At 44.1% G+C, this 96,568-nt stretch carries 90 protein-coding genes and 2 tRNA genes (1 of these 92 running past the window's edge); 51 read left to right on the top strand and 41 right to left on the bottom strand.

Annotation, left to right across the window (positions count from 1 at the left end):
• The coding region (locus AC6R05_RS02020; protein ID WP_500646422.1) for a GTP cyclohydrolase I at window positions 1–311 on the top strand (311 nt) is incomplete at its 5' end.
• A gap of 523 nt (window positions 312–834) precedes the next feature.
• Here AC6R05_RS02020 and AC6R05_RS02015 read toward each other — a convergent pair.
• The 4 genes from AC6R05_RS02015 to AC6R05_RS02000 form a co-directional block, all read right to left on the bottom strand.
• The gene (locus AC6R05_RS02015; protein WP_500646421.1) at window positions 835–1,380 is read right to left on the bottom strand and encodes a hypothetical protein; all 546 of its coding nucleotides are present in this window, start codon (window positions 1,378–1,380) and stop codon (window positions 835–837) included.
• A gap of 10 nt (window positions 1,381–1,390) precedes the next feature.
• Window positions 1,391–1,930 carry a YaeQ family protein gene (locus AC6R05_RS02010; protein WP_032552738.1) on the bottom strand — a complete coding sequence of 180 codons (540 nt, stop codon included), beginning with the start codon at window positions 1,928–1,930 and terminating at the stop codon, window positions 1,391–1,393.
• A gap of 112 nt (window positions 1,931–2,042) precedes the next feature.
• Complete coding sequence (locus AC6R05_RS02005) at window positions 2,043–2,252, bottom strand: cold-shock protein (RefSeq protein ID WP_032552737.1); 210 nt, start codon at window positions 2,250–2,252, stop codon at window positions 2,043–2,045.
• A 495-nt stretch (window positions 2,253–2,747) separates the two neighbouring features.
• Window positions 2,748–3,821, bottom strand: a complete 1,074-nt coding sequence (locus AC6R05_RS02000) for a PQQ-dependent sugar dehydrogenase (RefSeq protein ID WP_500646420.1) — start codon at window positions 3,819–3,821, stop codon at window positions 2,748–2,750.
• Between the two features lie 227 nt (window positions 3,822–4,048).
• Between AC6R05_RS02000 and AC6R05_RS01995 the strand changes: the two genes are divergently transcribed.
• The gene (locus AC6R05_RS01995; RefSeq protein WP_500646419.1) at window positions 4,049–5,239 is read left to right on the top strand and encodes a multidrug effflux MFS transporter; all 1,191 of its coding nucleotides are present in this window, start codon (window positions 4,049–4,051) and stop codon (window positions 5,237–5,239) included.
• Between the two features lie 26 nt (window positions 5,240–5,265).
• On the opposite strand, the gene AC6R05_RS01990 is transcribed toward AC6R05_RS01995, so the two are convergent.
• Window positions 5,266–6,051 (bottom strand): ABC transporter ATP-binding protein, encoded by a 786-nt coding sequence (locus AC6R05_RS01990; RefSeq protein WP_500646418.1) that lies wholly within the window; start codon window positions 6,049–6,051, stop codon window positions 5,266–5,268.
• A gap of 44 nt (window positions 6,052–6,095) precedes the next feature.
• Window positions 6,096–6,869 carry a siderophore ferric iron reductase gene (locus tag AC6R05_RS01985; protein WP_500646426.1) on the bottom strand — a complete coding sequence of 258 codons (774 nt, stop codon included), beginning with the start codon at window positions 6,867–6,869 and terminating at the stop codon, window positions 6,096–6,098.
• 212 nt (window positions 6,870–7,081) lie between these two features.
• Between AC6R05_RS01985 and AC6R05_RS01980 the strand changes: the two genes are divergently transcribed.
• The 11 genes from AC6R05_RS01980 (at window position 7,082) to AC6R05_RS01930 (ending at window position 19,763) form a co-directional block, all read left to right on the top strand.
• Window positions 7,082–7,999, top strand: a complete 918-nt coding sequence (locus AC6R05_RS01980; RefSeq protein WP_150896585.1) for an AraC family transcriptional regulator — start codon at window positions 7,082–7,084, stop codon at window positions 7,997–7,999.
• A gap of 191 nt (window positions 8,000–8,190) precedes the next feature.
• Entirely contained in the window at window positions 8,191–10,320 is a 2,130-nt protein-coding gene (locus AC6R05_RS01975; RefSeq protein ID WP_500646417.1) for a TonB-dependent siderophore receptor, read from the top strand.
• A 140-nt stretch (window positions 10,321–10,460) separates the two neighbouring features.
• Complete coding sequence (locus tag AC6R05_RS01970) at window positions 10,461–11,342, top strand: iron-siderophore ABC transporter substrate-binding protein (RefSeq protein ID WP_372066399.1); 882 nt, start codon at window positions 10,461–10,463, stop codon at window positions 11,340–11,342.
• Window positions 11,342–13,336 (top strand): Fe(3+)-hydroxamate ABC transporter permease FhuB, encoded by a 1,995-nt coding sequence (fhuB, locus tag AC6R05_RS01965; RefSeq protein WP_500646416.1) that lies wholly within the window; start codon window positions 11,342–11,344, stop codon window positions 13,334–13,336. Before AC6R05_RS01970 ends, fhuB begins: the two co-directional genes overlap by 1 nt.
• Window positions 13,337–13,507: 171 nt before the next feature.
• The gene (locus AC6R05_RS01960) at window positions 13,508–14,320 is read left to right on the top strand and encodes a crotonase/enoyl-CoA hydratase family protein (RefSeq protein WP_390521083.1); all 813 of its coding nucleotides are present in this window, start codon (window positions 13,508–13,510) and stop codon (window positions 14,318–14,320) included.
• A gap of 97 nt (window positions 14,321–14,417) precedes the next feature.
• Entirely contained in the window at window positions 14,418–15,587 is a 1,170-nt protein-coding gene (locus tag AC6R05_RS01955; RefSeq protein ID WP_500646415.1) for an OmpP1/FadL family transporter, read from the top strand.
• Window positions 15,587–16,279 carry a hypothetical protein gene (locus AC6R05_RS01950; RefSeq protein ID WP_500646414.1) on the top strand — a complete coding sequence of 231 codons (693 nt, stop codon included), beginning with the start codon at window positions 15,587–15,589 and terminating at the stop codon, window positions 16,277–16,279. The genes AC6R05_RS01955 and AC6R05_RS01950 overlap by 1 nt, the downstream gene beginning before the upstream one ends.
• Before the next feature lie 185 nt (window positions 16,280–16,464).
• Complete coding sequence (locus AC6R05_RS01945) at window positions 16,465–17,100, top strand: SDR family NAD(P)-dependent oxidoreductase (RefSeq protein WP_500646413.1); 636 nt, start codon at window positions 16,465–16,467, stop codon at window positions 17,098–17,100.
• A gap of 231 nt (window positions 17,101–17,331) precedes the next feature.
• Complete coding sequence (locus AC6R05_RS01940) at window positions 17,332–18,444, top strand: NADH:flavin oxidoreductase (RefSeq protein ID WP_500646412.1); 1,113 nt, start codon at window positions 17,332–17,334, stop codon at window positions 18,442–18,444.
• A 190-nt stretch (window positions 18,445–18,634) separates the two neighbouring features.
• Window positions 18,635–19,381, top strand: coding sequence for a helix-turn-helix domain-containing protein (locus tag AC6R05_RS01935; RefSeq protein WP_500646411.1), 747 nt, complete (start codon window positions 18,635–18,637; stop codon window positions 19,379–19,381).
• 154 nt (window positions 19,382–19,535) lie between these two features.
• Window positions 19,536–19,763: a hypothetical protein gene (locus AC6R05_RS01930; protein WP_500646410.1), complete on the top strand. Its 228-nt coding sequence runs from the start codon at window positions 19,536–19,538 to the stop codon at window positions 19,761–19,763.
• A 129-nt stretch (window positions 19,764–19,892) separates the two neighbouring features.
• On the opposite strand, the gene AC6R05_RS01925 is transcribed toward AC6R05_RS01930, so the two are convergent.
• Genes AC6R05_RS01925 through AC6R05_RS01905 form a run of 5 tightly spaced genes read right to left on the bottom strand, consistent with a single transcriptional unit; the run spans window position 19,893 to window position 23,605 of the window.
• Complete coding sequence (locus AC6R05_RS01925) at window positions 19,893–21,953, bottom strand: heavy metal translocating P-type ATPase (RefSeq protein WP_500646409.1); 2,061 nt, start codon at window positions 21,951–21,953, stop codon at window positions 19,893–19,895.
• Entirely contained in the window at window positions 21,950–22,252 is a 303-nt protein-coding gene (locus tag AC6R05_RS01920) for a YtxH domain-containing protein (RefSeq protein WP_150896572.1), read from the bottom strand. Before AC6R05_RS01920 ends, AC6R05_RS01925 begins: the two co-directional genes overlap by 4 nt.
• Window positions 22,242–22,547 carry a magnetosome protein MamC family protein gene (locus AC6R05_RS01915; RefSeq protein WP_500646408.1) on the bottom strand — a complete coding sequence of 102 codons (306 nt, stop codon included), beginning with the start codon at window positions 22,545–22,547 and terminating at the stop codon, window positions 22,242–22,244. The genes AC6R05_RS01920 and AC6R05_RS01915 overlap by 11 nt, the downstream gene beginning before the upstream one ends.
• A gap of 2 nt (window positions 22,548–22,549) precedes the next feature.
• Entirely contained in the window at window positions 22,550–23,275 is a 726-nt protein-coding gene (locus AC6R05_RS01910; protein WP_500646407.1) for a YtxH domain-containing protein, read from the bottom strand.
• Window positions 23,276–23,287: 12 nt separating this feature from the next.
• Complete coding sequence (locus AC6R05_RS01905; protein ID WP_150896570.1) at window positions 23,288–23,605, bottom strand: HMA2 domain-containing protein; 318 nt, start codon at window positions 23,603–23,605, stop codon at window positions 23,288–23,290.
• A 141-nt stretch (window positions 23,606–23,746) separates the two neighbouring features.
• Here AC6R05_RS01905 and AC6R05_RS01900 point away from each other — a divergent pair, with 141 nt between their 5' ends.
• Complete coding sequence (locus AC6R05_RS01900; protein WP_500646406.1) at window positions 23,747–24,109, top strand: HMA2 domain-containing protein; 363 nt, start codon at window positions 23,747–23,749, stop codon at window positions 24,107–24,109.
• 97 nt (window positions 24,110–24,206) lie between these two features.
• On the opposite strand, the gene AC6R05_RS01895 is transcribed toward AC6R05_RS01900, so the two are convergent.
• From AC6R05_RS01895 to AC6R05_RS01880, 4 genes are all read right to left on the bottom strand, one after another.
• Entirely contained in the window at window positions 24,207–24,653 is a 447-nt protein-coding gene (locus AC6R05_RS01895) for a hypothetical protein (RefSeq protein WP_500646405.1), read from the bottom strand.
• Window positions 24,654–24,746: 93 nt separating this feature from the next.
• Window positions 24,747–24,998 (bottom strand): hypothetical protein, encoded by a 252-nt coding sequence (locus tag AC6R05_RS01890; RefSeq protein WP_150896568.1) that lies wholly within the window; start codon window positions 24,996–24,998, stop codon window positions 24,747–24,749.
• A 200-nt stretch (window positions 24,999–25,198) separates the two neighbouring features.
• A tRNA-Gly gene (locus AC6R05_RS01885) sits at window positions 25,199–25,273 on the bottom strand.
• 39 nt (window positions 25,274–25,312) lie between these two features.
• Window positions 25,313–25,387 (bottom strand) — tRNA-Gly (locus tag AC6R05_RS01880).
• Window positions 25,388–25,746: 359 nt separating this feature from the next.
• Here AC6R05_RS01880 and AC6R05_RS01875 point away from each other — a divergent pair.
• The 3 genes from AC6R05_RS01875 to AC6R05_RS01865 all read left to right on the top strand — a co-directional run bounded on the left by AC6R05_RS01875 (window position 25,747) and on the right by AC6R05_RS01865 (window position 29,615).
• Entirely contained in the window at window positions 25,747–26,910 is a 1,164-nt protein-coding gene (locus tag AC6R05_RS01875) for a threonine/serine exporter family protein (RefSeq protein WP_032552720.1), read from the top strand.
• A gap of 189 nt (window positions 26,911–27,099) precedes the next feature.
• Window positions 27,100–28,461: a DUF1800 domain-containing protein gene (locus tag AC6R05_RS01870; RefSeq protein WP_500646404.1), complete on the top strand. Its 1,362-nt coding sequence runs from the start codon at window positions 27,100–27,102 to the stop codon at window positions 28,459–28,461.
• An 8-nt stretch (window positions 28,462–28,469) separates the two neighbouring features.
• Window positions 28,470–29,615, top strand: coding sequence for a DUF1501 domain-containing protein (locus AC6R05_RS01865; RefSeq protein ID WP_500646403.1), 1,146 nt, complete (start codon window positions 28,470–28,472; stop codon window positions 29,613–29,615).
• A 79-nt stretch (window positions 29,616–29,694) separates the two neighbouring features.
• On the opposite strand, the gene AC6R05_RS01860 is transcribed toward AC6R05_RS01865, so the two are convergent.
• Window positions 29,695–30,300: a LysE family translocator gene (locus AC6R05_RS01860; protein WP_500646402.1), complete on the bottom strand. Its 606-nt coding sequence runs from the start codon at window positions 30,298–30,300 to the stop codon at window positions 29,695–29,697.
• A gap of 99 nt (window positions 30,301–30,399) precedes the next feature.
• Here AC6R05_RS01860 and AC6R05_RS01855 point away from each other — a divergent pair, with 99 nt between their 5' ends.
• Window positions 30,400–31,320, top strand: a complete 921-nt coding sequence (locus AC6R05_RS01855; RefSeq protein WP_500646401.1) for a LysR family transcriptional regulator — start codon at window positions 30,400–30,402, stop codon at window positions 31,318–31,320.
• Between the two features lie 29 nt (window positions 31,321–31,349).
• Here AC6R05_RS01855 and AC6R05_RS01850 read toward each other — a convergent pair whose 3' ends face one another.
• A complete protein-coding gene (locus AC6R05_RS01850) occupies window positions 31,350–32,462 on the bottom strand; it encodes a helix-turn-helix domain-containing protein (RefSeq protein WP_500646400.1) in 1,113 nt (370 codons plus the stop codon).
• A gap of 21 nt (window positions 32,463–32,483) precedes the next feature.
• On the opposite strand from AC6R05_RS01850, the gene AC6R05_RS01845 reads away from it, so the two are divergent.
• The gene (locus tag AC6R05_RS01845) at window positions 32,484–34,490 is read left to right on the top strand and encodes a TonB-dependent siderophore receptor (protein ID WP_500646399.1); all 2,007 of its coding nucleotides are present in this window, start codon (window positions 32,484–32,486) and stop codon (window positions 34,488–34,490) included.
• Window positions 34,491–34,685: 195 nt separating this feature from the next.
• Here AC6R05_RS01845 and AC6R05_RS01840 read toward each other — a convergent pair whose 3' ends face one another.
• From AC6R05_RS01840 to AC6R05_RS01820, 5 genes are all read right to left on the bottom strand, one after another.
• A complete protein-coding gene (locus tag AC6R05_RS01840; protein ID WP_500646398.1) occupies window positions 34,686–35,609 on the bottom strand; it encodes an amino acid ABC transporter permease in 924 nt (307 codons plus the stop codon).
• A gap of 171 nt (window positions 35,610–35,780) precedes the next feature.
• A complete protein-coding gene (locus AC6R05_RS01835; protein WP_500646397.1) occupies window positions 35,781–36,590 on the bottom strand; it encodes a transporter substrate-binding domain-containing protein in 810 nt (269 codons plus the stop codon).
• A 12-nt stretch (window positions 36,591–36,602) separates the two neighbouring features.
• Entirely contained in the window at window positions 36,603–37,400 is a 798-nt protein-coding gene (locus tag AC6R05_RS01830; RefSeq protein WP_500646396.1) for an amino acid ABC transporter permease, read from the bottom strand.
• The gene (locus AC6R05_RS01825; RefSeq protein ID WP_500646395.1) at window positions 37,400–38,116 is read right to left on the bottom strand and encodes an amino acid ABC transporter ATP-binding protein; all 717 of its coding nucleotides are present in this window, start codon (window positions 38,114–38,116) and stop codon (window positions 37,400–37,402) included. The genes AC6R05_RS01830 and AC6R05_RS01825 overlap by 1 nt, the downstream gene beginning before the upstream one ends.
• Before the next feature lie 280 nt (window positions 38,117–38,396).
• Entirely contained in the window at window positions 38,397–39,545 is a 1,149-nt protein-coding gene (locus tag AC6R05_RS01820) for an iron-containing alcohol dehydrogenase (RefSeq protein WP_500646394.1), read from the bottom strand.
• 183 nt (window positions 39,546–39,728) lie between these two features.
• Between AC6R05_RS01820 and AC6R05_RS01815 the strand changes: the two genes are divergently transcribed.
• From AC6R05_RS01815 to AC6R05_RS01770, 10 genes are all read left to right on the top strand, one after another.
• Window positions 39,729–40,613, top strand: a complete 885-nt coding sequence (locus tag AC6R05_RS01815) for an AraC family transcriptional regulator (protein WP_500646393.1) — start codon at window positions 39,729–39,731, stop codon at window positions 40,611–40,613.
• Between the two features lie 564 nt (window positions 40,614–41,177).
• On the top strand, window positions 41,178–42,794 hold the full coding sequence (locus AC6R05_RS01810; RefSeq protein ID WP_500646392.1) for a polysaccharide lyase 6 family protein: 1,617 nt from the start codon (window positions 41,178–41,180) through the stop codon (window positions 42,792–42,794).
• Window positions 42,795–43,064: 270 nt separating this feature from the next.
• On the top strand, window positions 43,065–44,162 hold the full coding sequence (locus AC6R05_RS01805; RefSeq protein ID WP_500646391.1) for a YcjF family protein: 1,098 nt from the start codon (window positions 43,065–43,067) through the stop codon (window positions 44,160–44,162).
• Window positions 44,149–45,801, top strand: coding sequence for a GTPase family protein (locus AC6R05_RS01800; RefSeq protein ID WP_500646390.1), 1,653 nt, complete (start codon window positions 44,149–44,151; stop codon window positions 45,799–45,801). The genes AC6R05_RS01805 and AC6R05_RS01800 overlap by 14 nt, the downstream gene beginning before the upstream one ends.
• Window positions 45,802–46,512: 711 nt before the next feature.
• Window positions 46,513–47,985 carry a tryptophanase gene (gene tnaA, locus AC6R05_RS01795; protein ID WP_500646389.1) on the top strand — a complete coding sequence of 491 codons (1,473 nt, stop codon included), beginning with the start codon at window positions 46,513–46,515 and terminating at the stop codon, window positions 47,983–47,985.
• Between the two features lie 210 nt (window positions 47,986–48,195).
• The gene (locus AC6R05_RS01790; RefSeq protein WP_500646388.1) at window positions 48,196–48,699 is read left to right on the top strand and encodes a GNAT family N-acetyltransferase; all 504 of its coding nucleotides are present in this window, start codon (window positions 48,196–48,198) and stop codon (window positions 48,697–48,699) included.
• A 90-nt stretch (window positions 48,700–48,789) separates the two neighbouring features.
• Complete coding sequence (locus AC6R05_RS01785; protein ID WP_285406172.1) at window positions 48,790–49,683, top strand: transglutaminase domain-containing protein; 894 nt, start codon at window positions 48,790–48,792, stop codon at window positions 49,681–49,683.
• Between the two features lie 50 nt (window positions 49,684–49,733).
• Window positions 49,734–50,198: an acyltransferase gene (locus AC6R05_RS01780; protein WP_285406169.1), complete on the top strand. Its 465-nt coding sequence runs from the start codon at window positions 49,734–49,736 to the stop codon at window positions 50,196–50,198.
• 96 nt (window positions 50,199–50,294) lie between these two features.
• Window positions 50,295–50,759, top strand: a complete 465-nt coding sequence (locus tag AC6R05_RS01775; protein ID WP_261904220.1) for a GNAT family N-acetyltransferase — start codon at window positions 50,295–50,297, stop codon at window positions 50,757–50,759.
• An 18-nt stretch (window positions 50,760–50,777) separates the two neighbouring features.
• Window positions 50,778–51,479, top strand: a complete 702-nt coding sequence (locus tag AC6R05_RS01770; RefSeq protein WP_285406163.1) for a lipoate--protein ligase family protein — start codon at window positions 50,778–50,780, stop codon at window positions 51,477–51,479.
• A gap of 112 nt (window positions 51,480–51,591) precedes the next feature.
• Here AC6R05_RS01770 and AC6R05_RS01765 read toward each other — a convergent pair whose 3' ends face one another.
• The gene (locus tag AC6R05_RS01765) at window positions 51,592–53,178 is read right to left on the bottom strand and encodes a BCCT family transporter (protein WP_500646387.1); all 1,587 of its coding nucleotides are present in this window, start codon (window positions 53,176–53,178) and stop codon (window positions 51,592–51,594) included.
• 451 nt (window positions 53,179–53,629) lie between these two features.
• On the opposite strand from AC6R05_RS01765, the gene AC6R05_RS01760 reads away from it, so the two are divergent.
• Together AC6R05_RS01760 and AC6R05_RS01755 are read left to right on the top strand one after the other, a co-directional pair.
• Window positions 53,630–56,797: a chitinase C-terminal domain-containing protein gene (locus AC6R05_RS01760; protein ID WP_500646386.1), complete on the top strand. Its 3,168-nt coding sequence runs from the start codon at window positions 53,630–53,632 to the stop codon at window positions 56,795–56,797.
• 242 nt (window positions 56,798–57,039) lie between these two features.
• Window positions 57,040–58,515: a sensor domain-containing diguanylate cyclase gene (locus tag AC6R05_RS01755; protein ID WP_500646385.1), complete on the top strand. Its 1,476-nt coding sequence runs from the start codon at window positions 57,040–57,042 to the stop codon at window positions 58,513–58,515.
• Between the two features lie 50 nt (window positions 58,516–58,565).
• Here the strand turns inward: AC6R05_RS01755 and AC6R05_RS01750 are convergent, their stop codons facing one another.
• Window positions 58,566–58,820 (bottom strand): YgjV family protein, encoded by a 255-nt coding sequence (locus AC6R05_RS01750; RefSeq protein ID WP_032552699.1) that lies wholly within the window; start codon window positions 58,818–58,820, stop codon window positions 58,566–58,568.
• Window positions 58,821–59,089: 269 nt separating this feature from the next.
• Between AC6R05_RS01750 and AC6R05_RS01745 the strand changes: the two genes are divergently transcribed.
• Both AC6R05_RS01745 and AC6R05_RS01740 read left to right on the top strand, forming a co-directional pair.
• On the top strand, window positions 59,090–59,662 hold the full coding sequence (locus AC6R05_RS01745) for a DUF4136 domain-containing protein (protein WP_500646384.1): 573 nt from the start codon (window positions 59,090–59,092) through the stop codon (window positions 59,660–59,662).
• A 165-nt stretch (window positions 59,663–59,827) separates the two neighbouring features.
• Window positions 59,828–60,994 carry a D-alanyl-D-alanine carboxypeptidase family protein gene (locus tag AC6R05_RS01740; RefSeq protein ID WP_285464840.1) on the top strand — a complete coding sequence of 389 codons (1,167 nt, stop codon included), beginning with the start codon at window positions 59,828–59,830 and terminating at the stop codon, window positions 60,992–60,994.
• Between the two features lie 129 nt (window positions 60,995–61,123).
• Here the strand turns inward: AC6R05_RS01740 and AC6R05_RS01735 are convergent, their stop codons facing one another.
• Window positions 61,124–62,023, bottom strand: coding sequence for a LysR family transcriptional regulator (locus tag AC6R05_RS01735; RefSeq protein WP_500646383.1), 900 nt, complete (start codon window positions 62,021–62,023; stop codon window positions 61,124–61,126).
• Window positions 62,024–62,140: 117 nt separating this feature from the next.
• On the opposite strand from AC6R05_RS01735, the gene AC6R05_RS01730 reads away from it, so the two are divergent.
• Window positions 62,141–62,506: a DoxX family protein gene (locus AC6R05_RS01730; RefSeq protein ID WP_500646382.1), complete on the top strand. Its 366-nt coding sequence runs from the start codon at window positions 62,141–62,143 to the stop codon at window positions 62,504–62,506.
• Window positions 62,507–62,539: 33 nt separating this feature from the next.
• Here the strand turns inward: AC6R05_RS01730 and AC6R05_RS01725 are convergent, their stop codons facing one another.
• From AC6R05_RS01725 to AC6R05_RS01700, 6 genes are all read right to left on the bottom strand, one after another.
• A complete protein-coding gene (locus tag AC6R05_RS01725; protein ID WP_500646381.1) occupies window positions 62,540–64,228 on the bottom strand; it encodes an RluA family pseudouridine synthase in 1,689 nt (562 codons plus the stop codon).
• A gap of 109 nt (window positions 64,229–64,337) precedes the next feature.
• A complete protein-coding gene (locus AC6R05_RS01720; protein WP_500646380.1) occupies window positions 64,338–64,955 on the bottom strand; it encodes a glutathione S-transferase family protein in 618 nt (205 codons plus the stop codon).
• A 9-nt stretch (window positions 64,956–64,964) separates the two neighbouring features.
• Window positions 64,965–65,993, bottom strand: coding sequence for an NADPH-dependent curcumin/dihydrocurcumin reductase (gene curA, locus AC6R05_RS01715; RefSeq protein ID WP_500646379.1), 1,029 nt, complete (start codon window positions 65,991–65,993; stop codon window positions 64,965–64,967).
• Window positions 65,994–66,112: 119 nt separating this feature from the next.
• On the bottom strand, window positions 66,113–66,700 hold the full coding sequence (locus AC6R05_RS01710) for a TetR/AcrR family transcriptional regulator (RefSeq protein WP_500646378.1): 588 nt from the start codon (window positions 66,698–66,700) through the stop codon (window positions 66,113–66,115).
• A 168-nt stretch (window positions 66,701–66,868) separates the two neighbouring features.
• Window positions 66,869–67,342, bottom strand: a complete 474-nt coding sequence (gene bamJ, locus AC6R05_RS01705) for a BamJ family beta-barrel-assembly machinery protein (protein WP_032552689.1) — start codon at window positions 67,340–67,342, stop codon at window positions 66,869–66,871.
• Window positions 67,343–67,387: 45 nt separating this feature from the next.
• A complete protein-coding gene (locus tag AC6R05_RS01700; RefSeq protein ID WP_150869693.1) occupies window positions 67,388–68,014 on the bottom strand; it encodes a thiol:disulfide interchange protein DsbA/DsbL in 627 nt (208 codons plus the stop codon).
• Window positions 68,015–68,314: 300 nt separating this feature from the next.
• Here AC6R05_RS01700 and AC6R05_RS01695 point away from each other — a divergent pair, with 300 nt between their 5' ends.
• On the top strand, window positions 68,315–68,959 hold the full coding sequence (locus AC6R05_RS01695) for an OmpA family protein (RefSeq protein ID WP_150869692.1): 645 nt from the start codon (window positions 68,315–68,317) through the stop codon (window positions 68,957–68,959).
• A gap of 135 nt (window positions 68,960–69,094) precedes the next feature.
• On the opposite strand, the gene AC6R05_RS01690 is transcribed toward AC6R05_RS01695, so the two are convergent.
• Both AC6R05_RS01690 and norR read right to left on the bottom strand, forming a co-directional pair.
• The gene (locus tag AC6R05_RS01690) at window positions 69,095–69,454 is read right to left on the bottom strand and encodes a glutaredoxin family protein (RefSeq protein ID WP_032552686.1); all 360 of its coding nucleotides are present in this window, start codon (window positions 69,452–69,454) and stop codon (window positions 69,095–69,097) included.
• An 88-nt stretch (window positions 69,455–69,542) separates the two neighbouring features.
• Entirely contained in the window at window positions 69,543–71,144 is a 1,602-nt protein-coding gene (gene norR / locus AC6R05_RS01685) for a nitric oxide reductase transcriptional regulator NorR (RefSeq protein WP_032552685.1), read from the bottom strand.
• A gap of 353 nt (window positions 71,145–71,497) precedes the next feature.
• Here norR and hmpA point away from each other — a divergent pair, with 353 nt between their 5' ends.
• Both hmpA and AC6R05_RS01675 read left to right on the top strand, forming a co-directional pair.
• The gene (gene hmpA / locus AC6R05_RS01680) at window positions 71,498–72,694 is read left to right on the top strand and encodes an NO-inducible flavohemoprotein (protein ID WP_150896540.1); all 1,197 of its coding nucleotides are present in this window, start codon (window positions 71,498–71,500) and stop codon (window positions 72,692–72,694) included.
• A gap of 689 nt (window positions 72,695–73,383) precedes the next feature.
• On the top strand, window positions 73,384–74,217 hold the full coding sequence (locus tag AC6R05_RS01675; RefSeq protein WP_152469626.1) for an EAL domain-containing protein: 834 nt from the start codon (window positions 73,384–73,386) through the stop codon (window positions 74,215–74,217).
• A 165-nt stretch (window positions 74,218–74,382) separates the two neighbouring features.
• On the opposite strand, the gene AC6R05_RS01670 is transcribed toward AC6R05_RS01675, so the two are convergent.
• Together AC6R05_RS01670 and clcA are read right to left on the bottom strand one after the other, a co-directional pair.
• Window positions 74,383–75,357: a TDT family transporter gene (locus AC6R05_RS01670; protein ID WP_500646377.1), complete on the bottom strand. Its 975-nt coding sequence runs from the start codon at window positions 75,355–75,357 to the stop codon at window positions 74,383–74,385.
• 207 nt (window positions 75,358–75,564) lie between these two features.
• Window positions 75,565–76,971 carry a H(+)/Cl(-) exchange transporter ClcA gene (gene clcA / locus AC6R05_RS01665; protein ID WP_500646376.1) on the bottom strand — a complete coding sequence of 469 codons (1,407 nt, stop codon included), beginning with the start codon at window positions 76,969–76,971 and terminating at the stop codon, window positions 75,565–75,567.
• 570 nt (window positions 76,972–77,541) lie between these two features.
• On the opposite strand from clcA, the gene AC6R05_RS01660 reads away from it, so the two are divergent.
• From AC6R05_RS01660 to AC6R05_RS01650, 3 genes are all read left to right on the top strand, one after another.
• A complete protein-coding gene (locus AC6R05_RS01660) occupies window positions 77,542–78,525 on the top strand; it encodes a CobW family GTP-binding protein (protein ID WP_032552680.1) in 984 nt (327 codons plus the stop codon).
• A gap of 159 nt (window positions 78,526–78,684) precedes the next feature.
• Window positions 78,685–79,971, top strand: coding sequence for a DEAD/DEAH box helicase (locus tag AC6R05_RS01655; RefSeq protein WP_032552679.1), 1,287 nt, complete (start codon window positions 78,685–78,687; stop codon window positions 79,969–79,971).
• A 205-nt stretch (window positions 79,972–80,176) separates the two neighbouring features.
• Window positions 80,177–80,797: a LysE family translocator gene (locus AC6R05_RS01650; RefSeq protein ID WP_150869687.1), complete on the top strand. Its 621-nt coding sequence runs from the start codon at window positions 80,177–80,179 to the stop codon at window positions 80,795–80,797.
• Window positions 80,798–81,010: 213 nt separating this feature from the next.
• On the opposite strand, the gene AC6R05_RS01645 is transcribed toward AC6R05_RS01650, so the two are convergent.
• Window positions 81,011–83,035 (bottom strand): PhoX family protein, encoded by a 2,025-nt coding sequence (locus AC6R05_RS01645; RefSeq protein WP_500646375.1) that lies wholly within the window; start codon window positions 83,033–83,035, stop codon window positions 81,011–81,013.
• Window positions 83,036–83,272: 237 nt separating this feature from the next.
• Here AC6R05_RS01645 and AC6R05_RS01640 point away from each other — a divergent pair, with 237 nt between their 5' ends.
• From AC6R05_RS01640 to AC6R05_RS01620, 5 genes are all read left to right on the top strand, one after another.
• On the top strand, window positions 83,273–83,611 hold the full coding sequence (locus AC6R05_RS01640; RefSeq protein ID WP_032552676.1) for a YggL 50S ribosome-binding family protein: 339 nt from the start codon (window positions 83,273–83,275) through the stop codon (window positions 83,609–83,611).
• Between the two features lie 268 nt (window positions 83,612–83,879).
• Window positions 83,880–84,563, top strand: coding sequence for a spondin domain-containing protein (locus AC6R05_RS01635; RefSeq protein WP_500646374.1), 684 nt, complete (start codon window positions 83,880–83,882; stop codon window positions 84,561–84,563).
• Between the two features lie 9 nt (window positions 84,564–84,572).
• Window positions 84,573–85,256: a spondin domain-containing protein gene (locus AC6R05_RS01630; protein WP_150869683.1), complete on the top strand. Its 684-nt coding sequence runs from the start codon at window positions 84,573–84,575 to the stop codon at window positions 85,254–85,256.
• Between the two features lie 79 nt (window positions 85,257–85,335).
• A complete protein-coding gene (locus AC6R05_RS01625; protein WP_500646373.1) occupies window positions 85,336–86,067 on the top strand; it encodes a response regulator transcription factor in 732 nt (243 codons plus the stop codon).
• A 43-nt stretch (window positions 86,068–86,110) separates the two neighbouring features.
• A complete protein-coding gene (locus AC6R05_RS01620; RefSeq protein ID WP_500646372.1) occupies window positions 86,111–87,499 on the top strand; it encodes a sensor histidine kinase in 1,389 nt (462 codons plus the stop codon).
• Window positions 87,500–87,530: 31 nt separating this feature from the next.
• Here the strand turns inward: AC6R05_RS01620 and AC6R05_RS01615 are convergent, their stop codons facing one another.
• Window positions 87,531–87,986 (bottom strand): hypothetical protein, encoded by a 456-nt coding sequence (locus AC6R05_RS01615; protein ID WP_032552671.1) that lies wholly within the window; start codon window positions 87,984–87,986, stop codon window positions 87,531–87,533.
• 81 nt (window positions 87,987–88,067) lie between these two features.
• Window positions 88,068–89,018 carry a DMT family transporter gene (locus AC6R05_RS01610; protein WP_500646371.1) on the bottom strand — a complete coding sequence of 317 codons (951 nt, stop codon included), beginning with the start codon at window positions 89,016–89,018 and terminating at the stop codon, window positions 88,068–88,070.
• A gap of 152 nt (window positions 89,019–89,170) precedes the next feature.
• Between AC6R05_RS01610 and AC6R05_RS01605 the strand changes: the two genes are divergently transcribed.
• Window positions 89,171–89,629: an Lrp/AsnC family transcriptional regulator gene (locus tag AC6R05_RS01605; RefSeq protein ID WP_500646370.1), complete on the top strand. Its 459-nt coding sequence runs from the start codon at window positions 89,171–89,173 to the stop codon at window positions 89,627–89,629.
• Between the two features lie 107 nt (window positions 89,630–89,736).
• Here the strand turns inward: AC6R05_RS01605 and AC6R05_RS01600 are convergent, their stop codons facing one another.
• The gene (locus AC6R05_RS01600; RefSeq protein ID WP_084181908.1) at window positions 89,737–89,979 is read right to left on the bottom strand and encodes a hypothetical protein; all 243 of its coding nucleotides are present in this window, start codon (window positions 89,977–89,979) and stop codon (window positions 89,737–89,739) included.
• A 218-nt stretch (window positions 89,980–90,197) separates the two neighbouring features.
• Window positions 90,198–90,728: a hypothetical protein gene (locus tag AC6R05_RS01595; RefSeq protein WP_500646369.1), complete on the bottom strand. Its 531-nt coding sequence runs from the start codon at window positions 90,726–90,728 to the stop codon at window positions 90,198–90,200.
• A 128-nt stretch (window positions 90,729–90,856) separates the two neighbouring features.
• Here AC6R05_RS01595 and AC6R05_RS01590 point away from each other — a divergent pair, with 128 nt between their 5' ends.
• The 5 genes from AC6R05_RS01590 to phaC all read left to right on the top strand — a co-directional run bounded on the left by AC6R05_RS01590 (window position 90,857) and on the right by phaC (window position 96,371).
• Complete coding sequence (locus tag AC6R05_RS01590; RefSeq protein WP_500646368.1) at window positions 90,857–91,531, top strand: SH3 domain-containing protein; 675 nt, start codon at window positions 90,857–90,859, stop codon at window positions 91,529–91,531.
• A gap of 549 nt (window positions 91,532–92,080) precedes the next feature.
• On the top strand, window positions 92,081–92,821 hold the full coding sequence (locus AC6R05_RS01585; protein ID WP_032552666.1) for an SDR family oxidoreductase: 741 nt from the start codon (window positions 92,081–92,083) through the stop codon (window positions 92,819–92,821).
• Window positions 92,822–92,841: 20 nt separating this feature from the next.
• Window positions 92,842–94,053 (top strand): acetyl-CoA C-acetyltransferase, encoded by a 1,212-nt coding sequence (locus tag AC6R05_RS01580; RefSeq protein WP_500646367.1) that lies wholly within the window; start codon window positions 92,842–92,844, stop codon window positions 94,051–94,053.
• A 103-nt stretch (window positions 94,054–94,156) separates the two neighbouring features.
• A complete protein-coding gene (locus tag AC6R05_RS01575) occupies window positions 94,157–94,501 on the top strand; it encodes a phasin family protein (protein WP_032552664.1) in 345 nt (114 codons plus the stop codon).
• A gap of 88 nt (window positions 94,502–94,589) precedes the next feature.
• Window positions 94,590–96,371, top strand: a complete 1,782-nt coding sequence (gene phaC, locus AC6R05_RS01570; RefSeq protein ID WP_500646366.1) for a class I poly(R)-hydroxyalkanoic acid synthase — start codon at window positions 94,590–94,592, stop codon at window positions 96,369–96,371.
• Between the two features lie 104 nt (window positions 96,372–96,475).
• Here the strand turns inward: phaC and AC6R05_RS01565 are convergent, their stop codons facing one another.
• Window positions 96,476–96,568, bottom strand: the 3' portion of a protein-coding gene (locus tag AC6R05_RS01565) for a TIGR02808 family protein (protein ID WP_084181907.1). It continues 45 nt past the right edge of the window; only the last 93 of its 138 coding nucleotides appear in the window; its start codon lies off the right edge, out of view — the gene reads right to left on this strand; it ends in the stop codon at window positions 96,476–96,478.

Genomic DNA, 96,568 nt, shown 5'->3' with positions numbered 1-96,568 from the left:
CTATCGATGGCAAAACGGCGGTTGCTTATATTCCTCGTGGTAAAATCATTGGTCTTTCTAAGATCAACCGCATTGTTCGCTTCTTTGCTCAGCGCCCACAAGTTCAGGAGCGCATGACTCAGCAAATTCTTGTTGCACTTCAAACTCTGCTTGAGACGGATGATGTTGCGGTAACAATGGATGCAGTTCACTACTGCGTGAAGTCTCGTGGTGTTATGGATGCAACGAGTGAAACGACCACAACGGCACTGGGCGGTATTTTCAAGTCAAACCCAGCAACTCGTCATGAGTTCTTGCACGGTCTACGCTAATCTACGATTGATTAGATAGGTTCGATTTCACTATTTAAATCGACAAGAAATATTCGAAGCCTCGCACTCTGCGGGGCTTTTTTGTATCTGATTCGCACCATTGCCTAACGCGACAGCAAGCTTTCCGGGGAGTTTCTTTATACATATGTGGTTTTGTGCTGGCGATAGATCCCCGACTCAGTCGTCCCTCCTTCTCGGGGATGACGGATTAGAGCTCCCTGAGATTGATTGGCAAATGGTTACGTCTAAATAACTTTGGTCATTCTCTAGCGTGAAGAATTAGCGAGTAAAGAATCAGTACGGTTTCAGAATTAGTATGAGTTCCCCCAATTCAGTCGTTCCTCCTTCTCGAGGCTGATGGCTTTGAGTTTCAGAAGTTGATTGGGGAATTTTACGTCTAGATTATTTACGTCATTCCCTAAAGCGAGGGACGAGCGTCGTAGGGAATCTTTTACGAAGGCATGGTTTGAAATGAATGCGCTCAACAGGCAGTAAAGCGCATTTTCATTTGAGTTTGAAGCGGTTAAGACAGGTTAAACAAACGCTTGAGGTTATGAATTAAACCTGATGGCTTATTCTGATCTTGATAGATGCTCAAGCCATCGTAGAAGCTACCCATAAACGAGACACGAATCTCATCCTCTGTTTGTCTTACGATTCGACAAAGTAGGGCAGCTGTCGCGGCGGCGTGATCGTTCGCTAGGCTATAATCCATGCCCATGCGGCCTTGAACAAATAGCCATAGGTGAGTGATGAATTGCAGCTTCTTTGAACTTGAGTGGCTAAATTTCTGACTATGCTCTTGGCCAACGGTCTCTTCCAGCACTTGCTGCATCGCTTCGCTGGCATCTTTATTAGAACTAAATTCATAGCTCGCATCGATGTGCGTTTTTGTCAGCAAGCCAAGCAGAGTTTGAATACTGGAGTTGTCAGGTTTGTTTTCACATGCGTGCTTGAACAATGACTGATTACTCTGGATAAAGTCTTTCGATTCCTGCTCAAACCCAATTTTTAACGCTTGGATCTGTTCAAAACCTGCTTCTGATAAACAGTGTTCGAGTTTACTCATCGTGCTGGTGCTATTCGTTACTTTGTAATTCTTCCCAAGTCACTTCAGCTGACTTGGTATCACTGTTCACAAAGGCTGAATTGCCCGTTAACATCACTGACAGATCCATTGTACGTTCTGTCATTTCCGCCATTTGCTCGATGCCTTCATTGCTCAGACGAACAATTTGAGCGTCCAAGTAACCAAACTTACCGCGATTCTGTTCCCACCAAACATTTGATTTGGTGTTAAAGCTAAATACTTTGACTGACTTTGCTAAGCGAGTGGCTTTTTTAACGCGCTCTGGATCCGGTTCACCTACATCGATCCACTCTAAGATCTGATCATCAAGAGACTTTTGCCAAAGGTCTGGTTCTTCAATAGTCGACAAGCCTTTGGTGAATTGAAGCTCTGGTGATGCATTGATACAAAACGCCATGATACGCGCCATCATGCGTTGCTCTGTCTCAGAAGGGTGTTGTGCGATAGTGAGGTTGAACGAGTCGTAGTAGTCTCGATTCATGTCAGTGAGTGAGATACGAAATTTGTAGATTGTAGGTTTAAGAGCCATTAGCACAGTCTTGTATTATAAATTGACCTCTATCTTACCTTAACTGAATGAATTTTGGGTAAAAAAATAGCCAGCGTCGGCTGGCTATTTTAGGAATGCGTTAAGCGATCAATTAGATTACTTTGATGCTGTCTGCTTGAGGACCTTTTTGACCTTGAGATACTACGAACTCAACTTTTTGGCCTTCAGCAAGAGTTTTGAAGCCGTCACCAACGATTGCAGAGAAGTGTGCAAATACGTCTGGACCGTTCTCTTGTTGGATGAAGCCGAAACCTTTAGTTTCGTTGAACCATTTTACTGTACCAGTAACTGTGTTAGACATGATGATATCCTAAATTATTTTTTATTTGAGCCTATTGCGGCACCGATAGCGTGGAAAAGTTTATTGCTATTGCGTACAACACAACGGGGGGTTACTAGTAATCCGACGATATGTTTATATACAAAGAACTTTCTTTCTAGCCGAAATCGAGTCTAAATCAAACAGGGTAGGTGTCAATGGGATATTGTGCTAAAGGTTGCAGAACTTTGGGGACAGTCAAACTTTCCATCCCTTAGATATCATGTAGTTACAATGGTATGGTGTTTTGTTGTACTTTTTGTGACAGATAGGTGTGATTTTTGGCAAAAAACTGGAGTCAAAGCACTAATTCAACAATTATTAATATCAATAATGGATGTGAAATGTGAGGCGTAAAACAAATATAGAAACGAGACTCATTCGAACCATTGATTGATTACCGCCCCGTCTCTAAACGGGTTTTTAGGCAGGTATCGCACCCAAACGACTGCAATACCCAACCTTTGGAGCTGCTGCTTAATGGGTTATGCGATACAAGTTCCCATTGTCGGTACTGAAATAGATATCACCCTCTGGCGTGACTTCAATATCACGGACTCTCTCTCCCATATCTTCAAACAATCGCTCTTCAGCGATGGCATGGTTTTTCTTATTCAGAGTGACAACATTAATATGAGCGAGCTTCAACGCACCCGAAAGTAGCTTGCCATCAAGCTCAGGGAATTTCTCTCCTCGATAAAGTACTAAACTGCCCGGAGCGATAGAGGGAATATAAACCTTTACAGGTGACTCAATGCCTTTCTTCGTTTCTGCTTCGCCAACTTTAATTGGGCCCCAATACTCTTTGCCATGGGAAGTCACTGGCCAACCATAGTTTGCGCCTTTCTTAATCAGATTGATCTCGTCACCGCCACGCGGTCCATGCTCAATCGACCAAAGCTTCTTGGTTTTTTTATCATAAAAAAGACCTTGTGGATTTCGATGGCCGTAACTCCAAATCTCGTTAAGCACGTTTTTGTTTTTCACAAAAGGATTGTTTTTGGGCACCTGTCCGTCAGGCGTTAATCGTAAAATAGAACCTGCGTGGGTTTGCGTGTCTTGGCCGTTGTCTCGCTCACCGCGATCACCAATAGAGAAATAGAGACTGTTGCTATCGAAAGTAATGCGGCTGCCAAAGTGACGACCTGTATCTGTTAGGGATTGAGAGACGAAGACATCTTGCCAGTCGGTAATCTGCGTTCCGTTATATGTCGCACTTGCGAGAGCAGTAACGGCATCACCTTGTTGTTTTTTACTGTAGGTGACGTAAATTTTGTTTTGTTCAAATGGCGATAGGGCGATATCTAAGGCGCCACCTTGACCTTTGACCCAAACATCAGGCAGACGAAAAAGAGTCTCTTGTTCGCCAGTTTTGAGATTAACCTGTTTGATCACGCCTTCTCGTTCAGTCACTAACATTGTATTGTCATCAACGTACGCAAGCCCCCAAGGAATCAATAATCCATCGGTGATCTTCTCAACTTGAAGTGCTTGGCTCGGTAACGCAAAAGCTAGGCTTAAAGAAGCGGTAATACAATGACTTAATCTCATACAGTCTCTCCAAATAATCCCTTGTCTTTTAGTGTAGCGTTACTATCGCTCGTGAAAAGTGACTATTTCGAAAATAAATGTAAATAGTATTGTATGAATAAACCATGTGGCGTATGTTATCTCGTCTTTCCTCACGATGCTTAACAAGCATGCTGACACGGTGGCTTGTTATGCAAGCATTGTTTCTATCGCTCTAGTTACACTCATCAAAATTAGGTTGTGCAGCCATGAAGTCCAGTTTTGAATTTAAAACTATCTTGCTCGCTTGTCTGATCATCAGTGTTGGTCAACTTAGCATGGGCTTGGTGTTTCCATCATTACCTTGGATTGCCAAAGACTTTGATGTTTCACTAGAGCAGGCTCAGCTTTTGGTGAGTATTTATCTGCTTGGCTTTGGACCGTCGCAATTCTTATATGGTCCTATCTCCGATGCGTTAGGGCGCAAAAAAGTGTTATTGACCGGTCTTTTGATTGCCTTGATGGGACTACTAGTGATCATTTTCCTGAGTCACTCATTCTCGAATATGGTGCTGGGTCGCTTCCTACAAGGTCTGGGTACGGGTTGTTGTGCAGTATTAGCTAGAGCGACAACACGAGATAGATATTCGGGTTCAGAGCTACCCATCGCAATGTCTTATATTGCGATGGTGGCATCAATTACACCTCTAATTGCGCCAGTAATCGGCGGTTTTATTAACTTCCACTTTGGCTGGAGTATGGTGTTCATCTCGCTGCTTGGTTACGTGAGCTTGGTGTGGTTTGTGATTGCTTTTCGTTTCAAGGAGACGGTTAGCCAGTTCTCGAAGATTCCTTCACCAAAACGTATGGTCATTCAGTACAAGGAGTTACTGAGTTCGCGATATTTCATCAGTTTTGCCAGCATAGGTTGGCTTAACTTCAGTTTGATGATCACAACCGTTTCAGTGATGCCGTTTATCATGCAGAACCAAATTGGCATGACATCGGATCAATACGCAATGTGGGCGGTGATACCAGCATTGGGTATGTTAGGTGGTACCAGTCTGTGTAGTCGGATTCGACCTATCTTAGGCAGTAAGAAAACTCTGTTGATTACGCCTGTTCTTCATACCTGCGCGGCTGTCTGGCTGTTTGTGTGTCCGCTAGAGCCGTTGTACCTAATGCTCGGACAGTTATTGATGATCCTTGGGAATGGTATTGCATTGCCGTGTGCTCAAGCCCTAGTGATGCTTCCATACAAAAAGAATGCAGGTGCGGCTGCAGCTATGTCTGGAGGAGGGCAGATGGTGGTGTCGTCACTGGTGAGTATGGGATTGGTTAAACTGGGTTTAGGAGAAGCTTGGCATCTGTCGATTGTGATCGCTGTGTTTACGTTAATTACACTGTTTAATATCACTCGTGGTTTTAATAGCCCAGAAGCGCAGCAGGCAAATACTTAGCCTGCTACAAAGTTGGTCTCGTTCGATTATTCACACACAACGGCTACTTTTTGACTCGCCAATGTATCCGCTGGCACAGGATGATCGATCAGTTTGATTGGTGATTCATACAACTCTGAGAGGGTTTTCTCACTCAATAAGGTATCGGTGCCACCTTCAAAGGCAATTTCTCCCTGCTTTAGAGCGATAATGTGAGTTGCGTAACGCAGTGCCAAATTCAGATCATGAAGAATGACTATGATACCCACACCTTCATTTCGATTGAGCTCTGCAAGTAAACTCATTAATTGAAATTGATGATGAACGTCGAGTGCTGATGTCGGCTCATCGAGAATCAATAGTGGGGATTGTTGCGCAAGTAACATCGATACCCAAGCTCGCTGACGTTCACCACCAGATAGCTCATCGGCCAACGCACTTGAAAACTGATCTACGCCAGTGCGTTTCATCGCTTGTTCAATGATCGCGATATCTTCTTGATTCCATTGTCCAAAGGCACCACGCCAAGGGAATCGTCCTAGTCGAACTAATTCAGAAACTGTTAGGCCAGCTGAAGTAGGAAGCTTTTGTGGCAAATAAGCGATGCGTTTTGCGAGGTCTTTACTTTTGAGCGAGCTCAACGAGGTGTTGTCGAGCTTCACTTCTCCCTGTTCTGCTTGCATCTGACCGGACAATAAATTTACCAACGTTGATTTTCCCGAGCCATTATGACCGAGTACAACAGTGAGTTTATTGGTGGGGATCGTTAAGTTAGGCACTTTTAAAATGGTTCGATCATCACGAATCACTTTAATATTAGAGAGCTGGAACATAAATAACCTTTGTTAGGGTAGATACTCAACGTCAACGTCGTCTTTTATTTTGTAGGTTTAGCTGTTTGGCGTTTGTTGTCTGGGTGTCGGGGACAATCATCACACAGTTTACGAGAATCACATTTATAGACCAGACAACAGCTGGTTCTAACCAACTTTAACATGCCCGTTTCAGGATCCGTTTTGAGGCTGGTTAAGTGGCGGAGTGGGAGTTGACATGCTTCTAGCCATAGTTTCGCTTGCTCAAGAATATACTCATTACTGAATTCATTATGGTGACGTTGAACCTTGATGAGTGCCGCCAGAAGGTGGTCAGCTAACAAATGCTGAGTAAAGCCCGGGCGAATGCGTGTCCAAGTATTAATTTGCTCTCGATAGAACTCGGCTAAGGCCAGCAGTGCTTTTCCTGCTTCTGGAATTAACTCTTCCGGCGTTCCATGCTTGTGCGCATCAGTGCCGAAGCGGTAGCCAGTGATAAATCCTTTTAAACGCGACTGACCAATATTTTGAATATCAGGTAGTGAGTGCAACGCATAAATGGAAATAAAGCTGACGTATATCGGTTGCCAGCTGAGTAAATCCCAAGTGCGAGTTAACCAATATGGATTTCCTGCTTCCGGATGGTTTTTTGCCAAGCTATCATAAACACGTTTGATCTCGACATGGCTACCTGGATTGCTGATCACAATGCTTTTGCCGTAAATGGGCCCGAAGCTACCTTTTAAGAAAGGAGTAACTTCTTTTGAAAGCGAAAATACTTTTTGATGAAGAGGCGGGGCTTTTTTACGGGTGACAATGTCGTGAATCTGGGCCAGCATAAGATTGGTATAAATGATAATCAATTTCGTTATCATAACTAAATGATGCACACTTCACCATACAAATTGGTGCATTGACGTCGTTTGAAATGGATTTTTTAGGCTGAATAACAAACGATACGTGACCAGCATAGAGTTAAATGATACTAATATTTGTAAAGTGAATGTTATGTGTCGATCTATCACCCACTCAAGACGAAGAAGTATAAACGTTGAATAAGAATACCCCTGCATTTGAGCGAATTAGTAAGGTTCTAGGTTTTATTCACACTAACCTTAGTAGCCAGCTTTCTTTAGAAGAGATAGCGACCCAGAGCTGTTGGTCTCGTTGGCAGTTGCAGCGCGTTTTTCAGTCGGAGACGGGGATGACAGTGGCGAACTATGTTCGAGAGCTCAAATTAAGCAGAGCCGCTGAACTGCTGTTAGATGATGATCAAAGAGTGATTGATATTGCGATTGCTCTGGGATTCAACTCAGAAATTAGCTTTAGTCGGGCGTTTAAGCAAATGTTTGAGATTAGCCCTAGCCAATATCGAAAAAGTGGTAAAAGGGTTGGTTTGAAGAAACCTATCGAGGTCTCGGATTTCTCGACGGCTTTAGAAGAAGAGAGTGGTGCTCGTTTTGTTGAGGTAAAAATTGATGAGCGTGATGCCTTTTTGATTAAAGGCATGAGCACAGAAATCAGCGGCTTGTTTTCTCTTACGCAGGATTTTGCTCAAAAAGTTCCACAGCTGTGGGCACATCTCGAGCAAGAAGTGGTGTTACCAAAAGAGCAAGACCTGCGCTTTATTGGGGTTGTAGATATCACTCAAGCTAATTTTGACGGTACTAACCTTAAATATTGGGCAGGTGTCGTATTGGATGAACAAGTCTCTATGCCAACTCTTCCTAGCGTGGTTTCAGAAAAACTAGAGGTGCTTACTGTGCCGAAACAAACCTATGCAGTAGTCAAACATAAAGGGCCTATCCAAGGTTTACCTAAAACACTGTCATGGTTTGTTCTAAATTGGCTTCCAGCTTCAGGTTATCGAGGGATTGATGGTTACGAATTGGAAGTGTATCCAAAGGACTATCAATCACAGTCACAAGACGCTGAGATGGAGTATTGGGTTCCAATAGTAAGAGCATAAGCAACCTTAGCTTGTGTAGGGTAATTCATAATTTGACCGTATTTATAGAAGGGTCAATTGCTTTTTTCGTAAGCAATTGACCCTTTTTTATAGATATTTGCACCAAATTGTTAATTATCGCGCCGCTAGATACATACAATGCAAATGAGATTTATTATTATTTAACTTAAGCATTGGTATCTGAGGGACTCATGAACACCCACACTCATTTCAAGTATTCCGCAATAACTATCGCGCTCGTTAGTGCTTTATCTGCCCCTGCATTTGCAGAAGAGTCGAAAACAAACTCTGAGCAAGATGTAGAAACAGTAACGATCCTAGGTAAGGCGTATCGTAATACGGCGACTAAGACCGTGTTGGCTCCAGAAGAGACGCCGCAAACTTTAAATGTGATTGAAGGCGAGCAGTTAGAGCAGCGTGGTGTGAAGTCTGTAATGCAGGCACTGCGTTATGCACCAGGTGTTTCTACCGAAACGAAAGGTGGTGCGGTTGTTCTGACGGATTGGGTGAATATTCGTGGTTTTAGTTCTTCAGACAACTACTACGATGGCATGATGCTTCCAACTCTGCCAGGGTGGAATGTGAAGCCGCAGATCGATGCTATCGCAATGGAGCGTTTAGAGATCTTCAAAGGACCTACATCGGTTCTTTACGGCACAATGCCTCCAGGCGGTATGGTTAATATAATTGCCAAGTCACCTCAATTTGAAGAGTCGACAACCGTAGGTTTAGCGACAGGTTTGAACAACCTTGTTGAAGCATCAATTGATACAACTGGCGCATTGAGTGACAACGTGGCGTATCGTTTGGTTGCGCTTGGCCGCAAGCAAGATACGCAAGTCGATGGTGTGGAAGAAGAACGTTACTTGATAGCACCTTCTATTGACTGGTATCTATCTGATAAAACCTTTATTAACTTCAATCTTTATTATCAGAAAGATCCGGCACTTGGACAAAACGTAACGGTTCCTCTAGCTGCAATAAAGTCAGGCAAGATTTCACCTTCAACGTTCGCTGGTGATGTTAACTACAACACTATCGAAAGAGACTTTTTCATCGCAGGTTACAAGTTTAACCACGACTTCAACTCAAATTGGGCATTCTTGCAGAACTTCCGTTATATGCAGGCTGATTTTTATCAAGAAAGTACCAGTAGCGACGCATTTGATGCCACAACAGGTACGCTGAGCCGCTCTGCTTTCAGCACTGACGAAAGCTCAAAAGGTATTTCGGTTGATAACCAACTCTCTGGTTTGGTAACGACGGGTGCTTTAGACCATTACTTGCTGTTTGGTGTCGATTACCGAACTGTTGAAGGTGATGTCGCTTATGACTATTTCGTCGGCGTTGACAGCCTTAATCTCTACAACCCAAACAATGACAAGTTAAATCCGGGTGACTTCACTAAGGCATATTACGAAAACAGCGACATCGAGATGAGCCAACTTGGATTCTACTTCCAAGACCAAATGTTGGTTAACAACTGGGTATTTATCGCTGGTGGCCGTTTCGACAAAGTAGAGACGACGACTAAGAAATCTGTGATGGGAGGTGCTGCGACCAAAAGTGACACCGACGACACAAATTTCTCGTACAGATTGGGTGCGTTGTACCAGTTTGAAAATGGCCTCTCTCCATTTGCCAACTTTGGAACTAGCTTTGAGCCAAGCGTAAAATTGGACGCTGCGGGTAATAACTTAGAACCGGAAACAGGTGAACAAGTCGAGCTAGGGATCAAATACGATTCTTACGAGACTATGTTGTCGGGTTCTGCTTCTTTGTTCCAGATTAAGAAGAAAAATGTTGGTGTTCGTCCTGATGGAGCGTCTCCTTGGACCGCTGTAGGTGAAATTCGCTCACAAGGCTTGGAACTAGAAGGACGTGCTGAGGTTACCGACAACTTAGACGTTATTGCAAACTACACATACACCGATATGGAGATCACCGAAGACAAAGACACATCAAACATTGGTCAAACACCAGTATTTGTTCCAGACCACACGGCTAACTTGTGGGCGAACTATTTCTTCCGCCAAGGTGCAATGTCTGGCCTAAGAGTCGGTGGTGGTGTTCGTTATTTCGGTGAAACGGTGTTGAATGACACATCAGATAAGAACGCAGGTAAAGTGCCTTCGTACACATTAGTCGACCTGTCTTTGGGGTACGATCTTGGTGAAATGAATAGTTCATTGAAGAATGCAACGGCAAACATTATTGCTAACAACCTTTTCAATGAAGAGTACTACACCTGTTGGAACGAAAGTTACTGTTGGTACGGTCAAGAGCAAACCGTAGAGTTCAATGTTAAGTATGAGTTCTAACTAAACAAAAACAATTTTATGAGCAGCCCACTGTGGCTGCTTTTGTCGTTTAAAAGAAACAACTAAAACCGATAGGGAATAATATGGATCTATTAAATAAAGGCTTACGATTTTCCAAGGTAGGAATTGGTTTATCAATCATGGTTTGGATGTGGTCAGGCCAAGCATTGGCTGAGTTTAAAGTACAAGACAGCGAAGGTACAAAAACCTTACCTGCAGAGCCAGCGCGAATTGCTGCACTCAACTGGGATATTGCAGAACAGGTGATTGAGCTAGGAGTGACACCTATCGCGGTGCCTGATATCGCCGGATATAATGAATGGGTTGTTCAGCCTCCTATCCCAGAAGGGGCGCAAGATGTTGGGACACGTACAGAACCTAATTTCTCCGTTCTTAAGCAGCTAAAGCCAGATGTTATTTTGATCGCTTCACCGCAGAAAGATCTCGAATCCCGTTTGTCTGAAATCGCACCTGTTCTCTACTATCAGACATACAGTGAAACACATAATAACGCGCACGCTGCGATCGATAACTTCAAGAAAATCAGTCATGTCCTTGGTAAAGAAGAGGTGGCTGATCAAAAACTGCAAGCGATGAATGAAAGAATCGCTGAACTTAAAGGCCTGCTCGATAAAGCATATCCGGCAGACAAACCGAAAGTAACGTCGTTTCGTTTTGCAAGCACCAACTCGGTGTTCATTTACGGTGATAACTCGATTCCTCAATACGCGCTGGAACAGCTTGGCTTTGAAAATGCGATTCAATTGCCAGCCAGCCAATGGGGTATCACTCAGAAACGAATTACAGAGCTTAAGCACGTAAAAGATGGAATTGCACTGTACTTCGAACCTTTCCCTTACACGGCCAAACTCAATCGTTCACCAGTATGGAAGAGCATGCCGTTTGTGAAGAATAACCAAGTAGGGTCTGTTGCGCCGAGTTGGAGTTATGGCGGTGCGATGTCAATTCTTTACAACGCAGAAGCGATAGCTGAATCAATGCTGGAGCTCGCTGAGAAGTAATGAAATATAACGGGTTAATTGTTGTGGCTGTATTGTTGTTAGCAGCCACCATTCATTTGTGGCTAGGGCAGAGCGATTTTGGGCCCGTATCTTTATTAATGAATGAGGTAGCGGCAGCAGGAAGTTGGTCGGCTCTGCAAACCTTATACTCAGAATCGTTTGAGCTGATGGGGTTTATTGATGTCAATTTACCGCGTTTGGTGATGGCGATATTGGTGGGTGGGTCTCTGGGTACCATTGGTAGCCTTTTCCAGCAATTAACTCAAAACAGAATGATGTCACCATTGACGCTGGGTACATCAGCAGGTGCTTGGCTTGGACTTGTGCTGCTGAATGTCTTTGCGCCAATGCTAGTCGGTCAATTTTCGGTCTTTTTTGCTTTATTAGGTGCTTTGGCTGCGATGGGGCTGATTGTCGCGATTGTTGGTCTGAAAAACATGAGCGGCTTGCCGATAGTATTAGCCGGTATGGCCGTTAATTTGCTACTTGGCGCATTTGCGACGGCGATTATTCTGCTCAACGATCAATATGCACAGAATCTATTTATTTGGGGAGCGGGTGATCTCGGCCAGAATGGTTGGGAACAAGTTGAATGGCTGCTTCCTAAGCTTCTACCTATTATCGCTATATTCCTGTTTGCACCGCGAGTATTGACGTTGTTATCGATTGGAACCGAAGGTGCTGCAGCTCGTGGTTTAAACATTGGTACCACATTCTTTCTTTTGATGTTTATCGGTGTTTGGCTGGTTTCTGTGTCAATTACCACTGTCGGGGTGATCAGTTTTATCGGTTTGATTGCGCCCAACATTGCTCGCTACCTTGGTGCTATTAAGGCGAAACACGAGTTGTACGCGAGTGGGTTATTAGGCGCCTTACTTCTGTGCGCAACGGATAGTCTTGCTATCTTCATGGGGCAATGGTCATTAGATATCATCCCGACAGGTACAGCGACGGCAGTTATTGGTGCTCCCGCGCTGATTTTAATTGCAAGAAAACAGTTAACCGCACAAGACCAGATGTTCTTTTCGATGCCGAAAGGAGCAAAGCAAACTAGTGCTAAAGTCTATCTTGCGATAGGTACGGTAATGCTAATATTGCTTGGATTGAGTTCTTTTTCACATCCATTATCTAGCGAGCACTATTTTCAGATTCCTGATGCGTTTGAATGGTCGATTCGTTGGCCACGTATGTTAACGGCTATTTTTGCTGGTGGTGGCTTGGCGGTGGCTGGGGTGATCCTTCAACGATTAGTGTACAACCCGCTTGCGAGCCCAGATATTCTGGGGGTATCGTCGGGGGCGGTGTTAGCGTTGATTCTGAGCAGTTTATTGTTTGGTCATTCAATCCATACATTAAGCCCTTGGGTCGCGTTTTCGGGTAGTTTAGGCGCTCTTGCTCTTCTACTTTTTCTCGGAAAGAAACATCAATACGCGCCTTCGATCTTGATCTTAACTGGGATCTCGTTGACCGCTGTATTAGAAGCGCTAGTGCAGTTTTCATTAACACGAGTGGGTGAGGGTAAGTACACTCTCTTGGCGTGGCTCGCTGGTTCGACTTATCGTGTTAAGCCAGAATCTGCGTTAATTCTTGCTTTAATTATCTCACTGGTCGTTATCACCGTTTTGTCGCTGAGCCGTTGGGTCACCCTTATTGGTTCTGGGCGTCAATTCGCATCCGCTCGTGGCCTAAATATTTCAACTGCTTACTTAGTGTTACTGTGTTTGGTTGCGGTGTTGTGTGGTGTAGTAACGACAACGATGGGGCCAGTGGCATTCGTTGGCCTATTAGGTCCGCATATCGCCGCTATTGTTGGTGCTCGAACGGTCAAAGAGCAAGTCTTGCTCTCAATGTTAATTGGCGCAACGCTTATGTTGTTTGCCGACTGGCTAGGACAAATTGTGGTATTTCCTGCTCAACTGGCGGCAGGGACTCTGGTCTCGGTCATCGGTGGTAGTTACTTTATCTTCCTCTTGTTAAAAGCAAGGCGCGATTGATGAGCCACGTGGTTATGTTGACTTAATCCTAGGCAGTACTTCGGTACTGCTTTTTTATGTGAATCCACATGAATACCATCGACTACGTATCAAATTTACCGATAGATATTTGAGTATGTTAATAAAATGTTTACTCTAAAAGTAAGCCCATGACATCGGATGTCTTACATTATGCCTAATCAAGATCGTGTAACTTGCACTATAGATGACAACAATATCGCGACAGTAACCCTCAATCGACCAGATAAATTGAACGCCATTGACATGGACATGTTTATGGCAGTGAACCAGCTCACTCGAGAACTAAAGAAAAATAAAACCCTTCGAGCAGTGATTGTGACTGCCAACGGAAGTGACTTTTGCTCGGGCCTCGATGTTAAATCACTGCTCACCAGTAAAGTCGGTGCATTAAAGCTACTGTTCAAATGGTGGCCGACCCAAGCGAATGCAGCACAACGATTTTCAACCGGATGGCGAGAGATCCCATGCCCCGTCATTTTTGCTATTCACGGTAAGTGTTGGGGAGGTGGCTTGCAGTTAGCCTGTGGTGGGGACTTCCGTATTGCGAGCTATGATTCAAACTTTTCGATAATGGAAGGTAAGTGGGGTTTGATCCCAGATATGGGAGGCTCGCTTGCTTTTCGAGAAGTGATGCGCCAAGACCATACATTAGAAATGGCAATGACGGCGAAGGTGATCGATAGCCAGACAGCGAAAAGCTACGGTTTGGTTACTCACCTCTCTTCCGATCCTTACATGGAAGCATACAATTTGGCGCTTGAGTGCGTTAACCGAAGTCCAGATGCTATTGCTGCAAACAAAAAGTTGTACCAGAAAACGTGGTGGACGAGCCCCGGCAAAGCACTCATGTTAGAGACTTGGTATCAGATAAAAGTTGGTATGAGTAAGAACATGATTATTGCTGGTCAGCGAGAGAGAAACAGAGAAGAACCGAGAGCTTTTGAGGCAAGGCAGTTTAAGTAGGCCTTGGCTAGTAATACGCGTTATTCCATTTGTTTATAGAGGTTTGAGATACCCTAAAGCTAGTCAAATTATTCACTAGCTAGATGAGCCTCCTTTAATGAAAAACGGTTTAAAAATCTCAGTAGCTGCAGCCGCGATTATGGCAAGCCTTAACGTTTCTGCTAGCGGTATCTTTCTCCAAGAAGCAGTGATAGCAAATGCAGGTACCGCAGGTGCGGGTGATGGTGTCTACACTCGTTCTGCTGCTGCGATGTGGACTAACCCAGCCACTATGTCTTATATGGGCGAGAGTAAAACGACCATCAATACCATGGTGTTCGATCTGGAGATGGAATACACAGACAACAATAATCCTTCTGGTGATGGGCGCGGCCACTCAGTTTTACCTTCAGCTGGTGCGTTCCATGCCCACCAAATAACTGACAAACTTCATTTAGGTATTGCACTGGGCGCAGCCGGTGGATCTAGCCTAGATTACGGTAGCAACTGGGCGGGTTCAGCTTTGCTTGAAGACATCACGCTCACAGCGATGCAGATCAACCCTGCATTGAGTTATCAAGTGAATGACCAACTGGCTATCGGTGCTGGTGTTCAGCTGGGTTGGGCAGCTTTTCAGCAAACCACCTCAATGATGACTGCTAAGCAAGATACAGATTGGGCTTATGGTTATAACTTGGGTGTGATGTACACGCCAACCGAGCAACTTAAGCTCGGAATGAGCTATCGCTCTAAGTTAGAACATGAGTTTAACAATGATGTGAAGGGACTTGTAGGGGGCGATCGTTTTCTATCAACTGGTATCGCTCTACCAGAGATCGTTGATGTTAGTGCAAGCTATTCTGTGAGCGAACGTCTAGATCTGTTAACTAGCGTCCAGCTGCATCGTTGGAGTGCGTGGGATGAAACGGTATTGGATTTTGGTTCAGCAGCCTTACCAATCAAACGAGATTGGGACGATGTTTGGAAGTTAGCTGTTGGCGCTGATTATCAGCTGAACTCTGATTGGCGATTGAAGGCTGGTTTCTCTTACGAAAGTTCTCCGCAAGACGATCCTTCTATGCAGTGGGTCGATGTGCCTGTGGGCGAACAATATCGCTATTCAGTCGGGGCTTCTACCTACTGGGATGATATCCTAATTGATGTCTTCTACGAGTATGCAGATTTTGGTTCTGTTGAAATGGATCGCTCACTCGTTGGTCCGTTCGGTGGTGTAGATGGTACATTTGACGGCCGCATCCACTTTGTTGGGATTAGTGCGACGTTCTAATGAGATCCAAAAGCAGACTACTCGCAACGATTTTTGTACTCGTTGGCTCAGCAGGGTTGCATGCTGAGGAAAAGCATCATGAAGACCCGACGAAGATCGTCACCAAAGCAGGGCTGGCCTATAACGAAGAGCTGAAATTTTCGGGTTCGGTAGGGCTGGATGACGCTCGAATGATTAACGCTCGAATTAATGCCGATGGCGATGAGTGGCGTTTAGGTGGGTCGTGGTTGCTCCCTTTGGGAATCGTTAATTTCAACTTCAGTCGCTCTGAATACGATAACGATGCATACAAGAATAACTACAGTATCGGTACGTTTGTTCCACTGAGTTATTTTGGTTTTGAACCCTATGGTTGGCAACTCTTCCCTATGGCGGGATACAGTTACAATGATGGTGAAGTTGCGTACTTTGACGACTCTAGCGTTGATAACGACTATGTCTTGATGCCCACATCGACTCATGGTGGCTATCTGGGAGCATTTGGTTTAAAGCCAATTAATGCGCAATGGTCGCTGTTAGCTTTTGGTGGCGGCTCTATGGGTTCTGATGACTATTTTGGTTATTGGGCTGGGATAGGGGCTAGCTACAAGATTTCAGATGCACAATCCTTCAACCTTTTCAGTATCTTTGCTGAAGACGATTTTGGGGAAAACAACAGTGTTGGTGTCTCTTATACCTATGAATTTAATTAAATCCCTTTAGTTTTTAGCTGATTGAGAAAAGGCTGGCTTTTATAGTCAGCCTTTTGCTTTTCTGGTTGGCACGCTGGAGTACAGGTGTGAAAATACGAATGATTTTCATTTTATTGATCTGTATATAAGAAACTGCAACGAAAAATAGATAGTATCACCGTATATTCAACTGTTTAGAGGTCTGTATGAAAACTGTCGCAATCTGGGGTGCAGCAAGTGGCTTAGGTGCTGCTATGGTCGAACAATTTCACCAAAGTGGCTTTAACGTTATCGCTGTTGCTAGAAATCCGAGTAAGAACCCACGTTTGGACGAGCTTAACGTGCAAACCTTAAGCTGTGATGCAACTCAACAAGATCAAGTTGAAGCCACAGTGGAGGCGTTACCTCAAGACTGTTTAGTTGTGTCTAGTATGGGTAGTTTTAGAGCTGAGGTCCCAGTTGACTACATCGGGCATCGTTACTTGATTGATGCTCTACAGAAGCGTGAGATTAAGCGATTTTTATTAGTGACATCATTAGGATGTGGCGATTCATGGCAATATTTATCGGAGCGTGCGAGACAAGGGTTCGGTGCTGCAGTAAGAGAGAAGAGTCTTGCTGAAGCTTGGCTTGCGTCAAGTGATCTGGACTTTACGATTTTAAGACCGGGTGGACTTATGGATGGCGCAATCACTAACCGAGGTGAAGTATCTCAATCGGGCGAAATCCATGGCGTAATTTACCGTCAAGAGGTGGCACGCATCGTAGAGAGCTTGGTAACAGATAACGCGTGTGTTGGTGAGATATACCAATGTGTCGATCCAACGGTTAAATATGGTTAATTGCAAGTATTAGCACCCCAAAAGCTGACTATCAATTGGCTAGGTGTTTGTTTCTCAATAAAGGATGCATCAACCTTAATCTAGATTAAGTTTTGGCTTGTCATTAGTCGTTACTATTCGCGTCATTCACGACATCGTTCGTTTTGAACAGTGAAGAGCAATCCTCGATATTGTATCGGAGGTTGCTCTTTTTTATTTGTCGATATCGAAAACAGATCTAGAGGGTTTCACTTGAGTACTTTGTTCACCGAAAATCGCCTTGGCAACATGCTTCTAAAGAATCGCTTCATGCGTAGCGCGACGTGGGAAAATATGGCGACAGAAGATGGTCATATGACGGATAAGCTCTATGCGATTTATGAAGAGCTTGCTCAAGGACAAGTTGGGTTGATCGTTACAGGTTATGCGAACATTGTCGAAGAAGAAAAACCAAACGCAGGAATGATGGGGATCTACGATGATTCGTTCATCCAAGAGTACCAAAAGCTTACCCAACTGGTTAAAGGCTATGGTTCGAAAATCATTATGCAGCTTGCCTATGGTGGCACCAAAACCACTTATAACATTGGCGAACGTGTCATTTTTGCGCCAAGTGATGTTCCGGAAATGGGCACTAAAACGCAAGGCAAAGCGATGTCGAAGCAAGACATTGACTACATTATTGATGCTTTCGCTGCTGCTAGCCTACGAGCAAAACAATCTGGCTTTGATGGCGTAGAAATTCACGCGGCACATACCTATCTCATTAACCAGTTTCTAAGTCCTTACTACAATCAGCGTCAAGATGAGTATGGTGGCAGCTTAGAAAATCGTATGCGTTTTTTGATCGAAATTTTCAATAAGACACGTGAGCTGGTGGGAGAGGATTACCCAATCTTCGTTAAAATAACTGCTACTGAGTTTTTTGAGGGTGGTTTAACCTTCGAAGAGACTCGACAAATCTGCCAACGTCTGGATCAACTGGGTGTAGACGGCATCATCATGTCGGGGAACGTGCATGGGAAAGCCAATACTATGGTGGGTGATTGTTACGATGGCTACACCGTGCAAGAAGAGGGCTACTTTCATGAGTATGGTGATATTGTTAGCCGTGAGATCAAAGCACCGGTTATTACGGTGGGCGGACTTACCGATATCGCTGCTATCGAGGATATCGCAAACAACACCGGTATTGAGTACTTTGCTTTGTCGCGTCCTTTGCTTTCGGAACCAAAACTAATTAAACGTTGGCAAGAAGGCGACCGAGCCCCAGTAGAGTGCGAACGCTGCTCTAAGTGCCGAACCAAACGTGGTAATTTCTGTGTTGTCAATAAAGACAGGAAAGCACAGCTAGCACAAATGTAGAAATAAGATACTGTGTAAGTAACAGCACAGGTGCTCTAACCATCTGAAAGGCAGTCCAATTGGGCTGCTTTTCTGTATTCTTGTCGCCCTACTCACAAAACACCTCAATCTTCGGGTTAATAGGTTTTCTAATGTACGTTGTTTGTTAATTTATAAACTGAGTCCATCAGAAATAAATTAAGAAAACGATATGTCAGGAACGCAATCTATAATCAAAGAGCTCAAAAAGCAGCTCAAACTTCACGATGTTCATTATCAAGATATCGCGACAAAATTGGACTTGAGTGAAGGTTCGGTGAAAAGGCTACTTGCAGACGGCAATAACATAAGCTTGGCGAGACTTAGCGCGATATGCGAACTCATCAGCATGGATATATGTGAGTTGGTTAAGTTAGCTGCGAATGCAGAGAAAAACCTCCAGAGCTTAACGTTCGAACAGGAACGACAGATTGTTTCAGACAAGGCTTTGTTAATGGTCTCAGTATGTGTGCTGAATGGGTTTCAATTTAACGAAATCATCGAACGTTACAACATCAATAAACAGCTGTTGATGCAAAAGTTGATTGAGCTAGATAGGTTAGGGGTATTGGAGCTGATGCCCGACAATCGAATTCGATTACTGTTGTCACCCAATTTTGATTGGATAGCGGGCGGACCGATTCAAACCTTCTTTCTAACTCAAGTGCTACCAGAGTTCTTTAATAGTCACTTTAGTCGACAAGATGAGAAGCTATTGATGTCGACTGGGTTAATGTCACCACACACCAATCAGAAGTTCCAGTTGCGTTTACAGAAGCTAGTTGAAGAGTTTTATAGCGCTTGTAATGGTGATAATGAGCTTGATATGAGTGATCGAAATGGAACGTCTTTGGTTATTGCCTTAAGGCGCTGGCACTTTGATATGTTCGATAATATTGATTATATCAATGCTAAGTAACATTTTATAAGACTTAGAGTGCCACTATAAGTTACTTGATTGGTTTTGGTTTCAATATCTGATTTATGAATGCATTCTTAAATCCAGTGGTACGAGGAGTGGTTGGCAGTGTTATCCCCTCGAGAATATCGGACTCAGATTTAAGGACAAAGTAATGAAAATCAAAAACAAACTTCTAGTGGCTATGGTTGGTCTTATCTCAATTACGGGATGTACTGCGACACAACAGCTTTCCAGAGTAAAAGTACCTGTACCTACTAAAAGCATCAATATCGCTCCTACAATGATTACACTAGCAAGAGTCACAAAGGCATTGACTCCTGTAGTCCTGACCCTTGCTCAACCAGTGGTGATTTCTCCTAGAATCGTAATCAGTCAATAATAATCAAAAGCCCAGCAAATTAGCTGGGCTTGATTTTATTGGTTAGGCGAGACTTACTTGGGCACTGGAAGCAATTGTTATTGTTACAGCCAAATAGGGGCGCTTTTCAGCTTTGATTTATTTATCTAATTAGCCATGACGTAAGGCTGCAGAGCGTCCCAGAATAGATAAGGTTGTGCCATTGTGTAGCAGAGCGCTCATTGCAGGGCTCAGGTACCCAAGAGCAGCTGCTAACATAATGCCACTGTTGACGTATTCAGCAATCTTGATGTTTGAGTGGATGACGCCCATCGCAATGTTTGCCAGTTCACGAGCATCAGACAGGGCGGACAGCTTGTCATGCAGCAGGACAACATCAGCCACTTGTCTTGCGAGTTCAGTCCCCTGAGACATCGCAACACCCACATCGGAAGCGGTAAGTGCAGGTGCATCGTTTACGCCATCACCGACGAACATCACTTTTTTCCCCTGCTGTTGTAATGACTCAACTATCGAAGATTTGGTTGAAGGTACGGCTTCTGCAAAGATTCGATCTAGTTTCAGTTCGTCACCTAGGATTTGAGCCTTATAACGGCTATCGCCAGTGATCATGATAAGCTCTTTAATTCCTAGACTTCTGAGGTTATCTAAAGTTGCATGGGCATCTTCGCGTAAATGATCTCGAAGGCCGAGCATACCAATAAGCTTGCCTTGGTAGGAGATGAAAATAAGATGTCGACCTAAGCCCTCATAATGGCGAATCGTTTCTTCATATTCCGTAAAGCAGACCTCTTCGTGTGCTTCAAGGAAATGACGACTGCCCATGACAAGCTGTTCACTATTTAGCGTGGTTTTTAGACCGTGTGCGATGACGTATTCTACTTCCCCATGATCGATATGAGGCAACTCATGTTGTTTTGCAGCATTAACAACGGCTTGAGATAGTGGATGGTTACTGTGTTCCTCAACCGATGCTGCCATAGCAAGCAGATCGCGGGCACTGTTGTTGTTACACAGCGGGATCACATCCGTCACTTCCATATCGCCATGAGTTAGTGTTCCGGTCTTATCAAACACACAAGTATCGATGTTAACCAGCTTCTCAATCGCTGAACCACCTTTGAATAAGATACCTTGTGAAGCCGCTCGGTACATTATGGATTTAAATGTTACTGGAGTGCTGAGTTTTAATGCACAAGAGTAATCAACGAGGAAAACAGAAGCGACTCGATTGATGTCTTGGGTTAGTGCAAATACAGCAGCACCAATTCCAAGCGTGATTTTGACGCGACGATTGGCCATGTCTTGAGTGACTTGTTGAGTTTCACTTTTCTCACTTAAAGAATCGTAAATCAGTTTAGCAATTTTAGCTGTTGTCGCTTCACTACCAACCTTATCAACTCGAACTTGAACTGTACCTTCATGAACACTGGTGCCAGAATAAACAATGGCGTCTTGCTCTCGTCTTACAGGAACATTTTCACCCGTCAGGGAGGACTGATTAACCAGAGCTGTTCCTTTTACTATCGTACCGTCGATTGGGATCGCGACACCGGGGCCGAGCTCAATTACATCACCCTGTTTTAATTCAGAAGAGTGAACCTGCGATCGTTGATGAGCGTTCACGAGCCAGACCAGAGACTCTTGAGGACGCATAAGATTAGCGAGCAGCTCATCACTGTTACGGCTCGTTTTCTGCTCCATATATTCGCCCAAACTGATCAGGCTTTGAGTCATCATCGCGGTGCTGTAGTCACCGCGCCATGCAGAAAGTCCAACAGCGACAGCGTCAAGGACCTCCACCGATACATCTTGGTTTCGAAGATCGTTAAACCCTTCAAATAGCGTCGGCGCAATTAACGTTGCCGTACTCATTGCGGCCCATTTGTTCGGTAGTAGGGCTGCCGCAATGGTACCGATGACATTCATTGCTATATCACCACGGGTATACTCGTGTTCGGCTTCTTCTTGCTCCGCAGTATCGAAGTCGAGCTGCAACAGTCTCGTTTCGACGTTTGAGGCTTTAATTATTTGCGGATCGTACTCAATGGTGATCGAGTAAGCCTCTTCATTAACGCGAACGTCACGAATTCCCTGAATCGCAAGCAGGCTTGTTTTGATCCAGTTACCAATATCTGAATGTTGCTTTAAGGCAGGAACTTTAAAGCGAACACGACCAGGGAAGTGGTGCTTAACCTGCAGATCAATCATTCGTCGCCTTTGTGTAGGTTTCGGTAGTATTCGAGTTCCGCTTGCGTGTCTTCTAGTCGTTCTTTCAGTTCTTCGACTTCACCTCGCACTGCCGACCACGCTTTTTCGCCCGTTGCGGCTACGCCTTGCTTAAACTTTTTATTGGTCAGGAGATAAGCCACCGCAGCACCTGCTGCAACGCCCATAGCAAAATGAGTTTTGCTATTTTGCTGCTTGTATTGTTGTGGTTGTTCAGTCGTTGGCTGAGTCGGTTGTTGATAGCCGTAGTATGGGTAGCCGTATGGATTATTATTGTTCATGATTCTTTTCCGATGTTTGGTCTAGTAGATAGAGGCCTGCTGCACCCACAGAGAGAATGGTGAGCAGCGACAAAGCGGGGCGTCCTGCCATTTGTTCGGCGACATAAGTTGTCGAACCAGCAATTGCACCAGCTTTTAATGCATCTTTAGCTGCGTTGGAAACTATGGTGTTAGTCTCCAACTGCCCAGTTTTGTGTTGCTGCCATTGTTTTGCTATGGATGCACTGCCACCAGCGATTGCACCAACGAGCATCGCTCGATTCGCTGTACTCAACTTGTTGGTTGCATTGCTCATAATTACTGCTCTTGAATTGCTGGGGCGTGATCATCCATTTTAGGTGCGCGAGGCTCTTGTCCAGGTTGAAGAGGTTTAATTACCGGTTCAGCCTTATGCTTCTGTACTGACTCTTGATACCCTTGTTTGCCTGCTGCAACTGTGTCTTTAAAGATTTCGCTGCTGGTCGATACACTGTCTTTTACGGTACTTGCAGTGTTAGCGGCACCGTCACGCATAGCTTCACCGCCATTCTTAAGCATGTCACCAGCGCCTGAAACCAATCCCATTAGTTTCCCACGCACATTATCATTGCTAAGAATCAACGCAGCCGCAGCGCCAACCATAGCGCCTTTCCAGAACTCTTTATCACTCATACCAAAACTTCCTAATATTTCTTTAAATGTACTTGCGTCTTCTCCAAGCGCACCGTCGAGCATCGCTTGTGCCTGTTCAAATAGGGCATTGTTTTCCTCTTCTTGAGGAGGTGGCTGTGGAGCGTGTGTTTGATTATGTTGCGGCGGCATCCCTGGATGTGGCCAGTGTGGATGCATCATCCCCGGATGCATAAACTGAGAAGGCATAGGTTGCCCATGCATCATGAATGGCGGCATTCCCATCGGGGGAGGCATGTTTGGATCCAACTGACCATTTTGTTGGGCTGCGAAATAGGCGTTTGCCATCTCTTTCTGCATATCCAACATTGCGTTGAAATAGGCTTGATAAGGGTTGTTCGTCTCGTTACTCAAGGTCTTTACTCCCTAGAGGTTTAGCTGCTCGGCTAGCGCGTAACATGCTTGTTCCGCTTCTGCGGCGGAGTCGGAAAATAGAGTGTCTATGGTGCTAGGCTGAATACAGGTTGGGTCATATTCAATGACGATGCTGCCTGTCGCGGTATTGATCTTGTAGTTTCTAAATGCCGGGACAGAAGCAAGGGCTTGTTCAATCTCATCGCTGCGATAGCTAGCCAGCTGAGCGACAATACCTAGCTTGTATTTAAGACGAACTCGTCCAGGGATATGATGGCCAATCGATACCCACTTTCTAAGCTTTAAGGCCTTGTTTATGTGCTGTTTCATACACTTGAGTATAATAGCCATAAAAAATATATGGATACCAAAAAGTAACATTTGGTGGATTTAAATAGAGATGCTTTGCGCTGAATCAAGTTTAATGATATGTTGCTATTGAGATTGGTTATCATTAAGGTTCTTGCTAAGATGAACACTTATATTCACAAAACAAATCAAAGGCTTAGGGTTAGATCTGACTATATTAAAGATCACCCATCAGAGGTGGAGAAGCTGATCAATCAGCTGAATGACATTGATGCAATCTTTGAGATTAAGTACAAAAAGTACGCAGGTTCTGTGGCGATTCAGTTTGATAAGAATGAGTTGGATTGTGAAAGCCTGTTAGAGATATTAGAGAGCCACAATTGGACTCAAAGCAGTGACAAGCCTTCTTTTGTTGAACAAGCTATGGTTTCAGGAACCAAGACCCTTGTGAAAGGAGCAGCGACGATCGCATTAAATCGCTTACTGGGACCCACGGTTAGTCGTATGGTGATGAGTATTGCGTAATATCACTGTATTAATTCGCCGAACGTGAAAAAGCAGCCTAAATTGGCTGTTTTTTTGTGAGCGATTTTTGGTATTGAGAGGCGTCTCGGATTCAGAATTAAGCGGAGAGTTGGAACTTCTTCGCTGCACATTTACACAAACCGCTTTGCAGAGCAGGGCAGCGTTTACAAGGAGGCGATTTAAGCGGTAGTCGTCCTATAGAGGAAACATTACTCAGCGTTTGGTTGGGCTTTACTGGGCTTAAACTTGAAGTACTGGCTGCAGATCGTTGAGATGTGGAGATATCGAAACCAACAGGAGCATCGTTTAGCCAAGATATGACTGGGCTAAGCGGTTTAGCCAACTCTGAGACAGCGCTGATCGCGACCTGCTCGGCAAGTTCTTGGAACTCTTTTGATGGAGAATCACCGCGCGATGGGTGAGATGTAGAATTCAGAGAAGAGTCAGGATTCTTCTTTAGCTGTTTTAGTAGTTGTAAGGAAACAGAAGGCGACTTTTTATTCGCCTTCTTATACAGTTTTTTTAATGCCTTTTTTGCTTTCATCCCAATACCTCCGATAACGACGTAATTATACTATCAGTTATACGGTTGCAAATAAATCTCATTTGCTTTTGTGTCGGGAAGAAATATGCAGCGTTACTGGAGCAAAATAGCAGTTTCTAAAACATGATGTGCTTCACTACTGAGATGAGGCATGTCGCTCATAATTTTTTTGAGCTTGTCGTCAATGGACTCTGCGTCATTTAAGGCTTGAAAGTTCAAAATTGCTTGCGCCGGTTGCTGTTCAACGTAGCCCTTCAGCGTACTCAATTCTATTTTGTTTGCATTCTCGACTTTGGTGAGAGCCATTGTAATGGCTTCTATGCTTAAATCTTTGTTTTTTAACATTTTTATTATTACAACATTGCTTCTATTGCGCGAAGACTAACACAAGGTCTCAACAAGGATATTGATTGAGATTATGAAATGCTGCTACAACGCGAAAAGGTGCAAATATTGTGAGTTTAGTCTCATATGACTTTGCAACGAATGAGAATAAAGTTGGTGAAAATCGATGAGATGGAATAGGTTTAGATGCAGGAGAGCATTGGAGCGTGCAGCGGGAATCGAACCCGCATCATCAGCTTGGAAGGCTGAGGTAATAGCCATTATACGATGCACGCTTATCGTCTTATTGAGAAAGACTGAGCAGGTTGAAGATCTGGAGCGTGCAGCGGGAATCGAACCCGCATCATCAGCTTGGAAGGCTGAGGTAATAGCCATTATACGATGCACGCACATCGTCTTAACGAGATCGATAATGCCACATCTAACTGAAAACGAAACCTTTTTTTCCCGATTTTTATGCTAAGTGGTCGCATAATCACCGTTGCGCTATTTTTTTGTTCGTTATGGTCTTATAACCGCGCATTCTGTGTGAGCAAAGTCCCATTTGAGGTTGGGATTGGTTTGTGAATGATTCAGGTGTCTATATGACATTGATATGATTGATAACTACAAAGGGGTATGATGTGCGTTATTATTTTTGCACAACGAGAAAAAGTATAAAAATGAGGAACTAATTACCCCAAATCGCTCGTCAATCAGCTGTACGTTTGTTACATTTGCCGCATATTTTTTCACCTCTGTAACGTCCATGCCTTCCCAGTATCGAATTAACAAAATTGTTGAAATCGGCGACACTCTGCATCGCAGTGGCTGTGCACCATATAAGCTCGAAAAATACACACAGCACTATGCGAAAAAGCATGGTGTAGATGTGATGATCCAAGCGACTCCAACGGCGATTAACTACCAGTTCCCTGATGACAACAACGCGGTTATTTTGAAGCGCCTTAAACCTGCTTCAATTAACTTGAGCCTGTTAGCAAATACGATCATTCGTATTAACCAGCCAAGTAGCGAACCCGTACCTGAGCCTGTAGGTTACTCGAAGTTTGTCACGGCTCTAGCGAATATGGGCATTCCACCGGCGTACTTAATGTTGGTTGGTAGTACTTTGGAAGCGGTTGGTTTTTCTGTTCTACTGGGACTTATGGTGTGGCTGTGTCAGCAAGTTTGTCATGGACGACGTGCTATTGCAGTAGAGTTCATTGCCGCTTTGATCACAGGTATTTTCGTTGCCTTCCTTGCCAGCACTGGCTTACCCGTTCCTGTATGGGCTTTGTGTATTGCTTCGATTGTTCTGTTTGTGCCCGGATTGTCGATTGCTAATTCCTTAGAGTGTTTAGCATTTAATGACTTAGTTTCGGGCACAAGTTTATTGGGGCAGAGCGCGTTAACCTTGATTAAGCTGTTTGTTGGCATTGTTATGGGGCTGAATATTGGCGAAGCGTTATGGGGACAGGCGGCGTCTATCTCATACACCAATGAGGTGCCGACGTGGATGCATATATCCGGTCTAGTATTGATCTCAGTATCGATTGGTGTGATGTTTAATGCTCGTCCAACAGATATCTTGCTGGGACTGCCAGTAGCCGTGTTGGGTATGTGGGGGCCGTTCTACTTAGGCTTTGATAGTGGCTGGGTTGTGGGTACTTGGGTGACTACGGTATTAATCACGCTATACGGTACTTGGATTGCCAAGAAAATGGATCTCACTGGCTCTATCTACATTGTTCAAGGCATTATCATCCTAGTTCCCGGTAGTCGTGTATTAGTGAGTGCCAGTCAATCGGTATTTGAGCAATCTATTTTACCGATTCCAAGCATTGGTCTGTCAGCGCTATTTATGTTCTCGGCTATTGTCGCGGGGCAAATCACCGCATATTCAATTTACTCTCCGAAAGTAGAGCGTTAGTTTCTAATATTGATGGTGCTTGTCATTGGCAGGCACCATATGCCTCTCTTGTTTCCTTCTATTTCCGTATCAAACCAATTTTAGGTTAATTGTTTATCCTTGATTGTGATGATTGGTGTGAGACTGAGTGCTCAACCAATTTGCTCATTTCCTATTACACTTAAACAGCGGCGAATAGGGAGTATCGCAATGAGCTATTATCCAACATCAGAGATAGTGAGTGAGCAAAGGTTCGGCTTCGGTCCTAAGTTGGGCCAAGAGCGTTATTACACGTTATCCGAACAACTTTCTCGAACTGCTTTTACCCACTCTAGTCTAAAGGTCTTGCCAAGTACCCAATCGATATTGATAAAAATGGGCGAACAAGGCACTAAAAGAAATAAGGCTAAAAAAGATCCCGACCAAATGAAGATGGTTAAGGATCAAACCAAGCAGTTCTTCCGATCAAACTATCGTCAACAAGCCGAAGCTCGATATCAGCAGAGTATCCATACACCACTGGGCTTCCAAGAGCGACTGATTCAGTTTTGGAGTAACCATTTCGCTATATCCGTCGACAATCGACGGTTGTTACCTTTGGCGGCTCACATTGAAAATGACGTGATAAGAAACACGTGGAATCGCAATTTTTCGGAGATGTTGTCAGGGGTGACCAAGCATCCAGCTATGCTTATTTACCTCGATAATCAACAGTCCATTGGACCGAACTCGAAATTGGGTAAGCGTAGAGGTAAGGGTTTAAATGAAAACCTCGCCAGAGAGATCCTTGAATTACATACGCTAGGAGTGGGGAGTGGCTATTCGCAGCGAGATGTATTGGAACTCGCAAAGGCGATATCAGGGTGGGGCGTTAAGCTCAAATCTCCAAACGTTGGTTTTCGATTCTCAGAATCAGCACATGAACCAGGAAGCGTTACTCTACTTGGGCGTCGTTACAATCAAATTGGAATTAGGCAAGGGGAGCAGTGTTTAGCTGACTTAGCCGTCCATACAAGTACAGCAGAACATCTTGCCCGTAAACTATGCCTGCACTTTTTGGGAAGCGAACCTAAAGAGCTGTCTGCGGATATGGCACAGGAATTTGTTCGTTCTAAAGGGCAGTTGATGCCAATGTATAAAGAGCTGATTAAAAGTAAAGACATTCATGTGTCGTCGCCAGTGCGATTTAGAACGCCTAAAGAGTGGCTGTTTGCAGTTGTAAGAAGTGTCAATATTGAACTTACTGAGAGACAAGCATTGAATACTCTAAACGCTATGGGCCAGCCACCTTTCAAACCGGGGTCGCCCGCAGGTTGGTCCGATAGAGACAGTGATTACAATAGCCCTTCAGCTCTAACTCAAAGAATGCAGGTGGCGAATTGGTTGGCGAACCTAGCTGTAAAATCAGCCAAGCAATCAGATCTTAAGCCTCAGGCTCTTTTACAAGATGTTGTGAATACTCTCTATCCTGATGCGCTTGATGAGCATACAGCGACTGCTTTATCAAAAGCCGATGGCGTACCGATGAGACTCGCTTTGCTTTGGCTTAGCCCACAATTCCAATATCGATAGGAGGCGCTATGAGCATTAAACATTACAATCGTCGCCAATTCTTAACTATTGCGACGGCGTGCAGCGCTTCTGTGTTATGTCCCTTACCTCTTTTTGCACAAACTCAGTCTAAAAATGTATTTGTTTGGATAACACTGCGAGGTGCAATGGATGGACTCAATGTCGCTGTTCCTTATGGTGACGCTAGTTATCTCGCATTACGTCCCAATATCGGTTTGAAGAAACAACAGTTGTTATTACTTGATGACTTTTTTGGGCTGCATCCGTCGATGGAGCAGTGTCATAAATGGTTTAAGGAGAAGCAATTTAGTATTGTTCAAGCCTGTTCAACACCATACCGATCACGTTCGCACTTTGATGGTCAGAAAGTGCTAGAGAACGGTACCAATGATCCCTTCCATACAGATGGTTGGTTGAATCGACTATTAGCGTTAAGTGACTTACAAAACCAAGGTATTGCCATCGATTCAGGGTTACCTTTGATTATGCAAGGTGAAAGCAAAGTAGCAAGTTGGTTTCCAAATAAGCTCAAAACTCGAGATAAACAAACGGAATTACTGGCCGAGATGTTTCAAAGTGATGAGATGCTCTCGTCAAATTTCGACAGTGTAATGAAAGTCGATGAATTAGTCGGAGACGAAACCGTAGGTAAACAGTTTAAAGCTTTAATGTCGAAAACCGGAGATATACTGTCAGCAAATGATGCTCCGAATATCGCCGCACTGGAACTAGGTGGTTGGGACACACATGCAAATCAAGGTGCGGAGAAAGGTAGACTCGCCAATCAGTTGAAAGCCCTAGATTCCGGATTAGCCGCATTAAGAGCGTCACTCGGTAAAAGCTGGGATAAAACCGTGATTCTGGTTGCCAGTGAATTCGGACGAACAGCCGCTGAAAATGGCACTAAAGGAACCGATCACGGCACAGGAAACGCAATGTTTATTGCTGGTGGCGTGGTCAAGAGTGGCAAGGTTTACACCCAATGGCCTGGGTTATCAAACAATAAGCTTTACCAACAAAGAGATTTGATGCCAACGACCGATATGAGGTCAGTTATACGAAGTGTTCTCTCTAATCATTTATATCTTAGCCGAGAACAGTTGAATGAAGTTTTCCCAGGTAGTGACAATCTTCCACCGTTCATTCTTACTTAAAGTTGTGGAGTTTGGTTATGTTCAAATCTAATGACTATGGCTATCACGGTTAGCCATAGTCATCATTGAGCTACGCGCGTTATGACTTCAACGCTAGCGCCGACCCAAACAATACCAAACCTGCACCACATACCTGAATTAATCGCTGTTTGAATTTGTTTAACCAATCTTGCAACAACGGTGATGTAAACAGAATTGCGACAAGCGTAAACCATGCCATATGCAGTGCCATCATATAGACACCGTAACCCAGTGCGAAAGCATTATCGGTTGAATTATTGGTGATCAACTGACTAAAAATACTTAAGAAAAACAGCATTGTCTTTGGGTTAAGAACGTTACAGAAGAAGCCTTGTACAAAGTAGCGCTGCCCCTTTTCTTGAGTTGCCTCCGCTTCATTTGATACTTGCTCTTTTGACAAGATACCTTTCACCCCAAGATAGACTAAATATCCTGCGCCTAAATATCGAATAGTCTGAAAAGTTAATTCATTTTGTGAGATTAAGTAACTTATCCCAAGCATTGAATAGCTGATGTGAACACCAATTGCTAGGCTAATTCCCATCGCTGTGAGAATGCCAGCCCTACGCCCGAAGTTGATGCTGTTCTTTAATACCAGAACAAAGTCGGCCCCTGGACTGATAACGATTAAAATACCTAAGATGGCTAGACTGATGAATTCCATATTATATGACTCTGATGTGAACCGAGCCGCTATTGTATGGTCTATCGTGCAGAACTATAATCGAAAAGAATTCTAGTTATATGTGAGTAAAATTCACCAATGAGGCATCTAAAAGCATTTCAGGTATTTAACGTCGCCGCCAGTGTCGGGAGTTACAGTGAGGCCGCTAAACAGCTCAATATTACTCATGGTGCTGTGAGCAAACAGATTAGAGTATTGGAAGAACATTTAGCCTGTTCGCTGTTTTACAAACAAGGGCGTGGTGTTCGTTTAACCTCGGAGGGGAAGTTGCTTAAAGGCTATACTGAACAAGCATTTTCGGCACTTCAGGCAGGCGTTAACGTGTTGAGCATGCAAAATAACAATGTTCTCGAAGTATCCTGTGAGCCAACATTGACCATGCGTTGGTTAATGCCGAGAATATCTGAATTCTTTGCTAAGTCTGGTATCGATGTGCGTTTATCGACAGCGGGTGGTCCTGTTACGTTAGGCGCTTCGGGGCTTTCGCTCGCCATTCGCCGTGATGACTTTGAAGTCGGAACAGACTACCAAAAACTGTTTTTAGTAGAAGAGTGGGTTGGGCCAGTTTTCTCTTCGCAATATTGGGACGAGATCTCTTGCAAAAATACTGATGTGACATGTTTACACAGCGAGACTCGGCCCGAGGCTTGGAAAAACTGGTTGTCCCATTTTGATATCGCTAATTCAGCTCAGAAACAACCAGAGCGTAATCAATGCTTGAACCAATTTAAGAGTGCACTGAATACATCAACCAAGAACCACACCATGGGCCACTTCTATTTCTGCTTACAAGCGGCGGTTGATGGGTTAGGGGGCGCGATTGGTTCTTACCCTCTAATACAGGACGATTTGAGCCGAGGTAATTTGATAGCGCCGTTCGGCTTTGTTAAATCTGGTTTTAACTATGTTTTACTCGCTGAGCAACACAAACTGACTCATAACGAAGATCAGTTTAGTGACTGGCTTAAAGCGGAACTCGCAAAATCGGTACCTCAATAGCTTAAGCTTTTACTGATTTGAACCGGAGTTTATGACGCCTTTGCAGCAATATCATGGGGTGGCATGCCGAAAGTCTTCTTAAACGCGTTGGTAAAATTGGATGGATGTTGATAACCCGCTTCGTAAGCGGCTTCAGTGATAGAAACGAGGCCGCGCTCTAGGTGTTGACGTGCAATCTCAAGTCGTCGAAAACGAATGTAGCCATTGATGGTCATGTTGTAGGACTGCTTAAACCGTCTTTGAATATTAGAAACACTCATCGAGAACTGCTTGGCTAGCGTTTCTAAGCTGAGTTCTTGATCCAAATGAATTTCAATATAGCTGATCATCGCCTCAATACGTTCATCATTACTTTTGTTTTGTATTGCACTCGAACTTTTGGCCAAGCCTAGTTTCGTAGGACTACTTTGACAAATTTGGCAGCAGGCTAAGGGAAGTTGTGAAAGTGAACTCGCTAACAACTGTTGTGTTAAGGCTTCTATATGCAGCTTTTGGTGGAAATCATCCGGAGTAGAACTTGTTGTTAGTTTTTGGGCAAGCTCTAAGATTTGGTCGGTGATTTCTAGATGGTAGTTAGCGGTATGCGATTTAATAAAGTTGCGACTGGTGCAATCTTCGTTCATACGTGCTTCGAGCCATTGCGGCTTTACTAAGATATTGATTTTATTTAAGTGGTTGTTGGCGACCATCGCACGACGAAAATTCGCAGGCTTAGCGAGATTGACGACAACACCTTGCGGTTTTTCGGACGCATCGAGGTTAAATTCGAGGTCGTCGTAGCCAAACGACAGCTTACCTTCCAATAGAATGGTTACTAAGACGGCTGCATGTGCGGTAGATACAATTTTAGTATCGACCAACTCTACACATCGCCCACCATGAACAAAAATCTGGTCATTGTACTGATAAGAGAGAAAGGTGCCTTCTGCAAGCGAAGTCTGTTTAGGTTGGCCTTGTGTGACAATAATCTGCTTTTCTGTCTGCTCTAACTTTTTTGTTAAAGTGACTTTGCCAATTCTAGCTCGTTTTGGTGCTACTTCACCCATTTGACCTTTCCTCATAACACCTATGCGATTTTGCATAAGTGAATCGCCTGTCCATTTATAAACTCGACCCATATTATACATGAGAATTATTATCATTTATATCTAGGAACAGAATTTATGGAAAGCCCAATCCATTTGACCATTAAGCGCTCAACATTATGCCTCGCAATTGGCGCGGCTATCGCTAGCCCAGCCTTTGCCGACGATACTACATCAAACTTTGAAGAAGTGGTTGTGTGGGGTACTAAGGTATCGAGTAACTCTGAGTCTATGGTGTCTGAGGACATGTCACTCAAACAGGCGGACCATATGTCTGATTTACTGCGCGATATTCCTGGTGTTGATGTCGGGGGAACGCACTCTGTTAACCAACGTATTACTATTCGTGGCTTAAGCGAAACGGATCTTGATATTCGTTTAGATGGTGCGTCTCAACATGCGAACATGTTCCACCACATCGGTAACCTGACGCTAAACCCAGATATTTTAAAGTCTGCTGACATTCAGGTGGGTAACAACTCAGTGACTCAAAATGGTTTAGGTGGTGCGGTTTATTTTGAAACGAAAGATGCGAAAGACTTACTGCGTTACGATGAAACCTTCGGTGCTCGCGTCTATGGTGGTTATGCGACGAATGACAGCCAACAAGGCTCGTTAACGGTTTATGGCACACCGACTGATACTATTGATCTAATGGTGTACGGCAACTTTGTAACTCGTGATGATTTTGAAGATGGAGATGGTAATAAGACCTTCGGTGCGTCAGGTGATGTTTATAACATTCTAGGTAAAATTGGCTACGAGCCGAGTGACCTGCATCGTTTTGAATTAGCTTATGATCTTTACAGAGATAGTGGCGACTATAGCCCACGTCCTGATATGTCTGGTGGTGCGAATGAAGGTTTGTCGAGTGATAAGCTTATTCCAACGGATTATGATCGTGACACGGTCACGTTAAGTTATGAGATGCGCGGTGATACTCATCAAGCTGACGTAACACTGTATAACACCATGACTGAGATTATTCGTGATGAATCTGTTATGGCTCCAGCATGGCCGGGTAATCGTCAATCAAAAAACAAGGCGAAAAACCAAAACCTTGGCCTGACTGCAAAAATTCAATCTGACTTCAGTGTCGCAAGCTTCGACAATACTGCGACCTATGGTTTTGATTACATGGATAAGACATCAAGTTCTTACTACGGAAGCCGTAAGTTCATGGATGAATCTGCAATTTCAACGGCCTTGTTTGCAGAAGACCAATTCTACTTTACAGACAATTTCTCTGTGACAGCCGGTCTACGTTTTGATGACTATAAACGTAAAGCGGAAACCGGTACTGACAACTTTGATGATGTGACATGGGCTTTGGCAACCGAGTGGGGTGTAACACAAGACTGGACTCTGTTCGCTAGTGCACGCTCGCTATTTAAAGGCCCAGAGCTGCTAGAAAGTTTTATCGCTTATCAAGATGTGGCGTATTTAGCTGATGACATCAAAGCTGAAACAGGTCTAAACACGCAGGGTGGAGTTCGATTCAACAAATACATTGAAGATCATTTCCTAGGCGCAAATGTAACGGTCTTCCAAACTGACATTGATGACTACATTGTTGAAGCGTACCAAGGTGCTACATCATCTTATTTAATCTATAACTTGGGTGATGTTGAAATCAAAGGTTTCGAAGCGAGCGTATCTTACGGCTACGATATGTTTAACAGTAAGCTGTCTTACTCGCGTTCAGACACCAAAAACAAAGAGACGGGTGGCTATGTACCGGGTGGTAACGGCCGAAGCATTGATATGGGTGACAGTATAGCGCTGACATTGGATTATCAAGCGGACTCTCTAGAGACGATCTTCGGTTGGACGTCGATCCTTGTTAAGGATGAAACAAACGTGGCTGATGGTGCGCCAATCAAAGAGGGTTACGATGTACACAACCTTTATGCTCAATGGGTGCCAAATAGTGTTGAGGGTTTATCGGTTACGTTCGGTATAGATAATGTATTCGATGAGTTGTACACCTCTCATGCGTCACGTTCAGGTACAGCTCGTGGTTTTGTGCTAGACGATTACGAACCGGGTCGTAACTACAAACTGTCAGCAGCATACCAGTTCTAACGGCGTAGGGTTTTGAAACAGCGCGACCAAAACGAGTCGCGCATAATCAGAAGAATACATGCAAGCAGGTTAACGTTCACTCAATATGATTTATCCCCATAGGTATCAGTATTGAGTTGGCTTGGGCGCTAAATGAACGTTAATTTTATTGTGGCAAAATGGCCTTGGGCAATCAGCTTGAGGCCATTTTTTTGTTTAGCGATTGAGATAGGCGCGAGAGCGTATTTCAATCCACTTAAACAGGCGAGATAGGGCGAAGCACAAGGTGAAGTAAACTGCGCCAACAATCAGCCAAATCTCAAAGATAAGCCCAGATGAGTTTGCCATTTCTGTTCCAACAAACGTCATCTCCTGAATCGAGATCAAAGAGACGATGGAGGTATCTTTGACAAGAGATATTGCTTGCCCCGCAAGAGGTGGGGTAATTGCTGTGAGTACTTGTGGGCCAATCACAAAACGGTATTTAGAAAAGCTTGACAACCCTAATGAATCCGCTGCTTCCCATTGTCCTTTCGGGACACTCTCTAATCCAGCACGAATTACCTCTGCAATATAGGCAGAAGAGAGCAAGCCAATACAGATAACGCCAGAGGCTAGATTTTCCCATAGGTTAGAAGGGCCGAATAGGAAACTCTGCAGACTGTTAATCTCTCCGTTATGCTCGCGCAAGAGACTCTCAAGCCCGAGTAAAGGGATGAGCTGATTAGAGATAAAAAAGTAGAAGATGAACACAAACACCAAGGGTGGAATATTACGAACCAGTTGAATGAACAGCAATGCAGGAGTTCGAAACACAGCTATGGATGAGTGACGTGCAACACCGAGCACAATGCCCACAGAGAGTGCTAATACCATACTCCATAGACTCAAGCGTAATGTCGCGATTAAGCCCTGAAAGAAATACGGAATGCTTCCTTCAGATGGTGGAATGAAGATGAGATTAAACGCATCTTCCCAGCGCCAGTGATAATTGATGCCAACCGAGGAACGATAATATAGCCAACCAGAAAAAAGGCCGACAAGGAGAAGTAGCACGCCATCAAGAAGATTAAGGCGTTGGTACCAAGCTTTGCTTTGGGGGCTAGGTTTGGTTGCTATGAGAGGGCTTGTATCCGTCACTGATAACCTATGTGTAGATTCATACTTAATAATTTTCGTTTCAAAGTAGGCTCATAGAACCCACTTTGAAACTCAATTATAAAGCGGCCAACCAATTCACTGGCCGCTGTGTTTGTCTTTCTTAAAGCTTAGAGCTTAGAGCTTAGAGCTTACTCAGAGCGCCGATTCTGATTACTGACCTTGAGCAATCTGATCTTGCCAGTCTAGAGTCGAGAACCAGTACTCGTAACGCTCTTGTAGCCAGCCATCTTCAGTACGTGCTTGAATCCATTTGTTGAAGAATTCTGCTTTGTCAGTTTCACCTAGGCGTACCGCAAAAGCTTCGTTACCTTTTGATAAGCGTTCTGTGAACGGAATGAATAGAGTGTCGGAGTTTTTAATGCTCTCGTGCTCAGGTTTAGGGCTCGAAGCGATCACAGCATGCGCGTTGCCGTTAAGAACCTCTTGGAATGCTTGAGCATCGTCATCAAACTGTAGAACTTTTGCTTTCGGGAAGGTTTCACGAGCAACTTGAACGGTGAATGCGCCACGGCGAGCCGCTATTTTTACGCGACGAGAGTCGAAGTCAGAGGTTTCAGTGAAACCTTTCGCCAGTTCTTTGTTCGCTGCAAGCTGAACGCCAGAGTGAGAATAAGGTTCAGTGAAAAGAACACTCTTAGCACGAGCTTCAGTGATCGACATACCACCGATAATCACATCAAATTTCTTAGAAAGCAGAGAAGGAATAATGCCGTCCCAAGCTGTTGGAACAAACTCTACTTTCCAGCCTGAATCTTCTGCTAGGCGTTTCGCAACATCAATCTCAAAACCAACAAGGTCGCCTTGCTTGTTACGCATTGCCCAAGGAACAAAGGTAGACATACCAACACGTAGCGAACCACGTTCGTTAATCTTGTCTAGATTAGGTGTTGCGGAGGCCAAAGTCGGTAAGCTGACGGCTAACGCTAAAAGCGCAGTGATGGCAGATTTAAATAGCTTCATGCTGATATTTCCTTATTGTGTGCGCCAATTGACGCCGAGCTTGTGCTCGAGCCAAGCAGCGATGGCAGAAAGTGAAAGAGTTAATGCAAGATAAATAAGTGCCACAGAGAACCAAATCTCAAACGGCATGGCAGTTTCAGAGACAATGTTACGCGCCTCTGTTGTGAGATCGAAAATCGCCATCACACTCACGATTGAAGAGTTCTTGATAAGCGAGATCACTTCATTGGTTAGTGGTGGCAAGGTTCTTTGTATGACTTGAGGTAGCACAATATCCCAGAAGGTAAACGTTCTTGAGAGCCCTAATGATTGTGCTGCTTCAAATTGGCCTTTGGCGATACTGTTCAGGCCCGCACGGAAAATTTCTGCGGTGTAAGCGCCCTGAAACAGAGCGAGCGCAAGTACTGCTGTACTAAAACGCTCTAAACCAAGTACCGGTCCAAAGACAAAGTAGAGTAGATAAATCTGCACTAGCAGTGGTGTGTTGCGGATAAGTTCTACATAGCTACTCGCGATGGTTCGACCAACAATGGAATTTGAGTTACGTAGTAGTGCCGTTGTTAAACCAATCAATAGCGTCGCGATTAAAGCGAGCAAAGATATCTTAATGGTGACGAATAGTCCTTCAATGAGCTCGGCTGGCCACCATTCACCATCTTCATAAAATGCTATGTAGTCAGGAACACGCTCCCATTGCCAACGATAGCCCATGGCTTGTGCACCGGAGTCTAGAATCCAGCTTACCGCAGCAACGAGCACAACGATTTGCAACAAGGCTGAAAGGGTTGGCTTTAAAATTCGGATGATCATCAATAGCTCAGTATTTGATTCAAAAAGGCTTGAGTTCGTTGATGTTTAGGGTTTTCAAAAAGCTCGGTTGGCGTATTTGACTCAACAATCTCTCCCTGATCCATAAAGATGACTCTGTCCGCTACTTTCTTGGCAAAGCCCATCTCATGAGTCACACACACCATAGTGATGCCTTCTTCAGCAAGTTCGACCATTACGTCGAGCACTTCGTTGATCATCTCAGGGTCGAGTGCCGAGGTTGGTTCATCAAACAGCAGTAGGTCGGGTTTCATGCATAAAGAACGAGCAATTGCTACTCGTTGCTGTTGACCGCCTGAAAGCTGAACAGGGTATTTGTGTGCTTGCTCAGCAATGTGTACCCGTTCCAAGTAGTGAATAGCCAAGGCTTCTGCATCGGTTTTACTCATTTTGAGTGTGCGGATTGGCGACAAGGTGAGGTTTTCGAGCACTGTGAGATGTGGAAACAGATGAAAGTGTTGGAAAACCATGCCGACTTGGCCTGGAGTGTTGAATTTACAAGGCAGAGTTTGATTAACGACACTGAGCTCACCAGAGTCAAAAGGCTCTAATTGGTTAATGCAGCGAATCAAAGTGGATTTACCCGAGCCAGAAGGGCCGCAAACCACCACGATTTCACCCTGTTGGATACTCAAATCAATGTCTTTCAGGGCATGATAATCACCATACCACTTGTTAAGTGACGTAAACTTAACCATCTTAGAAGTTGCGTTCAAATTGCAGTACATCTGTAGTTACGGAATGAATTACCTTAACAATATAGAAATATGATTGCACATAAAATTAAGAGCTTATGAGAATTTCGTTATATCGTTTGGACAAATAAAAAGCAGCGCCCAAAATGGGAGCTGCGTTTCTGTTTACGTAAGAACTCTGCGTTTGGTTCAGTTCGATTATAAAAACGTTGTGATGCTTTGTATCAACAAGCTCGTTCTATAAAACTATCAATCAATCAATCGCGAGCGAAAAAATAACAGACTATGCAATCGCTGATTCTAGGATTTCACGCGTTCTTTCAGGAGTAATCGCTTGGTTTTCACCCAGTTGTACATAACCGTGAGATTCTAGCTGGGCAATAACGTTATCAATTGCGCTCTCTTTGCTTGCTTCATAGCCGTCGAACTGAGTTGCGACGTCTAAGCTGTGGTAGAAGGCTTCGATTGCATCAATGGTACGCTCTGCTAGATCTGCGCCCGATTCAAGGCCAAACACGTTGCGACCCATTTGTTCTAGCTTGCCACGTTTAACTTCGATTTGGTTACGTAGAAGTGAAGGCTGAACAATCGCCAATGAGCGTGCGTGGTCTACATGCCAAAGTGCTGTGAACTCGTGGCCAATCATGTGTGTTGCCCAGTCTTGAGGAACGCCAGTACCGATCAGACCGTTCAACGCTTGGTTCGCTGTCCACATTAGGTTTGCACGCCATGAGTCGTTATCGCGCTCATCGTATTGCTTACCAAGAACAAGCAGATTCTTTAGAAGTGTTTCGGCATAGCCGTCTTGAACCATCGCTTCTGTTGGCATAGTGATGTATTGCTCGCATACGTGCACCCATGCATCCACTAAACCGTTGATAAGTTGGCGTTCTGGAAGAGACTTCATTACATCTGGGTCCATAACTGCAAACTTAGGCTGAACAGCAGGGTTCATGAATGCCAGCTTCTCTTGAGTCTCTTTACGAGTGATTACTGCACCCATGTTAGATTCAGAGCCCGTCGCAGGCAGTGTCAGTACTGCACCGATTGGCGTCGCTTCTGTTACTTGGTGTTTGCCTGCTAGGATATCCCAACCGTCACCATCATATTTTGCTGCTGCAGCAACGTATTTCGAACCATCGATTACTGAGCCACCACCGACAGCGATAATGAATTCAACGTTTTGCTCTTTAACGATAGCCACCGCTTTGTCTAGCGTTTCTTTGGTTGGGTTGGCTTCAACGCCAGAAAACTCGATCCAAGAGTGATCTTTCAGGGATTCTACAACTTGGTCGTAAACACCGTTCTTCTTAATTGAACCGCCACCGTAGATGACCAGTACTTTCTTAGCGGTATCCACTGCCTGGCTGATTGCGTTGATTTGACCTTTACCAAAATGAATCACGGTTGGGTTAACGTATGTAAATTGCATCATTGTATCCTTGTGTAAAGCGGAACTTGTTATTCTGATTGATTGCTCAATTTCTATATTTGCATATTAGTACAGTAATCTTGGGTCATGAAGAGCTGATCCTCCAAATAAATTGCCTATTTCTACAATCTTGTTATTCTCTATTGGCTTTCGACTCTCAATCAGCACGGAAAATTACCGCCAATGAAGACACTCGCACAGTTACTACAATCCTACGTTGAATATAAAGGTTGGCATGATCTAGAAGGGATCAGAGAAACCGGTATTGAGGGCGTCTGGCTATACAGAAGCAGTCGTGGCAACCATCGTCAGCCGTTTACCTATCAGTCTGGCATCATCATGCTAGGGCAAGGTAAGAAGAATATTTATATTGGTGACAGGCCAGTCACCTATGCAGCAGGTGATTATTTGGTTGTTGGTGTACCGATGCCGTTAGAGTGCGAAGCACTGCCTGTCGATGATGAACCTTTGTTAGGTTTATCGATTAATATTGATTCCCAACGATTGCATAGCTTAGTGAAAAAGCTCGAAGACCAAGGCTTTTTGGAAAGTTATTGCAATAAGCACAAACAGAATGCGAGCGGCTTAGAGTCAACACCGATGGAAGAGGCGATGTTAGAGAGCTTTAAGCGACTGGTGAAAATGCTGCATTGCGACATAGAAGCTAACATTCTTGGAGATTCCATTGTTACCGAGATTGTTTACCGCGCGCTCACTGGCTCAGAAGGACGTGTTCTTTTTGACCTTGCCCATCATGATGGACATTACGCTCGTGTTGCTAAGGCTCTATCAAAGGTGCATGAAGAATACGATCAAACCATTACTGTTCAATCTCTAGCTGAAGAAGCAAACATGAGTGTCTCTGCTTTCCATAGCGCTTTTCGTAGTGTTACTTTTGAATCCCCCCTTCAATACCTGAAGAAAGTACGCCTTAATAAAGCTAAAGAGCTGATTCAGCTTGAAGGTGTTCGCATTAGCGATGCAGCTCGTCGAGTCGGCTATTCAAGTCCATCTCAATTCAGCCGTGAGTTCAAGCGCCACTTCAATACTACACCAAGAGCGGTGTAAATCGTCGCATAGTTCCATTTCCCTTTGTGCTTGTTTCCAATCAAGAGTGATTTCCCCATGAAGCTCGCTGGAAATGAGTGCCTGATATGGAAAAATAACCTTTATTTGTGATACAAGTTAGGCGCGGGAAATGGTTTTTTAGATAACATTAAGACAGGTTGTTTACCGACTTGTCTTTGATCTTTCCTTTCAATTTATGAGTGAGCATTGAACGTTGGTTTGATTGCTTTCTGATCTAACTTCACACAACTCCGACTTCTCTCAAATATAGGTAAGACTTGGTATAAGTGTAAGAAAATATTTATCGATGAGCGTAACTATTGAGATTTTGCATATCAAATCATCCATTCAGTTAGGCGGTTTCTGTTGCCAATAAATCAAATTTAAAACTGCAAGATCGCTGTCACGCAATTAAATTATTGTAGTACAAATTGGCTCATCATCTATCTATATTGTTCTCAAAAAGAAACAGCAATAAATAGCCACAAGAGCAGTGTAAATAGAACGGCCACCCATTTAGGTGGCGGTTAATTTGATAATCCATTATTTAATGTGAGAAGTAAGATGAAGAGAAAACTAATTTCGGTAAGCATTGTTAGCGCGTTTACCTTGGCTTTCGCTACGGGGTGTACAACTCAAGATAACTCAGCACCAGAGGTTACAGCGGTTGAGCAAGCGACTCCTGCAATTAATGACATCGATCGCATCTACCTTTTGAGCAGCGACCGTTTAACTATGGTTGATGGCGACACGTTAGCGGTGGCTTCTGAAGAGCAAGTCGCTGCCCTTAAAGCGCAATTTGAAAACCTACAAGATGGCGACGAAGTGGTTATCCCTAACGGTAAATATGCCAACTTGGGTCAAGTGACGATCACAGCAAATGACGTCACTATTAGATCGGAGCAAGCGGGCTCTGCGTGGCTGACAGGCCTGATTCAATTCGAGTTAAAGGGTGACGACATTACACTCGATGGCTTAGTGTTTACCGAAGGTGGTCCAAACGAGCGCTTCGGTGCAGTTCGTATGATGGGTAACGGCAATACGCTTCAAAACTCGACCTTCTACTACTTCAACCATGACTACACTTACGAGCCAGATGAGCGCCGCTCTGAGTACCCTAAATACCTATGGGTTTCACTGTGGGGTAAAGACGGTAAAGTGATCAACAACCGTTTCGAAGGTAAGCAAAAGCGCGGTACCTTGATCGGTGTCCAAAAAGACGATACGTCAGATAACCATCTGATCGCGAACAACATCTTTATGGATCAAAAGCCAAACCAGTTTAATGAGTTCGATATCAAAGAAGCGATTCGCTACAACGGTAACAGCTGGGAAGCGATTCGTATCGGTGATTCAAAATCTTCACAGTGGGATTCAAGTTCGAAATTTATCAATAACCTGATGATCGATATGGATGGTGAGCGTGAGCTCATCTCGATTAAGTCAGGTGACAACACAATTTCAGGCAATACTATCTTCCAAAGCGCAGCGTTGATTTCACTGCGTCACGGTAAAGGTAACACGGTTGAAAACAACATGATTTTGGGTAACGAGAAGCGCCTAACGGGCGGTGTTCGTATCTACGATGAAGATCATGTGATTCGTAACAACTACATTGCGAATACGCGTGGTCGTGATGGTGTGATTGAAGGTAATGCTGACCTGCGTGGTGGTATTGTAATTAATACTGGCATTATTGATGTTGCGAACGGCGAGCAGCTTGATCAATCAGTGAAGGGCAAAGAGCTTAACAAGCAGTGGACTCCGAAAAATATCACGATTGAAAACAACTCTCTGGTCGACACGGAGTGGGGCATTGTTTACGGCAACCAAAGTCACCGTGTGAGTCTATTTAACAACGCAGAAGTAGAAGGCATCTATGCGGGGGTTGATATCGCGTTTAATAACAACGTGGTAGATAACTCTAAAACGCCTGAGTTTGTGAGTGTTCGAGCGACACCAGACTTCCCATTAGTCGGCGCAACATACAGCGATGAAACCTATGTTGGTCAAGTCACTGAGTCAGAGCTGATTGGAAGTTACTCGGTTGAGCTACCACAAGTAACGGTTGAGAACGGCGTTAACGCTTACCAAGGTGAAGGTGCGGACGTGTCTAAGCTTGCGATTGTGACAGCTGAAACAGCAGGTCCAAACTACGTGCTTGAGAACACGACTAAGTAATCTTTCTTTTGAGGGCGTGAACGTTCAATCAACGTCGCGTTAGCAGTCTGAAGACTTAACACTTAAAAAGCCTCAGCAAGGTAAGCTTGTTGAGGCTTTCTCGATCTAAAGGGGGATTTAGAGTATCTATTAACATAAGTTCATAAAACAGTCGCCTAAGTATTGTAAATCTGCTCTGGTGAACAAACATATAGTAAGAGCGCGAATGCGATTGTATGAATCGTCGCGCTATGTCATCAATCTCAATACCAAGTGAGAATTAGCCTAACTATGTTTGAGCAGATTAAAGATTTCATCAACCCGAGCAAGAACCCTGACCTTACTCAGGCGCACGAGTATCAACGCAAGCATTTACCGACTTTGTGGTTGTTGGGAAAAACGGGTGCAGGTAAGTCTTCGTTTATTCAAGCGCTCACGGGCGATTCTTCGGTGGAGGTGGGCAATGGTTTTGCACCCTGCACAATGACTGCAATGTCGTACGTGTTTCCTCAAGACAAGCCGATAATGCGCTTTCTTGATACTCGTGGTTTGGGCGAAGCGGACTATGACCCTACAGAGGATCTGAAAGAAATCGGCCAAGCGGGTAATGCGTTAGTCGTCGTGATGAAAGCTGATGAGCCTGAACAATCGGCGGTGCTGTCTGCTCTGAAACAGATCAAGAAGCAAAACAAGATTAAGCACTTGCTGCTTGTTCATACTGCTGTGTTGTCTTCTAAAGAAATAGATCGCACACGACAAATTCAATTCAACAGTCAACAAGTCGAAAAGGTTTGGGGTAAAGGCTTTGAATCTGTGGCGGTTGATTTCGAGACAAATGACGGTGATGTCTATAACCACGACATCTTGTTAGAAAAACTGACCAGCATTCTTCCGGTAATTGGAATGATGGTGCAAAACAAAGAGCATTCAACGCAAGAAGAAGCCAATTTTGACCAAGTTGAAAGTGAAGTGCTTTGGTATTCGGGAAGTGCAGCAGCTAGCGATCTGATTCCGGGTGTAGGCTTAGTGTCCGTGCCTGCCATTCAAGCGAAAATGCTGCATAGCTTAGCCAATCAATATGGGGTGGAGTGGAATAAGCGAGTCTTCAGTGAGTTGACGGGGACTCTCGGCAGCAGCTTTGCGTTGCAATACGGAATGAAGCTTGGCACTCGACAACTGGTAAAGTTGATTCCTGTGTATGGACAAACGATTGGCGCTGTCGCAGCCGCAGCTATGAGTTTTGGTACCACCTATGGCCTTGGCAGAGCGGCGTGCTACTACTTCTATCATAAGAACAGAGGCGAAGAAGTCTCTGAGCAAGAGATGCAAGCAATCTACAAAGAATCCCTGAAAAAAGGAAAGGCGGCGTCGGGCTATGAAGAAAATTAGAAATTTATTTCGACTACTTTCTGCGTTGTCGAGTGGTCGTTGGGGCATCGCTCTGATTTCGGCGATCTTCCCGAGCATTATCATGATGGGCTTTGGTCTGTTCTTGGCAATCAAGTATGGCTACCTACTGGAAATGTCGATAGCCATTGCTGTGAGTACCTTGCTGTTCACGATTCCGTTATACATCTCTAGCCGTTCTTCACGCAATTCGACTAACAGTGATGCGGCAAAAAATACAACAGATGAAGCCAATACTGAGTCATCAAGTCACAACATCGACGATGCGTTGGTCAAAGCGTCGAATGAATGGTCTCAAGCTGAACTGTCGATCTGGAACGACTCGAAACATTATGTTCGTCAACAACTAGTCGATGATATTGAATGGGGTAATCTAGACCAAACTGGTTTGCAGGTACTGGAGTTCGTTGCTAAAAAGTTTGGTAAGAAGTCGCTCGATTTTTCGATTCCGGAAGGGCTAAAACTATTTGAAGAAGTAAGCCGTCGTTACAAATTGGTGGTGAAAGAGCACATTCCGGGTATTGAATACTTGAAGGTTTCTTACATCAAAGCGGGCTATGAGGCCTATGACAAATATGGGGAATTGGGGCAGAAGATCTTCAAAGCGGCGATTTGGGGCAATCACCTTAAAAACCTCTATTTGAATCCATTGAAAGTCATTTCCGATTTAGGCCGTGAGCAAGCGACGGCCTCGATGACAAAGGGCGTTGTGGATGACATGCAATATGCTGCTAAACAAGCCTTGCTCGACGAAGTGGCAGCTGTTGCGATTGATTTGTACAGTGGTCGTTTCAGTATTGAAGATGAATCGCTGAGAGCCTCAGAGGTTTCAGAAGCTGACGAGAAACGTTTTTCACCTGAATTAGAGCCGGTGAGAATTGTGCTAGTGGGGCAAACCAGTTCTGGTAAATCATCGCTTATCAATGCTCTCAAAGAGGAAATGGTCGCAGAGGTAGACGTCCTACCATCAACGGACAGCTCTACGGTTTATAACGCGTTTGTTGATGACAATGACGTGAGGGTTGTTGATCTTCAAGGGTTAGATGGAAGCTCGAAAACCGAAGCTGTGATGCTCAAAGAGATGACTCAAGCTGATGTGGTGTTATGGGTACTTAAAGCGAATCAGTCAGCTCGTGAACTGGATAAGCAGCTTAAAGATAAGTTTGATGCGTTTTATGATGATCCTAAGAATATCTCGCGCAAGCAGCCCATTGTGATCACTGTCGTCAACCAAGTCGATCGGTTAAAGCCGGTGGACGAGTGGCAGCCACCTTACGATTTAGATAATCCAACGTCGGCAAAGGCTAAGATTATTGCTCAGGCCCTTGAATATAATCAAGCCCTTCTGAAGCCTGATATTGCTTTACCGCTAGCGATTGCACCAGAAAAAGTACAGTTTGGTTTAGAGGCTTTGGGACAGACGCTGATAGAACACATCGCAGACGCCAATAACGTGCAGAGAAATCGTCAGCGTCTCGAAGCTATCAACAGAGGAACCTCGGTAAAAGTCCAGCTTAATAAAGCCATGAAAGCTGGCAAGAAGGTTGCTCCGAGCGCAATGAAAGCCGCGACGCCTAAGCTGGCTGAGATGGCGATAAAACAAGTCACTAAGAAAAAATAATCAACATTACAAAGCGATATTCGTTAAGTCGCAATATCGCTTGGATAGTTAATTTTTATTTTTCGGGTCTTACTGGCTAGATCTATATATAACTTAAAGTTAATGAACTAGTATAATAGTTCGCTAGGTCGATACCCTGATTAATTTTATATGGTGTTAATCACTCCAAATACATCAACGTAAATATTGATCACATTTATGATTGATAGGTCTTTATTTATAAGATTACTGCACTATATTTAAATTTCGGATCATTTTGATTTCAACATAGGGATATATTGTGAACATGTATCTGAAATGGCAATCAACAACATGGCTAACCTTGTTAGCTTGGTATACTTTAGATCATCAGATCTCGTTCCACCTTTCTTCAGAGTAGTACCTTCTGGGCGTCACGCGCCAGCAGAGCTCTTGTGCTTTGCCAATCCTGTTAATTTTGTTTTAAGAAATGCCGTAGCCTGTGCGTAAGATAATAATTTATTTATGCATGTCGCTATTTATCTCTTAGCCATTATTAATAGGGCCTCAATCAATATCTTATTGATTCAATGATTTGTCTTTCACTATTAAGTTTTATCGTAATTGTCACGAATGTGATGGTGCAATAAATAAAATTAATAGTGATGGTTTGTGACATCTGAAAAATAATGAGCTTAGACTTTTTTAATGTTTCTTCCTTAGGAAGTACTGGGTTCGTTGAAAGGTACTATTATGGAAAACTTCAAACATCTACCTGAACCGTTTCGTATTCGCGTTGTAGAGCCAGTTAAAAGAACCACCTACGCTTATCGTGAGCAAGCCATTGTCGAAGCGGGTATGAACCCATTTCTACTCGATAGCGATGACGTGTTCATCGACCTGCTGACAGACAGCGGTACGGGTTCAATTACTCAACGTATGCAAGCGGCGATGTTAATGGGCGATGAAGCTTACAGCGGTAGTCGCAGCTACTATGCACTGTCGAATGCAGTGAAAGACATCTTCGGTTATGAGCTAACCATTCCGACTCACCAAGGTCGCGGCGCAGAGCAGATTTACATCCCGGTACTGATTAAAAAGCGCGAGATGGAGAAAGGGCTGGATCGCAGCAAGATGGTCGCCTTGTCGAATTACTTCTTCGACACCACCCAAGGCCATACGCAAGTGAACTGTTGCGTGGCGAAGAACGTCTACACCAAAGAAGCGTTCGATACGTCAGTGAATGCCGATTTTAAAGGTAACTTCGATATCGAAAAGCTAGAACAAGCGATCTTGGAAGCGGGTGCTGCCAATGTCCCTTACATTGTGAGTACCATTACTTGTAACTCGGCTGGTGGGCAGCCTGTTTCTATCGCCAACCTGAAAGCGGTGTATGAAATCGCTCAGAAATACGATATTCCCGTTATCATGGATTCGGCTCGCTACGCTGAAAATGCTTACTTTATTCAGCAGCGTGAACCGGGCTATCAAGATTGGACGATCGAACAAATTACTCGTGAGTCCTACAAATACGCAGACGGCTTAGCCATGTCCGCTAAGAAAGACGCGATGGTGCAAATGGGCGGTTTGTTGTGCTTTAAAGATGACTCCTTCATGGATGTGTACACAGAGTGCCGAACCTTGTGTGTCGTGCAAGAAGGCTTCCCGACTTATGGTGGCTTAGAGGGCGGTGCCATGGAGCGTCTTGCAGTTGGGCTATATGACGGAATGCGCCAAGATTGGTTGGAGTACCGCATCGGTCAGGTGCAATATCTGGTTGATGGCTTGGAAGCGATTGGTGTTGTGTGCCAACAAGCGGGCGGCCATGCTGCGTTTGTTGATGCAGGTAAGTTACTTCCACATATTCCGGCGGGTGAATTCCCTGCCCATGCTTTAGCGTGTGAGTTGTATAAAGTAGCGGGAATCCGAGCCGTAGAGATTGGTTCATTGCTGCAAGGGCGAGACCCAGCAACAGGTGAGCAGCATTCATGTCCTGCTGAGCTATTGCGCCTAACCATTCCACGCGCGACTTACACTCAAACGCATATGGACTTCATTATTGAAGCGTTCGAAAAAGTAAAAGAGAACGCAAGCAAAGTGAAAGGGCTCGACTTTACCTATGAACCGCCAGTGCTAAGACACTTTACCGCTCGTTTGAAAGAGGTTGAAAATCATGAAAATCAACCTGAAAAAAAGAGTCAACAAGAGCTCGAAGAAGCATTTTAAAATAACAAAATAAGCGAATAGTCACCAATGTAAAAAGCGTATAGGTTTAGGCTTATGCGCTTTTTTTGTATGGTTGAATGACCAACGCGAATTACAGAAACCTAATTTAAATATCTGTTATTTATAGAAAATAATCACAGGATGTGTTGCATATAAAGCAGGAGCGGCTTACTCTGCCTAATAATCGTGATGCAATAAGGACGGTACACAATGATTATCAACACAGATAGACTCACCATGGCTCAAATCACAATTGAAGACTGGGCCCTTTTTCAGTCTCTAAATCGTGAGCCAGAGGTTATCCGACTGTGCTTTGACGAACCATCACCTTCCGATATTAAAGAAGCTTTCGAATCTCGATTGCCTGCTTGGGATAAAGATTCAACACATTGGCTGTGTCTTACTATCACAAACAAAGAGACTGGCGATAAGATTGGGGTGACGGGCTTTCGTATGGTCGAAGGCGTTGCCGAAGTCGGTTATCTGATTTTACCTAAGTTTCATGGCTTCGGCTTTGGTACGGAGTCTTTAAAGGCTCTTATTAGCTGGGCAACCAAACAGCAAGGGATCACTTCATTTCAAGCTATTGTAACAGAGGGGAATATTGGGTCTGAGAAAGTGCTATTGAAAAGTGGTTTTTCACTCAAAGAGGTCGTTCCAGACGCTTACACCATTGGTGGCAAGCTCTACGCTGATCATATTTACACCCGCTAAAATCAATACTTAATCTTCAAAACCGTATTGTTTCCTTAAGCAAAACACGCCCGTTTTGAGCTTTTCACTTTTTGACAAGGACTGAAGTATATGGACGTCATGGAACATGCCGTTATTTCTGAGTTTGCTACACCATCTGAGTTTACCGACCTCACCAGTATTAAGTTGGACATCAAGCAAGTGCCAAATGATGTCGAGGGAATCTGTCAGTTTGTACAAGGAAACCTTATCCATGCTTATTGGTTAGAGCATTATGGCGTGGAGATAGACATTTCTATTCAGCGCACTGAAATGCAGACGCGATATGCGAAGGATTTGCTGTCGTTAGCCATGTCGAAATCAGGGCAAGCTGCACATGTCATCAAAGCGCCGAATCATAGAGTGGTCAGTATTTGCCGAGACTTCTCCCTTTTGGTGTGTTCTATCTTCAGGATGAAAGGAGTGCCTGCTCGTATAAGAAGTGGTTTCGCAGTGTATCTAGGGCCAGATCATTTCGAAGATCACTGGGTTTGTGAATATTGGAATGGTCATCGTTGGGTATCGGTTGATGCACAGCTCGATGGCGTTCATCAACGCATTCTGAAGTTTGAATTCGATCCGTGTGATGTTCCGTCATCTCAATTCTTAGTTGCGGGTCAGGCTTGGAAACTCGCTCGTGAAAACTCAGTACCAGCTGGGAAGTTCGGTTTTGCCGATTTTAAAGGGCTAGCCTTTATTAAAGCGAGCCTGATTCGCGACCTGTTCGCGCTGTCTAAATATGAAATGCACACATGGGATATAGGTTGGGGGATCTTGCCTCACTTTATGGCCCCAGTTTCTAATGATGATGAACTTCACTTACTCGATGAACTTGCCAAAGTGAGTTGTTCTGGGGACGCGACGCAGGCGCGCAAGTTGGTGGACTCGTGTGAAGCGATCAGGCTTCCTAGTGATTGGAACACCTTAAGGTTCCCAACATTGAGTGAGCTTTATGCTTCTTTGTAGCTTTTAGCCCAAATGTCACTGAACGAAAATCGAGTTCGATAAGGAAAAATATGCCAGCTCCAAGAATACTCAAAGCTCAAGTCATCGACATTGAATGTGGTGAGAACGTAACTATTATTGAGCCAGTAAACATTTATGGTTGTGAACTTAAGAACGACGTGTTTGTCGGTCCGTTTGCCGAGATTCAAAAGAACACGGTGATCGGTGAGCGTACTAAAATCCAATCACACACTTTTATTTGTGAATACGTGACGATTGGCAATGACTGCTTTGTTGGGCACGGCGTGATGTTTGCTAATGACCTGTTTAAGGAAGGTCAGCCAGATCCTAACCCAGAGAGTTGGGGGCGTACTGTGATAGCGGATAATGTCACGATTGGATCGAACGCAACGGTACTAGCCGTTACTATTTGTGAAGGGGTAGTGATAGGTGCCGGTAGCGTCGTTACAAAAGACATTACTGAAAAGGGTGTTTATGCAGGCAATCCAGCCAAAAAGTTAAGGGATTTGCTTTAGTATTTAAAGGATAAAGAAGTTTCCCAAGGACAAAGAAGCTGTTTATGATTCATAATAGATGGTATCAAAAACGGTCGTTAGAACAGAGAGTTACTTATGAACATCGTGACAGTCTACAGTGGTAATCAGCAGGTATATGCGAATTTGTATCAAGGATATGCGGCTGAGTTTTCAAAGATTATTGGAGACAAGCCAGACGAGTATGGCTTGTTTGAGATATACCCGACGCTTGGCGATAGCGTGACGGGGTATCTACTCTACATTGATGGTGTTCCTGCTGCTCTAACAGCGATTGAGACCAAAGCGCCAAACGAATTTGAGATTTGTGATTTTTACGTGGTGCCTTACTTCCGTAAAAACAAAGTAGGGAAACGGTTTATAACCGAGCTGTTTGAGCATCTAAAAGGCAGCTGGGAGATTAAGCAAGTATTGGGTGCAGACCATGCTGTGAAGTTCTGGAGAGAGGTGGTAAATGACTACACGTCAGGTAATTACGTTGAAGATCAGTACCAAGATGAGAAGTGGGGTTTGGTAACGAGACAGTGCTTTAATCACGATTAGTTGCAGAGGAAAAGTGCATTGAAGTTAACGAATAAACTTGTACGTTACCCGCACATAGATGTTGATCGTGCGTTTGAAAAAGAAGATGAGCTACTGCAGCAAATTCAATCTGGTGAGATTGGACAAGCCTTGTTGTTGTGGCAAGCAAAAGCGCCGACACTCGTTTTGCCTTCAGGTAAAAAGTGGCCAGTAACCTTAGAGTCTCGAAAACAACTTGAGGCGCAAGGTTGGCAACTCTCTTCGCGAAAAACAGGTGGCGCTCCCGTCCCCCAGTTGCCGGGGATTATTAACCTATCGCATATTTATCATTGGCCTAGTAATGAAGCCTACGACATCAAAAAAGCGTATCTACATCTATGCAATGTCTTAACTCTGTTTTTTAAAGACTTGGGCGTCGATGTGGATGTGCATGCGACTCCCGGCTCTTATTGTGATGGCGACTACAACCTCAATATCAACAAACAGAAAATAGTAGGTACGGCTCAGCGTGTTTTGCTTAAACGCGGTGGCGGTCAAATAGTCCTTTCGCAAGCCTGTATTTTGTTAGATGTCGACTTAGAGAGCAGTGTTGCGCCCGTTAATTTTTATAATCAAATCTGCGGTAATCCAACCGTAGTAGACCCACATGTTCATACTCTGTTGTCTGAGCATGTGAAGCCTCTGCCTAGCGTAGACTCACTTTTTCAGCAGTTAACTCAAGCCTTCATTAAGTATGCTTAGTACTAGTTTCTGACGCTGAAACAATGGAACCAATACAAAAAAGCCACTCAGGTGAATCACTTGAGTGGCTTTTTTATTCGAGACAATAAGCTTAAATAAATTGGCTTCGGTATTAAGCGATACCTTGCTCTTTTGCCATCTGTGTCGCGATCTTAGGTGCATGCCATAAACATGGTAGTAAGATGAATGATACAGGAACGGCAGTAATAACAATGAACGACTGTAGCGCAGATATACCGCCAGAGCCCATTGAGATAAGCGCAATGGCTACGGCACCCATGATGATGCCCCAGAAGGTGCGTACCGCTGCGTTTGGTTCTGTGGTGCCTGTCATAACCACACTGATGGTGTAGGTCATTGAGTCACCTGTCGTTACGATGAACGTGGTGGTCAGGATAAGGAACAGTATCGCAATCAGAGTCGGAAATGGCAGTTGTGCAGTGATAGCCAGTAATACAGCCGGAAGATTAAAGCCCTCGAACGCACTAGAGATCACACCTGGGTTTTCTAACTCAAATGCAAGGCCACTACCACCAACAATACTGAACCAGAAACAGGTTACCAATGGAGCAACGATACTGATAGAAACGATCATTTGGCGAATGGTGCGACCACGCGAAATACGAGCAATAAAGATCGCCATCATTGGGCCATAACCTAAGAACCAGCCCCAGAAGAATACCGTCCAGCTACCAAGCCACGCTGTATCTTGGCGATAAAGCGCCATAGGGATGAAGTTATCGATCATCTCCCCCATGCCTTGCAAGTATCCGTCTACGATGAAGCTTGTTGGGCCGACAACAAGGATGTAGCCGATTAGGCATACAGATAAGATAATGTTGTAACGGCTCACTAGTTGGATGCCTTTGTTGACGCCACTTAATGCCGAAAGGGTATACATCGCGATAGCAAACAAGATAACCACGCTTTGTGTTGCAAAGCTATCTGAGATGCCAAACAGCTCACTTAACGCATAACTGATTTGAAGACCAAGGAAGCCAATAGGACCAATAGTGCCCGCAGCGACAGCAACGATGCTACATGCGTCAACCACGTTACCAATCCAACCATTAATTGCTTTATCACCTAGAATTGGATAAAGCAGCGTACGAGGTTTTAGAGGCAGACCTTTGTCGTAATGTAGGTGCATCAACACGATAGAAGATAAACCGCCTAAGATTGCCCAAGCAAGAAAACCCCAATGCATGAAAGACTGAGAAAGTGCGTTGAACGCCATTGTTTGTGGATCCGCTTCACCATACAAAGGCGGTGCAGAGACGAAGTGAGCGATTGGTTCAGCCGCCGCCCAGAACACGCCACCACCGGCGAGTAGAGTACAGAGAACAATCGACATCCATTTGAAAGTGGACATTTCTGGTAGGGCAAGTGTTCCTAAACGAACTTGACCTGTGCGGCCCAGTGCTAACACTAAACCGAGAATAAAGTTGAGCAACAATAGCACTTGCCAATAAGCACCGAACCATTGAGTAGAGTAGCTAAAACCGATGTTGACCAGTTCAGACAAAGCTGAAGTGTTGGTAAAAGCGAGAACGACAAAGAGCGTTAAAAAACTGCCGCTGAGCCAGAACACTGGGTTTCCAAGTTCGAGCTTTTCACCCAGAGACTGGGCTTTAGTGAAGTTGATAGAAGTAGATTCTGCGTTGATGTTTTCGTTGGCGACTTGCGTCAAGTTAGACATTATTTGTTCGCTATATTTGGCCGTGAAGCCTGTGTATTTCCCGCACATCTCCCTTTGAAAATGTGAGGTTCGTCAAAAAAGTCGCAGATACTAACATATCTATCACCAGAAAGTCGGCGAATTGCAAAAAGAAATCCATTCCTCCTATAAATCTGTCCTTTTTGGTTACTTTGAGTGCACCTTATCCATGCCCTAGGTGTGGTTTCTGGTTATGAGGAACGATTATTTTTTAGCTTTGCGAAATAAATTTAATATTAGTTGTCGGTGCAAAATAAGTGTCGAGTCATTGCAGAGTGTAAGCAATTATTTGCGAGTCATTTTATAAATAGTGAATATTCTAAGTGCGAAACTGGCTTTGTTACCTACAGTTGTTTTGCGAAGAGATTTAAGTGGTCGTACGAATACGACCGAAATTAAACATCTTGAAACAACAACTTAAGGGATAGCACACATGCACCTAAACCAAGGAAGAGTGGCCAAGAAGGTTTTCACACTCAGCACACTCACCGCGTCATGCTTAATGGCGTTCAACAGTTATGCAGCTGTTGATTGTTCAACATTAGAAACATGGGACTCTGCGACCGTTTATACTGGCGGTGATCAGGTTTCACATGACGGCAGCGCGTACTCAGCGAATTACTGGAATCAAAACAACAACCCGAGCCAATTTGAAGGTGACTATGCACAATGGAAAAAGATTGATGTGTGTAGTGGCGGCGGAGGCGGTGGCACGCCAAATGAAGCGCCAACCGCTTCGTTAACAGCACCTACCGCGTCAGATGTGATCGTTGAGGGCGATAATGTCGTCTTAAGTGCTACGGCACTCGATGCTGACGGCAGTGTTGCTTCGGTAGAATTCTTTGTTGATGGTACTTCCGTCGCAGTAGTAACAGCATCACCATTTGAAGCGGCTTGGGCTGCAACATCGGGCAACCATCAGGTATCTGTTGTTGCAACAGACAATGAAGGTGCAGCGAGTGTAGCAAGCGCGGTATCTGTTTCTGTCGATTCACTGCAACCTGGCAATGAAGCGCCAACGGTATCAGTTGCACTTTCAGCCGCTTCTGTAGATGTAGGTGGCGTGGTAACACTCACGGCAACGGCTGCAGACAGTGATGGTACGGTTGATAAAGTTGATTTTTATGTGGCTGGTTCTTTAGTTGGAACGGCTGCAACGAGCCCGTATACGCTTGACTACACAACCACTCAAGCAGGTACTTTGTCTGTTTACGCTAAAGCAACCGACGATCAAGGTGCGACAACGGATTCAGCCTTGGCTTCTTTAAAGGTGAATGGTGCTCCAACGGTGAGTACATGTCGTCCTGATGGCTTGTATCAAACGCAAGGTGTCGATGTTCCTTACTGTACCATTTACGATGATGAAGGCCGTGAGAAAATGGGTGCGGATCACCCTCGTCGTGTGATTGGCTACTTCACCAGCTGGCGTGCAGGGGGCGATCCACAAGCGGCTTACTTAGTAAATGATATCCCCTGGGAACAACTCACACATATTAACTACGCGTTCGTGAGCATTGGTTCAGATGGCAAAGTGAATGTTGGTGATGTAAATGATCCAAATAATGCTGCTGTTGGTAAAGAGTGGCCGGGAGTAGAGGTTGACCCTGCATTAGGCTTTAAAGGTCACTTTGGTGCGCTCGCAACTGCCAAGAAAAAACACGGTGTTAAAACACTAATCTCAATTGGCGGTTGGGCTGAGACTGGCGGTCACTTTGCCACAGACGGCAGCCGTGTTGCTGATGGTGGCTTCTACACTATGACGACCAATGCTGATGGCTCTATTAACCATCAAGGCATCGAAACATTCGCGACGTCAGCGGTTGAAATGCTGCGTAAGTACCAGTTCGACGGTCTAGATATCGATTATGAGTACCCAACCTCAATGGCCGGCGCGGGCAACCCATACGACAAAGACTTCATGGAACCACGTCGACAGTACCTATGGGCTTCATACCAAGTATTGATGAAAGTATTGCGTGAGAAGCTTGATGTGGCGTCTGCTGAAGATGGAACACACTACATGTTAACTATCGCAGCACCTTCATCTGGCTACCTATTACGCGGTATGGAAACATTCGATGTCACTCAATATCTTGATTACGTGAACATCATGTCTTACGACCTTCACGGTGCGTGGAACGATCACGTTGGTCATAACGCTGCCTTGTTTGATACAGGTAAAGATTCAGAGCTAGCACAGTGGAACGTATACGACACGGCGGCTTATGGCGGTATTGGCTACCTGAACACGGATTGGGCTTACCATTACTTCCGCGGTTCAATGCCAGCTGGTCGTATTAACATCGGTGTGCCTTACTACACGCGTGGTTGGCAGGGTGTAACAGGTGGTGAAAATGGTCTTTGGGGCCGAGCTGCACTGCCTAATCAATCTGAATGTGCCGCTGGTACAGGTGAAGGCGAGAAGAACAACTGTGGTCATGGCGCGATTGGTATCGATAACATGTGGCACGATACCGACCCTAAAGGAAATGAAATGGGTGCAGGCTCGAACCCAATGTGGCATGCGAAGAACCTAGAGAAAGGCATTTGGGGTTCTTATGCGGATGCTTACAAGCTTGATCCTGTAAACGATCCAACAGATGTCTTAAGAGGTACTTACACACGTAACTACGACAGCGTTGCGGTTGCACCTTGGCTATGGAATGCTGAAAAAGGCGTGTTCCTTTCTACGGAAGATAAAGAATCTATCAACGTGAAAGCGGACTACGTTATCGACAAAGAAATCGGCGGCATCATGTTCTGGGAACTGGCTGGCGACTACAACTGTTATGTACTTGATGCAAGTGGCAACCGCACAACGGTTGATACCACAGAGCAAGCGTGTAACAGCGGTAACGGTGAGTTCCACATGGGTAACACAATGACTAAAGCTATCTATGATAAGTTTAAGTCGGCAACGCCATATGGCAACAAAGTCGCGACTGGCGCAATTCCTACCGAAGCATTAGACATCGCAGTATCGGTTGGTGGCTTCAAAGTCGGTGACCAAAACTACCCAATTAATCCTAAGATCACGTTTACCAACAATACGGGTCAAGCACTGCCTGGCGGTACTGAGTTCCAGTTTGATATTCCTGTATCTGCACCAGATAACGCGAAAGATCAGTCTGGTGGTGGTTTGACTGTGATTGCTTCGGGTCATACTCGTGCGGATAACATCGGTGGATTAGACGGAACTATGCACCGTGTAGCCTTCACATTACCTGCATGGAAAGAGCTGCCTGCTGGTGGCGTGTATGAGCTGGACATGGTGTATTACTTACCAATTTCAGGCCCTGCAAACTATGCCGTTAACCTAGGTGGTGTCGATTATGCCTTTAGCTTTGAGCAACCAGATTTACCTTTAGGTGATATCAGTTCTGGTGGCGGTAACCCTGGCGACGGTGGCACAAACCCTGGTACTTGTGATACTGCAGGCTTAACAGTGTACCCGGATCTGCCTCAGAAAGACTGGGCCGGCAATCCAAGCCATGCTAATACGGGTGACCAAGTGGTTCACAATGGCAGCATTTACCAAGCTAACTGGTGGACAAGTTCTGAGCCGGGTAGTGACGGTAGTTGGACGGTTGTTTGTCAGTAAAATGGTGACTATGAATTCTCGATTCTGAGAAAAATATTTATAAAACAAGTATTTATAAAATTATAAATTCGCCACATTGATATTATCAATGTGGCGTTTTTGGTATTGGTCACATATCAATGAATCAAACGTTTTTAAAGGCAATACCTTAATTCATACACCCTACCGTTTGTGATATAAAACTCGCTGCTTATTAAGGGCAAGAACCAGACACTGTTGTAGTGAGGGCGCATGGGGTAATTTTGAAATTCAAACGTAAATATATTCTTAACTTCTCGATAGCACTGGCCACGGTTTCTATGGTGCTGTCTGCCATCCAATTTAATCGCACCAAAGAAGCGTTATTGGAATCCAACCAAGTGTTTTTTAATACCATCGTAAATGCGAGCTATGACATTGTGGATACGACGGTTAATGAAGCGATTAAAACGTATCTAAAGGGAGTTATTGATACCGCTCGCTCTTATGTAGAGAGCCATAAACAGCTACCAGAAGCTCAACAACTGGCGGATCTCGCAAATACATTAAAAGTAGGGCAATCCGGTTATCTCTATTTGCTTTCCCCTGACGGAGTTCATTTATATCACCCATTTTTGCAAGGTCAGGACAGGTCAAACGTAGAGCATATTCAGCGGCAACTGAAGTTGGAAGAAGGTGTATCGCAGTATTATCACGCCAACCCTCATGAAACAGGAATGCGGCCAAAAGTTGCGTATTCGAGAAAGTTGCCGAGCGGCAATACCTTGGTAGCAACGACTTATAAAGATGAATTGATGTTCTTGGTGGATCAGGTGCAGTTGAAGGAAAAGCTCAGTAAGTATGCCTATGGCGAGAGCGGCTACATCTATATCGTTGATCTTGATGGGAAGCGGATTCTACAGAACCAGTTTGATAATAGAGCCTTTGAATCCGTGGTTGAGTCAACCTCTCAGAGTTTCATCCGACAGGTTCTTAATAATCGAGAAGGACACGTTAAGTTTGATTTAGAAAATGAGTCTGGAGTAGCGACTAAAAACATCTTCTACAAGTTTTATCCTTACCTGAACTGGGTAATTGTTGCTGGTATCTCTGAACAAGAGCTAAATAAGAATCATAGTTTGCTGTTTGTGAGCTTGATGGCCCTTTTTGCCAGCTTGATAGCGATCATTTCAGTGTTAGTCCTCTATCTCAAGAATCGACACCATAAAATGTTAGAACTGGCTAGCCTTGACTATCTAACAGGGATCAACAGTCGCAGAAGCTTTATGGAACAGTTTAAAGTCAGAATACAAAAGCATCAGGCACCTGTTTCACACATAGGGGTTGTTCTGCTCGATATCGACCATTTCAAACGTGTTAACGACGATTTTGGCCATACACAAGGAGATAAAGTGATTCAGGCCGTTGCTGTTAAGTTGAAGGAGTATGAGACAGAAAATCGTTTGATAGCACGCTATGGAGGAGAAGAGTTTGTCGTTGTGACATTCGATTGTGAACAAGCGGAATTGATGGAGTTGGCAGAGACAATACGTTTGGATGTGGAGAAGACTCAGGGGTTGTGCCGACAGATCACAATCAGTGCGGGTTGTTGTTATGCACCAGTGAATCAAGGCGTCGAAAAGGTCATAGAGAAGGCTGATGCTGCGCTCTATCGAGCAAAGGAGGCCGGTAGGAACAACACCCAGTGTTACTCAAGTCCTAATTGGGAGTGTTTGCCTCATATTAAACACTGCATATGAAAAAAGCCCGAACAAGATTAATTGTTCGGGCTTTTTATCAGATTCGAATGCTAAGCTTTAGCAGCTTTTAACGCTTCCGTTTTTTTTTCCTTTTGCATTTTAGCAAGGAAATAAACGTTTACGATTGCGATGAAACCATTGGTCGCTACTACTGGCCATGCATCAATCATTACACCGTAAGCAGTGAAGAGAGCACAACCAATAAAGTTAAGAACACGTAAGCGAACGATGTCTTTCATAGTTAATGAAATCGCAACCATGATAGATGCTGCGTAACCTAAAATTTCAACCATATTAAATTCCATTGTTGGACCCTCTTAGTTTTGCCGATACAGTGTCGGTACCAATCCTTCTCTTCATGAGATTATTGAGGAAGCTCCGTGCCTCGAATGGTCTGGTTTTGTTTAACTGGTGCTGACTATAGCAAGCCTTTTTTTGTGATAAAAGCCCCAAAACGAGTGAAAGTGAAGGTTAGCGATTACGCAAACGTTTAAAAGGTTTTTGGATAATATAATTACTGAATGTGTTGGTGTTGAATCCAATTGTAGAACATATAACGAAAAGGAAGCGACGAATGAAAAATAAATGTCTAAGCGGCTTTTTAGCGAGCGTTATCTTGGCGGTTAGTTTGATGGGATGCACAACAGAGCCTATGCCGATGAAGCATGATTTCGGTGTGGTAACCAGTGGTGACTTTACGTTTATGAATCAGGGCGTACAGACGTATTCATGGCACCCAAGTTCAGAACAAGCTTACCTTTCCAAAAACTACGACAAGACAGAAGTCACCGATATCGTTCGTTCTGCAATTGAAGACCATTTGACGCAAAAGGGTTATCGATTAGCTAATAATGGTGCCCAAGGTGACGTTGTCATTGGCTTTGGCCTAGCGCAAGAGTCAGAGCTGAGTGACCAAGCTATCTTGAATCGATTGAATCTTTCGACTGGCGTCCCTTTTTATAACGAAAAGGGTAAAAAAGCAGAAAAAGGGTCGCTATATATCGTATTTTTGCTTCCAAATAGCGCAGTTATACAGTGGCAAGCACTGGCACAATCTGGTATTCAAGGTGGGCTAACTCATTCGCAGCTCGACCAACGTATATCGAGTTTTGTTAATAGGTTATTCAGAGATATACCTAACCGGTAGAGTCATTAGTTGGGTCAATAATATTGACTCAATATTTGAACATAATTCAAGCTATCAATTGAAATTTGTAACTAAAGGTTCATTTGAGTAAAGCAACGTAAAGTTTCGGCGTCTTTTCTCAGTATTTAGCTATACTGAACAAAACGTTAACTCAGGTTTGATCTAATGAAATTGTTCGCTAAATATTCACTTTCCCTTGTTGGTTTATTGGCTGCGAGTAATGCTGTAATGGCAGCACCAACGATTGTTCCTTCTCCTCCTAGCCTAGGCGCAAAGGGCTATGTCTTAATGGATTTCAACTCAGGTGAAGTCCTAGTTGAAAATAATGCGCATACGAAATTGAATCCTGCGAGCTTAACCAAGTTGATGACCAGTTACGTCGCTGGTCAAGAGATGAAGCGTGGTAACATCTCAGCGGACGATAAAGTTAGAATCAGCGAAAACGCGTGGGCCAAGAACTTCCCCGACTCCTCCAAGATGTTCATCGAGGTTAATACCAATGTCGATATGATGGACCTCTACCGTGGCTTGATTATCCAATCGGGCAATGATGCTAGTGTCGCTATTGCTGAACATGTGGCTGGCTCTGAAGGTGCCTTTGTCGACCTAATGAACTCATGGGCGGCGTCTCTTAACCTAGAAAACACACACTTCGCTAATGCTCATGGACTCGATGCTGAGGATCTTTATTCAACGCCTTACGATATTGCGTTGTTAGGTCGTGCCATTATTCGCGATCTACCAGATGTTTACGGTTTATACAGCGAGCGCTCGTTCAGCTATAACGGTATCACTCAGCATAATCGTAATGGTTTGCTGCGTGATAGAAGCATGAATGTTGATGGTATGAAAACGGGCTATACCTCTGGTGCGGGCTACAGCTTGGCGAGTTCTGCAACACAAGGTGAGATGCGCCTGATTGCCGTAGTAATGGGGTCAAGTAGCATTAAAGGCCGTGAATCAGATAGTAAGCAGCTTCTGAGCTACGGTTTTAGATTCTTCGATACACTGAACCCACATCAAAGTGGAGATTTGATCTCAGAAGAGAGGCTATGGTTTGGCGAGCAAGACACACTTAAGCTAGGTGTCGACCAAGATACTTACATCACGCTACCAAAAGCTGATGGCAAAAAGCTATCAGCGTCGGTTGAACTGACTTCTGATCTGAAAGCACCTATCGAAAAAGGCCAAACTTTGGGTGTGGTTCACTACACCGTTGATGGCGAAGATATTAAGACTCAACCATTGGTCGCGTTAGAGTCTGTACAAGAGGGTAGCTTCTTCAAGCGAATTCTTGACCATATCAAGCTGTTCTTTACTAACTTGTTCTAAGCTTTGACTTCGCATTATCCTGCATGAGCAGCTTTGCGAAGTTGGGCAATTAGCTGCTACTTGATGACGAATGGACCTTTTGTACTCTACATCAGAGTGTAAAAGGTCCATTTTTTACTGCATCAACTCTTAGTCGATAGCATATTTTGCGAAGTAGTCTGCAAGGAAATCGATCAAGGCGCGCAAGCGAACAGGAAGGTAGTCACTGGGGTGATAGAGCAGATACATAGGGAGCTTTTGATGGCTCCAAGGCTGTAACACTTCGATCAATTGACCCTGCTGTACCCACTCTTTTCCCATCCAACTTGGCAAGGCACAGATCCCCAGGCCAAGCCTACTCATATTCAGTAACGTTTCTGGACTGTCAGTCGAGAAGCTTTCATTAACTCGAACTTTTGTTTCGGTTCCTTTCGAGTCTTTGAAGTTCCAGTCGCTGGATGGCTTCATCAGCGAATATGTAAGGCATTGATGGTTAATTAAATCCGCTGGTGTCTCAGGCAAACCAAGGCGCTCCACATAATCTGGCGAAGCGTAATAATGAACATGATTTTTAAATAACAGCTTTGCTTTTAAGTTTGAGTCACTGAGCTGAGAGGCTCTAATCGCAAGATCAATCATGTGATCATTTAAATTAACGAAGCTATCGCTGACACACAGATTAATCCTGATCTTTGGGTGTTGAACCATAAACGCCTTGAGTGCGTGAGTGAGGACTTGGTTTGAGAAGGCCGAGGGGGCTGAGATTTTGATTTCTCCCTCAACGGATTGAGCCTCCCGAGTCAACTTAGCTTCGAAACTGCTCATCTCGTCTAATAGTCGCAAACAGTATTGTTGATAGTCTCTTCCAGCCGGGGTTAATGAGATCTTTCGGCTGTTACGCTGAAAAAGGGTGAGCTTTAAGTTGTTCTCTAGCCACGCAATTTTTTTGCTCACAGCACTTTGCGTGGTGTCGAGCTCTTCGGATGCCAACGTAAAGCTGTTGAGTCGAGCGGTAACCACAAACGCCTTAATACAGTCAATTTTATCCATTTTGCATTCCATTTGGGAATCTTAACTATCTAAATATTAGCATTTAACTAGTTGGTTAAGAATGCTCAAATGTCGTCAGTGTTTTAGAAAACAGAAATGAACAAGGTGGGTAGTATCATGAACATAGAGAGTATTGTATTGATCATGTTTTTTATGTTGGCGAGTTCAATTAAGACGTTAGGGTGGCAGAAAAAGGTGTTTGAAACTCAGTTGGCGTTTTTTAAGAGCTATGGTCTAAACAGACAAATCATGTTTCTAGTTGGAGTTTTAGAGTTTGCAGGCGCGATGTCTTTGCTATTGGGTTTGGTTGGATGGGTACCTGAGTTAGTTGTGTCTTTGGGGGCGTTGTTATTGGCTGTAGTTTCAATCGGCGCGATATTCTTTCATTTACGCTTTGACTCATGGCAGGCGGGTGTACCTGCCATGGCGACGCTTTCGTTATCAAGTTATGTTGCTTATCCATTGATTACGCTGCTTCATTAGGAGCAGAATCAATAAGACAAGTCACTGAATTTGTTAGAACTCGCTGGGTACTTCGAATTCGATCCACTCCCCAGTTGTTGGATGCACCAGTTTTAAGTAGCCCGCATGTAAATGGAGGCGGTCGCGTTTATAGCCGTACAGGTCATCGCCCGTAATTGGAGTGCCTAGACCATCAGGGTGAGCACAATGAACACGAAGTTGATGCGTTCGTCCTGTTTTAGGGTAGAGGTGAACCTTGGTCTTGCCGTCACCTCGACGTACCACTTGCCAATGGGTTTCCGCTTTTTTCCCGTATTGATGACAAACCAACTGTCTTGGGCGGTCGGTGATATCGCCTCGTAATGGCAGGCTGATATCCCCCCCTTCACCGTTGATTTCCCCATCAAGTAAGGCGGTATAGCGTTTCTCGACAGTCCGCTCAATAAATTGCTTTTGGATATGACGGTTTGATTCCGCTGTGAGTGCAAGGATCAATAAACCTGAAGTCGACATATCTAGGCGATGTATGATGAGTGGTCCCGTTGCGTCTGGGTATCGCGCTTTAATCCGAGAGTAGACGGAGTCCTCGATAAATTTACCTGGAACAGACAGGAATTCTGCAGGCTTATTTACCACAACAATCTCTTTGTCTTCATAAACAATATCGAAATGCTTACCAACTGCTGGGTTCACGATTAGAGGGTTATCTTCTAACTCGATGCCTTCAAGTTGATGCTCCAGAATTTCGAAACTTCGGCTCTGACAAACTGGGTATAAATTGCCATGCTGACGTATTTCTTGACGCGGTTGACGACCCCACCAGAACTCGGCAAGAGCAAGTGGTTTTAGGTTGTGTTTAAAGGCGAAATTTAGAAGTTTTGGTAGGCAGCAATCACCAGACCCCTCTAGAGCCTCTTTACCGTTCAAAAGTTCCAACAATGATTTGGTCTGATTGTTCGCATTGAGAAAGTGATAATGCGACAAGCGCTGTTCTTCTAGTTGCGTCGAAAGTTCAGAATATTGCTGGCGTTGATCGCGCAGGGTGGTGTCTATTGTATTTATGTTTGATTGCAGCTCAGCGATCGCTTGTTTCCATTGAATTCTCAAAGCCTTGAGATCACGCTTCTCTTGGCTACTCGCTGCCCCTAACTGCTTAAGAAGGTCACTACCTTTAGTAGTGTGCCCAGAAGCATCTGGGATTTCCTGAATTGAAGATTCATAGCTAGCACGAAGAACGTCTCGTTCCGCTTTGTTATTTGCCATTTGTTTTTGGAAGTTGGCAATTTCCGTTGCAGCTTGTTCTTTAGATGATTCGAGTTTGGCATTTAGCTCAGCAAGATTATGGCGTTGTTCGAAATTCTCGATCTGTTTAGCTTGCTCTGTAACTTGGTCGATTAAACTACGGCACTCTAGTTCGTATTGGGTTTTCTCAAAAGCAGAGGGCACAAATTCAATTGAAGAAAGCGGTGCAACAATGCTTTCATCAAGCGCTAACCCTCCATGAGCCGCCAAATAGCCAAGTTCACCTGTAGCTGAGTTTTGCGTAAGCAATACAGCATAGAGCTGACCAAAAGAGTCTGTGTCAACGCCAGCTACTTGTAGACGTGATTGCAAATCGAGCATCGCCAGCTCACACGTTTTATGAGGTGTGTAGTAATAAGGGAACGTAAAACGATTTGGTAGTGTGTAGTGGTCAGCCGGATCTGTAGGCAGTGGCGTGAAGTGCAAAAGACGCTGTGGCATAGGGTGAACTCTTTGACGAACGATAGAGCTCGGTATTGTTGACGAAATGAAGTCAAATGAGAAGCCAAAGCAGCGCTAAAAGGTACTTTGGCTTCGAGGTAGTGGTTAACTAGCCGTGTTTTTGCTCGATCTCATCCGCTTTTTGGAAACTTGGATGAGACTTAAGGCGCTCAGTGTAAGCGACAAGGTTAGGGTAGGCGTGTGATGCACCAAAGTTATCCATCGCTTCGACAATAAATGACATCATAAAGTCTGCACCGGTAAGCGTCTCTCCTACAAGGTAGCTCTTTCCTTCAAGCGATTGCTCTAAGTAAGCCATGATCTTACTGTTTTCGTCTTCAGCATATTGTGCCAAGAAGTTGGTTTCACAGCCGTCTTTTGCTACAAAGATCTTAAGCAGAAGCGGCAGAATACCTGAGCTTTCAGCAAAATGAAGCCACTGATTATATTCGAGGTGCTCTCTAGTCCCTCTTTGTGGTGCAAAACGGCCATTACCGTATGTTTCAATGAGGTAATCCGTAATGGCGCCCGACTCAGTAATGATCATGTCTTGATCTTCGATTACAGGTGATTTGCCGAGAGGGTGAACAGATTTTAATTCAGGTGGCGCGAGAAACGACACGGAATCACGCAAGTATGGCTTGATCTGGTAATCAACGCCCAGCTCTTCAAGTAGCCAGATGATTCGCTTTGAGCGAGACTTGTTTAAGTGGTGTAGAGTAATCATAGTTATTGCCTATTTTGCTTGATTAGTTTTGATGACGAGTTTTCCGAAGTTCTCACCTTTTAGAAGCCCCATAAAGGCTTGAGGCGCATTCTCAAATCCTTCAACCACTTGTTCTTTGTATTGAATCTTGCCTTGTGCTAGCCATTCTGCCATTTGAGTCGCGAACTCGTTGTAACGGTGTGCGTAGTCATCAAAAATAATGAACCCTTGCATCTTAATGCGCTTCACTAGCAGCATTCCCATCAGTGCCGACATGCGATCAGGACCGGCTGGAAGTGATGTTGCGTTGTATTGAGAGATCAGGCCACAAACAGGTATGCGCGCACCTGTGTTTAGCAATGGCATAACCGCATCGAAGACTTTTCCGCCCACATTTTCGAAGTAGACATCAATGCCTTTGTCGCAAGCTGCGGCTAGCTGTTCTGCAAAGTCATCTGCTTTGTGGTCGATACACTCATCAAAACCAAGTACTTCTTTAGCATGGCGACACTTTTCTTCTCCGCCAGCAACACCAATAACTCGGCAGCCTTTAAGCTTACCAATCTGACCCACGGTTGCGCCTACTGGCCCTGTAGCCGCTGCAACTACAAGAGTGTCGCCTTCTTTTGGCTGACCGATATCGAGCAAGCCCATGTAAGCGGTGAAACCTGGCATACCCATGATGCCGAGGGCGAAAGAAGGGTGGCTCGGTTCCATGCCCAGTTTTACTAAGCCTTCACCGTTCGAAACGCCGTAATCTTGCCAACCGGTATATGCCAATACCCATTCGCCAACTTGATAATCTGAATGCTGTGACTGTTCTACTTGGCAGACTGTTGCGCCAACCATCACTTCATCAATCGCTACCGGTTCTGCATAGGATTTTGCGTCATTCATTCGACCACGCATGTACGGATCAAGTGATAGGTAAATAGAACGTAGTAGAACCTCGCCATTTTTAATGCTTGGCACTGCGGTGGTTTCTAGTCGAAAGTTGTCTTGCGTAGGTGCGCCAACGGGGCGAGAGGCGAGCACGATTCTTCTGTTGTTATCAGTCATTGGATATCCTTAATGATCGCTGTTAAATATTAGACCAGTCGTCTAGTTTTGATTTCTAAAAATCCCGCCTTTGTTACTGAGGCGGGAGAGTCGTTGTTATGTTCGTGTCATTTGAGTGACTAAGCTAGTGCGATGATACGTTTTGTCTCGTCAAAAGCACTGTCTAACGTGTCTGGACTTTGGCTCAACTTGCTTAAAAGACTAGCGCCTAACCAGAGCGAGTATAGATTCTTAGCAACTTGTTGGTGGTCCATCGAAGTGATAGAACCTTCTTTAACGCCATTTTCTAAACACGTGGCCATTTGCTGAACCACACTGTCAGCACCTTTTTGCAAAGCGAGTCGCATTGAATCAGAAAGATCGGATACCTCTGCTGAGAGCTTCACAACCAAACATTTGTGAGCGTTGCAAACACCGTTTTGCGTATCACGCCAGCGAGATAGATAATCGAGCAGCCGCTCTGCATGATCACCTTGCCCGTATACCAAGATAGACTCAATTCTTGTTAAGTAACTATCAAAGTAGTGCTCAATCAAGGCCTCACCAAAAGCTTCTTTTGATTTGAAGTAGTGATAAAAAGAGCCTTTTGGAACATCAGCAGCCTTAAGCAGTTGAGATAACCCCACAGCCGTAAAACCCTGATTGACGATAAGCTCGTAGCCGACATCTAAAATGTGTAGGCGTGTGTCGTTTGTTTTCTGATTCATGGCGATACTATAAATAAAATTAGACCAGTCGTCTAGTTGGTTGTTTTTGGTTGACTCTATCTATGATTGGGTCAGAGGCTGACAAAAAATCGGGATGAGGGTTGGTTACTGATTGGCATAAAAAAGCCCTGCATTACTTGGCAGGGCTGTCACTGTTTCGTTAGTAGGTTACTTGATTGATAGTAGCTCTACGTCGAAGATCAGAGTTGCTGAAGGTGGGATTGGACCTGTACCGCCTTTGCCGTAGCCAAGCGTGCTAGGAATAAAAAGGCGAACTTTTTGGCCCTCAACCATGTAAGTTAGACCTTCCTGCCAGCCTTTGATTACTTGCTTAAGTGCAAATGTGATCGGCTCACCACGCTCTACTGAGCTATCGAAAACTGTACCGTCGATCAGAGTGCCGTGGTAATGAACCGTAACTTGGCTGTTCTTCGTTGGGTGTTCTGTACCCGTACCTTCTTCAAGTACTAGGTACTGCAGGCCGCTCTCTGTCGTTACAACGCCCGCTTTTTTACCATTTTCGATAAGGAATTGTTGGCCTTGTTCGAAGTTCTCAGAACCAGCTTTGTGGTTAGTCCAAGTACGGTAAATCATGAAACCAGCCATGATGAATACAATAATTGGAATGACAAATTTAGACATATTGAAACCTATTTATAAAAATAATTTGTTATTGAAAATCAACCATTAAGGCTGAGTCAAAAGGAAGTTGATGGTTTTGCCGATACCTTCCAAGTCTTGATGACCCGCAGTCAGTACTTGGTATTTACCGTTAACTATGAAGGTCGGTACTGAGTTGATCTGACCTTTTACAGAGATCTCTTCGGCTTTTTGCACGTACTCAAACAGTGCAACTTGCTGCTCTTTTTCTAGTTGGTATGGGCTTACTAAACCGCGAGAAGTAAACGCCGTTTCCAGAGCTTGCTGGCGAGCTTCTGGTGTTGCGTCGCCACCCATCTGTACAGCGGCAAATAGGTCTTCCATGAAGGCATGGTCTGGCGTGTCATTCAACTGCATTACGGCAGTGTAAAAGATCATTGCGCTGATTTGAGCGCTTTCATTAAAGGTAACGTGTACCTTACCAATCTTCTGGTTAGTCAGTGATTCGATCTCAGGAATCGCGCTCTCCATAGTGCGGCAGTGGCCACAGTTAAGCGAAAAGATTTCTGTCACTGGAGATAGATCGTATTCGGTTAGCGCAACAGGAAGCGCTTCGTATTGAACGCCGGCTTGCGGCTCATTGCTTTCACTACAACCAGCTAGGGTTACTGCGGCGATAAGAGCAACAAATAATTGGGTAAATGGCTTGAACATATAATTTACTCTAGCGTTAAAAAGTCGGTGAATTCTAACGATTTAGTGGGAATAGGAAAACAATTATAAAGTAATTAAATGCAAACAGGTCGATGTGTTGAGCAGTGAGCAGCCAATTCACTGTTAACTGTGATCTATAACACTTTTTGCTTGGAGCACTCCCGCATGACGGTAGAAGTTATTACTCCCATAGTTTGCTCAAGCCTTATTCAAAAGTATCGTACGTTTGGGCTAAAGTTATAGCAAAGCGGCCGATATAGTGTTTGGTAGAAGTAATACGTTTACGTGGTGGATGAATTAATGAAGTATTTAGCACTGATTTGCAGTTTGGCGTTGGTAGGGTGTGAAGCAACCGACTCGATGGCAATGCTGGGCGGTAATATGTTGGAGACCGCACCACAAACTGACTACGATGTGATGTACCCTGAGTGGGGCGTTGTACAAGAGACACGTGTTGTGACCAATTACCGTCAAGCACAAAACTCTTCACAGAAAACCATCACCACCAATTACGGCGTAGGCATTTCTACCGATGACCCGCTTGAAGTCTTCCTCAGACAAAATCGCATTGATTACGAAGTGCTACCTGGTAATCACGTAATGGTGAAATTGAACCATCACGTGAACTTTAAAACCGGTTCGGCAATTCCGGCTCCTGTGAATGATCACTGGTTAGATACGTTAGGTAGCTATCTTTCACAGCGTTCGGACATCGATATCGTCATTGAAGGGCATACCGATAACACGGGTAACGACCAAATTAACGATCCTCTCTCAGAGCAGCGAGCGAAAGAGGTGAAAGCGAGATTGGAGCGCAATTACGTATCGAGTCAATCTATCTATACGCGTGGCTTCGGTGAATATGTTCCAGCATGTACCAACACGTCTTCTCAGGGCAAAGCGTGTAATCGACGAGTGGAGTTGATGCTGATCGTTGCTAAATAGTCCAACTACCACCACCTACACACAGATATAAAAAATCCCTCAACGACGAGGGATTTTTTGATTCTGGCTTTCAAGAGTAGTTGTTACTTGAAGAACACATGTTACTTGGAGAACAACTGCTACTCGGAGAAAGAGTTAAGCGAAGTTCTTTTCTAGGTATGCAACGATGTCTGAAGATTCGTACATCCATTCCGTTTTTCCGTCTTTCTCAATGCGAAGGCATGGTACTTTCACTCGACCACCACCAGCTTCAAGTTCAGCGCGGTGTTGATCGTTATTTTTCGCATCACGCAGCTCAATTTTTACAGATTGACGCTTCATTGCTCGACGCACTTTTACACAGAACGGACAAGCTTCGAATTGATACAGAGCGTAGCTCTTTGCTTGTTCATCAACTTTAGATTGATCTTCAGCTGAGCGTTTAACGCCACGCGGCGTAAATACAAAGTTAAGTAGCAAAATGATGCGGCCTAGGAACCAACGGATAAACTTCATAATTATCTCTATATTTTCACAATTAGGATTACAATTCGCAGCATTATATACACAAGTCTAGAAAGATGCTCGTAACAATTGTGAAACTCTATTTCGTTCGTTCAATACTGTGCGACTTGGCGACATTAAGACCTAATCGCTTAGCAAGGCGAGTTAAGTTAGCCCTGTCGGTTTTTAGTGTTCTACCGGCTTGAGCCCAGTTGAAGTTCGCTTGTTCGAGAACATCAGTAATGATGGTTCTTTGGAAATCTTCTGTTGCACCGCGCAAACCTTCCGATAGGTCAATTTCAGGCGCTGCCATTGAGCCTTGACCTTGTGTATTGGAAGCGGGTGAATTGAGCGCGAGCTCTTGATCCAGCGGCCCACAATCTTCTTTAGTGATGGTCACTAAACGTTTGTTGGTGCTTCTTGCTAACGCTTTGAGTGCCGAACGGCTGATTACGTGTTCAAGCTCACGTACGTTACCTGGCCAGTTATAACGATTCAGGAATACCAACACATCAGAGCGGAATTTGATCTGATTAATACCCAGCTTGCGTCGAGCTTGCTCTAAGAAGAATCCCGCTAGCAGGCTAGTGTCATCCCCGCGTTCACGAAGCGCTGGCACAGCGATAGGGTAAACACTCAGTCGGTGGTATAAGTCTGCTCTAAAGTTGCCATCTTCGACTTCTTGTTTTAAATCACGGTTAGTTGCAGCAAGTACACGAACATCAATGGTTTGAATGTTGTCTTGGCCGACAGGCTGAATCTCATTATTTTGTAGCGCACGCAACAGTTTACTTTGCGCGGCTAGGGGCAGCTCGCCAATCTCATCTAAGAACAGTGTGCCGCCATCTGCCAAAGCAAACTTACCAGAGCGATTTTTGTCAGCACCAGTAAATGCGCCACGTACATGGCCGAACAGTTCACTTTCAACTAAATTTTCAGGTATAGCCGCGCAGTTTACATAGACCAACGGCTTGCGTTTACGTGCAGATTGATGATGTAACGTTCGAGCAACCAGTTCTTTACCAACACCGGTTTCACCATGGATGAGGATATTAAACTCGGAAGGAGCAACGACTGCGATGTCGTTTTTCAGAGCCATCATGGTGTCGCTTTTACCAATGAGCTCTCCACCTTCGCGTTCCCAAGCTTCTTCATTAAGCTCTTCTAATAGCTGTTTTGACTGTTTAGCTTGGCTTTCTAGTTGAGAGAAGGTAAGAGCCATCTGCATGGTTGAAGCGGCGATGGCTGCCAATACCTCTAAGTTGCGCGCTGGAATGTTAGCGAAAACATCTGGCGTAAGACTATCTAAGGTAAGAACGCCAAGCAGTTTGTCGCCAAAAAGAAGTGGTAGCCCCATACAAGCGTGCATTGGAAGATCGCCATCATGATCGATCAGCAGACCGTCGAACGGGTCAGGCAGCGTGCTATCAGAGTCGAAGCGAACAGGAGTTTTAGAAGCACAAATTGCATCAAAACGTGGGTGCTCTGAAATGATGAAGCGGCGTCCGAAAGTGTCTCGACTGAGACCTTGCATAGCAATAGGTACCAGCGTATCGCCTTGGAGACTCAATAACGCCACACAGTCACAGGTAATCGTCTTACGAATCGCATCAATAAGGCGATTGAAGCGGTCTTGGTCGTTAACACCACTGGCAAGGCCGATGGTCATTTCCATAAGGGTTGATGCGGAGATATCTTGCATGATTCACTCTAACTGCGTGGGTTTATGTACATGATAGAGTCTTAATGACTCAAATAAAAGGTCTTTTTGACATTTTTATAAAGTGTATTTTTGCTCGAAAGCTAGTGATGACGGGAGTTGGGAAAGTTGGCACTGAATGTGCAAAAGAGACATCGAAGGCTAATTATACCAATGATTTATTGATGCATTTTTGATCTCAATCAATCGATGTTTATTAATTGGTTTTTGTGATTTTTTGAAATAAAAACAAGTCAAAATAACTTAGATCTCAGAAAGTCGAACAGTCATTCTTATTTTTTAAAGGTAGTCAAAGTGACACACATGTCACAAGGCTCAGTGTTCGGAGTAAATTCATGCTTAACAATGTACATATCGATATCATCAAGTCTACGATCCCACTACTTGAGAGTGCTGGCCCAGCGTTAACAACACACTTTTATCAACGTATGTTTTCTCACAATCCAGAGTTGAAAGACATTTTCAATATGACTCATCAACAAACTGGACGCCAAGGTGTTGCGCTGTTTGAGGCTATTGCTGCTTATGCAAAGAACATTGAAAATTTAGCGGCGCTGCAAGGTGCTGTTGAACGCATCGCTCAAAAACACACCAGCTTTAATATCCAACCAGAACATTACCAAATTGTTGGCCACCATCTCATTGAAACATTACGTGAGTTAGCCACTGAAGCGTTTACACCAGAAGTTGAAGAGGCGTGGACGGCTGCGTATCTTTTCCTTGCTCAAATTTTTATTGATCGTGAAGGTGAGCTTTACCTACAGCGTAAACTGGCCGTGGGTGGTTGGGAAGCCGCGAGAACCTTTGTTGTAGAGCAAAAGATTGTAGAATCTGATCTGGTTAAGAGCTTTGTATTCAAGCCTAAAGACAATGGTCCAGTATTAGATTACGTACCGGGTCAATACATCGGTATTGAAGTGAAACCTGAAGGTGCGTCGAATAATGAAATTCGTCAGTACTCGCTTTCAGATACACCAAACGGTGAAACTTACCGTATTTCGGTTAAACGTGAAGGTGAGGGCGGTCAGTTCTCAGGTCTCGTTTCAAATCACCTACATAACTCTGTAGAGGTGGGCGATGAAGTGAAGCTTTACGCACCAGCGGGCGACTTCTTCTATCAAGAGCGTCAAAAGCCAGTAACATTGATCTCTGCAGGTGTGGGTGTTACTCCAATGCAATCTATGCTGGAGTACTTAAGCAAACAGCAGAAAAACGAGCCAGTTCTGTACCTTCACGCATGTGAAAAAGTAGAGCAGCATTCATTTACCCAACGTGTGTCTGATATTGTTGCTGATAAAGGTTGGTCAGCAAAAACGTGGTACATGAACAAGCCTTCAACGGACTGCGAAAACGTGTTGGAAGGCCAGATGAACTTATCTCAAGTGAGCGAAGCTGCAGGCTTCGAAGACAGCGATTTTTACATCTGTGGCCCAGTTGGCTTTATGAAGAATATCGTTGAACAGCTGGATGCGCTGAACATCGATCGCTCTCGAGTACACTACGAAGTGTTTGGACCTCACTCTCAGTTTTAGATTGAATCCTAACTTATCGTTACGAGGCCTCACGTTTGTGGGGCCTTTTTTGATCGTGAAGTGGCGGATTAGGCAGTCGCTACTGGAGATCTATTGTGAACTCAGCCATTAGAACGATAACAGTACATTAAGCGAACTTCATAAAGCGGACTTGTTTGAGTTTCAGGTGAGCTCTATTCCATATAATGATATCGATCAGAAGAGCAAAGAAATTATATTTAGGACTAAAATATCCTTATACATCATGCTGTTAATTTGAGGGTGCGGTCTAAGTAAAGCCTCAAAAGATCAACTCTTCTATTGGTGTGCTTTACAATACTCTATATGTAAGCGCATGTAATTGCCGAGATATTGCGCAATTCATAGAGTTTTAACTCTAATTTTGCGTAAGTTGTGTCCTTTTCTATTTTTTATTTCTTCAAATAAAGTTTTAGTAAATACAGGTTTGCCTAAATAGCCAATCAATTCGGTAAATCAATTGATCTGGGTAAGTTTATGTAAGAGATGTATCCTTTGTGACGCTAATTCAATCCTCTCTATGTGTCACTAGTTGCACCTTTTTGGCTGCCGTATACTGTTTTTGCCACATAAAATGAATATTGGACACATATTCATTCAAAACAACTCAATAAGTGGTTCGAATTAAAATTAGTAAATTTGCTTGCAAATAAGTAAAAATGAGACAGAAAATGATCACTTATAACCAAGATGAACAGGTTCTTGAAATACAGATACTGGGATACAAAATACAGAGCGTTTACCAAGAAATCAAAACCGAAGAGGGGGTAATTCACGGCTACGAAGCTCTTTGTCGAGCAACGAAAAATGGTGAGGGTGTCAGTCCTAAAAAGCTATTTAATTTTCTAGAGAAGCTGGATGATGACCTCGAGTTTAAAGTTAAATTTGCAATCAATGTAATGCACATTCGAGGCTTCATTGAGTCGGAGATATACAACGAAGAAACCAAACTGTTTTTAAACTTTAGCCCATGTTTCTTTAGAGCTTTGTCTAAGCAAGACAGTTTAATCAATGATTGCGTTAAGCATATTCTGACAACAGGTATCAAACTAGAGCAGATCGTAGTTGAGATAGTTGAGGATTATTGCCCAATCGATGAGATTACTAACTTTTACGATGGTATTAATAAAATCCGCTCTCAGGGCGTGTCACTTGCAGTTGATGACTTTGGTACGGGGTGGTCCGGTTTCTCAAGGGTTGCAGCGATCAGTCCGGACTATATCAAAGTAAGCAGAGAACTGTTGGTGGCGAGCCAGGTTGGGTTAACGGAAGAATTAGAAGAGCTGAAAGTGATTTGCGGATTAAAAAACACGATGCTGATTTATGAGGGCATTGAGTGTATTGAGCAGCTGGAATTGGCAAAGGCATACGGCTCCAATTTGTATCAAGGGTACTACTTATCTTTTCCACGTAAGCACCCATTTCAGCGCACGGTTAATCACAAAGCAAAAATCGAAAAAACGATAAAAACCAACGCATTTACTAGCATCCACCTGAAATGCTAACTACCGATTAAAATCAATTAGCATTTGAACAACAAACACAACACATACACCTAGGCACATGGATGTGCCACTCTCTTCTCTCTTAGCGCTTCTAGTCTTTTCTTATTAGTTACTTAAAAAAGATGGTCGTAAGTTCGAGACGTGATTATCCCGCAATACAATGGCTTATTTCGCTTTTTTCATGAGTTGCCTGGGATTGAACAATTCTGGCCAGTACATTTTTACGTAACCTCCTGCAACCCAAATGACTAAAATGGTTGCAATGGTGAGTTCGAAGAAACCAAATTTATGTAACCAGTACCACTGTGGATACTCGGCCCCGAAAAAGGTCGTTAATCGATGCATAGCGATCGCACTGATCACTGATGGAAAGGTTACCGCCGCGATGGAAGGCTGAAACTTCAATCTCATCAAGCGGATGTAACACAGGTAGATTAGCAGCGTCATGGTAATGGCGATACCCGCTAAAGCGCCTGTAAGAATTGGATCTGGGTGGTCGAAATTAACTAAGTAAGCCGCTAGTGACAAGTTCACCGGCGCTGCCATGATTGCCAGTGTAGGTCTTGCTCTACGAGGCAAGTTCCCCTCAAACACCAAACGATACAGCACTACTGGAAGTAAGAAGAAGTAGATACCGATACAGGTCGCTGCGAGTGTTTCTGAAAATACCGTGTGCCCAAATTGTGTACCCGCTAACGAGCTACTGATCAAACCTACTGGATACAAGAACCAGCTTGGAACGATGTTTGACATTTTAAAGTTGATGATCTGAAAACTAAAGAACAACACCATCATAGTAAAGTGAAGCAATAGGGCACAGAACCAGATAGGGTAGGCGATGATCGGTAATATCTCGGCTAGGTAGTCACACAAGATCAACAGCGCCATGCTCATAGGGGCCATCAAGCTTCCACTTAACGGGTGGCGAATGTCGTTGATGAAGGTATTAAAACTTGTGAGATAACGAAGTAAAACAGGGACTAACAGTAGTGCGCCAACTGAAGCGAGGTAGGGACGAACGATTTCACCAATCCCCGGAATATATAGAGCCCATGCTTGTCCTAGCCCAATAACGCCAAGTGCTAACGACGCCTGAGACGGCGGCACATTTTTTACTTGGGTTAATCTTCTCCAGTTCAACGACTTGTTCCACCTTAAGTTACATATTAAATATTAGACTTATTGCTCTAGTTAGAGCGTATAGTTGTGCTCTCAATAGATGTTAAGAGGGCTCAACTAATTTTGAGTGGATGATATCAAGATTAACGTTTGCTTTTTTGATTTTGATGCGAAATCGGGACACTAAGCACGTTGAATGTGTGCTTTTGTTTCATGAGTCTTTTGTTACTAACGTACTTCCTCTTGTTGCGGAAGATCTTGTTGTCTTAATTTCTCATTTTTTAATGTGCGGTTCAGTAGTTGGCTGTAAATTGGCTGGCCGCCCAACACCTGAGCAATGATTACGGCGCCTAGGCAAGTGATGATCAACGGTAATATCAGATAGTAGTTATTGGTCATTTCGATAACCAATAAAATCCCTGTTATCGGGGCGCGTACAGTTGCTGCAAATAGTGCCCCCATACCTGCAATCGCAAACATGCCCGGATCGATATTGAGTTCAGGAAAGAGGGCCGAAGCGATAAGTCCAAATGCGTAACCAAAGAGTGTGCCAAGTGCAAGCATCGGGGCAAAGATACCGCCCGGTGCACCAGAGCCGAAACAGAGTAGGGTGGTAAGCACACGTCCCAAGAAGATAAGTAACAGCACGTTGGTACTGTAATCACCATGGGTGACATTAGGGATAATACCAATACCACCGCCAGTTAGCTCTGGAATATAGAGAAGCAATAAGCCAAAACAACCGCCAAGCAGAGTACCCGTCATTAAGTAGCGTTTGCGGTCGTTTTTGTGTATTGCGACAAACATGTCTTGTGAAAGGGTGATCAGCTTATTGAAAATTACGCCAAAAATCCCGAACAGCACGCCTAGTAACAGGAATAGCCATAATGCACTTAGCTCAGGTGGTTGATATTGGGGCATGGTGATAACAGCCGACTGCCCGTTGATAGAGCGAAACACGATGTTGGCTGAAACCGCAGAAATGATCACGGCCTTGATAGAAATGAGTGAGTAACGAAACTGCGGTCGCATCTCTTCAACAACGAACATGATCCCAGCTAAGGGTGCATTGAATGCAGCGGCTAAACCACCTGCGGCACCAGAAGCAAGCAAAGAGTGGCGGCTGTCGTCATCTTTTACACGAAAGATATCAGTGACCATACGACCGATGCTGCCACCCATTTGTACTGTAGGACCTTCACGACCTAACACCATGCCTGAACCAAGAGCGCCCATACCACCAAAGAACTTGACTGGAAGCACTCGCCACCAACGCACAGGACGCATGCCGTCCATTGCTCCTTCAATTTCAGGAATACCGGATCCTGCGGCTTCTGGGGCAAAACGGTGGACAAGAAAATAGCCAATGAAAGCAAAGGCTGCACTAATAAGAAATGCGGCTAGCCAAAGCGGTAGATAGCTTCCAATTTCATCTTTTAGCCAATCAGTACGAGTTTCTGTGATGAAATGAACCGCAACTTCAAAATAGGTACCAACTAAACCCGCAAGAATACCGACAATACAAGAGAGAACTAAAACAGATGCCGGGGTTTTGTCTCTGGAGAGAAATTGGTTGATAGCATCCCTTGGCATTTTCGCTAAAAAGGATTGCTTTATTTTCTCTCTGTTAGTCATTGAAACTGGGTTCCTGAGTTGGTGCGGTGGGATTGTCGTAAATTATACGCCTCCGTTACTTATCCTATAGCAACAAAGATGCAAAGTTGAATTCCATTTATGAAAGTAGCGTGCGACATAAATAAGAACTATAGCCAATACTGTGGAATCGTCGTCACAAATTTGGTCGAATCTATAGTGGCGACTTGAATTACTGCAAAAATGAACCATAGTTAAATTGTAAAGCAACATAACGAACCGCAAGGAGATGTGAGGTTTTACACACAATTTGGATGGATTCAAAAAAAGAAATTTTCTAGTTCCTCGTTAAATGTTCAGGTCGATGACAAGACTTCCTGATTCGCGAACTCACGATTGAGTAACGAGGGTAAGGCGCGCTACCGAAGTGCGCCTTTAGTCTGTTTGGGCTAGCATAAATTTTGAACTCCAACCCACGTCATTGCATCCAGATTTGAAACTCTTGTAATACGCTTCCCTAAATCTACTTTTATTCCTTTCTAGTCGTCATAAATCCGATGCGGACAAACCTTTGATATTCGGTATATACTCCTAAAAAAAGGAGAATGGACTATGACGAACAGAGTTCCTACCAATATTATTACTGGCTTTCTCGGGGTGGGTAAAACGACCGCGATTTTAAACTTGCTGAAGAACAAACCAGAGAACGAAAACTGGGCGGTATTGGTTAACGAATTTGGCGAAATCGGTATCGATGGCGCACTGATGACTGATCAGGGTGCGTTGATCAAAGAGGTCCCTGGTGGATGTATGTGTTGTACGGCAGGTGTTCCTATGTCTGTTGGAATTAATGCATTACTTCGTCAAAAGCCAGATCGCCTCCTAATTGAGCCAACTGGCCTGGGTCACCCTAAACAAGTTATTGCCACATTAACTTCTGAACAATACACACCTTATGTTGACCTAAAGGCGACATTAGGTTTGGTTGACCCGCGTTATCTTTCAGATGAAAAGTACACATCGAATCAAAACTTTAACGACCAGTTAGACAGTGCAGATGTGATTATTGGCACTAAAGTGGACCTTGTTCACTCTGAAGATATCGATACCTTTAATGACTGGGTAACGAATCAATCTCCGGCCAAGGTATTCCATAAACTGATCCATGATGGCGAAGTGCCGCTTGAAGTGTTAGACATCGAACGTGTTCGAGGTGGTGCATCGTTTGGAATTGAAGCACATCATCATGAACATGCTGAACAAGAGCCTCAGTTTGAGCTTCCACCGGGTGAAGATTTCATTCGCAAAGAGAACAAAGGGCAGGGCTACTTTAGCTGCGGTTGGTTGTTTGGTGCTGAGCACAAATTTGATTTCGACCAGCTGTTTTCTATGCTCTCGGCACTGCAAGCTGAAAGGGTAAAAGCGGTAGTCAATACAGATCAAGGCTGTTTCGCATTTAATGTGGCTAACCAAGTGGTATCGGTTAATGAAATCAGCTTAGATGGCTTTGAATCTCGCCTTGAAGTGATTGATTCGCAACTCATGCCGTGGGCAGACCTTGAACAGGTATTGCTCAAACTTTGTGGCCTGAAGTAGTAAAAGATGGCACTTGTTGGGCTCCAAGCTCAATAAGTGTCAATTAGAGTGATAAAATTTGCGTTATATCACGATAAATGTGAGATAAATCACTCTAATTACTTTATAGTGCTCGGCTGAAATAAAAATGTAGGCTGTCTGCTTAAGGAACTCGTAACAATGTCATTTTCCTCTCAAGGTTTTGCTCCTGAACTCGTAAAAGCGCTGACTGAGTGTGGTTATGAAAAACTCACACCTATTCAACAAAAAGCGATCCCAATGGCGCGTAAAGGCCATGATATTTTTGCTACGGCACAAACGGGTACGGGCAAAACAGCTGCGTTTTCATTACCTGTCATTCAGCATTTGTTGAACAGCGGCAACAAAGCATCACGCGGTACAGCTCGCGCTTTGATCCTTGCGCCAACACGTGAACTGGTTGCTCAAATCGCACAGAACATCAAAGATTACGTTAAGTACACAGAGCTGAGCGTAGCGGCGGTTTATGGCGGTAACAAGATGTCATCACAGGTTCGCCAGTTAGATCTGGGTGTGGATATTCTTGTTGCAACTCCGGGTCGTCTTGAAGAGCACCTAGAAGAGGGTAATGTCTCTATCTCTAACCTTGAGTTCCTAGTTTTTGATGAAGCAGACCGTATTCTAGATATGGGTTTCATCAATGCGGTTCGCAAGATCATGATGGATGTTGAAACATCACCTCAAATTATGATGTTCTCAGCGACAACATCAACTCAGTTAAACCAGCTATCTGTGGATATTCTGCGTAAGCCAAAGCGCATTAGCGTAGAGCGTGAAAACTCAACAGCTGCGACGGTTGGTCACGTGGTTTACCCTGTAGACCAAGAGCGTAAAACTGAATTGCTTTCTGAGCTGATTGGCCGTAAAAACTGGCGCCAAGTACTTGTGTTTGTGAACTACAAAGAGACAGCAAACGAAGTCGTTAAAGAGCTTAAGCTTGACGGTATTAAAGCTGTGTTGTGTCACGGTGATAAAGCACAGAGTGCTCGTCGTCGTGCGCTGGATGATTTCAAAGAAGGTAAAGCTCGTGTAATGGTAGCAACAGACGTTGCAGCTCGTGGTCTAGATATCGAAGACTTACCACACGTAATCAACTACGACATGCCATTCCTAGCAGAAGACTACGTTCACCGAATTGGTCGTACTGGCCGTGCAGGTAAACAAGGTCACGCTGTTTCTTTTGTTAACCGTGAAGAAGAGCTGACGGTTGTACAAGTAGAGAAACTGATTCAACAACGCATTCGTCGCGTAGAGCAACCTGGTTACGAGCCTAAAAAGCGCGATGCTTACATTGAGAAGCTAAACACCAAATCGGCTTATAAGAACCGCCAAGGTCGCAAGAACAATGCGAACGAAGAAAAGCCAGACCAAGCGAATGCTGAGCGTCGTCTAGCAATGATGAAGCGCATCAAGAACCGTCGCAAGTAAGCTACGGTTAATGATAGAAAGAGCCACAGTGATGTGGCTCTTTTACGTTTCAACAGTGGCCTTGTTTATAAATGAGCTCGGCATATATTTAATGACCACTCAGCATCTGCCGCCCCGATGTCTTCAATAGCCACCACTTTCAACGTGCTGTTTCTAAATCGGAAATAGTTAGTTTTACGTAGTAACAAAGCAATAAGGTAACAATATGGATAGTGCGCTACTTTTGGCTTTCATCCCCACATTTTTCTTTGTCTCAATTACTCCTGGGATGTGTATGACCTTAGCGCTTACGCTCGGTATGAGTATTGGTTATCGTCGTACTCTATGGATGATGGCTGGCGAACTGGTTGGCGTGGGTGTTGTTTCGGTAGCAGCGGTACTGGGTATTGCTTCGATTATGCTTAACTATCCATGGTTATTTACTGGCTTTAAGTTCGTTGGTGCAGCGTATCTGTTTTACCTTGGCGTTCAAATGTGGCGCTCGAAAGGTAAACTGGCGATCAGCACTGATAATCAAAACCAAGCAACAGGTAACGATTGGGACCTGGTGGTTCAGGGCTTCGTTACGGCCATCGCGAATCCCAAAGGTTGGGCGTTCATGATTTCTCTGTTGCCACCGTTTATCAATAGCTCTAAGGCGTTAGTGCCTCAGCTGTCTATCTTAGTTTCTATTATCTTGGTTTCGGAATTTGTTTGCATGACGTTATATGCAACGGGCGGAAAAAGCCTAAAACACCTACTGGGACAAGCAGATAATGTTCGCTTGATGAACCGTATTGCTGGCACTTTGATGATGGGTGTTGGTGTATGGTTGTTTGTGAGTTAATTTTGATTGACAAGAACGGGTAGAGCTCCCCGACTCAGTCGTTCCTCCTTCTCTAGGATGACGAGCAATAGCAATGTGAAAGCTCGGACTCTTACTTGAACCTTAGATTGAATAGAATATAAAAAGAGCGATAGGGTATTTGGCCTTATCGCTCTTTTTGGTTTTCGCTAGCTAGACAACCGTAGGTAACTGAGCTTCGCTAGTATTGTGTATCTAAACCGCGATTTCACCACCGTCTTCACGACGGATAACCACAGTTGCAGCTCTTGGGCGAACCTTGCCTTTTGTCTCAGCGGTTGCATCGTCAGACATTGGCCAGTTTGCCGGGTGCTGAATGTTTACAAACAGTGACTTGTAATCAGGGCTAATGGTAAAGCCTGTTACTTCACAGCCATTTGGACCAACAAAGAAACGCTTCAATTGGCTTTGGTTTTCCGCACTGATAACGGCATGGTCACCATTGTCATCTGTTAGCTGAGACGGAACAACAGCCAACATTTGATCATTAGTGTATTGGGTTACTTCATCAGCACCGTTATCCGTTTGGATCCAAAGAATGCCACGGCCATCAAAGGCTAAGCCATCTGGGCTCGCGAATTGGTTGATGTCGTTGAGGCCAGAGCGGTTGATCTTTGGATCCGAAACCGCTGGTGAACCGAACACAAAGATATCCCATTGGAACGCATCAGCTGTTTTGCCTTCATCCCAACGGATCACATGGCCAAATTTGTTGTTAATGCGTGGGTTTGCTGAGTTCGCTTCTTTACGCTTAGTGTTGTTGGTTAGCGTTAGGTAAGCCGTGCCAGTCATTGGGTCAACTGCACACCATTCAGGGCGATCCATCGGAGTTGCACCAACAAGGTCAGCGGCGCCAGCAGTATTTACAATCAGCTCAGCTTGAGAGTTGAATGTGTCAGACAGTTTGCCACCTTTTGCAGCCATGCTGTCTAGTGTTAGTGGAAGCCAAGAGCCAGTGCCATCTTCATTGAATCGAGCCACATAGAGTGTGCCTTTGTCCATGTATTTGTCGCCAGCAACGAGGCGGTTTTCTGGCTTCGCATCTTTTGGATCCCACTTCGCGTCAGAAACGAACTTGTAAAGATATTCGAAGCGAGAATCATGACCAGAGTAGAATACAACTGGTTGACCTTCGGTCACTTTGCCAAACGTACAGCCTTCGTGACGGAAACAACCTAGTGCAGTACGCTTCTTCGCACGTGAATTAGCAGTATATGGGTCGATTTCAACGATGTAGCCGTGCCCATGTGCCTCATTACGGTAGTCATCTTTTGCTGACTTGCCATTAGGAGTTACATCAAAGCGTGCGAACTCATCTAGTCGCTCTTCAGCACTGCCAGCTAGTGTATCCCAGCCGTAACGTGTTTTATCTGTTGCAATACCGATACGCTCTTGCGCTGTGGTCGATTGACCTTTGTTAACAAAGTAGCCTGGCCAGTTTTCCTCACATGTTAGATATGTGCCCCAAGGGGTGTAGCCATTACCACAGTTATTTAGTGTTCCACGAGCTTGGCTGCCGTCGGGAGAGTATTTAGTTTTCACTAACTCTGTGTGGGCAACAGGGCCTGAAAGATCCATTGTTGTCGCACCTGTGTAGCGGCGGTTTAGTGGATCGTTGTCTACCATAGCCCATTGATTGCCATCTAGCTTAACGCGAACGACACTCACACCATGTGCGTTGATCTCTTTACGCACTTCATCAATGCTGGTGCGAGCGCCATCTTGGTATGTTGGGCCATTAGGGTGCAGTGCTTTCTGGTCGATGTATTCGTGGTTGATAACCAGTAGGCCATCGTTGTTGTTGCCGTCTAGCGGGAAGAAGTGCATGCCATCGTGGTGCATGCCGAGTGCGTTTGCTTGGTCGTCGCCAGTGTTTTTACCATCTTCACGCCATGCATTACCTTGCGCGTTTAATGGTGTTCCCCATGGTACAAGCACCTGTGCTACGTAACCTTTAGGTACAACGACACTGTCGGTTAGAGACCCTTTTACAGATTCAAAAGCAAGCTGTGCGCTGCTCTTTGCTGATGATGCGTGAGATGCCGCTGCAGCCGGTGCACTATGACCTGCTAAGCCGAAAGCACCAAATGCCGTCATTGCACTGATACCTAAACCGCCTTTGAGAATGCTGCGACGAGATAGGCTCGCTTCTAGCACTTCTTCAAAGGGTTTGTTATCACTATTATTAAAGCGACGGCTATCGAATGTTTCCTTGCTCATGAACTTACTTCCTATTGCGGTTGAGATGGTTATTAGAGTAATAGTTTCAATACGAGGCTAATCCTGATGGAAGTAAGTGACATATTTTTATAAATTATATTAAGGTTTTGTTGCTGCAGCATGATTCTTACGCTTTTGGGCTCAATGCCTTATAAATCTCTTTGGAATTGATAGGCAACTGTGTATAAATGCTTATATCCCCATGAGAAATGGGCGACACAATCAAGAGAGAATGCTATGAAATTAGATAAAATCGAAAACAAGAACCGTCGTCTACGTAAAAAGCTATACCTAGGTGAATTCGCCATTTTGGGTTTTGAAGTGAGCTGCACAACATCGATTACTGATTTTGACCAGTACGATGTATTCATCGATGAGTTCATTGATTTTATCGATGGTATCGGTTTGTGCTTTGGTGGCGGTGGCCTTGAGCTGTTTGAAGGTTTTGTGTGCGCAACGGAGCGCTACCGTTCAGTAACAGAAGCAGAACAGTTGCAAGTAGCACAATGGCTTGAAGCTCGTGCAGAGGTAAGCAAAGTTGAAGTGAGCGAACTAGTAGACGCGAACTACCTATAACCTCATACTGCTTTAAACATCCAGTAGAATGTCTAAGCAAATCAGATCAATCAAGGCCCAGTGTTCACCCACTGGGCTTTTTTCTACGCGTTTGTTCAGACACTGTATCCTGAGTGAGAGAAAACCAAGAAACTTGTGAGACTTTTATGAGAATTGAATGAAGTCGCTGATAGATCTCATTGCCATCCTATTTATCAACACCTTGGTCGACGACCATTTTTGATAAAGGCATAACTCGCTCAATGAGTGAAACTAGGATGGAATCATTATGAACAAGCAAAAAGTTTTCGGACTCACATTTTCTGCGCTGGCATTGTCTATGTCGGTTTCAACACTTAACGCGGCTGAGTTGGATATCTCTATTACCAATGCGACGAAAGGTATCTACTTCACACCGATTCTAGTCGCTGCTCATGACTCAAGTTTATTCATGTTTAGAACTGGTGAAACGGCCAGTAATGAATTGGAAGCTATGGCTGAAGGTGGCGATATTTCAGGCCTGTCGAGTGTTATCACCAACGCTGGTGGTGTCGTATCGGAAAACCCAGCTAGCGGTATCCTAAACCCTGGAGTAACAACGTCACTGACTATTGATACTGGTGACCTGAAATATCTATCTTTAAGTGCAATGCTCCTTCCAACCAACGATGGCTTTGTTGGTTTAGATAGTTGGAAAATTCCAGAGCAAGCCGGTACCTACAAAGTTTCACTCAATGGCTATGATGCTGGTACAGAAGCGAATGATGAACTTGCCGGAAGCATGCCAAACCCTCCATTCATTACATTCGGTAGTGGCGGTACGGGTGTAGAGACATCGGTGTCAAACAATAAAGTCCATATTCATCCGGGTAACATTGGTGATGACAATGCGACTGGTGGGATAAGTGATCTCGATAACAGCAGCCATCGTTGGTTAAACCCGGTTGCGACGATCACAATTGAAGTGAAATAGGGGGCAGTTATGAAATTACGTATTTTAGCCATTGCTGCTTCTGTGGGGGTGCTCGCAGGTTGTCCAAGCGATGACAATGATCACTATTATCGCTACAACGTGACAGTAACAAATTTGACGCCAAGTCAACCAATGTCGCCGCTAGCTGTATTAAGCCACAATGGTAACTTTGAGCTGTTTGCTATTGGGTCAAGCGCGTCAACTGAACTCGAATATTTAGCGGAAGGCGGAAGTAACTCTCAGCTAATTGATCTGATGAACAGTGATAGCAATGTTTATCAGGGTGTGTCAGGTAATGGCTTGATTCTACCGGGAGAGGGTGACACCGTCACATTGACCCTTAACTATAAACAAGCTAAGTATCTCTCATTAGCCTCTATGCTAGTGAATACCAATGACGCGTTTATCGGTGAATCAGGTATCAATATCAAAACCCTGTCTGTCGGTGAGACCTTTACCATGAATATGGATGTGTGGGATTCAGGTACTGAGGCAAACAGCGAAACCGCAGCGACAATTCCTGGACCAGCAGGTGGCGGTGAAGGGTTTAATGCTGCTCGCGATGATACAGATGCAGTTTCATTTCACTCTGGTGTGATAAGCCAAGATGATGGTTTAACAGCATCGACGTTGAGCGCATCGCATCGTTTCTTAAACCCCGGCGCTCGTCTGTCTATTACTCGAATAGAGTAGATATTAGCCAATTGAATGAAATAATTCTTTCCATGTTCCGGTCGAATAGAAATGGACGCTACTGGAACATGGTTGAATTATGGAATCGACAGCAAACAAAATGACAGCGCAGATACTACTGGTTGAAGATGATAACGATCTCGCCGAATTAGTGACCATGCACTTGCGCTTTCAGGGTCAAGAAGTGTGCAGAGTCGCCAGTATTGGAGAGGCGACGTCTGCCTATCAAGAAAACGATTTTGATCTAGTCGTACTTGATCGCGGTCTACCAGATGGAGATGGCGTAGAGTTTTGTCGCTCTGTGAGAAAAGAGAAAGATTGGACGCCAATGCTGATGTTGACCGCTCGTGATAGTGAGATGGACAAAGTCTCAGGTTTAGAAGCCGGCTTAGATGACTATATTACCAAGCCGTTTAGTGTTTTAGAGTTTCAAGCTCGAGTACGCAATGTGCTCCGAAGAATCAGTCATGGAGACCTTCCAGCTCAACCAACCTCTCAACAAAAACATACGATGTCTTTTGGCCCACTGGTTATTGATACTGAGCTTCATCAAGTCGTGTTAGACGGAAGAGAGGTCTCTTTGACGGCTATGGAGTTTTCCTTGCTGTCATTTTTAGCTACCAAGCCTGGGCGCGTGTATAGCAAAGATCAGCTTCTAGACCATGTTTGGAACACTCACCATGCCGGATACCATCACACTGTGTGTAGCACCGTAAATCGTCTACGCAGTAAGTTGGTTACTCAAGACGGAGAACAAAACTATATCCAGACGGTGTGGGGTGTTGGATATAAGTTTCATGCTAAGCACTGATTCGTTTAAGCAAAAATTGGATAGGGCAGATGGAGGTTGAGTTATGAGCTTCAAGTCTCGATTGATGGCATTCACTAGTATTTGGTTTTTGCTGGCGAGTGTGGCAATTGGTTTTACATATCATTGGCAAAAACAGACGATCGAGCAGAGAACCAAGCAGAGCTTACACAAGGACTTGGCGCGCCATATGCGTGATGACAATCCTCTTATGGTCGGGACTGATTATAACCCTGTCGCGCTTAAGAGCATTTTCCATACCTTAATGTTGATTGGCCCTGACTTTGAGATCTATTTTCTCGATGCTCAAGGTAAGATCACCACTCATGCGGCTCCTGAAGGCACAGAGATGATGGAGTACGTTGATTTAGAACCCATCCAACGTTTTCTCGCCAACGAAGCATATCCAATCTTAGGGGAAGACCCTCGTACGCCGACAGACCCTAAAGTGTTCTCTGTTGCAGCTATTCAAGAGTTAGGCTCAACAGTGGGCTATCTATATGTGTTGATTGGTAGTAATCGCCACGCTGTGATTGCTGATGCCCAAGTTGATTCCTCGTACATTGCACTCGCAGCTTTGGTATTGATATCGATTTTAGGTTTTGCGGTCGGCGCTTATATGCTGGTGAAACGAAGCTTGCTCAACCCTATTGAGGAAGTGACAGATAAATTGCAGCAGCAAGCTGAGCATGACTTTAGGTTAGAGCCTGATTTCACCAAGCAGGTGCCTGAATTAGTGCCTGTGGCGAGGTCTTACGAATTGATGGCCAAACATATACAGCAGCAGTTTCTGCACCTTGAATATCAATCCTCACAACGTCGCCAAACATTGATCCAATTAAGTCATGATCTAAAAACACCACTGTCTAGCGTGTTAGGTTACTTAGAAACGTGGCAGCTACAGAATCCACAATCTGATCCACTGATTGATGTTGCGTATCGAAATAGCAACAAATTATTCGAGCAACTTAACTCGCTGCTAGACACGGCGAAACAAGAGAAAGAGCTGCCGACCTATGAATACCGAACGATTGATTTCAATCGTTTACTGACGCTGTGTGAGGAAACATTTAAGAATCAGCTCGATGCCAAACATATTAAGCTCAATGTGAGAATCGATAGTGCTGTATCGATCGTCGGGGAACAGAAATTGATCGAGCGATTGATGTTTAATTTGATGGAGAATGCAATTCGTCACGCTCCACACGATGGTGAGTTAAGCATTGTTGTCGAGCAAGGTACGCAAGATAAGCGAACAAGAGTAACCATTCAAAATGAGGTCGACAGCCTCGCTGCTAAAGGCTCGCTCGGTATAGGGACTCGCATCGTACAATCGATTTTGATGCTTCATCACAGTGTTCTAGAAACAACAAAGGCAGATAATACCTTTAAACAAAGTTTTTATCTGCCTTCTGCAAATGTCCTTGGGTCTTAGAGAGGGGAGCCAGGCTCACTCCAACAAGGTGTTATTGTTCGCCGTTCTGCTCGTTCACTTTTGCGTAGAAGTGAAGAAGTTCGGTGAGCTCTTTTACCCAACCGAATGCATCTTTCGGTGCATTCTTCAAAATAGATTCTACTTTTTCACAGTGAACCTCAATCGCGATCGCTTCTTCCAAATTGAATGAGATCGAATAGAAGTGCCAAAGCAGAAGACGAGTCATACGATCAATATTCTGCTGAGCGTTCTCTGATTCAGAAAATGCCAAATTGACTTCACCTAACGCGATCGCCGTCATTCGCAGCATCGCGTCAAATTTAGCTGACTGCATGCGCTCTTCGCTGGTCACCTCTTCTTGCTCGAAGGTAAACAGTTCATTCATCGCATCTTCTGGAACCAGACGATGGATCATTCTTAGACTGAACTCTTCAAGCTCATGACGTGGCATGGTGATCAGGCAGTTAAGTGTGTAATCGCGTTGCATGACATTCTCTCTTTAGAAAAAGGTGCGCCAGTGTAAATGAGAAACAGCATGATAAAAAGTGAATTATCACTGTATCTTCTTTTATGCGTGACGCTTTGGTGGCTCGTAATCGAGTGACGCATCCTTTTTAAGAAAGATGTTACTTGCGAGTAGGCTGCCACTGCAGATGAATGCTAGCGAGACCCAACTACTTACACTTGGTACTTCGTGGAAGATTGGTATAGCCAATAGAGTCGCGATAACAGGCGTTGAACTGCCAAAAGCTGCAGAGCGTTCAGCGCCAAGTGTCTGTACCGCATATAAGTAAGTAGCTGCCGCAATAATCCCAGCTCCCACCCCCTGAATCGCACTGTGCGTAAGTAATTCGTTGACTGGCCATTGGGGCATCGATTGTTCATATAGGTAGCTGGGAAGCACTCCTGCGACGATTAAAGCTATTAATAGGATACTCGACATCAAACTGACCAAGCCCGCAACGACAAGGGCATTCAGATTCGCAACTCGCGCTGAAATTGTAAATATCGCCCACATCAAACTGGCAAACAGAAATAGCAATTGGCCAAATGTCTCAGAGCCAATTAATGAGTCACTGGTGTGCTCTTCATGCATAGATAAGCCAGTAAACAAAAAGATAACAATACCGATGATTACAAGTGCGAAGCCGATAACGCGATGATGGCTGAGTGGTTGCTTGAAAAAGAACACTGCGATCATGGTAACGAACAGTGGCAACGTCCCCGGTACGAGCGCACTGCCTTGAGCAACAGGCACATACTGCATCGCTGAACTCGTAACCAGTAAGTAGGGCAGTCCGCAACCGATGAACATACCTATCAAGTAGATTTTAGGTACTGATGCAATCGCGTGACGAGCTTTGTATACCAGAGGAAAAAGAACGAGTGACGGGATGAGAAATCGAGTCAACGCGATATCTGAGGGAGCTAATACCGAGTTGGCTCCTCCCTTTAAAGATAAAAAGAAACTAGCCCAAATCATTAAAGTGACGGCAATTGAGGTGTACCCGAGCAACATTGTATTTTCCTATCCTTGGTTGATAGACATATTATGAAGCACGTGGAAAGGTGAAAATTGGCAATATTTACTTTGAATTAATGATTACTTAACTGATATCGTTACTTATTAGTAATTATTTGATGATTTAAACCAATATGGGAGTCTGTACGATGGATCGTATCGATAAACACTTGTTAGAACTATTGCAGAGAGATGGTCGCTTAACAATTGCAGAGCTAGCGGATCTCGTGGGGTTGTCTCCGTCTCCTTGTGCCAGAAGAATCAAGCGCCTAGAGCAGAATGGCATTATTGATAGCTATCGAGTGAGCCTGTCCCGCAGTCATGTTGGCATTGCAATGAGTGTGTTTGTGGAGGTGAGCCTGAGTAATCACCAAGAGAAATCTATCAATGAATTTGAACATGCCATTGTTGAGATGGAAGAGGTGATCAGTTGCCATGTTGTATCTGGAGCGTATGACTATTTATTGGAAGTGGTTAGTGAAAACCTAAACGCGTACGAGTCGTTCACTAGGAAACTACAGCGTTTAGAAAACGTAAAAGATATCCATACGCACTTAGCAATCAGGCAGGTTAAAGGCAATACACCGTTACCTATTTATGAGGGGTAAGTTTGAAGCCAGTTAGCGAAAGGTGTGAGCTGGTGGAAAAGGTGTGGGGCTAGAAACGAAAAACGGAGCACATAAATGTACTCCGAATCCAAAATCAGTCGCTAATTTTAGTGATATTTGAAATTGGAAATTGAACAATCTCCAGTTTTCGTGTCAATTCTGAATGAGAAAGCATGTGAATGGTAATCAACGCCGTCATTCCAAATTGTCTCGCCAAATATCTTGCATAGCTCTAGCTCACTTACTGAACCGAACTCTTCCATGTGTTTTACTACTGATAAAAGCTTAGCTCTTATCTCCGCAGTCCATTCCGTGTTACTCAAGCAGTTTAAAGCCATCGATTTTTGCATATTACCTAGCCAATATATTACTTGTTATTAAGTTATATGAATGGCCATCATAGCAATTTTTGAGAGTTTGTAAATATTTTTTGTGATGAGTGTCGCAGATAAATTTCGGTTTCGATGTTGTTTTAACCGATGTTGTTGAAATGGATAGAACTAACGTTACAAGTTGTTGATAGTGTGAAACTTTATAAAATTGATTAAATATTCATCAGGAGATGATTTTAATATGGAGCGGCTTGTTTACGTGTGTTGTTTAGTGTCTCAGCTTCAGAATGGTACTTCTCGGCCAGTTTTCGGGTCTTATCAACTAGGTTTTCAAAATCAAGTGTAAGCGATTTGGAGCTATTGAAATGCAACTGTGCGTTGTGTGTTTGCTTTGGTCGATTTTGTTGTTTGCAGGAATCATACATCGATTGCCAGGACTCAGTTAACTCTCTTGCTGATACTAGCTCCATCTTTGATAAATGTGCCTGTTTCAATAAAAGACTTGAAGCTTGATATGCACTGGCCATGTGGCGTTTGAGCCTTTGCGTAAACTTAGGGTCGTCTTTAGCCCACAGTTCCACTAACTGATGTGTTGTATACCGTTTTGAAAATAGTAACTGTGAGTCATACGTGGAAAGAATCTGATTAAACTCAGCTGAGTATTGGTTGTAGTGGTGCTCCGTGCGCATTTGAAGATTGAGTAGACCATTCCAGTTTTTCTTGATGCACTTTGAAAACGCGGGATCGTTGATGAATATAGCAATCACTGCAATCCCATACGCGAATCTTCTCATACCCACCTCGAAATGGCTAACATATTGAATAGAGTATAGATGAGCATCAGAAAGAGTTGTTGTACACTGAGTTTATCTATGGAGAGTGAGTAACATATGTCATGAAAAAAGTAATCATAGCGTTGGGGATATTGTGTCTTCTTGGTGGAGGAGGAGCCGCCTATTACTTTTTAGTAATGAAAAAAGACGATGTGACTCCCGCAGAAGAGGAAAAGGCGCCTGTTGAACAGATGTCAGAGGAACCGAAAGAAGAGCTTAAACCAATACTGGACTTATCTGCTTTGCCCGAACAAACCGACTATTACGTTTCTGAACGAAAGATCGCGGTTTACGATGAGCCGAATGTCGATGCTTTGATAAAGGATTATCTCTACAAGGGAGACCACATCGAAGTCCTTGAAAAGTCGAATGGCTGGGGGCGCATCACCGACTACATCGTTTTGAGAGAAGGCGCACCAGAAATGGCAGAGTGGATTGAAATGTCTAAGTTAAGCGAAGACGAGGTCATTATATCTGCCGATGAACATGTAGAGATCTTAGATTCATATTTGGTCAAGTCTGACGATTTAAAAACCTACCGTAAACCTTTTAGACTCGCCGTTGACAGTTTGATAGAGAATGGCACCTGTGAGCCAGGCGATTTTGAAGAGCTTGGTGGTTGGGTCAAGTCGGTTAAGTATTCGAATCGTAATGTCTACTTCATTTATTGTGGCGGTTTAAAACTGGAAAACAAGATTTACTTAGATGCGGATACCGGTGAAATATTTTCACTTTAAAATATTAATTTAAATGAAATATATTTGAAATCAATATAGTCAATTAGACGTTAGTTTAGTGGTTAATAACAAAAAGCTCATCAGTTGTGATGAGCTTTTTTTATTTTTGTACATTTATTTATTAGCTTGTTTAATAACTTTTATGTAGGTTGCTTTTGGGGGATTAATCAATGCGGTTAAAGTTGGATAACCAGTAATTATTACAGTGAATATGAGAAAAATCAGACTTTGCACTTATTTTGTAATGCGTGAAAAAATAATAACAATACCCACTGATTCAAATACTTACATCTGATGCTGATAAAACTACCAACAATAAACTTAACTAAAATCAGGATCTTACATCAATTTACAATCTGATAACATTTCATTGGGGTTGGGATCTAGGTCAAATTTTGGTCATTAAATATGAAATTGGTTTAGTTTGTAATAAAAGTTTTTAGTCCGAGCATGTAGGGTTTAATTAAAGCGGTAGTCATGGATTTAATAAGACGCGCTAAGCATTTTCTTAATAGTATTGTTATTTGCTTGTATCGGATGGAGTTATCAATGAAAAAACTTGCTTTAATTACAGGTTCGAAAGGTGGGATAGGTTCAGCAATTTCTTCTAAGTTAGTCGAACAAGGCTATCGTGTTATTGCGACTTACTTTACTGGTAATCACCAGTGTGCAGTAGATTGGTTTAATGAAAAACAGTTCACTTCAGAGCAAGTCAGATTGTTCGAGCTTGATGTGACCAACACTGAAGAATGTGCTCAGCGTTTAAGCAAGTTATTGGAAGAAGAAGGCACGATTGATGTGTTGGTAAACAATGCGGGCATCACACGAGACAGTGTCTTCAAGAAAATGGATGCAGCAGCGTGGCGAGACGTTATCGATACGAACTTGAACAGCTTGTTCAACGTTACCCAACCTCTTTTCGCTCCAATGTGTGAGAAGGGAAACTGTCGAGTCATTAATATTTCGTCAGTGAACGGACTTAAAGGTCAGTTTGGTCAAGCAAACTACTCGGCTGCAAAGGCTGGCATGATTGGCTTCTCTAAAGCTCTAGCGGCAGAGGGAGCGCGTAGTGGTGTAACTGTAAATGTTATCGCACCAGGGTATACAGCAACACCTATGGTCGAGCAGATGAAATCAGAAGTGCTTGAATCCATTAAAGGGCAAATTCCAATGAAACGTCTGGCAACGCCAACTGAAATCGCAGATGCGGTTGGTTTCCTTGCAGGTGAATCGGGTGCGTACATTACAGGCGAAACATTGTCTGTAAATGGCGGCTTGTACATGAACTAAGGACTCGTAAGGATTAAACCATGGAAAAGATATTCATTGTTGCTGCGAAACGAACGCCTATTGGTTCTTTCACTGGCGCTTTAAAAGATACATCTGCAGGTGAACTGGCTGGCGTGGCGATCAAAGGTGCTTTGGAAGCTGCGCAACTCGATCCTTCCAATGTTGATGAGGTCATCGTGGGTAACGTGATCTCAGCAGGACAAGGAATGGGTGTTGCGAGACAAGCCTCTCTGTTCGCTGGTGTACCGCAAGAAGTTCCGGCGTACGCGGTCAACATGATCTGTGGCAGTGGTATGAAGTCTGTGATGGACGCTGCAGCCCACATTAAAGCTCGAGATGCAGACGTTGTTGTTGCGGCAGGGGTAGAAGTGATGTCGCAAATACCTTTTGTCGTACCAGCTTCAGTGCGTAATGGTCACAAGATGGGCAACATTGCGATGACTGATTTGTTGATTGGTGACGGTCTGACGGATGCCTTTAATCAGTATCACATGGGCGTGACAGCAGAAAACATCGCGAAAGAACTTAATATTTCTCGCTTAGCACAAGACAACTATGCGCTAGAAAGCCAACAGAAAGCGGTAGCGGCGATTGAGGCTGGGAAGTTTGTTAACCAAATCGTTCCGGTAGAGGTGAAACAGCGTCGTCAAACCGTCGTTTTCGATATCGATGAATACCCTAAGTCAGATGCGACCTTCGAAGGTTTACAGAAGTTAAGACCTGCATTTGATCGTGAAGGTAGTGTAACTGCTGGAAACGCTTCAGGCATTAACGATGGCGCAAGCGCTGTCATTGTCGCTTCAGAAAGCGCTGTGAAAAGACTAGGGCTTACGCCACTAGTGGAGCTCGAGAGCTATGCGCAATCTGGGCTGGATCCGAAAGTAATGGGGTTAGGGCCAGTTGAGGCAGTAACTAAAGCCTTGGCGAAAGCTGACGCTCAACTGAAAGACATCGAGTTGTTTGAGCTTAATGAAGCGTTTGCTGCTCAAGCTCTGGGAGTTATGTATCAGTTAGCTGAAGAGCATGACCTACCGCTAGAGGCATTTAAGCATAAGGTGAACGTCAATGGTGGTGCGATTGCATTAGGTCATCCACTTGGCGCTTCGGGCAATCGCATTATTGTCTCTTTAGTTCATGAAATGCTATCAACTGACGCCAAGTCTGGCGTGGCTTCGCTATGTGTCGGTGGTGGTATGGGTACGGCTGTTTTGTTGAAAAACGTCAACGAGTAACTTCAGCAGTGGCGGGTGGAAATGGATTCGCCACTGTTGGTCAACCTCTAGAAACGAACAATACGAATTGTAATTCAATCTTTGAAATCTTTAGGAGTTATGTATGTACACGGATATTTTTAAATCAATGACAGACCAAACAGAAAAGCAATTTGAACCTTACTTCAAGTTCAACAAGTTGATTGCTAAGAATGTCGAGGTTATGACTGAGCTGCAAATGAACGCGATGAAGACTTATACAGATATGGGTCTAGCGCAAATGAAAGCAGTAACAGACATCAAAGATGTAAACGGTCTTGCTGCATTCAATAGCCAACAACTTGCTGTACTTAGCCAACTGTCACAGCAAATGATGAGCGACAGCAACAAGTTCCAAGCTGCGGCGAAAGAGTTTAAAGAAGATGTGGAATCGTTGACGACGGAAAACCTAAACACAACATCTGCCTAAATTAAGTCGCCACTGGGTCATACGTGTAGTCTTTGGGACTATCCATGTATGAAGTCAGTGGCGATTTTCCGATCATTGGAGTTAGATTATGTTCCAACACTTCTTTTCGGACTACCTTGTAAAACTTCAGCAGACAAACCAGCAATGGTGGGAGAACTTTGAACAAAGCAAGGAAGCCGCACAATCACCCCTCAATAAAGCGATGCAAGAGATCAATTTCGAAGATGCATCTAAGATCTTTGAGCAAGCCATTAACCAACCTGCAGATATGTTGAAGCTTCAAACACAATGGTGGGAGCAGCAACTACAAATCTGGCAGAATACCGTTTTAATGGGTAATACCAGCAGCATCGTATCTGAAGAGCGCGACGATAAACGCTTTATCGACGACGCGTGGAAGAATGACCCTTTCTATAATTTCATTAAGCAGTCCTATTTGCTGTTCAGTAAAAGCTATTTAGAGACAATTGAATCGATGGAAGGCATTGATGAGAAAACAAGAGAGCGTGTTGCTTTCTTCTCGCGTCAGGCGATCAATGCACTCTCGCCAACAAACTTCATTGCGACTAACCCTGAGTTAATGAAGATCACTTTAGAGCGCAACGGTGAAAACCTTGTCGATGGCTTAGAACAATTGCGTGCGGATATTGCGTCCAGCGCCGATATTCTCAAAATTCGTATGACTAACAACAATGCCTTTAGGTTAGGGCAAGATGTTGCGAATACGGAAGGGGACGTGGTGTTCAAAAATGAACTGTTTGAGTTGATTCAATATCACCCAAAGACAGAGCAAGTGAATGCGACGCCAATGTTGATTGTTCCACCGTTTATCAACAAATACTACATTCTTGACCTTCGAGAAAAGAACTCAATGGTTCGCTGGTTGCTAGAGCAAGGGCATAGTGTGTTTATGATGTCTTGGCGCAACCCTAGCGAAGCACAAAAAGACCTTGAGTTTGGTGACTATGTGACTGAAGGCGTTGTCAAAGCTGTCGCTGCCATTGAAGACATTACAGGTAGAGAGCAAATCAATGCGGCGGGTTACTGCATTGGTGGTACTGTTTTGGCTTCAACGGTCGCTTACTATGCGGCTAAGCGTATGAAGAAACGCATCAAGACAGCAACCTTCTTCACAACATTGCTTGATTTCTCTCAACCGGGCGAGGTGGGTGCCTACATCAACGACACCATTATCAGTGCTATTGAAAAGCAGAACGATATGAAAGGGTTCATGGACGGTCGTTCATTGAGCGTTACGTTCAGTCTGCTCAGAGAGAACAGCCTCTACTGGAATTACTACATCGACAACTATTTGAAGGGTAGTAGCCCAATGGAGTTCGACTTGCTCTACTGGAATAGTGACAGCACCAATGTTGCTGCTAAGTGCCATAACTTCCTGCTGAGAGAACTCTATTTAGAGAACAAACTCGTTCAAGATAAGGGCGTGAAAATCGGTGGTGTTTGGATTGATCTTAATAAGATTAAAATTCCAAGCTACTTTATCTCGACAAAAGATGATCATATTGCGTTATGGCAGGGCACTTATCGAGGCGCACTCAACACCGGCGGCAACAAAACCTTCGTACTTGGTGAATCTGGTCATATCGCGGGTATCGTTAATCATCCAAGTAAGAACAAATATGGTTACTGGCTGAATGACAATCTCGATGATTCTGCTCAAGAGTGGCTAGCGAATGCGAAACACAACGAAGGCTCTTGGTGGGTCCACTGGAACAAGTGGCTAGGCGGTTTTGAAAGTGATGAGCCGAGAGCACCGTTTAACCGAGGGTCTGAGCTAAACCCTGTGATTGGAGCTGCGCCGGGTGACTACGTGAAACAAGTATTGCCAATCGTGGATACTGAAAACTAACTCACTTTTCATTGTCTGATTCTGACACACGTAAATAATAAAAAAGCCACTGTAATCAGTGGCTTTTTAGTATCAACTAAATAGGCAAAAAAAGTTGATGTTAATTAGTCGACTTCTTTATCTTTACCGAATGAAAGAATCCAGATAGAGATAGCTGCAACTACTGCGAAGCCTGAAAGAATGATGAATGGCATCGC

This window comes from Vibrio sp. R11-SG3-ISO9 (assembly GCF_059834255.1).
This window is presented reverse-complemented; position numbering and strand designations above follow the sequence as displayed.

Bases quoted from the DNA above. Each gene is read 5' to 3' on its own strand.
- AC6R05_RS02015 (WP_500646421.1), bottom strand. From the start codon at position 1,380: ATGAGTAAACTCGAACACTGTTTATCAGAAGCAGGTTTTGAACAGATC.
- AC6R05_RS02010 (WP_032552738.1), bottom strand. From the start codon at position 1,930: ATGGCTCTTAAACCTACAATCTACAAATTTCGTATCTCACTCACTGAC.
- AC6R05_RS02005 (WP_032552737.1), bottom strand. From the start codon at position 2,252: ATGTCTAACACAGTTACTGGTACAGTAAAATGGTTCAACGAAACTAAA.
- AC6R05_RS02000 (WP_500646420.1), bottom strand. From the start codon at position 3,821: ATGAGATTAAGTCATTGTATTACCGCTTCTTTAAGCCTAGCTTTTGCG.
- AC6R05_RS01995 (WP_500646419.1), top strand. From the start codon at position 4,049: ATGAAGTCCAGTTTTGAATTTAAAACTATCTTGCTCGCTTGTCTGATC.
- AC6R05_RS01990 (WP_500646418.1), bottom strand. From the start codon at position 6,051: ATGTTCCAGCTCTCTAATATTAAAGTGATTCGTGATGATCGAACCATT.
- AC6R05_RS01985 (WP_500646426.1), bottom strand. From the start codon at position 6,869: ATGCTGGCCCAGATTCACGACATTGTCACCCGTAAAAAAGCCCCGCCT.
- AC6R05_RS01975 (WP_500646417.1), top strand. From the start codon at position 8,191: ATGAACACCCACACTCATTTCAAGTATTCCGCAATAACTATCGCGCTC.
- AC6R05_RS01970 (WP_372066399.1), top strand. From the start codon at position 10,461: ATGGTTTGGATGTGGTCAGGCCAAGCATTGGCTGAGTTTAAAGTACAA.
- fhuB (WP_500646416.1), top strand. From the start codon at position 11,342: ATGAAATATAACGGGTTAATTGTTGTGGCTGTATTGTTGTTAGCAGCC.
- AC6R05_RS01960 (WP_390521083.1), top strand. From the start codon at position 13,508: ATGCCTAATCAAGATCGTGTAACTTGCACTATAGATGACAACAATATC.
- AC6R05_RS01955 (WP_500646415.1), top strand. From the start codon at position 14,418: ATGAAAAACGGTTTAAAAATCTCAGTAGCTGCAGCCGCGATTATGGCA.
- AC6R05_RS01950 (WP_500646414.1), top strand. From the start codon at position 15,587: ATGAGATCCAAAAGCAGACTACTCGCAACGATTTTTGTACTCGTTGGC.
- AC6R05_RS01945 (WP_500646413.1), top strand. From the start codon at position 16,465: ATGAAAACTGTCGCAATCTGGGGTGCAGCAAGTGGCTTAGGTGCTGCT.
- AC6R05_RS01935 (WP_500646411.1), top strand. From the start codon at position 18,635: ATGTCAGGAACGCAATCTATAATCAAAGAGCTCAAAAAGCAGCTCAAA.
- AC6R05_RS01930 (WP_500646410.1), top strand. From the start codon at position 19,536: ATGAAAATCAAAAACAAACTTCTAGTGGCTATGGTTGGTCTTATCTCA.
- AC6R05_RS01925 (WP_500646409.1), bottom strand. From the start codon at position 21,953: ATGATTGATCTGCAGGTTAAGCACCACTTCCCTGGTCGTGTTCGCTTT.
- AC6R05_RS01920 (WP_150896572.1), bottom strand. From the start codon at position 22,252: ATGAACAATAATAATCCATACGGCTACCCATACTACGGCTATCAACAA.
- AC6R05_RS01915 (WP_500646408.1), bottom strand. From the start codon at position 22,547: ATGAGCAATGCAACCAACAAGTTGAGTACAGCGAATCGAGCGATGCTC.
- AC6R05_RS01905 (WP_150896570.1), bottom strand. From the start codon at position 23,605: ATGAAACAGCACATAAACAAGGCCTTAAAGCTTAGAAAGTGGGTATCG.
- AC6R05_RS01900 (WP_500646406.1), top strand. From the start codon at position 23,747: ATGAACACTTATATTCACAAAACAAATCAAAGGCTTAGGGTTAGATCT.
- AC6R05_RS01895 (WP_500646405.1), bottom strand. From the start codon at position 24,653: ATGAAAGCAAAAAAGGCATTAAAAAAACTGTATAAGAAGGCGAATAAA.
- AC6R05_RS01890 (WP_150896568.1), bottom strand. From the start codon at position 24,998: ATGTTAAAAAACAAAGATTTAAGCATAGAAGCCATTACAATGGCTCTC.
- AC6R05_RS01875 (WP_032552720.1), top strand. From the start codon at position 25,747: ATGCCTTCCCAGTATCGAATTAACAAAATTGTTGAAATCGGCGACACT.
- AC6R05_RS01870 (WP_500646404.1), top strand. From the start codon at position 27,100: ATGAGCTATTATCCAACATCAGAGATAGTGAGTGAGCAAAGGTTCGGC.
- AC6R05_RS01865 (WP_500646403.1), top strand. From the start codon at position 28,470: ATGAGCATTAAACATTACAATCGTCGCCAATTCTTAACTATTGCGACG.
- AC6R05_RS01860 (WP_500646402.1), bottom strand. From the start codon at position 30,300: ATGGAATTCATCAGTCTAGCCATCTTAGGTATTTTAATCGTTATCAGT.
- AC6R05_RS01855 (WP_500646401.1), top strand. From the start codon at position 30,400: ATGAGGCATCTAAAAGCATTTCAGGTATTTAACGTCGCCGCCAGTGTC.
- AC6R05_RS01850 (WP_500646400.1), bottom strand. From the start codon at position 32,462: ATGATAATAATTCTCATGTATAATATGGGTCGAGTTTATAAATGGACA.
- AC6R05_RS01845 (WP_500646399.1), top strand. From the start codon at position 32,484: ATGGAAAGCCCAATCCATTTGACCATTAAGCGCTCAACATTATGCCTC.
- AC6R05_RS01835 (WP_500646397.1), bottom strand. From the start codon at position 36,590: ATGAAGCTATTTAAATCTGCCATCACTGCGCTTTTAGCGTTAGCCGTC.
- AC6R05_RS01830 (WP_500646396.1), bottom strand. From the start codon at position 37,400: ATGATCATCCGAATTTTAAAGCCAACCCTTTCAGCCTTGTTGCAAATC.
- AC6R05_RS01825 (WP_500646395.1), bottom strand. From the start codon at position 38,116: ATGGTTAAGTTTACGTCACTTAACAAGTGGTATGGTGATTATCATGCC.
- AC6R05_RS01820 (WP_500646394.1), bottom strand. From the start codon at position 39,545: ATGCAATTTACATACGTTAACCCAACCGTGATTCATTTTGGTAAAGGT.
- AC6R05_RS01815 (WP_500646393.1), top strand. From the start codon at position 39,729: ATGAAGACACTCGCACAGTTACTACAATCCTACGTTGAATATAAAGGT.
- AC6R05_RS01810 (WP_500646392.1), top strand. From the start codon at position 41,178: ATGAAGAGAAAACTAATTTCGGTAAGCATTGTTAGCGCGTTTACCTTG.
- AC6R05_RS01805 (WP_500646391.1), top strand. From the start codon at position 43,065: ATGTTTGAGCAGATTAAAGATTTCATCAACCCGAGCAAGAACCCTGAC.
- AC6R05_RS01800 (WP_500646390.1), top strand. From the start codon at position 44,149: ATGAAGAAAATTAGAAATTTATTTCGACTACTTTCTGCGTTGTCGAGT.
- tnaA (WP_500646389.1), top strand. From the start codon at position 46,513: ATGGAAAACTTCAAACATCTACCTGAACCGTTTCGTATTCGCGTTGTA.
- AC6R05_RS01790 (WP_500646388.1), top strand. From the start codon at position 48,196: ATGATTATCAACACAGATAGACTCACCATGGCTCAAATCACAATTGAA.
- AC6R05_RS01785 (WP_285406172.1), top strand. From the start codon at position 48,790: ATGGACGTCATGGAACATGCCGTTATTTCTGAGTTTGCTACACCATCT.
- AC6R05_RS01780 (WP_285406169.1), top strand. From the start codon at position 49,734: ATGCCAGCTCCAAGAATACTCAAAGCTCAAGTCATCGACATTGAATGT.
- AC6R05_RS01775 (WP_261904220.1), top strand. From the start codon at position 50,295: ATGAACATCGTGACAGTCTACAGTGGTAATCAGCAGGTATATGCGAAT.
- AC6R05_RS01765 (WP_500646387.1), bottom strand. From the start codon at position 53,178: ATGTCTAACTTGACGCAAGTCGCCAACGAAAACATCAACGCAGAATCT.
- AC6R05_RS01760 (WP_500646386.1), top strand. From the start codon at position 53,630: ATGCACCTAAACCAAGGAAGAGTGGCCAAGAAGGTTTTCACACTCAGC.
- AC6R05_RS01750 (WP_032552699.1), bottom strand. From the start codon at position 58,820: ATGGAATTTAATATGGTTGAAATTTTAGGTTACGCAGCATCTATCATG.
- AC6R05_RS01745 (WP_500646384.1), top strand. From the start codon at position 59,090: ATGAAAAATAAATGTCTAAGCGGCTTTTTAGCGAGCGTTATCTTGGCG.
- AC6R05_RS01740 (WP_285464840.1), top strand. From the start codon at position 59,828: ATGAAATTGTTCGCTAAATATTCACTTTCCCTTGTTGGTTTATTGGCT.
- AC6R05_RS01735 (WP_500646383.1), bottom strand. From the start codon at position 62,023: ATGGATAAAATTGACTGTATTAAGGCGTTTGTGGTTACCGCTCGACTC.
- AC6R05_RS01730 (WP_500646382.1), top strand. From the start codon at position 62,141: ATGAACATAGAGAGTATTGTATTGATCATGTTTTTTATGTTGGCGAGT.
- AC6R05_RS01725 (WP_500646381.1), bottom strand. From the start codon at position 64,228: ATGCCACAGCGTCTTTTGCACTTCACGCCACTGCCTACAGATCCGGCT.
- AC6R05_RS01720 (WP_500646380.1), bottom strand. From the start codon at position 64,955: ATGATTACTCTACACCACTTAAACAAGTCTCGCTCAAAGCGAATCATC.
- curA (WP_500646379.1), bottom strand. From the start codon at position 65,993: ATGACTGATAACAACAGAAGAATCGTGCTCGCCTCTCGCCCCGTTGGC.
- AC6R05_RS01710 (WP_500646378.1), bottom strand. From the start codon at position 66,700: ATGAATCAGAAAACAAACGACACACGCCTACACATTTTAGATGTCGGC.
- bamJ (WP_032552689.1), bottom strand. From the start codon at position 67,342: ATGTCTAAATTTGTCATTCCAATTATTGTATTCATCATGGCTGGTTTC.
- AC6R05_RS01700 (WP_150869693.1), bottom strand. From the start codon at position 68,014: ATGTTCAAGCCATTTACCCAATTATTTGTTGCTCTTATCGCCGCAGTA.
- AC6R05_RS01695 (WP_150869692.1), top strand. From the start codon at position 68,315: ATGAAGTATTTAGCACTGATTTGCAGTTTGGCGTTGGTAGGGTGTGAA.
- AC6R05_RS01690 (WP_032552686.1), bottom strand. From the start codon at position 69,454: ATGAAGTTTATCCGTTGGTTCCTAGGCCGCATCATTTTGCTACTTAAC.
- norR (WP_032552685.1), bottom strand. From the start codon at position 71,144: ATGCAAGATATCTCCGCATCAACCCTTATGGAAATGACCATCGGCCTT.
- hmpA (WP_150896540.1), top strand. From the start codon at position 71,498: ATGCTTAACAATGTACATATCGATATCATCAAGTCTACGATCCCACTA.
- AC6R05_RS01675 (WP_152469626.1), top strand. From the start codon at position 73,384: ATGATCACTTATAACCAAGATGAACAGGTTCTTGAAATACAGATACTG.
- clcA (WP_500646376.1), bottom strand. From the start codon at position 76,971: ATGACTAACAGAGAGAAAATAAAGCAATCCTTTTTAGCGAAAATGCCA.
- AC6R05_RS01660 (WP_032552680.1), top strand. From the start codon at position 77,542: ATGACGAACAGAGTTCCTACCAATATTATTACTGGCTTTCTCGGGGTG.
- AC6R05_RS01655 (WP_032552679.1), top strand. From the start codon at position 78,685: ATGTCATTTTCCTCTCAAGGTTTTGCTCCTGAACTCGTAAAAGCGCTG.
- AC6R05_RS01650 (WP_150869687.1), top strand. From the start codon at position 80,177: ATGGATAGTGCGCTACTTTTGGCTTTCATCCCCACATTTTTCTTTGTC.
- AC6R05_RS01645 (WP_500646375.1), bottom strand. From the start codon at position 83,035: ATGAGCAAGGAAACATTCGATAGCCGTCGCTTTAATAATAGTGATAAC.
- AC6R05_RS01640 (WP_032552676.1), top strand. From the start codon at position 83,273: ATGAAATTAGATAAAATCGAAAACAAGAACCGTCGTCTACGTAAAAAG.
- AC6R05_RS01635 (WP_500646374.1), top strand. From the start codon at position 83,880: ATGAACAAGCAAAAAGTTTTCGGACTCACATTTTCTGCGCTGGCATTG.
- AC6R05_RS01630 (WP_150869683.1), top strand. From the start codon at position 84,573: ATGAAATTACGTATTTTAGCCATTGCTGCTTCTGTGGGGGTGCTCGCA.
- AC6R05_RS01625 (WP_500646373.1), top strand. From the start codon at position 85,336: ATGGAATCGACAGCAAACAAAATGACAGCGCAGATACTACTGGTTGAA.
- AC6R05_RS01620 (WP_500646372.1), top strand. From the start codon at position 86,111: ATGAGCTTCAAGTCTCGATTGATGGCATTCACTAGTATTTGGTTTTTG.
- AC6R05_RS01615 (WP_032552671.1), bottom strand. From the start codon at position 87,986: ATGCAACGCGATTACACACTTAACTGCCTGATCACCATGCCACGTCAT.
- AC6R05_RS01610 (WP_500646371.1), bottom strand. From the start codon at position 89,018: ATGTTGCTCGGGTACACCTCAATTGCCGTCACTTTAATGATTTGGGCT.
- AC6R05_RS01605 (WP_500646370.1), top strand. From the start codon at position 89,171: ATGGATCGTATCGATAAACACTTGTTAGAACTATTGCAGAGAGATGGT.
- AC6R05_RS01600 (WP_084181908.1), bottom strand. From the start codon at position 89,979: ATGCAAAAATCGATGGCTTTAAACTGCTTGAGTAACACGGAATGGACT.
- AC6R05_RS01590 (WP_500646368.1), top strand. From the start codon at position 90,857: ATGAAAAAAGTAATCATAGCGTTGGGGATATTGTGTCTTCTTGGTGGA.
- AC6R05_RS01585 (WP_032552666.1), top strand. From the start codon at position 92,081: ATGAAAAAACTTGCTTTAATTACAGGTTCGAAAGGTGGGATAGGTTCA.
- AC6R05_RS01580 (WP_500646367.1), top strand. From the start codon at position 92,842: ATGGAAAAGATATTCATTGTTGCTGCGAAACGAACGCCTATTGGTTCT.
- AC6R05_RS01575 (WP_032552664.1), top strand. From the start codon at position 94,157: ATGTACACGGATATTTTTAAATCAATGACAGACCAAACAGAAAAGCAA.
- phaC (WP_500646366.1), top strand. From the start codon at position 94,590: ATGTTCCAACACTTCTTTTCGGACTACCTTGTAAAACTTCAGCAGACA.